The sequence below is a fragment of the Halomonas sp. ABH4_019 genome (genome assembly GCF_056159885.1).
The window spans coordinates 224,421-335,536 of the sequence record NZ_JBSWWC010000004.1 but is presented as its reverse complement, the minus strand read 5'-3'; the positions used below and the strand labels follow the sequence as shown (position 1 = coordinate 335,536).

The window sequence follows — 111,116 nt, the reverse complement described above, 5'->3', positions numbered from 1 at the left end:
TGGAGATCAGCGTGGGCGAGGGCGAGCCAGTGCAGCGCCTGCAGACGATCTACCCGGATGAGGCGGCCGCGCGGGCCGCGGCTCGCGCCGAGCTTCGCCGCGGAGCGCGCGGCGAGCAGACCCTGGACCTGACCCTGCCGGGAGACACGGCCTTGATGGCCGAGGGGCGGCTGGCGCTTTCCGGCTTCCGCGAGGGTGCCGACGGCGAATGGCTGATCACCGAGGTGCAGCACCGGCTGGATACTGGCGGCTTCTCCAGCCAGGTCAAGGGGGAATTGCCGGAGTAGGCCTGCCTACTCCAGGTGCAGCTCCTGCATCACGCCGTCCCAGGTGGCAAGCAGGTCCCCGCCGCGGGTAACGATGCGGGCTTCGCGAAGCACGCTATCTGGCCCGGCGACCACGCACTCGAAGGTGGTGGCTAGTCCACGGCGGACGTCGTAGCTGGCGTTATCCCAGGTCACGGTGTCGACGGCAATGGTCGGGGTGTCCTGAATCATGCCCATGCCGAGCACGATACCCGCGTCCTGAGCCTGCATGATGCGGTCCTCTGCATCCGGTTTATCGCAGTCTTCGGCCAGGGCGGCCATGGGCAGAGTCGCCACGATCAATGTCAACGCCAGCTTCTTCATCGAAAGGCCTATGTGGTAGATGGGCTCTAAGGTTGCTGAATTAGCATGGCCGTATCGAACTGCTTCTTCAATTCCTCCGGTGCTCACGCCCGCTTCCATCTTAGGGTGTCGCCGGCAACCAGCTGACCAGCCAGCCCTCATCGGTGCGGGTGATGTCCACGTTCTCGTTCTCGTCGATCTCGCCGATGATCCGCTCCCATGCCTCGACGTCATCGTCCTCTCGGGGACGCAGATACACTTGGCGGATCTCGCGGCGGTTCGCTCCGGCGATCTCTATCTGGATGCGCTGGGCAAGCTGTTCATAGGCGGTCGTGTCCGACATGGCCGGGCCCTCGTTAAAACTGTATGGATGAACAGTATTAGAGGTGTTGGCACAGAGACGCAAGGCCGTCATGGCTTGCTGGAATATTCAACGGGAGGCAGATTGACGCGTGAGACAATCGCCGAAAAGTGAGACAGAGGGTAGGGCAGGGCCCTGATACAGAAGGGAAATCGGCTTAGGTGTGGCTCTACCATTGAGCTCAAGCTTACTTAGGTGCCCCAAGCCGGCCAGAGCCGGCCGGGGCGAAGGCCTTAGAACCGCAGCAAGGCGTACACAACCACACCAGCAATGGCAACCGCACCCCATGCAGGGATTGATGCAGACAAAGCGGTGTATACGGCAGCATATGCCGTTGCTTTGGAGATCAGACCTGCTGAGCGCGTTGAGTTGGGCTTATCCATAGCATCCCTCATCAACTTCCCCCTGATCTCTTGTAGAGCCGGGATAGGGGGGCCCAGACCTGCTGCCTATTGCAGTTTAAAGCAGTCATGTTGGCGGCAGCACCCGACTGCACAAACCGGATCCCGGAACCGCATGGCAAACTTTATCTAAGGTGCAGGACAATTGGAAGACCGTTAGAGCCCGCCTACGTAATCCACTGCAGTAGGCGGGCTCCCAAGCTCAGTTCTTGTCCTTGGGCGGGTTCGGGTCGCCTCCATGGCTGTCAGGGTTCTGGATGGTCCCGTCTTTCCGGTGAGGGATGAACTCGCTCCCCTGGTTTCGGCTCACTTGACGGCCATAGTCCATGGCGTCTTCCTTGCGCTCGAAATGCTTGCTGGCACGCTCTGCTCCGCCTTTCTTGACGTCCCATCCGCCATTGGGGTTGGGCACGACGTGATGCGTTTTCCTGGTCATGAATCGCTCCTTGAAACTAACGGTCTGGCTTCGCTCAAGGCTGACGCCCTGAAGCAAAATCAGCTTAGACCATTGATTTTGTGTCAGGGAGAAGGAATGCGGAGGGTTTTGACGAGGTTTTGACAATATTTTGAGCGCAACGAAAAACGGCCACCGCTCTGATGAGCTAAGTGACCGTTTTCCTTGATGTTTGATGGTCGGAGCGACTGGATTCGAACCAGCGACCTTTGCAACCCCATTGCAACGCGCTACCAAGCTGCGCCACGCTCCGACGTTCTCGTTATTGGGTCCTGCGCCGTGGGGCGTGTCCCCCGAGAACGAGGCGTATACTAGCGCGTTCCCCGGAAAATGAAAACCCCTTTTTGCGCTTTCGTTTCAGAAACTTGGCCGCGCGCACCGGATGCTCCCCTCCGGCCCCTCGCTTTGCCAGAATGAGGGAACGCTTTCGGGGAGGATGATGATGCCGCTGATCTTGGGAATGAGCATGCTGCTGGCCTGCCAGATGCTGGGCGAGCTATTGGCGAGGGGGCTGACGCTACCGATCCCCGGGCCGGTGATCGGCATGGTGATTCTGCTCGTGGCGCTGATGGTGCGCGGCAAGGTGCCGGGAAGTCTGAGGGTCACCGGCGAGGGCCTGCTGCGTTATCTGACGCTGCTGTTCGTGCCCGCCGGCGTCGGCCTGATGGTCCATGGCGCGCTGATCGGTCGCGACATCCTGCCGATCCTGGCCACGTTGATCCTGTCCACCGTGCTGACCCTGGCGGTGACGGCGGGGGTGTTGTCGCGTCTTCAGGGGCGCCAGGGCAGGGGAGGTCGTCAATGAACGTCGCGCGCCTGGACCAGCTTTGGGTCTATCTGTCGGGCAACCCGCTGCTGTCGCTGTTGATGACGCTGCTGGCCTTCGCCCTGGCGGTGCGCCTGAATCGTGCCCTGGGCGGCACGCCGCTGCTGCACCCGGTGATGCTGGCGATCGCGCTGCTGATCGGGGCCCTGCTGTGGCTGGACGTGGACTATGCCACCTACTTCGAGGGCGCCCAGTTCATCCATTTCCTGCTGGGGCCGGCCACGGTGGCGCTGGCCATTCCGCTCTACGATCATCGCGAGCGCGTGCGTCGCCTGCTGGGCCCGCTGCTGCTGGCCTGCCTCACCGGCATCCTCACCGCCGTGACCAGCACCCTGGGGCTGGCACTGCTGCTGGGCGCGCGTCTCGAGACCGTGATGTCGCTGGCGCCGCGGTCGGTGACGTCGCCCATCGCCATGGGCATTGCCGAGCAGATCGGCGGTATCCCCTCGCTGGCGGCGGGACTGGTGCTGTTGACGGGGGCCATCGGCTGCGCGCTGGGCCCGGCGATCTTCCGCCTGCTGCGAATCGACGACCCGGCGGTGCAGGGTTTCACCCTGGGGCTGGCCGCCCACGGGTTCGGCACCGCCCAGGCCTTCGCCCGGATAGGCGCGGTGGCCGGGGCCTTCTCGGGTCTGGCCATGGGCGTGACGGGGCTGCTCACGGCCTTCCTGCTGCCGCTGGTCACTCATCTGCTGGGGTTGGGGTAGGGCGCCGGACCGTGCCCGATGCCCCTCGGCCGAGCGGGGCTCAGAGTTCTTCCCAGATGCGCTTGCGGAAATCCTCGGACAGCTCGGCGACCTTGCCGAGCCGCTGCAGATGGGTCTGGGTGACATCCTCGAGCAGCCGTTGATAGCAGTGATGGAGTTCGAGCGGGTGCTTGACGGTGTGCCCGGTATGGCAGCCGGCCAGGCGTTCGCCGCTCTCGGCCAGGGCGTGCAGGCATTGGGCCTCGAACCGCATGGCCTCCACCAGGCTCTCCATCCAGGCCAGTTGCATTCGGGCGAAGGGAGTGGCGCCTTCCAGCCACTGCCGGTTCCACCATTGCAGCATGGCGTCTTGGGGAGGCACGGGGGTGTGGCCGGCCTCCCCGGTGTCTTGGCTCATCATGGGTCTCCCGTATCGTGCGCTGACAGGACCAGCGACGTCCGCCGTCGGGGGCGTCGTCCTCGCAGTATAGATGTCGTCGTGGCGAGGCGTGTCGCGAATCCGGCCTCGGCCCGCGTCGGGCATGCGAGTCGTGCCGCGGGAGCCTTGCGTCGTCGTAGGCTAGCCTCATGGGGAAGCCTGGGGAGGAAGCGTCATGTGGCGTGTCATCAAATCGGTACTGGCGGCCTTCTTCGGCGTCCAGAAGGAGGCGCGCCGGCGCGAGGACTTCACCGGCGGCAAGGCGAGCCACTATATCGTCGCGGGCCTGTCGCTGGCGCTGGTCCTGGTCGTGCTGATCGCCATGGTGGCATCGCTGGCGGCGCGCTGAGTCGTCCACTAGCGTTGACTGACGCGTTAGGGCGAGGCGCTGGTGCAAGCCGGTCGCCCCGCGAGGGGCTTCTATACTCGATCCAGACGTGGCTAATACAACAACGACGTCAGGAAGAGGAGGGGGCGATGCGCAACCGGCTCGTAGGGACGGCGGGAGGGACGATCCTCGCGGGATCACCCTCGTTCGTGCTGGCCAACGGCTGGAACATGCCGGTCGGCGTCACCGACCTGAGTCGCGATATCCAGTCCCTGCACATGATCATCTTCTGGATCTGCGTGGTCATCGGGGTCGTGGTGTTCGGCGCGATCTTCTATTCGCTGTTTCGCTATCGTCGCTCCCGCGGCGCCAAGGCCGTGCATTTCCACGAGCACACCACCGTCGAGGTCATCTGGACGGTCATCCCGCTGCTGATCCTGGTGGCGATGGCCGTGCCCGCCACGGCGACCCTCAAGCGCATGTACGACGCCTCCGAGGCCGACATGGACGTGCTGATCACCGGTCAGCAGTGGCGCTGGCGCTACGAGTACCGGGACGAGGGCGTGGCCTTTACCTCCAACCTGGCCACGCCGCGCGAGCAGGTCCAGGGCCAGGCCGTCAAGGACGAGAACTACCTGCTGGAGGTCGACCAGCCGTTGGTGCTGCCGACCGACCGCAAGGTGCGCCTGCTGTTGACGTCCGACGACGTGATCCACTCCTGGTGGGTGCCGGAGCTGGCGGTCAAGCAGGATGCCATGCCCGGGTTCGTCAACGAGAACTGGGTGAGGATCAACGAGCCCGGGACCTATCGCGGCCAGTGCGCCGAGCTGTGCGGTCGCGATCATGCCTTCATGCCGGTCGTCGTCGAGGCGATGGAGCCGGAGCGTTTCGACGCCTGGCTGGCCGAGCGCAAGGCGGCCGCCGCCGAGGCCGCCCAGGGGGTCGACCGCGAGTGGGGTCTCGACGAGCTGATGGAAAGGGGCGAGCAGGTCTACGGCACCATCTGCGCCTCCTGCCACCAGCCCGATGGCAGCGGCAGCCCGCCCGCTTTCCCCGCCCTGGCAGGCAACCAGGCGCTGCTCGATGACCTGGAGCGGCATATCGGGACCGTGATCGACGGTGTTCCCGGCACCGCCATGCCGGGCTTCAGCAATACGCTGGATCCGGTGGAGATCGCCGCCGTGATCACCTACGAGCGCAACGCCTGGGGCAACGAGGCCGGCGACAGCGTCCAGCCCTCGGCGATCGCCGAGCGGCTCGCCGACTAATTGACGCCACCAGGCGCCGGCGAAGGCGCACGAGATGCTAACCAGGGAGTACGACGATGGCTTCGCACTTGCCTCCCAAGTCCACCGTACAACATAGCCAGCCGGCCTCCGCCGGAGCGGTGGCCGATCCGCACCCTGCGCCGCGGGGCATAAAGCGCTGGTTGCTGACCACCAATCACAAGGAGATCGGCACGCTCTACCTGCTGTTCTCGCTGGCCATGTTCTTCATCGGCGGGCTGTTCGCGATGGTCGTGCGCGCCGAGCTCTTCCAGCCGGGGCTGCAACTGGTCCAGCCCGAGTTCTTCAACCAGATGACCACCATGCACGGCCTGATCATGGTCTTCGGGGCGGTGATGCCGGCCTTCGTGGGCCTGGCCAACTGGATGGTGCCGCTGCAGGTCGGTGCCCCGGACATGGCCCTGCCGCGGCTCAACAATTTCAGCTTCTGGCTGCTGCCGGTGGCCTTTGCGCTGCTGCTGTCGACCCTGGTGATGCCGGGTGGCGCCCCCAATTTCGGCTGGACCTTCTATGCACCGCTGTCGACGACCTACGGGCCGCCGTCGACCACCTTCTTCATCTTCTCGCTGCACCTGGCGGGCATCAGCTCGATCCTGGGTGCCATCAACATCATCGCCACCATCCTCAACCTGCGGGCGCCGGGCATGCGGCTGATGGACATGCCGCTGTTCGTGTGGACCTGGCTGATCACCGCCTTCCTGCTGATCGCGGTGATGCCGGTGCTCGCCGGGGTGATCACCATGATGCTGCTGGACATCAACTTCGGCACCAGCTTCTTCAATGCCGCGGGCGGCGGCGACCCGGTGCTGTTCCAGCACCTGTTCTGGTTCTTCGGCCATCCGGAGGTCTACATCATGATCCTCCCGGCCTTCGGCATCGTCTCGGTGATCATCCCCACCTTCGCGCGCAAGCCGCTGTTCGGCTACGCCTCCATGGTCTACGCCACGGCCTCCATCGCCATCCTGTCCTTTCTGGTGTGGGCGCACCACATGTTCACGGTGGGGCTGCCGCTGGTGGCCGAGCTGTTCTTCATGTACAGCACCATGCTGATCGCGGTGCCTACCGGGGTGAAGGTCTTCAACTGGGTGACCACGCTGTTCCGCGGCTCCATCACCTTCGAACCGCCGATGCTGTTCGCCCTGGCCTTCGTGGTGCTGTTCACCATCGGCGGTTTCTCGGGGCTGATGCTGGCCATCTCCCCGGCGGACTTCCAGTACCACGACACCTATTTCGTGGTCGCGCACTTCCACTACGTGCTGGTGCCCGGCGCGGTCTTCGCGATCATGGCCGGCGTCTATTACTGGCTGCCCAAGTGGACCGGCCACTACCCGCACCTGCGGCTGTCCCAGTGGCACTTCTGGCTGTCGGTGATCGGCGTCAATCTGACCTTCTTCCCCATGCACTTCGCCGGCCTGGCCGGCATGCCGCGGCGCATTCCGGACTACGCGCTGCAGTTCGCCGACTTCAACATGGTGACCAGTCTCGGGGCCTTCCTGTTCGGGGCCTCCCAGCTGCTGTTCGTGGCGGTGGTGGTGCTGTGCGTGCGGGGTGGGGAGAAGGCGCCGGCCAAGGCCTGGGACGGCGCCGTGGACCTGGAGTGGACGGTGCCGAGTCCGGCGCCGTTGCACACCTTCGAGACGCCTCCCGACTTCCGGCCCCGCGAGCACTGAGTTCGCGGCGCCTCGAGGCAGCGCCGCTCCGGGCGGTGGCCAGCTAGAGGAGATCGAGCATGAGCGGTGGCAGCTACTACGTTCCCGCCTCCAGCAAGTGGCCGGTTCTGGCCTCGCTGGCGATGGGCGCGATGATGATCGGCGCCGGCACCCTGCTGGTTCACGGACTGGCCGGCTGGCCGGTGATGACGATCGGCCTGCTGGGGGTGCTGGCGGTGATGACGCTGTGGTTCCGCGACGTGATCGAGGAATCCCGCCGCGGCCTCTACGACGCGCAGATGGACCGCTCCTTCCGCTGGGGCATGGGCTGGTTCATCTTCTCGGAGGTGATGTTCTTCGCCGCCTTCTTCGGCACGCTCTTCTACGTGCGTGCCTTCGCGCTGCCGTGGCTGGACGGCGAGGGCGCCAAGGGCGTGGCGGCCCTGCTGTGGCCCGACTTCACCGCCTCCTGGCCGCTGATGAATCCTCCGGACAAGGCCATCCAGGGGCCCAGCGACACCTTTTCCCCCTGGCACCTGCCGCTGGTCAACACCCTGATCCTGGTCGGCTCCAGCATCACCCTGACGGTGGCCCACGAGGGGCTCAAGGAAGGCTATCGCACCACGGCCCGGAACTGGCTGACCGGCACGGTGCTGCTCGGGCTCTGCTTCATCGTCATCCAGGGGTTTGAGTACTACGAGGCCTACGCCCACTACGGCATCACGCTGCAGGCGGGCATCTACGGCGCCACCTTCTTCCTGATGACGGGCTTCCACGGCCTTCACGTGATCATCGGCACCATCATCCTGATCGCCATTCTGGGGCGGGTGGTGCGCGGGCACTTTTCCCAAGACGACCACTTCGCGTTCGAGGCGGCGGCCTGGTACTGGCACTTCGTCGACGTGGTGTGGATCGGCCTGTTCACCTGCGTCTACGTGTTCTGAGCGGATCAGCCGCCGAGGTCGCCGACATAGAAGCCATACAGGAGCAGCGCCAGCAGCAGGGCCGCCAGGGCGACGCGCAGCTTGAGCGACACGAGGACCCGCCGTGAGCGCCCCCCGTCCTTGATCAGGAAGCCGGCGCCGGCGGCGAGGCTCGCCACCATGGCCAGGAAAACGAGGGCAATCAAGGTCTTGAGTAACATATCTCACTCCGTGAAGGGGGCCGCCGGCCCAAGCTTGAGCGGCCGTCGCCTGGGGCTCTGGATCCTGTGCTGGAGCCTGGTGGTGGCGCTGGGGCTCGGACTGGGACTATGGCAGTGGCAGCGGGCCGCCGACAAGCGCGAGCTGCTGGCCCGCCACGCCGAGGCGCCCCGGCTGGAAGACCCCGTGGCGATGCCCCCCGACGGCGCCCGCGTGACCCTGCGCGGCGCTTACGTGGCGGAGGCCACGCTGTTTCTCGACAACCGCACCCACGACGGGCGGCTGGGGGTCGCCGCCCTGACCCCGCTGCGCGACGACGCCGGGCGCCTGTGGCTGGTAGAGCGAGGCTTCCTGGCCACCGGGCCCAGTCGGGCGACCCCGACCGTGACCACGCCCGAGGGGGCGGTCACCCTGTCCGGGCGCTGGCAGGTCGCCGGCGAGGCGGCGCCGCTGTTCGGTCCCAATCGCGAGGGGCGTCGCCTGCAGCGCATCGCCCTGGACGCCTGGCCGGGGCTCGGCGGCTTCGCCCACGACGGCTGGCTGCATCTCGAGGCCGGTCCCGGGCATCTCGAAACCTGGTGGCGTCCCAACGTGCTGCCGCCGTCGCGGCACCTGGGTTACGCCCTGCAATGGTGGGGCCTGGCCCTCGCCGCCCTGGTGGTGATGATCCTGGGCGGTCGCCGCCTGGCCCGTGATCGTCGCGAGTCCTCGTTCGGCCGAGAGGAGTGATCGATGCCTGCCCAATCTCCCGTTTCGTCGCGCGCCAAGCTGCTGGCGCTGTTCGCGGTCTTCCTGCTGCCCATGGCGGTGGCCTGGGGCATGGTCGAGTGGCGCTGGGGCGTGCCCGAGGGACGCACCGCCCATGGGCGCTTGACCCCGGAACTGCCGGAGCTCGCCGCCTGGCCGCTCGTCGGCGGTGCCAAGCAGGGCGCCGACGACTGGGTGCTGGCCTTCGACTGCCCGGCATCGTGCGCCGAGCAGGCCGACCGCTGGTGGCGACTGCATCGCGCTCTGGGCCGCGAGGCGTACCGCGTGAGCCGGCTGCGCCTCGGCGGGGATGCGTTGCCGCTGCCCGGGGCGGCGGCGGCCGAATGGACGACATCGCCGGCCTGGCGGGCCCCGGGGCGGCTGTGGATCTTCGACCCCGAGGGACGTGCGGTGCTGCAGTACGCGCCCGAGGTCGAGACGTCGCTGGTGCTCGAGGACCTCGAGCATCTTCTCGAACGCAATCCTGCGCCGCCCACGGCGCGCCTGCACCGCGAGTGAGGAGGGACCCGGATGCGCGATATCGACGATCGTCCACGCCTGCGCCCCGTGCTGTGGCTGAGCCTGGCCGGGACGCTGTTCTGTGCCCTGGTGGTGCTGGCCGGGGCCGCGACGAGGCTGATGGATGCCGGGCTGGGCTGCCCCGACTGGCCCGGCTGCTACGGCGCGCCGCTGGTGCCGGACGCCGACCGGGCGCTGTCGCATAGCCCCGAGGCTCCCCTGGAGGCCACCAAGGCGTGGATAGAAATGGTGCATCGCTACCTGGCGGCGGCGCTGATCGCCATGGTGCTGGTGCTGATGGCCTGGGGGGCGCGCCTGCGACGTCGGGGCGTCGACTATCCCTGGCGCCTGACCGTCGGCCTGCTGGCGGCGCTGATGCTGCAGGGCGCCTTCGGCGCCTTCACGGTGACCTTCAAGCTGTGGCCGCAGGTGGTCACCCTGCACCTGCTGGGCGGGCTGTCGGTGATGGGGCTGTTCCTGTGGCTGCATCTTCGCCTGCGGCGCCTGGCGTCGGGGGCAGGCGGGATCCGGCGGCCGCGTCGTCTGACCCCACTGTGGCGGCTGACCATCCTGGCGCTGGCGCTGCAACTGGCGCTGGGCGGCTGGACCTCCAGCAACTACGCCGGGATCGCCTGCCAGGGATTTCCCTCCTGCAACGGTCAGTGGGTCGCGTCCCTCGATTGGGGCGAAGGGTTTCACCTGACCCAGGCGGTAGGCCCCAACTATCTGCATGGCCAGTTGCATGCCGAGGCGCGCAGCGCCATCCAGGTGGGACACCGCCTGGGCGGCGCGCTGCTGTTGACCTGCCTGCTGGCCCTGGGCTGGCGCCACGGCCGTGAGCGGGCGATGCGGCCCTGGCTGGCGCTGGCGATCGGCACCGGCCTGGCCCAGGCGGCCCTCGGCGTGGCCAACGTGCTGCTGTGGCTGCCGCTGTGGCTGGCGTTGCTGCACACCGCCGGGGCCGCCCTGCTGGTGGCCAGTCTCGCGCTGGCGGTATGGCACTGGCGCTGGGCTCCGGTGGCCCGGCCACGGGTCGCCGGCGTCACTCGACAGGGGTGGCTGCATGTCTGACGGCGCGATGTGGCACGCCACTGCCGGCGCGTCGTCGCGCTGGCGGGACCTGTTGACCCTGTGCAAGCCCCGAGTGGTGGCGGTGATGCTGGTGTGCAGCCTGGTGGGGATGCTGCTCGCGCGCCCCGTGCCGCCGCCGGGGGCGGTGGTGTTCGGCCTGCTCGGCATCGCGCTCGCGGCGGGCGGCGCGGCGGCCTTCAACCAGGTGGTGGACCGGCGGCTGGATGCGCTGATGAGGCGGACCGCCGGTCGTCCGCTGGCCAGCCGACGACTGCCGACGTCGCTGGCGCTCGGCTGGGCGACGCTGCTGTCGGCCATGGGGATCATGCTGCTGCTGTGGCGGGTCAATGCCCTGACCGCCTGGCTGACCCTGGGCTCGTTGATCGGCTATGCGCTGGTCTACACCGCCTTGCTCAAGCGGGCAACGCCCCAGAACATCGTCATCGGCGGGGTGGCCGGGGCGGCGCCGCCGCTGCTCGGCTGGACGGCCGTCACCGGCGAGCTCGGTCCGGAGCCGCTGTTGCTGATGCTGATCGTCTTCGCCTGGACGCCGCCGCACTTCTGGGCCCTGGCCCTTCACAAGCGCGAGGAATACGCCCGAGCCGGAGTGCCGATGCTGCCGGTCACCCACGGGGCCTCCTTCACGCGCCTGCAGGTGTGGCTCTACGGTTGGCTGACGGTCGCGGTGACCCTGCTGCCGTTTGCCATCGGCATGAGCGGCGCGGTGTACCTGGTCGGGGTGATGGTCCTCAATGCGCGGTTCATGGTCTGGAACTGGCGAGTGTGGCGGGGCCGGGACCCCGAGGCCCCGCTGGCGGCCTTCTGGTTCTCGATTCGCTATCTGCTGGGGGTGTTCGGGGTGCTGCTGCTGGATCACTACGCCATGGTCGGGGCGGGCTGAGCCGCGGCCCGGTGGCCGCCCGATTCCCGCTCCGATCCGGCCGGGTCGGCCTGGGATGGGGATTGGGGTCGCAGGAGGCAGGGTATAGAATGGCGCTCCTTGTCCCACGATGCTTCGGGAGCCTTCATGTCCCTGACTACCGCCTTGATCCTGCTCGCCGTCGCCCTGGCCTGCGTCGCGGGCCTCGGCGCCTATGCCCTGACCCTGTGGCGCGAGGTGCGCCGGCGCCAGACGTTCCGCGAGGAGGAGCTGCGGCGTGCCCACGACAACTGTCTCGAGAACCTGGAGCTGGTGGCGTCGGCGCTGAGGCAGGAGCAGGTCGATATCACGGAAGGCTCCTGGCGCTGCAAGACGCTGCTCGAGATCCTCGATCCGGCCCTGGTCGAGCGCCCGGAGTTCCTGGCTTTCGGCGAGGTTCACCGACGTACGCGGCACCTGCACACCCATGCGGCCCGGCAGGCACTGAGCCCGAAGGAGCGTTTCCGGGAGGATCGCGAGCGGCTGACGGTGGAGGACGAAATGCGCGAGGCGGTGCTCGCGGCCGCCGGTGAAGTCCTGCGCTTCCGGCGCGACTGGCCGCAGTCGCTGCACTGAGCCGGCGCTTTTGTAGGCAAATGCTGACAACGCAGCGTTTGCATCCTGCGCCTGGCTTGGGCAAGCTTGTCATCGCACCGCAGATGGCTCATATGCGAAGGGAGACGGCGCCATCTTGCGGTAGTGGCTGGCTTAATTCGCATTTTCGTGCTTTCTTGATCGGTGTAGGCGAACGCTGTTCGCTACCGTTGGCATACCATCGGGCCCCTGGATGGCTTCTCCAAGTTGCCCATGCCAGAGTTTGTGTGAAGAAGGAGTCTTACATGAAAAAATCTACGACTGGCTTGTTGCTCGGTTCCGCTCTGGTCGTCGGCCTCTCAGGCTGCGCCAGCTCGGCCTCTCAATCTTCGGGCATGGGGGATAGCGCTTCCTCCGATCGTGCCTGGTATCAGCATCCGGCGGTCTGCGGCCTTGCAGGCGGCCTGATCGGCGGCGGCATCGGCTACGCCACCAGCAGCGAGTCCGACGAGGACCAGGGGGCTGCCATCGGGGCGACCGGTGGTGCCACCATCGGCGCCCTGCTGTGCGCCGAGCCGAACAAGACGCCCGCCAAGCCCGCGCCTCAGGATACTGATGGCGACGGCGTCATCGACGCCAACGACCAGTGCCCGGGTACCCCGGCCGGCGTCGCCGTCGATGCCGTGGGCTGCCCGCTCGATTCCGACGGCGACGGCGTGCCGGACTACCAGGACCAGTGCCCGGGCACCCCGGCCGGTGCCGAGGTCAACGCCCTGGGCTGCGTCGAGGACCTGGTGCTGCGTGACGTGAACTTCGAGTTCGACTCCGCGACCCTGACCATGGGTGCCGAGCAGATCCTCGCCGGCGTCGCCGAGAAGCTGCGCGCCAACGAGAACGTCCGCGTGCGCATCGAGGGCCACACCGACGCCGTGGGCAGCGATGCCTACAACGAGGACCTGTCCCAGCGTCGTGCGGACTCCGTGGCCGATTACCTGGCGACCCAGGGCGTCGATCGCAACCGCATGCGCACCATCGGCTACGGCGAGGCTCAGCCGGTGGCCACCAACGAGACTGACGCCGGCCGCGCTGAAAACCGCCGCGTCGAGCTGGGCGAGTGGGAGTAATCTCCGACTGAGCCCCCGCCCCGACCCGTCGGGGCGGCTCGAGAGTGAAAGAGGCGCCTTCGGGCGCCTCTTTTCGTTGTGGCGGCATGGCCTCGCGGTGGCGCCGTCTGCTAGGCTAGACGGCGCTTTTTGCAAGCGCCTCCGACGACCATTCTTTTCTGGCGGCATGTGATCCCTGGTATGGATCACCACTGCGCACAAGGAAACTCTTCATCATGCCCATCGTGACCCTGCCGGACGGCAGCCAGAGAACCTTCGACGAACCGCTCACCGTGATGCAGGTGGCCGAGAGCATCGGCGCCGGCCTGGCCAAGGCCTGCGTGGCCGGCCGCATCGACGGCGAGCTGGTGGACGCCGCGGACGTCATCGAGCGCGACGCCGAGGTGGCCATCATCACCGCTCGCGACGAGGCCGGCCTGGAGATCATTCGCCACTCCTGCGCCCACCTGATCGGCCATGCGGTGAAGCAGCTGTACCCCGACGCCAAGATGGCCATCGGCCCGGTGATCGACGACGGCTTCTACTACGACATCGATTTCGGCCGGGCGGCGACCCCCGAGGACCTCGAGGCCATCGAGCAGCGCATGAAGGCGCTGATCGACACCGGCTACGACGTGGTGCGCGAGTACGTCGACCGCGACAAGGCGATGCTGACCTTCCTGCATCGCGACGAGCCCTATAAGCAGGAGATCGTTCGCGAGATTCCCGAAGGCGAGACCATTCGTCTCTATCATCACGAGGAATACACCGACATGTGCCGGGGCCCTCACGTGCCCAATACCCGGCACCTCAAGGCCTTCAAGCTTACCAAGCTCGCCGGCGCCTACTGGCGGGGCGACGCCGAGCGCCCGATGCTGACCCGCATCTACGGCACCGCCTGGGGCGACAAGAAGCAGCTCAAGGCCTATCTCAAGCGCCTCGAGGAGGCCGAGAAGCGCGACCACCGCAAGCTGGCCAAGAAAATGGACCTCTTCCACCTGCAGGAAGAGGCCCCGGGCATGGTGTTCTGGCACCCCAACGGCTGGACCATGTACCAGGCGCTGGAGCAGTACATGCGCCGGGTGCAGATCGAACATGGCTATCAGGAGATCAAGACGCCCCAGGTAGTGGATCTCTCGCTGTGGAAGGCCTCCGGCCACTGGGGGCACTACAGCGACCTGATGTTCACCACCGAGTCGGAGAAGCGCGAATACGCGGTCAAGCCGATGAACTGCCCCTGCCACGTGCAGGTGTTCAACCAGGGGCTGAAGAGCTACCGCGACCTGCCGCTGCGCCTGGCCGAGTTCGGCAGCTGCCACCGCAACGAGCCCTCCGGTTCGCTGCATGGCCTGATGCGGGTGCGCGGCTTCACCCAGGACGACGCCCATATCTTCTGCACCGAGGGCCAGATCCAGGCCGAGGCCGAGGCCTTCATCGCCCTGACCCTGCAGGTCTACCAGGACCTCGGCTTCGAGGACGTCGAGCTCAAGCTGTCCACCCGCCCCGACGACTTCATGGGCGAGGCGGCGCTGTGGGATCGCGCCGAGGCCGGCCTCGAGGCGGCGTTGAACAGCACCGGGCTGGAGTGGGAGCTGCAGCCGGGAGAGGGCGCCTTCTATGGCCCCAAGATCGAGTTCTCGCTGCGCGACTGCCTCAACCGCGTCTGGCAGTGCGGCACCCTGCAGCTCGACTTCAACCTGCCGGGTCGGCTGGGCGCCCAGTTCGTCGACGAGGACGGCGAGCGCAAGACCCCGGTGATGCTGCACCGTGCCATCCTCGGCTCCTTCGAGCGCTTCCTGGGCATCCTCATCGAGCACCATGCCGGGGCGATGCCGCTATGGTTGGCCCCGCAGCAGGCGGTGATCCTCAACATCACCGATTCGCAGCGCGATTATGTGCTGGAACTCGAGCGTCGCCTGCAGAAAATCGGCCTTCGCGTCAAGGCGGACTTGAGGAACGAGAAGATCGGCTTTAAAATCCGCGAGCATACGTTGCAGAAGGTCCCCTATCTCCTGGTGGTGGGAGATAAGGAAGTCGAGGCCGACTCGGTGGCCGTGCGAACACGCACCGGCGAGGATCTCGGCACGCTGCCGGTGGATGCCTTCATCGACAGGGTGCGGGCCGAGCGGCTGTAACGACATCTTCCCTAAGCGAAAGTGGAGACGGAACCATCAAGCGAAGCAACCCTAGAGGGCGTCCGCAGGACAAGCGGCCCCCGATGAACGAGCGCATTACCGAGGATCAGGTCCGCCTGATCGACAACGACGGCGAGCAGCTGGGTATCGTGCCCACCAGCGATGCGCTGGAGCGCGCCGAAGCCGCCGGTATGGATCTCGTCCAGATTTCCAATGCCGATCCGATCGTCTGCAAGATCATGGATTACGGCAAGTTCGTCTTCGAGCAGAAAAAACAGAAGGCGGCTCAGAAGAAGAAGCAGAAGCAGATCCAGGTCAAGGAAGTCAAATTCCGGCCTGGCACCGACGAGGGCGACTATCAGGTCAAGATGAAGAACCTGACGCGTTTCCTCGAAGGTGGCGACAAGGGCAAGGTCACGCTGCGCTTCCGCGGTCGCGAGATGGCTCATCAGGACATCGGTCGTAAGCTGATGGAGCGTATCGCCGCCGATCTCGAGGAGATCGGTTCCGTGGAGTCCTTCCCCAAGATGGAAGGGCGGCAGATGATCATGATCATTGCCCCGAAGAAGAAGTAAGACCAGAAGAAGTGATCCGACGGCCCGTTAAACGGGTGGCCGGCGACTCGCCGGCCATCGGCCCCGGATTTTCTCAACAACCTCGAGCGGAGTTCATCTCATGCCGAAGATCAAGAGCAACAGCGGCGCTGCCAAGCGCTTCAAGAAGACGGCCAACGGCTTCAAGCACAAGCAGTCGTTCCGGAGCCACATCCTGACCAAGAAGTCCACCAAGCGGAAGCGTCAGCTGCGCGGTATGAAGCAGATCCACGACGCCGACAAGCAGCTCGTGCAGCGCATGCTGCCGAACCTGTAACCCTTGGTAGCCAACCTTTAACCGTCAGGAGTAAGCCATGACTCGCGTCAAGCGTGGTGTCGTCGCCCGTCGTCGTCACAAGAAGATCCTCAAGCAGGCCAAGGGTTACTACGGTGCCCGTTCACGCGTCTTCCGCGTGGCCAAGCAGGCCGTCATCAAGGCCGGTCAGTACGCCTATCGTGACCGTCGCCAGCGCAAGCGCCAGTTCCGCGCCCTGTGGATCCAGCGTATCAACGCCGGTGCCCGTCAGCACGGCCTGTCCTACAGCCGCTTCGTCGGCGGCCTGAAGAAGGCCGGCATCGAGATCGACCGCAAGGTGCTGGCCGATCTGGCCGTCCACGAGAAGGCCGCCTTTGCCGCCATCGTCGAGAAGGCCAAGGCTGCCCAGTAAGTGATCTCGTCAACGGCACGGCGCGCCGCCCCAAGGGCGCGCCGTGCCGCGGATCCTGACAGGGGAAGAGCAGCCGCTCTTCCCCTGTTTTTTTCGCATGCGACCCCCTGATCAAGACATCGGAGCACAACGGATGGACCACCTTCCCACTCTGGTCGCCGAGGCCCGCGACGCCGTCCAGGCCGCCGAGAGCATGGCCGCCCTGGACGAGCTGAGGGTGCGCTACCTCGGCAAGAAGGGCGAGATCACCGCGCTGCTCAAGGGCCTCGGCAAGCTGCCCGCCGAGGAGCGCCCGGCGGCCGGCGAGCGCATCAACCAGGCCAAGCAGGCGCTGGCCCAGGACATCGACGCGCGGCGCCAGGCGCTGGAGAAGGCCGCCCTGGAAGCGCGACTGGCCGCCGAGCGCCTCGACGTGACCCTGCCCGGCCGCGGCCAGCCCAGCGGCGGCCTGCACCCGGTGACCCGGACCCTGGAGCGCATCGAGGGCCTGTTCACCCGCATCGGCTATGACGTGGCGGTGGGCCCGGAGATCGAGGACGACTACCACAACTTCGAGGCCCTCAACATTCCCGCCCACCATCCGGCGCGGGGCATGGCCGATACTTTCTACTTCGATGCCACCCGGCTGCTGCGCACCCATACCTCGCCGGTCCAGGTGCGCACCATGAAGGCCGAGGAGCCGCCGATCCGCATCGTCTGCCCGGGCCGCGTCTATCGCAGCGACTCGGACCTGACCCACACGCCCATGTTCCACCAGGTGGAAGGGCTGCTGGTCGACGAGGACGTGCGCTTCTCCGACCTCAAGGGCACCATCCAGGACTTCCTGCACGCCTTCTTCGAGCGCGACGACCTCTCGGTGCGGTTCCGGCCGTCCTATTTTCCGTTCACCGAGCCGTCGGCCGAGGTCGATATCGAGTGCGTGATGTGCAGCGGCTCGGGCTGCCGGGTCTGCTCGCACAGCGGCTGGCTCGAGGTGATGGGCTGCGGCATGGTGCACCCGGAAGTGTTCCGCCATGCCGGCATCGACAGCGAGCGCTACACCGGATTCGCCTTCGGCATGGGCGCCGAGCGACTGGCCATGCTGCGCTACGGGGTCAACGACCTGCGGCTGTTCTTCGACAACGACCTGCGCTTTCTCAAGCAGTTCGCCTGAACGTCTCAAGAACACAGCGATAGGATTCGACATGAAATTTTCCGAACAGTGGCTGCGTGAATGGGTCTCCCCGGCGTTGGCGACCCAGGCCCTGGCCGACCAGATCACCATGGCCGGCCTCGAGGTCGATGCCATCGAGCCGGTGGCGGCCGAGTTCACCGACGTGGTGGTGGCCGAGGTCGTCGCCAAGGCGCCGCATCCTGATGCCGACAAGCTCAACGTCTGTCAGGTCGAGGACGGCAGCGGCGAGCGCGTCCAGGTGGTGTGCGGCGCGCCCAACGTGGCCGAGGGCCAGAAGGTACCCTTCGCCCGGGTCGGCGCGGTGCTGCCCGGCGACTTCAAGATCAAGCGGGCCAAGCTGCGCGGCGTCGAGTCCCGCGGCATGATCTGTGCCTCCTCCGAGCTCGGTCTCGAGGAAGAGGCCTCGCCCGGTATCCTGGTGCTGCCGGCCGATGCGCCGGTGGGCGAGGGCGTCCGCGAGTACCTGGGTCTCGACGATCGCACCATCGAGGTCGATCTGACGCCCAACCGCGGCGACTGCCTGAGCGTCAAGGGCATGGCTCGCGAGGTGGGCGTGCTCAACCGCCTGCCGGTCGAGGGGCCGGCCATCGCCCCGGTGGCGGCGACCCACGACGAGACCTTCCCGGTGCGCGTAGAGGACGCCGAGGGCTGTCCGCGCTACCTGGGGCGGGTGATCAAGGGCGTCGACGTGCGCGCCGAGACCCCGCTGTGGATGGTCGAGCGACTGCGTCGCGGCGGCGTCCGTGCCATCGACCCGGTGGTCGACGTCACCAACTACGTGATGCTCGAGCTCGGCCAGCCGCTGCATGCCTTCGATCGCGCCAACCTCCACCAGGCGGTGGTGGTGCGCCAGGCCCGTGAAGGCGAGCGCCTGGTACTGCTCGACGGCCAGGAGATCACCCTGTCCGACGGCACCCTGGTGATCGCCGATGAGCGCGGTCCCCTGGCCATTGCCGGGGTGATGGGCGGCGAGCAGTCCGGCGTCGGCGCCGAGACCCGCGACATCTTCCTCGAGGCCGCGTACTTCTCGCCGCTGGCGGTGGCCGGTCAGGCTCGCTCCTACGGCCTGCATACCGACGCCTCGCACCGCTTCGAGCGTGGCGTGGACCCGGCGCTGGCCCGCGAGGCCGCCGAACGCGCCACGGCACTGCTGCTGGAGATCGTCGGCGGCGAGCCCGGCCCGCTGGTGGAGGTCGCCGACGCCGATCGCCTGCCCGGCGAGCGCCGGGTGGTGCTGCGCCGCGAGCGCCTCGGCCGGGCGCTGGACAAGGCGCTGCCGGACGACGAGGTGGGCGAGATCCTCGAGCGCCTCGGCCTGGCCGTGGACGCCGTGGCGGAGGGCTGGCAGGCCCGGATACCCAGCTGGCGCTTTGACCTGGCCATCGAGGAGGACCTGGTCGAGGAGGTGGCGCGCATCCACGGCTACAATCGCCTGCCGGTGCGCCGTCCCCAGGCGCGCATGGCGCTCGAGCCCGACCAGGAGGCGCACACGCCGCTGGCGCGACTGCGCCACCAGATGGTCTCGCGGGGCTACTTCGAGGCCGTGACCTACAGCTTCGTGGCCCCGGAACTGCAGTCGACGCTGCTGCCCGAGGCGGTGTCGCCGGCGCTGGCCAACCCCATCTCCAGCGACCTGTCGGTGATGCGGGCGAGCCTGTTCCCGGGATTGGTGCGCGCGCTCCAGCACAACCTCAACCGCCAGCAGAGCCGGGTGCGGCTGTTCGAGACCGGGCTGGTGTTCCGAGGCGAGCTGGACGGCCTGCATCAAGTGCCGATGCTCGGCGCCCTGGCGTGCGGCAGCCGCGACCCGGAGGGCTGGCACGGCGGCAAGCAGGGCGTCGACTTCTTCGACCTCAAGGGCGACCTGGAGAGCCTGCTGGCGATGGGCGGCGAGCCCGACGCCTGGCGCTTCGAGCCCGCCGAGCATCCGGCCCTGCATCCCGGCCAGTGCGCACGGATCCTGCACCGCGGCGAGGAAGCCGGCTGGATCGGCACCCTGCATCCGGCGGTGCGTGCCGAACTGGGCCTCAAGGTCGACGCCGTGCTGTTCGAGGTGCGCCTCGAGGCCCTGACCCAGGGCCGGGTGCCGGCCTTCGCGCCGCTCTCTCGCTATCCCGAGGTGCGCCGCGACCTGGCCTTCCTGGTCGATGCCGAGAGCCCGGTTCAGGCGCTGCTCGATACCGTCCATGACCAGGCCGGCGAGTGGCTGGTGGAGGCGCGGCTGTTCGACGTCTATCAGGGCAAGGGCGTGGCCGAGGGGCGCAAGAGTGTCGCCCTGGGCTTGACCTGGCAGCATCCTTCGCGCACGCTAAATGACGAGGAAATCAACCACTTGGTCGATGCCATCGTCGAGGAGTCGCGGCTGCATCTGGGCGCCGAACTCCGCGCATGAAGGAACCGGGGCTCGACCAGCAGCGAGAGGGATGCGACATGGGGGCGTTGACCAAGGCCGAGCTGGCCGAACACCTGCACGCCGAACTCGGCCTCTCCAAGCGCGAGGCCAAGTCCATGGTGGAAGCCTTCTTCGAGGAGATCCGCGCCTGCCTGCGCGAGAACGAGCAGGTCAAGCTGTCGGGCTTCGGTAACTTCGACCTGCGCGACAAGCGCGAACGGCCGGGCCGCAACCCCAAGACGGGGGAGGAGATCCCGATCTCCGCCCGGCGGGTGGTGACCTTCCGGCCCGGGCAGAAGCTCAAGACCCAGGTCGAAGACTACTACCCCGACGGCGGCTGACGCCGCCGCGCCACGAGACGACGACGCCACCCTCCGGGGTGGCGTCGTCGTTGGTGGTGGCTAGATCGCCCCGCGCTCAAGCCACCAGGTGATCACCACCTTGAACACATAGCCGAGCATGCCGGCGCCGAGCACCACGAACAGCATCAGGGTGCCGAAGCGCCCGGCTCGGGACTGCTTGGCCAGGTCCCAGATGATGAAGCACATGAACAGCATCAGGCCACCGATCATCAGCGGCGTGACCCAGGCTTCGAGGGTCTGTGTCATGGGGGCTCCCGGCGTCAGTGGAAAATAATCCCACATTGTACACGCGTCGGCCCGGTGGCGGGGGCGAGGGTGCGGCGATGCCGGCGCCCGTGTTAATATCCGAGTGAATTTCTCAAGCAAATCCTAGACATGCCCATGCTCAAGATCTTCGTTGGTACCATGTACGGCGGCGCGCTGGACGTCGCCGAACAGGTCCAGCCGCTCTTCGAGGCGGCCGGCTACCGGGTCGAGATCCTCGACCAGCCGACCCTGGCCGATCTGGTCGACACGCCCACCGACCTGGCGCTGTTCTGCGTTTCCACCACCGGTAGCGGCGACATCCCCGGCAACCTGGTGCCCTTCGTGCGCGACCTGGAGGCGCAGAGCCCCGGGCTCACCGAGCTGCGCTATGGGCTGATCGCCATGGGCGACAGCTCCTACGTCGATTCCTTCTGCGGCGCCGGCCGTGCCCTCGACGAGCAGTTGCAGGGCCAGGGCGCCACCCGCCTGGGCGAGCGCCTCGAGATCGACGCCATGGAGACCTTCATGGCCGACGATGCGGCGGTGCCCTGGGTCGAGGAGTGGATCGCCACCCAGCAGCTGAAGGTGGCCTGATGGGCGCGACCCCGAGCCCGGAGCGGCTCAGCCTGCTGGTCGGGTTGGCGGTGATGATGGCAGCGACGCTGCCGCGCTATCTGGCCGGCGGCCATCAGACACGGCTGACCCTGCTGGCGTGCGCGATCGTCGCGGTGCTGGCCGTGGCGCTGGCCCAGTGGCGGCTGCTGGCCGCCGAGGCCAGGGCGCGTCTACCGGCGCTGCTGCGCCGGCTGGTGACGTGCCTGGTGGTGGGGCTGGCGGCCATGGCGGCCTGGCAGCTGGCCGTCAGCGGTTGGGGAGGCTGGGCGCTGCTCGCCTCCCACGGCACCACCCTCGGCCTGCTGCTGCATGCGGTGGGGCTATGGTGGAAGCCGGTGGCAGGCGGAGAGGGAAAGGGATAAGAAGGAAGAGGTGAGAAGCGAGATCGTAGCGTTGATGAGCATGGCGTGCAGGGTCGCTTCACACTCTATGCTTCTCCCTTCTCCTCTCTTTCCTTCCCTCTACTTTCTTCCTTCTTGCCTCTTCTTTTATCAGCCCAGCGTATAGCAGGGCTCGTACTCGCCGGCGAGCTTCATGCGGCCCTGGGCGACGAAGGAGTTCAGCAGCGCGTCGAGGCGTGCCATCAGCTCGGGTTCGGCGTTGAGCCGGAAGGGGCCATGGGCCTCGATCAGGCGGATGCCGCGCTCCTTGACGTTGCCGGCGACGATGCCCGAGAAGGCCCGGCGCAGGTTGGCGGCAAGCTCATGCACCGGCTGGTGGCGGTGCAGGGCCAGGCCGGCCATGGAGTCGTGGGTGGGCTCGAAGGGCGCCTGGAAGTCGCGTGCCACGGTGAGCCGCCAGTTGTAGTAGAAGGCGTCCTGGCGGGCGCGGCGATACTCGGTGACGCCGTCGATGCCCTTGCGCATGGTACGGGCCACTTCCACCGGGTCGTCGATGATGATCTCGTACAGCCGGCGCACCGACTCGCCCAGGGTGTAGACCAGGAACTCGTCGATGCGGCGGAAGTAGTCGGCGGAATCGGCCGGGCCGGTGAAAATCACCGGAAGCTCCATGTCGGCGTTGTCCGGGTGCAGCAGGATGCCGAGCAGGTAGAGGATCTCCTCGGCGGTGCCCACGCCGCCGGGGAACACGATGATGCCGTGGCCGAGACGCACGAAGGCCTCGAGGCGCTTCTCGATGTCGGGCATCACCACCAGCTCGTTGACGATCGGGTTGGGGGCCTCGGCGGCGATGATGCCCGGTTCGGAGACGCCCAGGTAGCGGCCCTCGAAGCGCCGCTGCTTGGCGTGGGCCACGTTGGCGCCCTTCATCGGCCCCTTCATCGCCCCCGGCCCGCAGCCGGTGCAGATGTCCAGCTCGCGCAGGCCCAGGTGATAGCCCACGTGCTTGGTGTAGTCGTACTCCTCGCGAGAGATCGAGTGGCCGCCCCAGCACACCACCATGCTGGGGTCGCGGCTCGGCTTCAGGGTGCCGGCCTTGCGCAGGATATGGAACACGGCGTTGGTGGTGCCCTCGCCGGTGCTCAGGTCGAAACGGTCGTGGGTCTGGATCTCGTTATAGACATAGACGATGTCGCGCAGCACCGAGGACAGGTGCTCGCGAATGCCTCGGATCATCTTGCCGTCGACGAAGGCCTCGGCCGGGGCATTGCTGAGCTTGAGGCGGACCCCGCGATCCTGCTGGATGACCTCGATGTCGAAATCGGGATAGGTCTCCATCAGCGCCAGGCCGTCGTCGGTCGGGTTGCCGGAGTTGAGCACCGCCAGGGCGCAGCTGCGCAGCAGGTCGTGGAGCCCGCTGCGTGAGGTGTCGTGCAGCCGGTTCACCTCGTGCTGGGAGAGGATCTCGAGGCTGCCTTCCGGGGAGATGATGCTGGAAATGGTATCGGCCATGCAGCGCGTCCGTGTCACTGAAGAAGGGTGGGGCGGCGACGTGCCGCCACACCCGATGCTACCACGCGTCCGGCGCCCGCGCAGCGCTGCGGCGCCCGTGGCGAGCTGGTAGAATGGTGGCGCCCGGTCCCCTGGCCAAGATGCGAACCGCCATGTTCAACGCCCAGTATTTCCGTACCTTCATCACCCTCGTCGAGACCGGCAGCTTCACCCGGACGGCACAGCGCCTGGAGATGACCCAGCCTGGCGTCAGCCAGCACGTCCGCAAGCTGGAGCGTTACCTGGGCAAGTCGCTGCTCGACCGCCAGGGCCGACGCTTCGTGCTCACCGAGGCGGGGCGGCGGGCCTACGACTATGCCCTCAAGCTGTTCGCCGAGCACGAGCAGTTCCGCCACTCCCTGGACGACGAGAGCCTGGACAGCGGCGAGTGCCGCATCGCCTCGCCGGGCAGCGTGGGGCTGATGTTCTATCCCTTCATCCTCGGCCAGCAGCAGATGCACACCGGGCTGACGGTCAGCTACAGCTTCGCCTTCAACCACGAGATCGTCACCGACGTGGTGGCCGGGCGTCACGACCTGGGCATCGTCACCGAGGCGGTGCGTCATCCCGAGGTCGACTGCGAAGCCTGGCACCAGGAACCGCTGTGTCTGGTGGTGCCGGCGGACTTCACCGGCACCGGGCTTGCCGACCTGATGGCGCTGGGGTTCATCAGCTACTCCGACGGCGTCAACCGCGCCGGGGTGATGCTGCGCCAGAACTTTCCCGGCGAATTCCGTTCGATGAGCCACTTCCCCCGCCAGGGTTTCACCAACGAGGTAAGCATGGTGCTCGATGCCGTGGCCCGCGGCCTCGGCTTCACCGTGGTCTCCCGGCTGGTGCTCGAGACCTCGCCCTGGCAGCGCCAGGTCAAGGAGCTGCCGCTGCCGAACCCGGTGCAGGAGACGCTCTATCTGGTCAGTCGCCGGGGAATGCGCATGCCCCGGCGCTATACGCGGCTGCTCGAGGCCTTTCGCGAGCACCGTCGCCACGAGCGCTACGGCCACGGCGAACCCGGCCTGGCCGACCTGGACGCGCTACCGGGCGAGGGGGCCGGCGAGTCGCTGGGCTGACGCCGAGCCGCCCGCACGGGCGCGAGGTAGGTCGGCCCGATGCTCCCTCCAACATGCCGTCGCCTGGCATGACGGCTCTCGACACGACAGCGCCCCGCCGAATGGCGGGGCGCTTCGCGTGGCGCGATCCGTTCGGGATCACTCGCGATAGGCGTCGATGCTCGGGCAGGAGCAGATCAGCTGACGGTCGCCCAGCACGTTGTCGACCCGGTTCACCGCCGGCCAGTACTTGGCCGCCTTGACCGCCTCGGAGGGGAAGGCCCCGAGCTCGCGCGAGTAGGGGCGTTCCCAGTCGGCGTCCATCAGGTCGGCCATGGTGTGCGGCGCGTTGACCAGCGGATTGTCGTCGGCGGGCCACTCGCCGGCCTCGACCCTGGCCACCTCGTCGCGGATCGCGATCATGGCGTCGCAGAAACGGTCCAGTTCATAGAGAGACTCGGACTCGGTGGGTTCGATCATCAGGGTGCCGGGCACCGGGAAGGACATGGTCGGCGCATGGAAGCCGTAGTCCATCAGGCGCTTGGCGATGTCTTCCTCGCTGATGCCGGAGTCGGCCTTGAGCGGGCGGATGTCGATGATGCACTCGTGGGCCACGGTGCCGTTCTGGCCCTTGTAGAGCACCGGGTAGTGTGCCTCCAGGCGCTTGGCGATGTAGTTGGCGCCGAGGATGGCGAGCTCGGTGGCCTCGCGCAGGCCGCGGGCGCCCATCATCTTGATGTAGGCCCAGGAGATCGGCAGGATCGAGGCGCTGCCGAAGGGCGCCGCCGAGACCGCGCCGGCGTCCGGCTCGACGCCGTCCAGCGGGCATACCACATGGTTGGAGACGTAGGGCGCCAGGTGTGCCTTGACGCCGATCGGTCCCATGCCCGGGCCGCCCCCGCCATGCGGAATGCAGAACGTCTTGTGCAGGTTGAGGTGGCTGACGTCACCGCCGAAGTCGCCGGGCCGTGCCAGACCGACCTGGGCGTTCATGTTGGCGCCATCGATGTACACCTGGCCGCCGTGGCGGTGGACGATGTCGCAGGCCTCGCGCACGCCTTCCTCGAAGACCCCGTGGGTCGACGGGTAGGTGAGCATGATCGCCGAGAGGTCATCGGCGTGTTGCTCGGCCTTGGCGGTGAGGTCGTCGAGATCGATGTTGCCGTCCGCGTCGCACTCGACCACCACGACCTTCATGTGGGCCATGGCCGCCGAGGCCGGGTTGGTACCGTGGGCGGAGCTCGGGATCAGGCAGACGTCACGGTGTCCCTGGCCCTCGGCCTGCTGGTAGCGGCGGATGGCGACCAGGCCGGCGTACTCGCCCTGGGCGCCGGAGTTGGGCTGCATGGAGATATGGTCGTAGCCGGTGATCTCGACCAGGAAGTCGGCCAGCTCGTCGATGATCTGGCGGTAGCCGGCCACCTGGTCCTTGGGCGCGAACGGGTGGATGCGCGCCAGCTCCGGCCAGGTGATGGGGATCATCTCGCTGGTGGCGTTGAGCTTCATGGTGCACGAGCCCAGCGGGATCATGGCATGGGCCAGCGACAGGTCCTTGTTCTCCAGCCGCTTGAGATAGCGCAGCATCTCCGTCTCGCTGTGGTAGCGGCGGAAGGTCGGATGGGTCAGGAATGCCGACTCGCGCTGGCTGGCCGCGGGGATGCCGCTCTTGCCCGCCTCGACGAGCTCGGCGTCCAGCGCCGCCACCGACTGGCCGTGCTCCTCGTCGAGCAGAACGTCGAACAGCAGGTCCAGGTCATGGGCGGTGGTGGTCTCGTCGAGGCTGACGCCGATGTCGCCGCCCTCGAAGTAGCGCAGGTTGACGTCGTGGGCCATGGCCCGGCCGTGGATCTTGCGCGCGTCGACGCCGGTCAGGCGCAGGGTGTCGAACCAGCTGTCGTGGACCAGGCTGACGCCGCGGCGGGTCAGGCCCTCGGCGAGGATGGTGGTCAGCCGGTGGATGCGTCCGGCGATGGTACGCAGGCCCTCGGCGCCGTGGTAGACGGCGTAGAAGCCGGCGATGTTGGCCAGCAGCGCCTGGGCGGTACAGATGTTGGAGGTGGCCTTCTCGCGGCGGATGTGCTGCTCGCGGGTCTGCATGGCCATGCGCAGCGCGGTCTCGCCGCGCTTGTCCTGGGACACGCCGATGATGCGACCCGGGATCGAGCGCTTGAGCTTGTCGGTGGTGGCGAAGAAGGCGGCGTGGGGGCCGCCGAAGCCCATCGGCACGCCGAAGCGCTGGGCGGAGCCGACCACCATGTCGGCGCCCAGGGCACCGGGCTCCTTGAGCAGCACCAGCGACATGATGTCGGCGGCCACGCAGGTCATGATGCCCTTGTCCCTGGCGCCCGACAGCAGCGGTGCCAGGTCGTGGACGCGGCCGCCGTCGCCCGGGTACTGCAGCAGGGCGCCGAAGACGTCATGGTCGGCGACCTCGGCGGCCGGGGCAATGACCAGCTCGAAGTCGAAGTAGTGGGCGCGGGTGCGCACCACGTCCAGGGTCTGCGGGAAGACGTCGTCGGCGACGAAGAAGGCGTTGGTCTTGGCCTTCTTGTTGGCGCGCCGGCACAGCGCCATGGCCTCGGCGGCGGCGGTGGCCTCGTCGAGCAGGGAGGCGTTGGCCAGGCTCATGCCGGTGAGGTCCATGATCATCTGCTGGAAGTTCAGCAGGCCCTCGAGGCGACCCTGGGAGATCTCCGGCTGGTAGGGCGTGTAGGCGGTGTACCAGCCCGGATTCTCCAGCACGTTGCGCTGGATGACCGCCGGCAGGTGGGTGTCGTGGTAGCCCTGGCCGATGTAGCTCTTGGCGACGCGATTCTGGCGGGCCAGGCGATAGAGGTAGTCCAGGGCCTCGGCCTCGCTGCGCGGCGGGTCCAGGTCCAGTTCGCGACCCAGGCGGATGCCGGCGGGCACCGTGCGTTCCAGCAGGCTGTCCAGGCTGTCCATGCCCAGGGTGTCCAGCATGCTGGCCACATCGGAGGCCTGGGGGCCGTTGTGGCGGCGGAGGAAGGCGTCATGGTTGGCCAGTTCGGCCAAGCGGCGAGTGTCGAAAGCCATGGAATACCCTATTGCGTAGTCGTCACCGGTGGGACGGGAAGGATGGGCCCGGCATCGGCGGGCCCGGGGCTATGCTCAATCGTCGGCGTCGGCCACGGCCTGGTAGGCGTCGGCGTCCAGCAGCTGGTCCAGGGCGGCGGCGTCCTCGAGGCGCAGCTTGAGGATCCAGCCCTGCTCGTAGGGCGACTCGTTGAGGGTCTCGGGGGCATCTTCCAGCTCCTCGTTGACCGCCACTACCTCGCCGGCGAGCGGGGCGTAGAGGTCGGAGGCTGCCTTGACCGATTCGACCACGCCAAACTCGTCGCCCTTCGCCAGAGCGGCGCCCACCTCGGGCAGCTCGACGAAGACCACGTCGCCCAGGGACTGCTGGGCATGGTCGGTGATGCCGATGGTCACCGTGCCGTCGCCGTTGTCCAGGATCCATTCATGGCTTTCGGCGTAGCGCAGGTTGGCGGGGATAGCACTCATGACGTTTTTCCTATACGAAAAAGGTTTTCTGATTGCGGGGGCATCGTAACGCTCCCGGCACCGTTTGGCGAGCCCTGACGGATCGAGATCGCCGTGGGACGCCGCGGCGTCCCCTCCCAGCGTAGGCGGCCTCCGGCGGTCCTGCCCGTTTACCGCGGCGAGCCGGCGTCGGCCCGGCCGAAGCGTGCCGGCCGTGTCGCGCCGGCGTATCGGCGCCGGCCGGGCTTGCCCCTCGGCGAGCGCATCGCTAGAGTAGCCTGTGTTTCCTATAGGAAACAAGTTTCACGCTTGTCGGCCTCGAGCGCGATCGCGCCGCCGGCGAGCCCGGCTCCGAGTGGCCGATCGTCTATGCTTCGTACTGCAACAAGGCGCAATGGCCAGAATTTCCTATAGGAGACTGGAGCGCCAACGGAAGGATCCGCTATGGTACGCGGGTTCGTATCATCGGTGGTATCGCCCGCCCATGAGGCATGCACGTTGGTGCATAACAATAAGCTTTAGGGAGACAAGACGTGGAAACCTTGACCAATATCCTGTCGGCCATCGAGGGGGTCGTGTGGGGCCCGCTGATGCTGCTGCTGTTGCTGGGGGTCGGCCTCTATCTGCAGGTCGGGCTGAAGGTGATGCCCATTCGCAAGCTGGGCATGGGCTTCAAGCTGCTGTGGCAGGGGCGCACCACTGCCAAGGGCGAGGAAGGCGAGGGCGAGGTGTCGCCCTTCAATGCCCTGATGACCTCGCTGTCCGCTACCATCGGCACCGGTAACATCGCCGGCGTGGCCACCGCCATCTTCCTCGGCGGCCCGGGGGCGGTGTTCTGGATGTGGATCACCGCCCTGGTCGGCATGGCCACCAAGTTCGCGGAGGCCGTGCTCGCCGTGCGCTATCGCCAGGTCGACGAGGCCGGTGAACACGTGGGTGGTCCGATGTATTACATCCGTAACGGCCTCGGCAAGAAGTGGGGCTGGATGGGGGGCACCTTCGCCCTGTTCGGCGCCGTGGCCGCCTTCGGCATCGGCAACACCGTGCAGTCCAACTCCGTGGCCGACGGCCTGGGCGAGTCCCTCGGCCTGCCGCACTGGATCACCGGCCTGGTGATCATGCTGCTGGCCGGCGCGGTCATCCTCGGTGGCATCAAGCGGATCGCCAAGGTGGCGGGCAAGCTGGTGCCGATCATGGCGGTGGCCTACATCGTCTGCGGCCTGCTGGTGTTGATCATCAACATCGACCAGGTCGGCCATGCCCTGGGGCTGATCTTCGGCCACGCCTTCACGCCGATCTCGGCGGCGGGCGGCTTCGCCGGCGCGGCGGTGGCCAAGGCCATCCAGTTCGGCGTGGCGCGCGGCGTGTTCTCCAACGAGGCCGGCCTCGGCAGCGCGCCGATCGCCCACGCCGCGGCGCAGACCAAGAACCCCGTGCGTCAGGGCCTGATCGCCATGCTCGGCACCTTCATCGACACCATCGTGGTGTGCTCGATCACGGCGCTGGCGATCCTCACCACCGCCTGGACCTCCGGCGAGACCGGCGCGGCCCTGACGACCCTGTCGTTCAACGAGGCGTTGCCGGGCATCGGCCAGTACGTGGTGTCCTTCGCCCTGGCAGTGTTCGCCTTCACCACCATCCTCGGCTGGGCCTTCTACGGCGAGAAATGCTTCGAGTACCTGTTCGGCGTGGGGGCCATCAAGTTCTACCGGGTGGTCTACATCCTGGCGATCTTCGTCGGCTCGGTGCTGCCGCTCGGCTTCGTGTGGCTGCTGGCCAGCGTGTTCAACGCCATGATGGCGATCCCCAACCTGATCGCCCTGGCGCTGCTGTCGCCGGTGGTGTTCAAGCTGACGCGTGACTACTTCGAGGGCAAGGAAGTGCTGCCCGGCGAAGACCTCAACAAGTAAGACCCCGCGGCCGGCCTCGGGCCGGCCGCCCACACCCGATTTCATGGCAAGAGCGATACGACACCGATGAACGAACCGCGTCATACTCCGCTCCATGACCTGCACCTCGAGCTGGGGGCCAAGATGGTGCCCTTCGCCGGCTACAGCATGCCGGTCCAGTACGCGCTGGGGGTCAAGAAGGAGCACGAACATACCCGCCAGGCCTGTGGCCTGTTCGATGTCTCGCACATGGGGCAGGTGCTGCTGCGCGGCCCGCGCCCGGCCGAGGCGCTGGAGACCCTGGTCCCCTCCGACCTGGTGGATCTGGGCGAGGGCATGCAGCGCTACGGCCTGTTCACCTCGGAAGAGGGCGGCATCCTCGACGACCTGATGATCGTCAACGCCGGCGACCACCTCTACCTGGTCGTGAACGCGGCCTGCAAGGATCAGGACATCGCCCACCTGCGCCGCGGCCTGCCGGACCACGAGGTCGAGGTGCTCGACCGTGGGCTGCTGGCCCTGCAGGGGCCGCAGGCCGCCGAGGTCATGGCCCGGCTGTGTCCGGCGGCCTGCGAGATGGTCTTCATGCAGCACGGTCGCTTCGAGATCGATGGTATTCCCGTGTGGATCAGCCGCAGCGGCTACACCGGCGAGGACGGCTTCGAGATCTCGGTGCCGGCCGACCAGAGCGAGGCCCTGGCGCGTCGCCTGCTGGCCGAGCAGGAGGTCGAGGCGATCGGCCTGGGGGCGAGGGACTCGCTGCGTCTGGAGGCCGGTCTGTGCCTCTATGGCCATGACATCGACACCGGCACCACGCCGGTCGAGGGCGGCCTGATCTGGGCGATCGGCAAGCCGCGTCGCCGTGGCGGCGAGCGCCAGGGTGGCTTCCCCGGCGCCGACCTGATCCTGCACCAGGTGGCCGAGAAGGACCATCGCCGCAAGCGTGTGGGCCTGCTGGGCGAGGGGCGCGCCCCGGTACGTGAGGGCGCCGAACTGGTCGATGGCGAAGGCCATGTCATCGGCGTGGTGACCTCCGGAGGCTTCGGCCCCAGCGTCGGCAAGCCGGTGGCCATGGGCTACGTGACCATCGAGCACGCCGCGGTCGATACCACGGTCTACGCCGAGGTGCGTGGCAAACGGCTGCCGATGGTGGTCAGCAAGACCCCCTTCGTCGCCCCCGGGTATTACCGCGGCTGACGTTATACCGTTATCTTACGCTCGTCTGAGCGCCTGCTAACGTCGCGGCCGCCCCATCATGGGGCGGCCGTTTTTCGTGGCTGAGGGTTGAGCGCCGCTTCGTGCTTGCGGTGAGGGGTGAGCGCGCTTCGCGCTTGTGAGTGGTGAATCGTTACCCCTCACCAGCGCCAAGCTGCACCCAGCGAAACGTCAGGCTGATCCGCAGCCCGTGTCCCCGGCGCGGCAGCAGGGCATGCTCGAGCTCGTCCTGCACGCCCGGCCCCATCAGCAGCAGGCTGACGGCGGCGATCCGCGGCGCCTCGCCGAGCTCCGGCTCGTCGTCGCAGTGCCAGCCCATGCGCTCCTCGCCGTCGGCGTAACGGTTGAGCAGCACGCTGTTGAAGCGGGCCTCATGGCCGGCGGCGGCCAGCCGCGCGACCACGGCGTCGCGCAGGGCGAGGGCCACCGGGTGCCAGGGCGCCGGGGCGAAGTCCCGGCCCGAGTAGCGATAGGCGGCGTCGCCCATCCACACCTGGCGGCGGGGAATCGGGTGATCGCGGCCGTAGAGGCGCAGCACGGGGCGCTGCCAGTCGAGTTCGGCGTCGAGGCGCGCCAGGGCCTCATCGGCGGCTGGGCCCAACAGACCGGGGAAGCGCAGCAGCGGTGGGTGATCCAGCAGGCGCTCGCCGCCCGCGGCAGCGTCCGGGGGAGAGAACAGGTCCATCCTCCCAGGGTGCCAGTGAGCGCCTCACTGCGCCAGGGCGAGGCTCGCCAGCGCCATGCCATAGCCGATCGCGGCGCCGGCGGCCACGTCGCTGATGTAGTGCAGCCCGAGCCCGACACGGGAGACCGCGATCAGGGCGGCCACCGGGATCAGCGTCGCCAGCAGCCAGGGGGCGTGGGCCGCCACCAGGGTGCAGAACATCACCGCGTGCATGGTGTGGCCGCTGGGAAAGCTGTAGCGGTCCCGGGCCGGCTCCTGGCAGGCGATGGTCGAGAAGGTGATGAAGGGCCGCTCGCGGCACAGCCGGGTCTTGACCAGCCGGTACAGGGCGATGGCCACCAGGGCGGTGAGTGCGTACTGGAGCAGCAGTCGCCAGCCGTCGCGGCCGTGCAGCCAGGGCTGGGCGGCGATCAGCGCCACCCAGATCGGCCAGTCGCCGGCCTTGCTGGCCAGACGCAGCAGCCACAGCCAGGGCCGATGGATACTGAACCCGGCCAGGCGCTGGCAGAGCTGCCACTCGAGCAGGTCGAGGCGTTCAAACACGGCAGGGGCGCGTGGTTTCATCGGACATCTCCCGGGCGTGGGTGAGGGCGGCGAGGAAGTCGTCGGCGATGGCCGGCCAGCGATATTCGAGGGCGCGCTGGCGGGCGGCGCGGCCCAGGCGCCCGTAGCGGGCCGGCTGCTGGCACAGTGCCACCGCGGCCTCGCGGAAGCCGGCCTCGTCGCCGACCGCCAGCCGCACGCCGTTGGCGTCGTCGTCGATCAGCTCGGCGCCGGCGGCGTGGCGGAAGGCGACCGCGGCCAGCCCGCTGGCCATGGCCTCGAGCAGCACGTTGCCCCAGGTCTCCGAGATCGACGGGAACACGAACAGGTCGGCGCTGGCGTAGTGATGGATCAATGCCTCGGGGGACACGAAGCCGGTGAAATGCGCCTGGGGCAGGGCACGCTGCAGGGCGGCGCGGCCGGGGCCGTCGCCGACCACCACCAGCTTCATGTCCGGTCGCGCATCGAGCATGGCGGCGAAGGTGTCGCGCAGCAGGTCGAGGTTCTTCTCGGGGGCCAGCCGCCCGACGTAGAGGGCCACCGGATGATGGGGATCGGCGCCCCAGGCCTCGCGGAGGCGGGGATCGCGGTGCGCCGGAGAGAAGCGCTCGCCGTCGATCCCGCGGGCCATCACCTTGACGCGCTCGAAGCCCTGCGACGTGAGCTCCCGGGCCTGGGCGCGGGTCGGCACCAGGGTGGCGGCGCAGCGGTTGTGGAAGCGGCGCAGGCGCCGGGTGACCAGCGGCCGCAGCCAGCTTACCCCATAGTCGCGGCAGTAGTGGTCGAAGTTGGTGTGCCAGCCGCTGACCACCGGGATTCCCAGCTTCTCGGCGACCGCCAGGGCGGACCAGCCCAGCGGCCCCTCGGTGGCCACATAGACCGCGTCGGGGCGGTCGGCCTGCCACAGTCGACGGATGCGGCGCGCGGCCGGCAGCCCCAGCCGCACCTCGCGATAGCCGGGCACGGAAAATCCCTGGACCTGGAGCTCGCCGGCCATCCCCTCGGCACGGTGCGAGCCGTCGGCGGGGCGAGGGCGGATCAGTTGCAGCGCGATGCCGCGCTGTCGCAGCTGGTCGCTGAGCCGCGCCAGGGTATGGGCCACGCCGTTGATGTCCGGTGTCCAGGTTTCGCTGACCAGGCAGATGCGCATGTTCGTCCTCGTGCCGTCGGAAGCCGGGATGGCCCCGTCAGCCTCGAGGTTGCCGAGCCACGGTGACAGGCGTACGACACCGTCGTGACGCGGCGATGACAGCGCTTCAGCGCAGTACCGTACGCGGGTCGACGGGCTTGCCGCCGTGGCGCAGGTCGAACAGCAGGTCGTAGCGCCCGGTGGCGGCGTGGTGGCCCACGGTGCACAGCGGGGTGCCCCGGTCGACCCGGGTCCCGCCGTCCACCAGCAGGGTGTCGCACAGCGCATAGACGCTCTGCAGGTTGCCGGGATGATGGACGATCACCACCCGGCCGAGCTGGCGCATGCTGTCGGCGAAGCGCACCTCGCCGTCGGCGACCGCCTTGGCTTGGGCCCCCTGGTCGGTGGCCAGGAGCATGGGCTGCAGGGTGCCGCGCCCGTCCTTGCCGAAGTGCCGGGCGACCCGGTAATCGTCCAGCGGCCAGGGCCAGTCGTCGGCGCCGCTCGGCATCGGGCCGGGATCGGGGGCCGGTCGTGGCGCCGGCGCAGCCGATGACGGGGCGGGCGTGCGGCCATTGCCCGAGGACCTCGTGGTGCCGCCCAGCGGCACGGACACCAGTTGGCCGATCTTCAGGTCGGTGGGGCTGACGCCGGTATTGGCGGCGGCGATGCGCATCGGCGAGGTGCCGAAGCGCCGGGCGATGGCGCTGTAGGTATCGCCGGGGCGAATCTGGTAGCGATAGGGTCCGCCGGAAGGCGCCCGCTCGTCCTGGCTGGGCACCAGGATGCGCTGGCCCACGGCCAGGCCCCGTGGTGCCACCCCGGGGTTGAATCGCCGCAGGCGCACCAGCGGCACCTCGGCGCGCCGGGCGATGTCGCCCAGGGTGTCGCCGCGCTGAATGGTCACCCACTGGCCCGCCGGCGACTGGCGCTGGCTGCCCGAGGGGGCCGTCGCACAGCCGGCCAGCAGGGCCAGCGTCGTCAGCAGCGCGATCAGTGAGAGTCGAGGCCGGCGTCCTTGGCCTGCCACAGGGCGTTGAGCCATGAGTGGAAGCGTTCCTTGTGATCCGAATCCTGGTGATAGTCGCCCCGGGTCATCCAGTCGGGCACCGTCAGGCGCCGGGCACCGAGATGGATGGGACCCTCGCGGCCGCAGAGGAAGTCCCAGAAGTTGGGCTCGGGGCGCGAGTAGCGCAGCGTCACGTCGAGGATGCCGCCCAGGCGGTCGCCGAGCAGGCCCAGCACCTGGGCGATGCCGCCGGCACGCGGCGGCAGCAGGTGGCGGTAGGGGCTTTCCCGGGCGGCGTGTTTGGCGGGCGTGAAGCGGGTGCCCTCGACGAAGTTGTAGATGGCGATCGGCCGTTCGCGGGCATGCTGGCACATGCGCTCGGTGGCCTCCTGGTCGCGCCGGGCCAGATGGGGGTGGCGCTCGCGCTGTTCGCGGGTCATGCGTCGCAGCATGGGGAATTCCAGTGCCCAGAAGGCCAGCCCCACCACCGGAATCCAGATCAGCTGTCGCTTGACGAAGAAGTGCGGCATCGGCAGGCGGCGGTGTAGGGCCAGGAAGAGCACGAAGATATCGGTCCAGCTGCGATGGTTGGCCAGCACCAGCCACCATTCGTCGCGGCTCAGGCCGTCCGGCAGGTCGAGGCGCAGGTCGGGGCGGATCCAGTGGCGGATCCACCACAGGTTGACGCCGACCCAGCCCAGGGCCACGGCGTTGAGGCCGCGCAGCACCCGGCGACGCAGCGGACGGCCCGGGGTCACCAGCTTGAGCAGGGTGAGCGCGATCAGGGGCACCGCCCAGATCAGGGTGTTGAGGGTCAGCAGCAGCAGGCTGACGATCCCCCTGAGGGTCGACATGCCGTGGGCCTCCTTGGTGTACGCATGTGAGCGACAATGCTAATGGATCGTGGCGGGGGTGCCCAGCGGTGAGGACAACATCACGGTCGGCGCGTGGACCGTCGATGACTCGGGCTGCTCCGGGGCGCTTTTCGTGGGGCGATCATCGGATCCGGTCCGACGCCTCGGCGAAATGGCGCCGACAGGCGCCTGGGGCTTGCCAGCCATTCGTGCAGCAGAGCCGGAATGCCGGACCGTGCGCTCCCAGGAAGACCTGCTCGGCCTCCTGGCATGTTCACTCCCTCAACTCAGGCAGATCCTCGAACAGCGAGAGGGCCTCGGGATTGGCCAGCGCCTCGCGGTTCTTGACCGGCCGGCCGTGGACCACGTGGCGCACCGCGAGCTCCACCAGCTTGCCCGACAGGGTCCGCGGCAGGTCCGCGACCTGGAGGATCTTCGCCGGCACGTGGCGGGGCGTGGCATTGGCGCGGATGGTGTCGCGGATGCGCTGGCGCAGGGCGTCGTCCAGGGCGAGCCCTTCGCGCAGGCGCACGAACAGCACCACGCGGATGTCGTCCTGCCATTCCTGGCCGATGCACAGCGACTCCAGCACCTCTTCGACCTTCTCCACCTGGCGGTAGACCTCGGCGGTACCGATCCGCACCCCGCCGGGGTTGAGCACGGCGTCGGAGCGGCCGTGGATGATCAGGCCGTCCTCGGCGGTGATCTCGGCGTAGTCGCCGTGGGCCCAGACGCCGGGAAACGTCGCGAAATAGGCGTCGAGGTAGCGCTCGTCCCGCGGATCGTTCCAGAAGCCCAGCGGCATCGCCGGAAAGGGCCGGGTGCAGACCAGCTCGCCTTTCTCGCTGCGCACCGGCCGGCCGTCGTCATCGAAGACGTCCACCGCCATGCCGAGCCCGCGGCATTGCAGCTGGCCGCGATACACGGCACGGATGGGACAGCCCAGGGCGAAGCAGGAGACGATGTCGGTGCCGCCGGAGATCGAGGCCAGCAGCAGGTCGGCCTTGATGTCGCGATAGACGTAGTCGAAGGACTCGTGGGACAGCGCCGAGCCGGTGGACAGCAGCGCGCGCAGCGGCGCGAGGTCGTGGTCGTGGCCGGGGCGCAGCCCCTCCTTCTCGCAGGCGGCGAGGTAGCGGGCGCTGGTACCGAACACCGTGACCCCCTCGCGCTCGGCCATGGCCCACAGCGCATCCGGCGAGGGGGCGAAGGGCGCGCCGTCGAACAGCACCAGGCTGGCGCCGGAGGCCAGGCCCGAGACCAGCCAGTTCCACATCATCCAGCCGCAGGTGGTGTAGTAGAACACCACGTCCTCGGCGTCGATATCGGTGTGCAGGCGATGTTCCTTGAGGTGCTGCAGCAGGGTGCCGCCGGCCGAATGCACGATGCACTTGGGCGTGCCGGTGGTACCGGAGGAATAGAGGATGTAGAGGGGATGGTCGAAGGGCAGCGCCGCGAAGTCGATCTCGCCGGCGTCGTCGACCAGGAAGTCGTCCCAGGCCACGGCCCTGGGGATGGCGGCGATATCGGGGGCGTCCGCCAGGAAGGGAAACACCACCAGGCGCTCCAGGCCGTCGATGGCCTCGGCGATTTCGGCCAGGCGGTCGCGAGTGTCGATGGCCTTGCCGTTCCAGGTATAGCCGTCGGCGGCGATCAGCACCCTGGGTTCGATCTGGCCGAAGCGATCGAGCACGCCCTGCAAGCCGAAGTCCGGCGAACAGGAGGACCACACCGCCCCCAGGCTGGCCGCGGCGAGCATGGCGATCACCGCGTGCTCGCTGTTGGGCACGAAGCCGGCGACCCGGTCGCCCGGCATGATGCCGAGTGCACGCAACGCCCCGGCCAGGGCCGCCACCTGGCGGTACAGCCCCTCGTAGCTCAGCTCGCGACGGCGCCCGCGCTCGTCGTGGGCGATCAGGGCCGGGTGGTCGTCGCGTCGGCGCAGCAGATTGGCGGCGAAGTTGAGGCGCGCGTCCGGGAACCAGCGGGCGCCGGGCATGGCCTCGGGGCGTTCCAGCACGCGCTCCCCGCGGGTCTCGGCGACGATCCCTGCGTCGTCCCACAGCTGGGTCCAGAACGCCTCGGGGTGTTCGACGCTCCAGGCATGCAGGCTGGCGTAGTCGGGCAGGGAAATGCCGTGGCGCCGCTCGAGGTGGCGCATCAGCGCGGTCATGTGACACGCCTGGACGGCGTCGGGCGACGGTTGCCAGAGCGGTTGGGCCATGGGGCACGCCTCCTTTATCGAGGACCAGTGACTAGCAGCTTAGGCCATCTCGTGATCCTGCCGACGCCGGCTAATCGACGTTCAGGGACGGCGTAGAGACGCTCTCCTGCATCACCTCGCGCAGCGCCTGGGCGGCCACCGAGAGGGCATCGGCGTTGGCCGACAGCACGCCGACGGCGCGGCGGATCACCGGCGCCTCGAGGGCCAGACAGCGCCCGCCCAGCTCGTGCATCTGCGCGATGCACAGCGACGGCACGGCGCTGACCCCGAGCCCGGCGGCGACCATGCGCCCGACCGTGGTCAGTTGATGGCTCTCGAAGGCCACCGGCAGCTCGATGCCCTGGACGCGCAGTTGCTGCTCGAGCAGCAGGCGTACCATGGAGGGCCGCTGCAGGGTGATGAAGTCCTCGGTGAGCAGTGTCCCCCAGTCGAGGCTGTCGCGTTCGGCCAGCGGGGAGTCCGCCGGCACCACGGCGACGAAGCGATCCTCGAACAGCGGCGCGAAGTGCAGCGAATCGGTGGCCTCGGGGGCGAAGGCGATGCCCAGTTCCACGCGTCCCTGGCGTACCATGTCGATGACCTGCTCGTTGATCACGTCGTGGACGGTGACGTTGATCTGCGGGTAGCGGGCGCGGAAGGCCTTGAGCACCGTGGGGAGCTGGTTGCCGGCGAAGGAGGGCATGGCGGCCAGGGCGACGCGGCCCAGGCGCAGGGTGAAGCGCTGGCGCAGCAACTCCTCGGTGTTGTCCCAGTCGGCCAGCAGGCGCTTGGCCAGCGGGAGCAGCGATTCGCCCTCCGGGGTCAACCGCACGCTGCGGGTGCTGCGGATCAGCAGGCGGCCGCCCAGCGACTCCTCGAGATGCTTGATGGTCAGGCTGAGGGCGGGCTGGGACAGGTGCAGCCGCTCGCAGGCCTGGGTGAAGCTGAGCGTCTGGGCCACGGCGAGGAAGGCGCGGAGCTGCTTGACGGTCATCGGCGTCGTCCCATGGATATATATTGTAAAAATAAAAGAATCTATAAAAAAAACAAACTTAACAAATATATGTTCCGTCGCGACACTGCGAGTATCCGCGACAACAATCACCTTCCAACCAGGCGAGGCAGCGATATGGCCGGATTCGACAAGCGAGTGAGTTCCTACGAAGAGGCGATGGCCGGCATCGAGAGCGGCATGACCGTCATCGCCGGCGGCTTCGGGCTGTGCGGCATTCCCGAGAACCTGATCGGCGAGATCAAGCGCCGCGGCGTCAAGGACCTGACCATCTACTCCAACAACTGCGGCGTGGACGGCTTCGGCCTGGGCCTGCTGCTGGAGGATCGCCAGATCTCGAGCATCCACGCCTCCTACGTGGGCGAGAATGCGCTGTTCGAGCAGCAGATGCTCGAGGGCGACATCGAGGTGGTGCTGACGCCCCAGGGCACCCTGGCCGAGAAGATGCGCGCCGGCGGCGCCGGGATTCCTGCCTTCTACACCGCCACCGGCTACGGCACGCCGATCGGCGAGGGCAAGGAAGTGCGCGAGTTCAATGGCCGCCACTATATCCTCGAGGAGTCGGTGGTCGGCGACTTTGCCATCGTCAAGGGCTGGAAGGCCGACCGCTACGGCAACGTCGTCTATCGCGATACCGCCCAGAACTTCAATCCCCTGGCCGCCACCGCGGGCAAGATCACCGTGGTCGAGGTGGAGGAGATCGTCGAGCCCGGCGAGCTGGCCCCGGATCAGATCCACACCCCGGGCATCTACGTCGACCGCATCATCCAGGGCAGCTTCGAGAAGCGCATCGAGAAGCGCACCGTGCACCAGGGCTGAGCGTTTCACTCACGATCCACAATGAGGCGAGCCTGCTCGTCACTCATTAAAGACAAGAGGCAACAACGATGGCACTGACTCGCGAACAGATGGCAATGCGCGTGGCGCGCGAACTCGAGGACGGCTTCTACGTCAACCTGGGCATCGGCATTCCCACCCTGGTGGCCAACTACGTGCCGGACGACATCGACGTCATGCTGCAGTCAGAGAACGGCCTGCTCGGCATGGGGCGCTTCCCCACCGAGGAGGAGGTCGACCCGGACATGATCAACGCCGGCAAGCAGACCGTCACCGCTCGCCCGGGGGCGGCGATCTTCTCCTCCGCGGAATCCTTCGCCATGATCCGCGGCGGCCACGTGGACCTGACCGTGCTCGGCGCCTTCGAGGTCGACCAGAACGGCAACATCGCCTCCTGGATGATTCCGGGCAAGCTGATCAAGGGCATGGGCGGTGCCATGGACCTGGTGGCCGGGGCCGAGAACATCATCTGCACCATGACCCACGCCTCCAAGCACGGGGAGTCCAAGCTGCTGGAGTCCTGCAACCTGCCGCTGACCGGCGCCGGCTGCATCAACCGAGTGCTCACCGACCTGGCCTACCTGGAGATCAAGGACGGCGCCTTCGTGCTCAAGGAACGTGCCCCCGGGGTCTCCGTCGAGGAAATCCAGGAGAAGACCGCGGGCAAGCTGATCGTCCCGGACCACGTGCCGGAGATGGTGTTCGCCGACTGAGGCGCTGGCGGCTGGCGCCGCCCGTTGCCACTTCCCACCTCGGCCCGGGCGCTTGCCCGGGCCGAGCTCGTTGGTGGCCAGAAAACGGCTGGCCAGACAATCGAGGGCGAGAGCAGAAGGGGTAAGAAAACCGGGCGTCAGGGAAGCGGGCGCGGTGTTAGCGGGCCGCCGGGGAAGCGGCGCGAGGAATGCCGAAAATCTGACCATTCCGAAGGGCTCGGCCATGTCATGGGGCCCGCGAGCGCTTGTACCGGGGCGCTGCACAGCGTTATCCACAGATTCTGTGGATGACCGCCGCCGGGCAGGAGGGGCTCAGGGCAGCTCGCAGCGGGTATGATGGGGCAGCAGCAGCTCGACCGCGCGCTCCTGGTGGGCGCTGACCTGCTTCTGGACCAGGGCCAGCCCGCCGAAGGCCACCCGGTGCTCGTCGCCCTCGGCGAAGACCTGGCGCCGGGGCAGGCCGGGATAGAAGCGGTAATCGAGCAGCGGGGAGATGGGCAGGATGCCGTGATGACGATCGGCGTTGCCGCTCATCCCCGCCTGGCCGAGGGCGCCGTCGAGCCGAGTGATGTCCTGGCCGAGGCGGGTGCAGTCGAAGCCCGGATGGTGCAGCCGGGGCCCCATCGCCGCGAGCCAGCCGGCCAACGGATGGGCGGCGGACAGCATCTGGTAGGTGGTCCAGTCGGGCATCGGCCAGGGGCGTCCGCGACACAGCAGGTTCTGGCCCCGGGAATCCGCCACCGAGGCCTGGGCGACCAGTCGCTGCAGCGTTTCCCGGGGGCCGCGGGACAGGGTGCCGAGCTGCAATTCCGCCAGTATCAGCCATGCCCCGTCGTCGGGGGCGGCCAGCAGGGTCGCCAGCAGGCCACGGTCGGCCATGGCATAGCGCTGCACGGGGCGATAGCCGAAGCGCACCAGGGGCGGCAGCAGGGCCTCCATGGCCCAGGGCCCGTGATTGAGCGTCAGCAGCGCCAGGTACTCCGCCGACGTCTCCACCGGCCACAGCCGTAGCCCGCCGACCTCCGGATGTTGATGGACATAGTCCAGCCATAGCTGCTGGACGAACTCTTCCCGTTGCATCCTGCCTCGCCCTCTGTACGGATCCTGTGCCCTGACGGTCAGTGTAAGCGGCCAGGGTGTGGGCGGATTCAACGAGGATGGGGCCGATGACGCAGAAAGGCCGCCCGGGGGCGGCCTTGGCGGAATGCGTCGCGGTGGCGGACGGCTTACTGGGCGGTTTCGGCCGGCAGCAGCGCCTGCTCGCGCACGTACTGGTCGAATTCGGTAAAGCCGCCGATGTGGGTCTGGTCGGCGAAGATCTGCGGCACGGTCTCGACCGGCTTGCCGATGGTCTTCTCCATGTCGGCCTTGGTGATGCCTTCCTCATGGATGTCCACGTAGCGGAATCCCTGGATGGCCCCGGCGTTCTCGAGCTTCTCGGCGAGCTCTTTGGCGCGGACGCAGAAGGGGCAGGCGGGACGGCCGAAGATGACGACGAACATGCAATGGCTCCTTGCATCGACGATGCATGACAAAGGGTGGGGAAAAATCGGCCGCCATTGTGACCCAGCCAACAACGTTTGGCCAATAGCCGGCGGCTGACGCGGCGATTGGTGCCCGCTATTGGCCGGGCGGCCGTCACGCTCGAACGAGCGTAAGGCTAGACGCTGCCGATATCGCTGCTGTCGGCACGCCGCAGCAGCTGGGCGAGGGGATCGTGGATCGCCGGGCTGGTGACCAGCAGGTTCTCGCCATAGAGGTCCTCGGGAATGCCCCCGGGAGCGGGGTAGAGATGTCCGGTGCGGGCGCCGGCCTCCCGGGCGATCAACAGTCCAGCGGCCAGGTCCCAGGGGGAGACGCTCTCGTAGTAGGCGTCGAGGCGGCCACAGGCCACGGCGCAGAGGTCGAGAGCCGCGGAACCGTCCCGGCGCACGTCCTGGCAATGGGTGAGCACGGCGGTCAGGCGGCGCATCAGCGGCGGGCGGCTGTCATGACGGTAGGGAAAGCCGGTGCCGATCAGGCTGTTCGACAGGCCCCGTGCGCCGCTGACGCGAATCGGTTCGCCGTTGCGCCAGGCGCCGCGACCGGCCAGGGCGGTGAAGGTCTCGCCGAGGAAGGGCGCGTGGACCACGCCGAGGCGCAGCTGTCCGCCGCTGTACCAGCCGATGGAGACCGCCACGTGGTGCAGGCCATGGGCGAAATTGACGGTGCCGTCGATGGGATCCACTACCCACAGGTCGCGGGGGCGCTCCATGACCTCGCGGTCGGGGGCGAGCTCCTCGCTGAGCCGCGGCTCGTCGGGAAAGCTCGCCTGGAGGCGCTCGCCGATATAGGTATCGACCTCCACGTCGACGTCGGTGACCAGCTCCTGGCCGTTCTTGTAGCGATGGTCGAAACCGCCTTCCTCTCGGGCCTCGACGATCAGCCGCCCGGCGTGGGTGGCGATGTCGACGGCGATTTCCAGGCGCTGCTCGGGGGACATGACGACTCCTCGTGGGGGACGAACGCCCTCATGCTAGCAGCCCGTCCGCCCATGCCGAACCCCGGCGGGCCAGTTATAATGGCGGCACATCGCTCACGGAGGCGGCATGCAGGCACTGAGGGCCGATCAATACGAGCGCCTGGCGCGACTGGCGCAGGCCTGGCGGCGGGACTGCCTGGACGGGGCCCGGGCCGAGTCTCGCTTCAACCCCTGCCTGGGCGTGGATGCGCTGTGCTTTCGGCCCTGGGCCCTGGCCGAGGGACACCGCGGCCTGCTGGGGGCGCTGATCACGCCGCTGTCGCTGTCGCTCGTCCTGCTACCGGACGATGCGAGCGACTGGCCCGCGGCCTCCCCTGGCGAGCGCCTGGTGCTGACGCTGCCTTCCGGCCGCTATCCCTTCCACGCTGAGTCGCTCGGCGACGGGGATCGGCTATGGCGGTGCGCGATACTCGACGATCTCACCGACCTGACGACCCCGGAGGAGGGCAGCCGGCTGGCCCAGCGGCTGATGGAGCGGGTGATGAGGGGGGAGGAGTGAGTGGTGAGTGGTGAGGCATGAGGCATGAGGTGTGAGGAGTGAGGAGTGAGTGGTGAGGTGTGAGTGGTGAGGTGTGAGCCAAGGGCAACATACTGCCCGCAGCCCGCAGTCCGCAGTCCGCAGCCCGCAGTCCGCAGTCCGCAGCCCGCAGCCCGCAGCCCGCAGCCCGCAGGCCGCAGCCGAACGCCTTCTGGTGCACTGCGGCAAAGGTTCGTATGCTGGGGGCGCAGACTTCCGCTTGACCCCAAGGAACCGGAGCGAGGAGATACCATGACCGCCCACACCACCACCCCCCGCGTCGCGCTGGTCACCGGCACCAGCAGCGGGATCGGCGAGGCCGTGGTCCGCCACTTCTGCGAACTGGGCCACCAGGTCCTGGCCGTGGACTTCAACCCCGCGGGGCGGGACGTCGCCGAACGGGCCGGCGCCGCCTTCTTCCAGGCCGACCTGACCGATGGCGAGGCCTGCAAGGCCGCGGTGGCCGATGCCCTGCACCGCTTCGGGCGGCTCGATATCCTGGTCAACAACGCCGGCATCCAGCATGTCTCGCCGATCGAGGACTTCCCCGAGGCGCAATGGCGCCGCATCATCGACCTGATGCTGACCGCCCCCTTCCTGCTCACCCAGGCCGCCTGGCCGTCGATGCGCGAGGCCGGCTGGGGGCGCATCGTCAACATCGCCTCGGTGCACGCCCAGGTGGCCTCGCCGGGCAAGGCCGCCTACATCAGCGCCAAGCATGGCCTGATCGGGCTGACCAGGACCGCGGCGCTGGAGGGCGGCTCTCAGGGCATCACCGCCAACGCCCTGTGTCCGGCCTACGTGAAGACCCCGCTGGTCGACAACCAGATCGCCGACCAGGCCCGGCTGCACGGCATGGAGGAGCAGGAGGTGATCGAGCAGATCATGCTCAAGAACGCCGCGGTCAAGCGCCTCATCGATCCCGGCGAGGTGGCCTCGCTGGTCGGCTACCTGGCCTCCGACGCCGCCGGCGCCGTCACCGGCGCCAGCTGGAACATCGACCTGGGGTGGACGGCGCAGTAACCCCGCGTCCGGGCTGCGGGCGGCGAGCAACGAGCTAACCTCTTGCTGTAGCCCGTAGCCCGTAGCCCGTAGCCCGTAGCCCGTAGCCCGTAGCCCGTAGCCCGTAGCCCGTAGCCCGTCTTTCAGCGCCGCACCGGCCGCTTCTGCAGCTTGCGCTGCAGGGTGCGGCGATGCATGCCGAGTGCCCGGGCGGTGGCGGAGATGTTGCCGTCGTGCTCCTGCAGCACCTTCTGGATGTGCTCCCAGGTCAGGCGATTGATCGAGGGCGGGTGCTCGGCGACCTCGGCCTCGGGGTCGCCTTCCTCCCGCGACAGCGCGGTCAGGACCTCGTCGGCATCCGCCGGCTTGCACAGGTAGTTCACCGCGCCGAGCTTGATGGCCTCCACCGCCGTGGCGATGCTGGAATAGCCGGTCAGCACCACCACACGGCAATCCGGTACCAGCTCCAGCAGCTCGGGCAGCAGCTTGAGCCCCGATTCCTGCTCCAGCTTGAGGTCCAGGGTGGCCATGGTCGGGCGGTGCTGGCGGGCCAGGGTCAGCGCCTGGGTGGCGTCATGGGCCACTAGCGCATCGAAGCCGCGCCGGCTCATGGCCCGGTGCAGCACATGGCAGAACATCTCGTCGTCGTCGATGATCAGCAGGCGTTCGGCGGTCTCTTGCATGGCGTCCTCGCAGAATCGGCGCCTCCGGGTCAGGCCCCGGGGTCGCTTCGGGGCAGGGCCACCTCGGTCAGGGTGCCGCCCTCGGGATGATTGTAGAGCCGGACCCCGCCGCCGAAGCGATTGATGGTGGCGTGGGTCAGGAACAGGCCGATCCCCAGTCCCTTGCTCTTGGTGGAGACGAAGGTCTCGCCCAGCTGGTCGGCGATGGTCAGCGAGACCCCGGGGCCGTGGTCGCGGATGTCGATCACCACCTCCTCAGGGCTCCAGTCGAGCTGGATCATGATGTCGTTGGGGTTGGCGTCGGCGGCGTTGTTGAGCAGGTTGGTCAGCGCCTGGGCGAGGGTGGTGTCCACGGCCAGGCGCGGGGTGCCTCGGCGGCCGATCACCTCGAGCCGATAGCCGACGTCGGGGCGCAGTACCAGCCACCGCTGCACCACCTCGGCCAGCCACTCCTGGGCATCGCGGACCTCGGGGCGGGCCATGCGCCGCCGGTCGGCGTTGTCCACCAGGTGGCGCAGCCGCGACTTGCAGGTGTCGACCTGCTCGCGCAGCAGGTCGATGTCCTTCTCCAGCGGCTCGTTGCCCCGGGCATCCTCGCGCATCTCCTTGAGCAGCACCGCCATGGTCGACAACGGGGTACCGAGCTCATGGGCGGTACCGGCGGCCTGGGTGGCCACCGCCAGCACCTGCTCGTTGCGCAGCACCGCCTCGCGGGTGCGCGACAGCGCCTGCTCGCGGCCGCGCAGGGCGCGAGCCATCTTGAAGAGGAAGAAGGTCACCAGCCCGGCCGAGAGGGCGAAGTTCAGCCACACGCCCAGGATGTGCAGGCTGATGCCCTCCTGAAGATGCGGCAGGCCGAGCTGCGGCACTGGATGGTAGAAGAACATCAGGAAGCTGGTGCCGGCCAGGCCCGCGGCGGCCACGCCCCAGGCATATCGCCAGGGCAGGGTGGCGGCGGCGATGGTCACCGGCACCAGGTAGTAGTTGATGAAGGGGTTGGTGGCGCCGCCGGTGAAGTAGAACAGCAGGGTCAGGCCGGCCATGTCGGCCAGCAGGTGAACCAGGTACTCGCGGTGGGTCACGTCGCGGGGACGGCCGAGCCGCCACCAGGTGCCGATGTTGATCAGCGCCATCACCACGATCACCGCCCCCACCGCGGGCAGGTCGAGCTCGAAGCCGAGCCCCTGCACGCCGATGACGATGCCGGCCAGAAAGCCGGTCCAGGTGATGCCGCGGACGATGGTCAGGCGCACCATGTTGCGGTTGGGGGTGGACAGCGGCAGGGGCAGGGCGGCTTGCATGGGCACTCCACGAGACAGGGGCAATGCGATGATAACCGATCCTCGGGGGTGGCCGTCGCCCCGCGGCGATCTGTCGCCCGGGGCATCGCCCACTGGACAATCGCGCAGCATCGCCGGAACGCCGGACCTCGCGTGCCCACTAAAACCTGCCGGTGGCTCTGATGCGCTGAGGGGCGCTTTCGGTGTGTGCTGGTCGTCGGAGCCGGTCGGTATTGTATATTGGGAATCGCGAATCCTGGCCCATGGGTGCCCTCGATGCGACGACTGCTGATTCCCCTGCTGTTCCTGGCGCTCGGCGCGGGGGCCTTCATGGGGCTCAAGGCGACTCGCCCCGAGCCCGCCGAGGTGGCGCCACAGGAGCGCAGCTGGCGGGTCGAGACGCGGGTGGTCGCGCTGTCGACCCAGGCACCTCAGTTGCCGCTGTATGGCGAGATCGTGGCGCCGGACGCGGTTACCTTCACCGCGCCGCTCGGGGCGCGTATCGCGAGCCGTCCGGTGCGCGACGGCCAGCGCGTCGCCGCGGGAGACCTGCTGGTGGCCCTGGACGAGGCGGACGTGACGCCGACGGTCGCCCGGGCCGAGGCGCGGGTCGCCGACCTCGAGGCGCAGGTCGAGGCCGAGCGGGTGCGCCAGCAAAGCGATCAGACGGCGCTCTCGCGCGAGCGCGAGCTGCTCGACAACGCCCGGCGTCGGCTGTCTCGTATCCGCTCGCTGGCCGACCGCAACCTGGCCTCGCCGTCGGCGTTGGATGATGCCCGCGACGCCCTGGCCCAGGCCCGCGTCACCGTGGATACCCGGGAGGGCGACATCGCCGGCCATCCGGCGCGGCTGGCCCAGCGCCAGGCGGGCCTCGCCGAGGCCCGGGCCAGTCTCGCCGAAGCGCTCCGCGACGCCGAGCGCTCGCGGGTCGCGGCGCCCTTCGATGGCATCGTCAGCGGCGTGATGGTGGCGTCAGGGGAGCGCGTCGCGGAAGGCGCCGAGCTGCTCTCGATCTACCCTCGTGATGGCCTCGAGCTGCGCGCCCTGGTGCCCAGCGCCTACCTCGCCGAACTGCAGGCCGCCCTGGCCGCCGGGCGGCATCCGGTCGCCACCAGCGAGGGCGCGCGATTCCGCCTCGATGGCTTCGTCGGCGAGAGCGCCCCCGGCGGCACCGAGGCGCGGCTGCGCCTGGTCGGGGAAGCGCACGGCCTGCGGCCGGGCAGCCTGGTGGACGTACGGCTGCGCCGCCCCGGCGTCGCCGAAAGCCTGGCGGTGCCGGCCAGCGCCCTCTACGGCGATGACACCCTGTACCTGCGCGATGACGACGACCGCCTGCGACGCCTCGAGGTGGTGCGCCATGGCCCGGTGGCGGGCCCCAACGGCGACAGCTGGGTGCTGGTCAGCGGCCAGGGGCTAGCCGATGGGCAGCAGGTGGTCGTCACCCACCTGCCGAACGCCGTCGAGGGGCTCAAGATCGAGGTCGCCGGGGCCGGCGGCAAGGAGGGGCCATGAGCCGGCGCGGCGGGCCGCTGGGCTTCTTCGTCCATCATCGTGTCGCCGCCAATCTGGTGATGCTGGTCATGCTGCTGGGCGGGGTGCTGGGCCTGGCGCGCATGAACGTCCAGTTCTTCCCGGACTTCGCCCTCGATGTGGTCAGCGTGAGCACGGTGTGGAGCGGGGCCGCCGCCGAGGACGTGGAGCAGGGCATCACCCTGCCGCTGGAGCAGCGGCTGCGCAGCGTCGACGGCTTGAAGCGCATGACCTCGACCTCGGCCCAGGGCGTCTCCAGCATCACCCTGGAGTTCCGCGAGGACAGCGACCCGGTGCTGGCGCTGGACGCCGTGCGCCAGCGGGTCGACGAGTTCACCCACCTGCCGGTCGATGCCGAGGAGCCGCGGGTCAGTCGGGCGGCCCACTACGAGCCGGTGGCGCGGCTGCTGCTGCATGGCCCGGTATCGGCCGACGAGCTGCGTCACCTGGCCAACCGCCTGGAGGACTCGCTGCTCCAGGCGGGCATCGACCGGGTGGAGACCGAGGGGCTGCCCGAGCAGCAGATCAGCATCGAGGTGCCGGCGGAGAGGCTGCAGGGCCTGCAGCTCAGCCTCGACGAGATCGCCGAGCGCATCGACGCCATGTCCCGGGACCTGCCCGCCGGGTTGCTCGGCCAGCAGGATGGCGCCCGCGAGCTTCGCGCCGTCGAGCAGCGCCGCAGCGAGGCCGGCTTCGCCGAGCTGCCGATCCTCGGCAGCGATCGCGTCCAGGTGCGCCTGGGCGACATCGCCATCCTCCGCCAGGAACCGCGCGCCGGGGAGGTGACCCTGAGCCGGGACGGCCAGGCCGCGGTGGAGCTGCTGCTGCAGCGTTCGGCCGACGGCAATTCCCTGGCCGCGGCCGAGACGCTGCGGGCCTGGCTCGACGAGACCCGGCCGGGGCTGCCGCCCACGGTGAGCCTCGAGGTGCACGACGAGACCTGGCAGCTGATCGCCGAGCGCATCCGGCTGTTGATTGGCAACGGCCTGGGCGGGCTGCTGCTGGTGCTGGGCCTGCTCTACTTCTTCCTGCCGGCGCGGGTGGCCTTCTGGGTGGCGGTGGGAATCCCCACCGCCTTCCTCGGCGCCATGGCCACGTTCTGGCTCATCGGCGGTTCGGTCAACATGATCTCGCTGTTTGCGCTGATCATGGCGCTGGGGGTGATCGTCGACGACGCCATCGTGGTCGGCGAGGATGCCGATGCCCATTTCCGCCAGGGCGAGGCCCCCCGCCACGCCTCGGAGGGGGCCGCCCGGCGCATGCTGTGGCCGGTGATGGCCTCCTCGCTGACCACGGTGGCGGCCTTCATGCCGCTGCTGATGGTGGGCGGCGTGATCGGCAGCATCCTCGGCGACATCCCGGTGGTGATGGTCTGCGTGCTGATCGCCTCGCTGCTGGAATGCTTCGTGGTGCTGCCCGCCCACCTGCGCAATGCCTTCGTGCCCGGTCGCGCGTCCGGGGAGCATCGGCTGGCGCGGCTGCGGGGGCGTTTCGAGGCCGCCTTCGAGACGTTCCGCGAGGGCCCCTTCCGCCGCTTCTCGGCGCTGACCCTGCGCCATCGCGCGGCCACCCTGGCCGCCGCGCTGGCGGTGGTGCTGGCCACGGTGGGGCTGCTGGTCGGCGGGCGCCTGGCCTTCAACTTCTTCCCCACGCCGGAGCCCAACGTGCTCTACGCCAACGCCAGCTTCGTCGCCGGCACCGACCGTGCGCGGGTCGATGCCTTCCTGTCGCGGCTCGAGGCCGGCCTCGAGGCCACCGACGAGGCCCTTGGCGGCGGGCTGGTCAGCCATGCGGTCACGCGACACGGGGCGGTGATCGCCGAGGGGGCGGCCGCGCGCACCGGCGACAACCTGGGCTCGCTCATGGTCGAACTGGTGGCCTCCGACGACCGCACGGTGCGCAACGCCGAGTTCATCCGCGCCTGGCGCGAGCGCCTGTCCCTGCCGGCGGGGCTCGAGAACCTGATCATCAGCGAGCGCAGCGCCGGCCCGCCCGGCAAGGACGTCAACGTGCGCCTGACCGGAGCGTCCGCCGAGGCCCTCAAGCGGGCCGCGGAGTCGCTGTCGCGCACCCTCGCGCAGTCGCCGGGAGTGCTGGCTACCGAGGACGACATGCCCTGGGGGCGCGAGCAGCTGATCTATCGCGTCAGCCCGCGGGGCGAGGCGCTGGGCCTGACCACCCGCGAGCTGGGCCGTCAGCTGCGCGCCGCCTTCGACGGCCGGCTGGTGCAGGTCTACCAGGACGGGCCCGACGAGGTCGAGGTGCGGGTGCTGCTGCCCCGGGCCCAGCGCGAGCGCCTGGCCTCGCTGGGGCGGCTGCCGATCCGCACGCCGGACGGGCGCTTCGTGCCCCTCGACCAGGTCATGGCGCTCGACCATCGCCAGGGCTTCGAGGCCCTGCGCCATGCCGACGGTCGACTGGCGGTGGAGGTCACCGCCGAGGTGGACACCGCGGTCAACACGCCCGATCGCATTCTCGCCGGGCTGGAGGCCGCGACCCTGCCGGCGCTGATGCGCGAGCATGGCGTGCGCTACAGCTTCGAGGGACGCGCCGCCGACCAGCGCGAGACCTTCGCCGACATGCGCGTCGGGCTGATCGTCGGCCTGGCGCTGATGTACGTGGTGCTGGCCTGGGTGTTCGCCTCCTGGAGCCTGCCGCTGATCGTCATGGCGATCATTCCGCTGGCCCTGGTGGGGGCGCTGCTGGGGCACTGGCTGCTGGGGCTGGACCTGACCATGCTGTCGCTGTTCGGTCTGTTCGGGCTGTCCGGCATCGTGGTCAACAACGCCATCATCCTGGTGGCCTTCTACCGTCAGCAGCGCCATCGCGGCCTGGCCATCGACGCCGCGCTCAACGAGGCGGTAGTGCAGCGGATGAGGGCGGTGCTGCTGACCTCGCTGACCACCATCGGCGGACTGATGCCGCTGTTGTTCGAGACCTCGCTGCAGGCGCAGTTCCTGATTCCCATGGCGGTGTCCATCGCCTTCGGCCTGGGGCTCTCGACGCTGCTGGTGCTGGCGGTGATCCCTGCGCTGCTCAGCTACCTGGAGCACCTGCGGGTGCGCTGGGGACGCGAGGCGCTGCCGACATCGGGATAGCCGGTGTCTTGGCTGCGATGTGTCGCGTGAACATGCGAACATGAGCCCGAACATCGTCACCCCATTTGAGGAGGAAGCACCATGACGTCGACTGTCCTGATCACCGGCGCCAATCGCGGCGTCGGGCTGGCGCTGGCGCGCCACTACCATGCGGCGGGCTGGCAGGTCATCGGCGCCTGTCGGGAGGCCTCCTTCGAGCTGGCCGATACGGCGGACCGGGTCATCGAGGGCATCGACGTTACCCGAGACGACGACGTCGCGCGCCTGGCGGAAGCGCTCGAGGGGCAGTCCCTCGAGCTGTTGATCAACAACGCCGGCATGCTCCACGACGAATCGCTGGGGTCGCTCGACTTCGATGCGATCCGCGCCCAGATGGAGGTCAACGCCTATGCGCCGCTACGAGTGGTGGAGGCGCTGCTGCCGTGCCTGGGCGAAGGGGCCAAGGTCGCCAACATCACCAGCCGCATGGGCTCGATCGCCGACAACGACTCCGGCGGTCGCTACGGCTATCGGGCCTCCAAGGCGGCACTGAACGCCTTCGGCAAGTCCCTGGCGGTGGACCTGGCGCCCCGGGGGATCGCCGTGGCCCAGCTGCATCCGGGCTATGTGCAGACGCGAATGGTCAACTTCGGCGGGCTGATCGCCCCCGAGGAGGCCGCCGCGGGCCTGGCCGAGCGCATCGAGGCGCTGACGCTCGAGACCAGCGGCGGCTTCTGGCACAGCAATGGCGAACCTCTGCCCTGGTGAGGCCCCCGCGGCGCCGCAGGCCGGATATCGACCGCTGTTCGACATGTCGGGGGACGCAAAATTTTCATCCACTCGCCACCTACCGGGTTCCCTCCTTTGGACTATGGTATAGGTCCCAGCGGAATCTCAGCCGGAGGCGATCACATGTGTCACGTACAGGTCGAGCGGCTCCCCCTGCAGCAGCTGAACCGGCGCGGCGCCGCCGCTCCCGACGTGGTCTTCGTCGTGCCCCGGGGCGAGTCGCCGCGGGGCGTCGGACTGGATCCCAGGCGCGGCCTCTTCCTGATGCTGCAGTCCGGTGCCCGGCGCTATCCCCTGCATGACGTCAGCCGGGGCGATGACATCCTGCGGATGCACATCCTGGCGGTGGAGGTCGACGATGACCAGGATCCCCGGGTGCTGGACTTCGTCACCGATACCCTGGGGCTCGCCCTGGGGGCCGCGGTCTAGTCGCCTGTCGGGCTCGGGGAAACACCGCTTCGACGCCTGACCTGCCCAATTCTCGTAATGCTCGGTCAGCCTCGACGGGCGCCTGGGGAGGCGTCTCGGTCGAGGCTGACCCGTCGATCCGGAGAGGGTTGAACGCATGGCGGCGTGAGGAGTCCATGAAAGGACTGCCATCATCTCAAGGAGTTATCTCATGGACGTGATTCGTATCATCTTTGCTATCTTGCTTCCCCCGGTCGGGGTCTTCCTCCAGGTCGGCCTTGGGCTGCATTTCTGGGTCAATATCCTGCTGACCCTGCTGGGCTACATTCCCGGCATCGTGCACGCGGTGTGGATCATCGCCCGGCGCTAGGCGGCTGCCCGAATCCCGCCCCATGCGGCCGCCGGTTCCCCTCGGCGGCCGCGTCGCCTATGACCCTCCGCCACGTCAGACGGAATGGCCCAGGGGCCGAGACATGACGCTGGCGCTGGCGGTACAATCCGGCCCACATTCACACCCACCATCACCCGGGGGACCGCGCCGAGCGAGTCCATGGGTGAGGAAAAACTGGCGAACACGCTTCATGTCGACTGCTAGCCAAGCCCATGAGACAGGGCTTCGACGCACCTTCGCGATCATTTCGCACCCCGACGCGGGCAAGACCACCATCACCGAGAAGATGCTGTTGTTCGGCAACGCCATCCAGATGGCGGGCTCGGTGAAGAGCAAGCGCGACGATCGCCACGCCACCTCCGACTGGATGAAGATGGAGCAGGAACGTGGCATCTCGGTGACCACCTCGGTGATGCAGTTCCCCTACGGCGGGCGCGTCGTCAACCTGCTCGACACCCCGGGCCACGAGGACTTCTCCGAGGATACCTACCGCACCCTGACCGCGGTGGACTCGGCGCTGATGGTCATCGACGGCGCCAAGGGCGTCGAGGATCGCACCATCAAGCTGATGGAGGTCTGTCGACTGCGCACCACGCCGATCCTGACCTTCGTCAACAAGATGGACCGCGACATCCGAGATCCCATCGAGGTGATGGACGAGGTCGAGAAGGTGCTCAACATCCAGTGTGCGCCCATGACCTGGCCGATCGGCATGGGGCGCCACTTCAAGGGCGTCTACCACCTCTACAACGACGTCATTCACCTCTACACCCAGGGCCAGGGCAACCGGATTCCCGAGGACAAGCGCATCGAGGGCCTCGACAGCCCCGAGGTCGACGAGGTGCTGGGCGAGGACGCCGCCGAGGAGCTGCGCATGGAGGTCGAGCTGGTGCGCGGCGCTTCCCACGCGTTCGATCTCGATGCCTATCGTCGCGGCGAGCTGACCCCGGTCTACTTCGGTACCGCCATGGGCAACTTCGGCGTGCGCGAGATGCTCGACGGCTTCGTCGAGTACGCGCCGGCGCCCCAGCCGCGGGAGACCAACCTGCGCACGGTGGAATCCGAGGATGGCCGCTTCACCGGCTTCGTATTCAAGATCCAGGCCAATATGGACCCCAACCACCGCGACCGCATCGCCTTCCTGCGGGTCTGTTCGGGCAAGTACGAGAAGAACATGAAGATGCGCCACGTGCGCATCGGCAAGGACGTCAAGATCGCCGACGCCCTGACCTTCATGGCCTCGGATCGCTCCCACGTCGAGGAGGCCTGGCCAGGCGACATCATTGGCCTGCACAACCACGGTACCATCCAGATCGGCGACACCTTCACCCAGGGTGAGGACATGCGCTTCACCGGCATTCCGCACTTCGCCCCGGAGCTGTTCAAGCGCGTGCGCCTCAAGGATCCGCTGAAGATGAAGGCGCTGCAGAAGGGCCTGCAGCAGCTGTCCGAGGAGGGCGCCACCCAGGTGTTCATGCCGATGGACAACAACGACCTGATCCTCGGTGCCGTGGGCACCCTGCAGTTCGACGTGGTCGCCCATCGCCTCAAGGAGGAGTACAAGGTCGACTGCCTCTACGAGGGCATCAACGTCCAGACCGCCCGCTGGGTCTACTGCGACGACGCCAAGATGCTCGAGGAGTTCAAGCGCAAGGCCAGCCAGAACCTCGCCATCGACGGCGGCGGCTACCTGACCTATATCGCGCCGACCCGGGTCAACCTGCAGATGACCCAGGAGCGCTGGCCGGACATGCGTTTCAGCCCGACGCGCGAGCACTGACCCGGGCTTCGCCCGGGAGTCACGGGCTGCGAGCGTCGGGCTCCGAGCAGTTCACTGCAGACCCGCAGCCCGCAGCCCGCAGCCCGCAGCCCGCAGCCCGCAGCCCGCAGCCCGAAGCCCGAAGCCCGAAGCCCGAAGCCCGAAGCCCGAAGCCCGAAGCCCGAAGCCCGAAGCCCGAAGCCCGAAGCCCGAAGCCCGAAGCCCGAAGCCCGAAGCCCGAAGCCCGAAGCCCATGCTCATCGACGCCCACTGCCATCTGGATTTCCCCGACTTCGACGCTGACCGCGAGGCGGTGCTGGCGCGTGCCCGGGCGGCGGGGGTCGGCCATTTCGTGGTGCCGGGCACCACGCGGCGGCGCTGGGGGGAGGTGCTGGCGCTGGGCGAACGGGACGGAATCGGCGTCTGCCTTGGGCTGCATCCCTATTTCATGGACGAGCACGGCGAGGGCGACGTCGAGGCCCTGACGGCGGCGCTGGAAACGCATCCCGAGGTGGTGGCGGTGGGCGAGTGCGGCATCGATGCGCGCTTCACCGATAGCCTGGACGCCCAGTGGGCGCTGTTCGACGCCCAGGTCCGGCTCGCCAGGGCCAGGAGCCTGCCGCTGGTGATCCACTGCGTGAGGGCCAACGATCGGCTGGCCAAGCGGCTGCGCCAGCTGGCGCCGGGCGCCGGCGGGCTGATCCACGCCTTCGCCGGCTCGCCGCAACAGGCGAAGGCGTTTCTCGATCTCGGCTTCGTGGTGGGGCTCGGCGGTGCCTGTACCCATGACCGGGCCAGACGTCTGCAGCGCGCCGTGGCGGCGCTGCCCGACGATGGCTACGTGCTGGAGACCGATAGCCCCGACATGCCGCTCGCCGGCCATCGGGGGGAGCGCAACGAGCCGGCCAGGGTGCGCGAGGTCTGCCTCAGGGTCGCCGAGCTGCGCGGCCAGCCTCCCGAGCGGGTGGCGGCGGACAGCACCGCCAATGCGCGACGGCTGTTCGGATTGCCCGTGAGGGCTTGATGCACCGGGCTCAGGCCCTGGCGGCCAGGCTTTCGGGATCCAGCCTCTCGAGCGGGTAGGGCAGCTGCAGGCGCTTGAACTGCTGGCCGTCGACGCTGAGCGGTTCCGGGGCTTCCCTGGTGCTCATCACCGCCAGCACTTCCGGCTGACCGTAGGCGTCGAGCTCGGCGCCGAGCACCTCGCCGAGTCCCTTGCCGTTGGCGTCGCTGACGGCGCTGCCGGGTGCCGGCAGGCGCTCTCCCTCGAGCTGGCCGCGCACCAGGCGCTTCTTGACCTGACCGCGAAAGTGGGCCCGGGCCACCACCTCCTGGCCGGTATAGCAGCCCTTCTTGAAGCTGATTCCCCCGAGGGCCTCCCAGTTGAGCATCTGCGGCAGGTAGGCGTCGGCCTGGTCGGCGGTCAGCCATGCCAGCCCGGCCTGGACGTCGTGCAGGCGCCATACCGCGTTGTCGACCGGGGTGGCCTGGTCGCTGAGGCGCTCCCAGACGCTCTCGGCGCGTTCGGCGGACAGGCAGACCAACAGGCGGGGCCGAGGACCGGGATGGGCCAGCACCTGGACATCGTCGCCGTCGGCCTGGTGCCAGGCGGCGGGAGGCAGTACGTCGAGCCGGGCCTCGGCCACCGCCGGTGCCTCTCGGCCGATCAGCCCGATCAGCGCCAGGTCGTCGCGGGCGGTCAGTTCGACCTTGTAGAAAGGGGCGAACTTCTTGAGGTGATCGTGCAGGCCGGCCACCAGGCTGTGATGCATCAGCAGCCGGTAGTGACCCTCGGCGACCCGCCACAGCTGGGCATTGGCCAGTACTCGGCCCTTGGGCGTGCAGAAGCAGGTGAGCGGCGCGAAGCGGCCGTCGGCCAGCGACACCTGGGCGCTGGTCTGTCCCTGCAGGAAGCGTTCGGGGGCGTCGCCGCGCACGTCGAGGATGCCCAGGTGCGCCAGCGGCGTCATCACGGTGGCGTCCAGGGCGAGACGGGCCGGCGTGGGGGTGTCGAAGACGATGCGTCCGTCGTCTTGCTGGCGGCCGCCGAGGCGGGCGAGCCAATCGGTCATGTGTACTCTTCCTCGTCTGTCCGTGATCCTGATGGTACTCCAGATGCGGGCGGTGGGGCGGCAATGCAACCGCCGGCGGGGTCGGCGGCACGAGGGACGCCCGTCGAGCGGGCGATGTCCCGACCCGACAGACGGCCAGGGCGGCATGATAGACTCCGGGCATACACTTTCCACCGATCGGGAGCCGCCGCATGGCCCAGCAGAGCCTAACCTTCAAGGGCGTCGAGAACGCCGACCAGGTCAATCGCATCACCACCGCCCTGATGATGCTCGACGGTGTCGAGAGTGTCGAGGTCGGCCGCCACGGCGCCGAGGTCGACGGCCGCGCCCGGCGCGAGGCGCTGATCCAGGCCGTCCGGAAGCTGGGGCTCGGCATCGAGGTGTCGTGATGGCGGCGCCGATCCGCGTCATTAGTCAGCGCGACCGCGTGTTTCGCCAGCGGGTCGAGCTCGAGGGTGCGGAAGATCTGTTCGTCGACGTGCCCGAGGCCTTCGGCGGCGAGGACAGCGCCCCGGATCCCCACGACTACTTCGACCTGTCGCTGGGCGCCTGCAAGGCGATCACCGCCCAGATGTATGCCCGTCGCAAGTCGTGGTCCCTCGAGGCCGTGGAGGTGGTGGTCAATCGCGATGAACGCGAGGAGCGCCGCGGCGTCTATCGTCTGGAAGTGGCCATGCGCTTTATCGGCGAGCTCGACGACGCCCAGCGGGCGCGGCTCGAGGAAATCAGCGACATGTGCCCCATCCATCGGCTGATGACCACCTCGAGGGTGGAGATCACCACCCGACAGCAAGACTAGTCACGACCAGGAGCCCCGATGAGCAAGGCATTCCGACTCGAGTCCAAGTACCGGCCCGCCGGCGACCAGCCCGCGGCCATCCAGGGCCTGGTGAGCGGGATCGAGTCCGGGCTGGCCCACCAGACGCTGCTCGGCGTGACCGGCTCGGGCAAGACCTACACCATGGCCAACGTGGTCGAGCGCCTGCAGCGCCCGACCATCGTCATGGCGCCCAACAAGACGCTGGCGGCCCAGCTCTACGGCGAGTTCAAGTCGTTCTTCCCCGACAATGCCGTGGAGTACTTCGTCTCCTACTACGACTACTACCAGCCCGAGGCCTATGTGCCGTCCTCGGACACCTTCATCGAGAAGGACGCCTCGATCAACGACCACATCGAGCAGATGCGCCTGTCGGCGACCAAGGCGCTGCTCGAGCGCCGCGACGCCCTGATCGTGGTCTCGGTGTCGGCGATCTACGGCCTCGGCGATCCCGACCAGTACCTGAAGATGCGCCTGCACTTCAATCGCGGCGAGCTGATCGACCAGCGGGCCTTCCTGCGGCGCCTGGCGGAGCTGCAGTACACCCGCAACGACCTGGACTTCAAGCGCGGCACCTATCGGGTGCGCGGCGATGTCATCGACATCTTCCCGGCCGACGCCGAGGACGAGGCGGTGCGGGTGGAGCTGTTCGACGACGAGATCGACGGCATCAGCCTGTTCGACCCGCTGACCGGCGAGGTGCGCGGCAAGGTGCCGCGGATGACCATCTACCCGAAGTCGCACTACGTCACGCCCCGCGAGACCATCATGGGCGCCATCGACGGCATCAAGGAGGAGCTGGCCGAGCGGCTGGCCTGGATGCGCCAGCACGACAAGCTGGTGGAGGCCCAGCGCCTGGAACAGCGCTCGCTCTACGACATCGAGATGATGCTCGAGCTCGGCTACTGCAACGGCATCGAGAACTACTCGCGCTATCTCTCGGGCCGCAAGCCGGGCGAGCCGCCGCCCACCTTCTTCGACTACCTGCCCGCCGACTCGCTGCTGTTCATCGACGAGTCCCACGTCAGCGTTCCCCAGGTGGGCGGCATGTACAAGGGCGACCGCTCGCGCAAGGAGACGCTGGTGGAATACGGCTTCCGGCTGCCCTCGGCGCTGGACAACCGGCCGATGAAGTTCGAGGAGTGGGAGCGCATCTCGCCGCAGACCATCTTCGTCTCGGCCACGCCGGGCCCCTACGAAGCCGAGCATGCCGGCCAGGTGGTGGAGCAGGTGGTGCGGCCCACCGGGCTGCTCGATCCCGAGCTCGAGGTGCGCCCGGCCTCCACCCAGGTCGACGACCTGTTGTCCGAGATCCGCCAGCGCACGGCGGCGGAGGAACGGGTGCTGGTCACCACCCTGACCAAGCGCATGGCCGAGGATCTCACCGAGTATCTCGACGAGCACGGTGTGCGGGTGCGCTACCTGCACTCCGACATCGACACCGTGGAGCGGGTCGAGATCATCCGCGACCTGCGCCTCGGCAAGTTCGACGTGCTGGTGGGCATCAACCTGCTGCGCGAGGGCCTCGACATCCCCGAGGTCTCGCTGGTGGCGGTGCTCGACGCCGACAAGGAAGGCTTCCTGCGCAACGAGCGCTCGCTGATCCAGACCATCGGCCGGGCGGCGCGCAACGCCCATGGCAAGGCGGTGCTCTATGCCGACCGCGTCACCGACTCCATGCGTCGCGCCATCGACGAGACCGAACGGCGCCGCGCCAAGCAGATGGCGCATAACGAGGCGCACGGCATCGTGCCCGAGACGGTGCATCGCTCGGTGGCCGATATCCTCGAGGCCGCCGAGGCGCCGGGGCGCAAGGGCAAGGGCCGCAAGAGCGAGCGCAAGGTGGCCGAGGGCGCGGCGCTCTACGATCCAAGCGATCTGGGCCCGGCGGAACTGGCCAAGGAGATCACCCGTCTCGAGGACGCCATGTCCGAAGCCGCCCAGAACCTGGAGTTCGAGGAGGCCGCGCGGCTGCGCGACCGGCTGCTGGAGCTGAAGGAGCGTCAGCTCGCCGTCGGCTAGGTGCGCCTGACACCGGCTACGCCCGTCGCCTGTCAGGCAGCACCGGGTTTTTATGGAAGGTGTCGTGAGGAGAGAGCATGCCGGAAGGCCCCGAGATTCGTCGTGCCGCCGACGCGCTGCATGACCACATCGCCGGGCGTCGCCTCGACGACGCCTGGTTCGCGTTTCCCGAGCTGGCGGACCAGGCCGGCTCGCTGATCGGCCGCGAGGTGAGGGCGGTCGACAGTTGGGGCAAGGCGCTGCTGACCCGCTTCGATGACGGGCGAGTGCTCTATGCCCACAATCAGCTCTACGGCGTGTGGAAGCTGCACGACGCCGAGCGCGAGCCGGATACCCGGCGCTCGCTGCGCGTGCGCCTGACCGCCGGGGATCGCATGGCGAGCCTCTACAGCGCCTCCGACGTGTCGCTGTGGGACGCAGGCCGCCTGCACGAGCATCCGTTCCTGTCGCGGCTGGGGCCCGACCTGCTGACCCATGGGGTGACGGGCGACACCATCGTCCAGCGCCTGATGGACCCGCGCTGGCGCGGGCGTCGGCTGGGCGGCCTGCTGCTGGACCAGTCGCTGGTCGCCGGGCTCGGCAACTACCTGCGCTCGGAGATCCTGTTCTTCGCCGCGCTCTCGCATCGGGCCAGGCCGGTCGACCTGGCGGACGATCAGCGTCGGCAACTGGCCGAACAGATGCTGGCCCTGACGCACCGCTCCTATGAGACCGGCGGGGTGACCAACCGTGACGACTGGGCCGCCAATGACCGGCGCGAGGGCCGGAGTCGCAAACGCTGGCGCTTCGCCGCCTTCGAGCGCGAAGGGCTGCCGTGCCATCGCTGCGAGGCGCCGATCGAGAAGCTCAGTGTGGCCTCGCGGCGGCTCTATCGCTGCCCGTCCTGCCAGCCGGACTGAGTCGCCGGCGGTGCCTCCTTGCTATTTTTATACCGTTATCTCCGCGCCTTTCATTACTCCGCTAAGCTCGCCGACACTGCCGCGGGAGGGCAAGTGCGGTATAATTCCGCTCCGTTCGAGCCCGCCACCGGCCGACGGCCGACCAGAAGCGGGCGTGTCGACCCACCAATGGAGCGTCTTGCCCATGACCGTGATCCGCCAGGATGACCTCATCCAGAGCGTCGCCGATGCCCTGCAGTACATCTCCTACTACCATCCCAAGGATTTCATCGACGCCATGGCGGCGGCCTACGAGCGCGAGGAGAACCCCGCGGCCAAGGACGCCATCGCCCAGATCCTGATCAACTCGCGGATGTGCGCCACCGGTCATCGGCCGATCTGCCAGGACACCGGCATCGTCACCGTCTTCGTCCACGTCGGCATGAACGTGCGCTTCGAGACCGACATGAGCCTCGACGACATGATCAACGAGGGCGTGCGCCGGGCCTACCAGCTGCCCGACAACGTCCTGCGCGCCTCGGTGCTGGCCGATCCGGACGGCAAGCGCGCCAACACCAAGGACAACACCCCGGCGGTGATCCACCACAAGCTGGTGCCCGGCGACACCGTCGAGGTGCACGTGGCGGCGAAGGGCGGCGGCAGCGAGGCCAAGTCGAAGTTCGCCATGCTCAACCCGTCCGACAACGTGGTCGACTGGGTGCTCGAGCAACTGCCCAAGATGGGCGCCGGCTGGTGTCCCCCCGGCATGCTCGGCATCGGCATCGGCGGCACCGCCGAGAAGGCCATGGAGATCGCCAAGGAGGCGCTGCTCGAGCCCATCGACATCCAGGAGCTGCAGGCCCGTGGGGCGTCCAATCGTGCCGAGGAGCTGCGCCTGGAGCTCTACGACAAGGTCAACCAGACCGGCATCGGCGCCCAGGGCCTGGGCGGGCTGACCACGGTGCTCGACATCAAGGTCAAGGACTACCCGACCCACGCCGCCAACAAGCCGGTGGCGATCATCCCCAACTGCGCGGCGACCCGCCATGCCCACTTCACGCTGGACGGCAGCGGGGCCGCGGCCCTGCCGGCGCCCAAGCTCGAGGACTGGCCGGAGATCACCCGCGAGGCCGGCGACAACGTCAAGCGCGTCAACCTGGATGCGATCACCCCGGAAGAGGTGCAGAGCTGGCAGCCCGGCGACACCCTGCTGCTCAACGGCAAGCTGCTGACCGGCCGCGACGCCGCCCACAAGCGCATGGTCGACATGATCGCCAAGGGCGAGAGCCTGCCGGTGGACCTCAAGGGGCGCTTCATCTACTACGTCGGCCCGGTGGATCCGGTCGGCGACGAGGTGGTCGGCCCGGCCGGCCCGACCACGGCGACGCGTATGGACAAGTTCACCCGCACCATGCTCGAACAGACCGGCCTGCAGGGCATGGTCGGCAAGGCCGAGCGCGGCCCGGCGGCCATCGAGGCGATCCGCGACAACCAGGCGGTCTACCTGATGGCGGTGGGTGGCTCGGCCTACCTGGTGTCCCAGGCGATCAAGGCGGCTCGTGTCGTCGGCTTCGAGGACCTGGGCATGGAGGCCATCTACGAGTTCGAGGTGGAGGACATGCCGGTGACCGTGGCCGTGGACAGCGCGGGGACCTCGGTGCACCAGACTGGCCCGGCGAAATGGAAGGAGATCATCGCCGAGCGCGCCTGACCCCGAGCGTCGTGCACCGATTCGACGGCCCCGCCCTCTGGCGGGGCCGTCGTCGTTGTGAGTATGCTGGATATCGCATTCCATCCGCCTCCATCCCACGGAAAGGGAGTCACCATGGCATCCTGGCTGTTCGGCCTGCTGATCCTGATGGTCCACGTGCTCGGCATGCTGTCGGCGGTGCAGGCGCTGATGTCGGCGCGCACCTCCCAGGGGGCCATCGCCTGGATCCTGTCGCTGCTCACCGTGCCCTATCTGGCGGTGCCGGCCTACTGGGTGTTCGGCCGCCCGCGCTTCTATGGCTATGTCTCGGCCCGGGGGGAGCGCGACACCGTGCTGCGCCGCGTGCTGGCCGGCTATCGCGATCGGCTGGCGCCCTTCCTGGCCGGGGCGAAGGAGTCCGACGTGCGCGCCGTGGAGCAGCTGGCGATGATGCCGCTGACCAGCGGCAATCGCGCCGAGCTGCTGGTGGACGGCCGGGCCACCTTCGACAGCCTGTTCGCCGGCATCGACGCCGCCCGCGAGTACATCCTGATCCAGTTCTTCATCGTGCGCGACGACGCCCTGGGTGCCGAGCTCAGCCAGCGCCTGCAGGCCGCTACCCGGCGCGGTGTCCGGGTGCGCTTCCTGTACGACGAGATCGGCTGCCATGCCTTGCCGGACCGCTATTTGCGCGAATTGCGCGAGGCGGGCATCGAGGTCAGCGCCTTCCATTCGTCCCGCGGGCTTCGCCATCGCTTCCAGCTCAACTTCCGCAACCACCGCAAGATCCTGGTGGTCGACGGGCGCGAGGGCTGGGTCGGGGGCCACAACGTCGGCGTCGAGTACCTGGGCGAGCATCCGCGCCACGGGCACTGGCGGGACACCCACCTCAAGCTCGCCGGCCCCAGCGTGCTGGGCCTCCAGGAGGCCTTCTGGGAGGACTGGCACTGGGCCACCGGCGAGGTGATCCGCCTCGACTGGACGCCGGTGGTGACCTGCGAGGAATGCCAGAACGTGGTGATCGTGCCCTCCGGGCCGGCGGATCCCCAGGAGACCGCCAGCCTGCTGGTGCAGCACGCCATCCACAGCGCCCGGGAGCGGCTGTGGATCACCAGCCCCTACTTCGTGCCGGATCACAGCGTCCAGGACGCGCTGCGCCTGGCGGCCATGCGCGGGGTCGACGTGCGCATCATGATGCCCGAGCGCCCCGACCACCTGCTGGTGTTCCTGTCCGCGTTCTCCTTCCTGCCCGACATGCTGCGCGCCGGGGTCAAGGTCTACCGCTATCAGCCCGGCTTCCTGCACCAGAAGGTGATCCTGATCGACGAGGCGGCGGCCTGCGTGGGGACGGTCAACCTGGACAACCGTTCCTTCCGCCTCAACTTCGAGGTCACGGCCTTCGTGGCGGATCGCCGCTTCGCCGCCGAGGTCGAGGAGATGCTCGAGCGAGACCTCGCCGTCTGCCGCCGTGTTTCGCTGGAAGAGATCCGTCGTCGTGCCCTGTGGCGCAAGCTGGTGTCCCGGGCCGCCTATCTGTTCTCGCCGGTGCAGTGAACGGCGATCGAGGCGACGCGCCTTGGGTCCCCGCCTCGGCTGGGGTAAATTAGCCGCTTGGCACCCCGGACGGGAGGCCGGCCGGACAGTGGCTGACGTCGGGTCGCGGCGTCGTCGTTGCCCGGGGCCTTTACGCATTCGTGATCGGGAGTCGTGGTGAACCTCGAGACCAAGTGGCTGGAAGACTTCGTCGCCCTGGCCAATACCCGCAGCTTTTCCGCCTCGGCGCGCCAGCGCCACGTGACCCAGCCCGCCTTCAGCCGGCGGATCCGTTCCCTCGAGCAGGCCGTCGGCGTGACGCTGGTCGATCGTTCCACCACGCCGGTGGACCTCACCCCGGAGGGCCAGCTGTTCCTGGTCACCGCCCGCAACATGGTCGAGCAGCTCAACGAGAGCCTGGGGCACCTGCGTGGGCTGTCCATGGCCAACGAGGCGCTCGATATCGTCGCCGCGCACTCCCTGGCGCTGAGCTTCTACCCGCCCTGGATCTCGCGCCTTCAGAAAGGGCTGGGCGAGCTGCCCACCCGGTTGGTGGCGATGAACGTGGGGGACGCCATCCATGTGCTGCGCGAGGGCAACTGCGACTTGATGCTGGCCTACTATGACCCCTACGCCAGCATGCAGCTCGATGCCGAGGTGTTTCCCTCCTTCTCGATCGGCCAGGTCAAGATGCTGCCGGTCTGCCTGCCCGACGAGCAGGGGCGGCCGGTGTTTCCGCTGGAGGGCAGCGAGTCGGTGCCCTACCTGGCCTACACCCAGGGCGCCTTCCTGGGCCGCAGCGTGCGCATGCTGCTCAAGAACGATCCGCTGCGCATGCGGTTGCGCACCGTCTACGAGACCGCCATGGCCGAGGGCCTCAAGGGCATGGTGCTGCAGGGGCTGGGCATGGCCTGGATTCCCGACTTCTGCATTCGCGAGGAACTCAAGAGCGGTCGGCTGGTGAGGGCCGGGGAGGAGAAGCACGACGTGCCGCTCGAGATTCGACTCTACCGCTGCTCGCTGGTGCACAAGCCCGGCGTCGAGAAGCTCTGGCGGCAGATGATGAAGCTGCCGCGGGATTTCCTTCAGGCCTGAAAAAGGCGGGATTTCCTGCTGCGCTCGATGGCTCGGCCACCGGCGCTGCCGAAACGTCGGGCCGTCGCTATCCTCATGTAGCAGGCTACACTCCGGTCGCCGTGTTCCGGCGGTGACCGGACTCGGCGTCCCCACCTGGTCATCGCTGTGACGGCAATCCCGACCTTTTAGGAGTTTGGGGCTGCAGGGGCTGCCCCATGGTTCTGCTGCATTGCCTTGATCACGGGCCGCTGAAGTCGGCGGGCAGGCCCAGGAAGTTCTGGATGATGAAGAAGTGGTCCTCGAACAGGGCGTCGGGCTCCAGGTCAGCCAGCGGCACCCAGCGGGCGTGGTCGCCGCCCTTGACGGGCTTGAGCCGGGGCAACTGCTGCTCCGGACGCAGCGCGAAGTAGAAGGCCTCCGCCAGGGTGCGTCCCCGCCAGCTGCGATGCGGCTCGTCGAACAGCCGCTGGCCGCGCAGCGAGCCCTTGAGTACCGGTTCCGGCACCTTGAGCCTGACCCGTTCACGCAGCTCGCGCAGGCAGGCGTCGAGCAGCCGCTCCTGGGGGCTGATGAAGCCGCCGGGCAGGGCATAGAGCCCCTTGCCGGGGGCCGCGGTGCGCTTGACCAGCAGCACGTGGCCCGACTGCACCACCACCGCGCAGGCGGTGACGAACACCGGCGGGTAGGGGGCCTGGGCCCAGGCCTGGCGATACTGCTCGAGCAGGCCCTGCTCTTCCACCAGCTGCTCGAAGGCCTCGGTCTCCAGGAAGCCCCTGAGGCTCTGCACCACCCCCGGCGGCAGGTCGTGGGAGGCCCCGGCGCTGGCGTAGTCCGCCGCGGCCATGGGCGAGCGGAACAGCCGCTCGCGGATCTGGCTGGCCGAGATGCCCTCGACCATCGGCACGCTGACCGACTCCCACTGGGGGAACAGCGACAGGTAGTAGCTGGACTGGCCGCGACTGGCGCCGATCAGGCCGATGCGCGGCAGCCTCGCCTGGCTCGGCGAGGCGATGTCCCGCACCTTGCGCTGCACGTCGCGCACCCAGACGTCGTTGTTGTAGAGCGCGTCCAGCAGCGGCACGATCTCGAGGCGGGCGTTGTCGTCCGCGTCGAAGGCGCTCCTCAGCATCCGGCGCCGCTCGTCGAAGCGCCAGGGATTGCGCAGCGAGCGCGCCTGCCAGGCGGAGCCGACCAGCACGATGACCTGCCGAGCCCGCTTGAGTGCCTCGTGAATGACCGCCAGGTGCCCCAGGTGCGGAGGCTGGAAGCGGCCGATGAAGACCAGGCAGTCGAAGTCGGGGGAGGACGAATCGGCGTCCGGGGGCGGACACATGGCAGGGCTCCGGCGGGAAAAACGCCCATTATGGTGAGCCCTCCCGGGCCGTGCAATGCTGTGCCGGCCTTGCTCGCCGACGCCAGCGCGATGGAGCCGCCACGTGGGCGAGGCGTTGGCCAGGCCCCGGTGTCCCGCCTGCAGGGCCTGTCCGGGTCCGGTATGCTGGGGGCGACAAGGAAGTGTTGACGCGAGGACATCAGCGATGTGGAACCGGACCAAGCAGACCCTGGGCTTCTGGTGGGGCGTGCTGCGCGACGCCGTCAAGCTGTGGGTGGAGTGCAACGCCTTCAGCTATGCCGGCTCACTGGCCTTCTATACGCTGTTTTCCCTGGCGCCGACGATCATCATCGCGGTCACCGTGATCGGCCTGGTGCTCGGCGAGGAGGCGGCCCAGGGCCAGATCGTCGCCCAGCTCCAGGGCACCATGGGCACCGCGGCGGCCGAGGCGGTCCAGGATGCCGTGGCCCAGTCGCGCATCGAGACATCCGGCCTGCTGCCGACGCTGCTCGGCATCGGCGCGTTGCTGGTCGGCGCCACCACGGTGTTTGGCCAGATGCAGTATTCCCTGAACAGCCTGTGGGGCGTGACCGCCCATCCCCGGGTCAACAGCCTGCTGCTGTTGCTCAAGCAGCGGACCCTGTCGATGGCGGTGGTGCTGGCCATCGGCTTCATCCTGCTGGTATCACTGATGCTCGGCGTGGTGGTGCAGTCGCTGCTGCGCGCCGCGGACAACCTGCTGCCGTTCGTCGGCACCCTCACGTCCAGCGTCGAGTTCCTGGTCTCCCTGGCGCTGGTGAGCGCGCTGTTCGCCACCATCTTCCGGCTGTTGCCGGACGTGGTGCTGAGCTGGCGCGACGTGCTGGTGGGGGCCGTGGTCACGGCCCTGTTGTTCACCCTGGGACGCAGCGCCATCGCCACCTACCTGGCCTACACGGCCACCGCCTCCACCTACGGGGCGGCGGGCTCGGTGGTGTTGATCCTGCTGTGGGTCTACTACTCCTCGTTGATCCTGCTGTTCGGCGCGGCCTTCACCAAGAGCCTGCTGCTGGCCCGCGGGCGGGAGGTAATCCCGCGCAATACCGCGGTACGCGTGCGCCACGAGCTGGTCGAGGAAGACGCGCCAGCCGCGCGCGGCTGGCACCGTCCGACGTGGCGTCGCAAGGCCGACGGCCAGGCGTCGACGGATACGCCCGAACACGAGGAGGCCGGCGCTCGGGAGAGCGAGGCTCCGCAAGACGACGCGCAGGCCAGCGGCGGAAAGCGCCGCGACACGCCCTGACGCGCATCGCGGCAGGGGATCATGGCGTGGCCCGGAAGCGCTCCCGGGCCAGGTCGTCGGCCACCAGCGCGGGGCTACGGCGCTCCCGCGAGGCGCGTGCGAAGATCGCGTCCAGGGTCGAGCCGATGCCCTCGATGTGCGCCATGACGGCTTCGCGACGGTAGTCGTCGCGGCGCTGCCAGGCGATCTCGATCACGCCGCCGGCATTGGCCACGTAGTCGGGCGTATAGAGGATGCCGCGGGCCATCAACTGCTCGGCCACCTCGGGGCTCGCCAGCTGGTTGTTGGCCGCCCCGCACACCACCCCTGCCTTGAGCCGCTCCACCGCCCGGGGCGTCAGGGCCGCGCCCATGGCGCAGGGCGCGAAGACGTCCACCTCGGCATCGACGATGGCGTCCGGCGCGACGGTCTCGGCGCCGAACTCCTCCGCCAGCCTTTCCAGGGCGTCGCGATCGACGTCGGTCAGCACCAGCCGGGCACCGCTCGCGTGGAGCCTCCGGGCGAGGTGGGCGCCGACGTGGCCGATGCCCTGGATGGCCACCCGCAGGCCGGCGAGCTCCGAGCGATCCAGGCCGTGGCGCACGGCGCTCTGCAACGCACAGAAGACGCCATGGGCGGTGAAGGGCGAGGGATCGCCGGAGGCGCCGCCATGGCCGAGGCCGCCCACGTGGGCGGTGGTCTCGGCGATGATCCGCATGTCGGCCTCGCTGGAGCCGGAGTCCTCGGCGGTCACGTAGCGCCCGCCAAGGGATTCCACCAGCCGTCCCATGGCGCGTAGCATGTCCGGCGTCTTGTCGCGGCGCGGGTCGGCGATGATCACCGCCTTGCCGCCGCCCAGCGGCAGGTCGGCTAGCGCCGACTTGTAGGTCATGCCCCGCGACAGCCGCAGCACGTCGGTCAGGGCGTCGGCCTCGCTGGCGTAGGGGAAGATGCGCAGCCCGCCGAGCGCCGGGCCGCGCCGGGTGTCGTGGATGGCGATGATGGCGCGCAGGCCACTCGCCTCGTCGCTGCCATGGACGACCTGTTGATGATGATCGAATTCGGGGTGGTCGAAGACCGGCATGGAGGTATCTCCCTCGTGAGGATACTGTCGGGAATCGCCATGGGTGGGCGATATCGCGGCGCCGAACCGGCTTGTGGCCAGGCGAACGCCTGTGTGACACCTTGAAGACTAGAGCATCGCCCACTACCCGGGAAGCCCTGGCCATGGGGCTGCCGGGAAGAGGGCGAGTCGGCTATTCGGGCCATGACAGGGAAGGAGGACGCATGAGTGAGTACTGCATCAAGGCCCTGGTGGGCGGCAAGGTTCAGGGCGTCTGGTATCGCCGCGCCACCCAGCAGCGGGCGCGGCAGGCAGGCGTCACCGGCCACGCCCGCAACCTCGCCGACGGGCGCGTCGAGGTGCTGCTGTGCGGTCCCCGCGAGGCGGTGGAAGAGGTCTGCGACTGGCTGTGGCAGGGCCCGCCGGAGGCGCGGGTCCGTGACGTCGAGCGCGAAGAGGTGCGGGGAGAGGCGCCGGACGACTTCACCACGGGCTGACCGTGATCCGCCCTGCGTCGTCCGGCGGCGCGTCGCTACTCGAGGGTCTGGGTGATCCACTCGACCACGGCCTCGCCGTCGACGCCCAGGCAGACGTCGACCAGCGGCGTGTGCGACCAGCGCGGCGCGAGGTAGCCGCGATGCTCGGGGGCGAAGATGGTCTGGCCCTCGGCCTCGCCCTCGGTGGCCACGGTCAGGTGGCCGCGGGCGGTGGTGAATAGTGCCGGGCACACCAGCCAGGCCAGGGCCAGGCTGTCGTGGGGGCAGCAGCCGTCGATGCCGAGCATCTGGCGATAGAAGTCGCGGTAGAAGGCATAGCTGCCGGCGAGCACCTCGCCCAGCGCGCCCTGGCCGGCGGCGATGCGGGTCATGTGGTCGGGGCCGAGCACGCAGCGGTGAGTGACATCCAGCCCGACCAGGGTCAGCGGCCAGCCGGCGGTGAGGACCCGCTGGGCGGCATGGGGATCGTTGAAGATGTTGGCCTCGCTCACCGGGGTGACGTTGCCTCCCTCGCGGATCGAGCCGCCCATTACCACCACGCCCTTGACCTTGTCCGGCAGGGTCGGGTCCAGCTGCAGGGCGGCGGCGAGGTTGCCGAGGGGGCCGACCGCCACCAGCGTCACCTCGCCGGGCCGGGCGTCGACGGTGTCGATGATGAACTGGGCGGCGCTGCGGGGATCCGCCCGGCCCGTGACCGATGGCAGCATGATATCGCCCAGGCCGTTGGCGCCGTGGATGTGCGCCGGGGCCGGATGTCGCGGCTTGACCATCGGCGCCGCGGCCCCCCGGGCCACCGGGACCCGCTCGCCGGCGAGCTCGGCCAGCAGCAGGGCATTGTTCGTCGCGGTACCGACGTCGACGTTGCCGAAGGTGGTGGTCATCCCCAGCAGTTCGATGTCCGGGTGGCGCAGGGCGATGGCGATGGCCTGGGCGTCGTCGACCCCCGGATCGGTATCGAAGATGATCGGCTCTGGCATGAAGGCTCCTCGCGGGCGTCAGTGGTCGTTGGCGCCGCCGCGGAGCCATTGCTCCACCTCGGCGACGGCGGGAATGCTGTCGGCGGCGCCGTGACGCTGCACGCCCAGCGCCGCGGCGGCGGCCGCGCGGGTCAGGCAGGTCGCCGGGGAGTGGCCGGCCTGGACGGCGGCCAGGTAGTAGCCGATGAAGGTATCGCCGGCGGCGGTGGTGTCCACGGCGGCGACCGGAAAGGGCGGCTGGAAGTGGCGCGTGGCGGCGTGCTGGTACCAGGCGCCGTCGGCGCCCAGGGTCAGTACCGTCTCGGTGTCTGGCAGTCGCTCGGCCAGGGCGTCGAGCAGCGCCGCGGCGTCGCTGCCGCCGGGCAAGCCCACCAGCGCTTCCGCCTCGCCGCGATTGACGAACAGCAGTCGACACGCCTCCAGGGGCAGGTCGGCGACCTCGGCGGTCATCGGCGCGGGGTTGAAGGCGACCTTGAGCCCCCGCTCCCGGGCGCCGGCCAGCACCCGGGGCAGGGCGTTGCACTCGTTCTGGGCCAGCAGCCAGTCACCGGGGGCCGTGTCGGCGAGGCGGGCGTCGAGCTCCGCCTCGGTGAAACCGTGGTTGGCCCCGGGGGAGAGCAGGATGGCGTTCTCGCCACGTTCATCCACCTGGATGATGGCATGGCCGCCGGGCTCGTCCACCAGGGCGATGGCGTCGACGTCTACCCCGGCGGCCTCGAGCAGGCTGCGTGCCCAGGCGTCCTGGCGGCCGAGGCGACCCCAATGGCGCACGCGGCCACCGGCTTTTGCCATGGCCAGCGACTGATTGGCGCCCTTGCCGCCGAGGCCGACGCGATAGCCGAGGCTGGTCAGCGTCTCGCCGGGCATGACCAAGTGGGGGACGCGATAAAAATGATCGAGATTGATCGAGCCGAAGTTGTGCAGCATGCCGTCATCCGGATGAGAGGCTTGGAGGTATAGCGATAACGGCGAAAGTATCGAGGGCCAGGACGGCCTTCGCAAGCCGGAAGCTGACGAAAATATGATACTTATACCGTTATCTATTGTTTTCAAACCACCAAGCCAACCTTGGTGGAGAGGTGTTATTAGGAAGGAAGGGGGGCCGTCAGGTTATCGGCCGTGAGCTCGACGATGCGCTGCCGAGCTTCAGGGCTGATCCAGGCACTGTGCGGGGTCACGATCAGGTTGAGCGGTTCGCTCAAGGCATCGATCAGCGGATGTCCGTCGCGGGGCGGCTCGTCGGGCAGCACGTCGACGGCCAGGCCGCCCAGTCGCCCGTCGCGCAGGGCGGCCAGCGCCGCGAGTTCATCGATGATGCCGCCACGGGCGCAATTGACCAGCAGCGCCTGCGGCTTGAGCCGGGCCAGCAGGTCGGCATCCACCAGGTGCCGGCTGGCCTCGGTCAGCGGGCAGTGCAGGCTGATGGCGTCGGCGCTCGGGGCCAGCTCGGCGAGGGCGGGGCGGGCATCCTGCTCGGCACCGGGACGCGCCGCGAAGACCACGTCCATGCCGAAGGCCTCGGCAAGCTGGCCGACCCGGGTGCCGAGCTCGCCCTGGCCGACGATCACCAGTCGCTTGCCCTCGAGCTGCAGGGTGGTGTGGTCCATCAGGCAGAAGAAGGCGCTCTCGCCCCAGCGGCCAGCGGCCACATCGCGCTGATAGCGGGGCAGGCGGCCGGCCAGGGCGAGCAACTGCATCAGGGTGTGCTGGGCCACGCTCGCCGTGCCGTAGGCGGCGACGTTGCGCACCGCGATGCCGCGTCGCTTGGCCTCGGCCATGGCGATGTTGTTGGTGCCGGTGGCCAGCACGCAGATCAGCCGGAGGTCGGGCAGGGCGGCCAGGGCCTCGGCGTCGAGGACGACCTTGTTGACGATGGCTACCTCGGCGCCGGCGAGCCGGGCGACGGCCGAGTCGCGCTCGGTGAAGTCGTGCACGTCGAGGCGGGAGACCCGCTCGCGGATCGGCGTCAGGTCGATATCGTCACCCAGGCTGGCGGCATCGAGAATCACGGCATGCATGGCGGACTTCCTGTCGGTGAAGGGGGTTTGGCACCGCCCGGGGCTGGGCCTGAGGCCCGTCGGCAGGCTATAATACCGGGCTTTCGAGGCGGGCTTGGAATATCGGCCGCCCGACCCTATATCGCACAACGCACCGCGACCGAGCGAGGTTGCGGCGTCGCATTGCCCAAGGGACGTCGTTACCGGGAGACCAAACCATGCCCATCTACGAATACGAGTGCAAGGCCTGCGGCCATCGCCTGGAGAAGCTGCAGAAGGTGAGTGCCGAGCCGCTCAGCGACTGCCCCGCCTGCGACCAGGCCGAGCTCGGTCGGCTGATTTCCGCGGCCGGCTTCCGCCTGGCCGGCGGCGGCTGGTACGAGACCGACTTCAAGACCGGCAGCAAGAAGAACCTGGCCGGTGGCAACGAGGCGGCATCCGGGTCGTCGAGCAAGGACGGGGCGGCGGCCTGACCGCGTCCGCCGCCCTGCAGCCTGTCGGACGCGATCGATCGCGAGTCCGCCAGGCTGTCAGCTACTTCATTTCACGCAACAAGACAGGATACGACATGCGCAGCCATTATTGCGGCCAGCTGAACGAGACCATGGTGGATCAGACGGTCACCCTGTGCGGCTGGGTGCATCGCCGCCGTGACCATGGCGGGGTCATCTTCCTCGACATGCGCGATCGGGACGGCATCGCCCAGGTCGTGGTCGACCCCGACACCGCCGAGGCCTTCGCCAATGCCGACCGCGCCCGCAGCGAATACGTGCTGCGCATCAGCGGCCGCGTGCGCCTGCGCCCCGAGGGTACCCAGAACCCGAACATGCCGACCGGGCTGATCGAGGTGCTGGCCAAGGATGTGGAAGTCCTCAACACCGCCGCCACGCCGCCGTTCCAGCTCGACGAGCACGGCAAGGTCGGCGAGGAAGTGCGCCTCAAGCACCGCTACATCGACCTGCGCCGCCCGGAGATGATCGAGAAGCTGCGCCTGCGCTCGCGGATTTCCCACAGCGTGCGCGCCTACCTCGAGAACCAGGGCTTCCTGGACATCGAGACCCCGGTGCTGACCCGCGCCACGCCGGAAGGTGCTCGCGACTACCTGGTGCCGAGCCGCACCCACCCGGGCAGCTTCTTCGCGCTGCCGCAGTCGCCTCAGCTGTTCAAGCAGCTGCTGATGGTGTCCGGCTTCGACCGCTACTACCAGATCGCCAAGTGCTTCCGCGACGAGGACCTGCGCGCCGATCGCCAGCCCGAGTTCACCCAGATCGACCTGGAGGCCTCCTTCGTCGAGGAGGAGGACATCATGGCGATCACCGAGAACATGGTGCGCAACCTGTTCCAGGAGGTGCTGGACGTCGAGCTGCCGGAGTTCCCGCGCATGCCCTACGCCGAGGCCATGCAGCGCTTCGGCTCCGACAAGCCGGACCTGCGCATCCCGCTGGAGCTCACCGACGTCGACGACCTGATGAAGGACGTGGACTTCAAGGTGTTCTCCGGCCCGGCCAACGCCGATGACGGCCGCGTGGCCGCGCTCAAGGTCAGGGGCGGCGCCACCCTGACCCGCAAGGAAATCGACGAATACACCAAGTTCGTCGGCATCTACGGCGCCCGCGGCCTGGCCTGGATCAAGGTCAACGAGCGTGCCAAGGGCCTCGAGGGCCTGCAGTCGCCGATCGTCAAGTTCATGGAAGGCGTGGTCGAGCAGCTGCTGGATCGCGTCGGCGCCGAGGACGGCGACATCATCTTCTTCGGCGCCGACAAGGCCAACATCGTCAACGAGGCGCTGGGCGCGCTGCGCGTCCGGCTGGGCGAGGACCTCGAGCTCTACACCGCCGAGTGGGCGCCGCTGTGGGTGGTCGACTTCCCGATGTTCGAGGACGATGGCAGCGCTCGCCTGCAGGCCCTGCACCACCCGTTCACCGCGCCGTCCTGCGACGTGGAGACGCTCAAGGCCAATCCGGCCGAGGCCCTGTCCCGGGCCTATGACATGGTGCTCAACGGCACCGAGCTGGGCGGCGGCTCGATCCGTATCCACGACCAGGCCATGCAGCAGAGTGTGCTCGAGCTGCTCGGCATCGGCGAGGAAGAGGCCCGCGAGAAGTTCGGCTTCCTGCTCGACGCCCTGCAGTACGGCGCGCCGCCCCACGGTGGCCTGGCCTTCGGCCTCGATCGCCTGGTGATGCTGATGAGCGGTGCCCGCACCATCCGCGAGGTGATCGCCTTCCCGAAGACCCAGAGCGCGGCCTGCCTGATGACCGACGCCCCGGGCGAGGTCAGCGGCGACCAGCTCAAGGAGCTCAACATTCGCCTGCGCCAGAAGGCCAAGGCCGAGACCGCCGGCGAGTAAGCCGCCGGCTCGACCGTCATCGCACCGGCGCCCCTGAGGCGCCGGTGTCGTTTCTGCCGTCCTCTCATTCACGACCCGCGAAGGAGGGAATATGGCCGGCCATAGCAAATGGTCCAATATCAAGCACCGCAAGGCGGCCCAGGACGCCAAGCGCGGCAAGATCTTCAACAAGTTGATCCGCGAGCTGACCGTGGCCGCGCGGCAGGGCGGCGGCGACCCGGAGGACAATCCGCGCCTGCGCGCCGCCATGGACAAGGCGCTTGGCAACAACATGCCCAAGGACACCGTGCAGCGGGCGGTGGACCGCGGCGCCGGCAACACCGACGGCGACGACATGGAAGAGGTCGTCTACGAGGGCTATGGCCCCGAAGGCGTGGCGGTGATGGTCGAGGCGATGACCGACAATCGCAACCGGACTGTCTCCGAGGTGCGACATGCCTTCAACAAGCATGGCGGCAACCTCGGCACCTCCGGTTCGGTGGCCTTCATGTTCCATAAGCAGGGCCGGCTGACCCTACCGGAAGAGATCGACGAGGAGGCGGCCATGGAGGCCACCCTGGCCGCCGAGCCCGAGGACATCGAGAGCCTCGAGGATGGCCGGCTGGAAGTGGTGACCACGCCGGAGGCCTTCGGCACGGTCAAGGACGCCCTGGCCGACGCGGGCATCGTGCCCGAGGCCAGCGACGTCGGGCTGTTTCCCGACAACTACTCCCGCATCGATGACGTCGACCTGGGCCGTCGCATCGTCAAGCTGGTCGACATGCTCGAGGACCTGGACGATGTGCAGAATGTTTACACCAATGCGGACTTCAATGATGCCATCCTCGACGAGCTGCACGATTGAAAACGGGCACCAATGCGCTCTCGACTCGGCACCGATGCCATCATGCATGAGCTGCACGATTGAAAACCGACACCAATGCGCTGTCGAACCGGCAATGATGCCATCCTCGACGAGTTGCACGATGACTAGAGCCCGAGGGGGACGATGAGCTGTTCCGGCAACAAGCCTCCGCGAGGACGCGGTAAACCCATCCATGGGCGCTTCTTTTGCCATCCATGGCCAAAAGAACCTCGCTTCGTCTTGTCCCCGGCGCTCATCCCGGTTGACATCGCGAACGCCTATCGCGCAACAGGCTCGCCATGCTGATCCTGGGTATCGATCCGGGCTCGCGGATCACCGGCTACGGGGTGCTGGACGTCACGCAGCCCAGGCCGCAGTACGTGGCCAGTGGCTGTATCCGCACCCGGGGCGACGACCTGGCCCAGCGCCTGGCCCAGGTCTATGCCGGCATCGCCGAGCTGATCGGCGTGCACGGGCCCGGCGAGTTCGCCATCGAGCAGGTGTTCATGTCGAAGAACGCCGACTCGGCGCTCAAGCTCGGTCAGGCGCGCGGCACCGCCATCGTCTGCGCCGCCAACCACGGCCTGCCGGTCAGCGAGTACGGGCCGCGCCAGATCAAGCAGGCGGTCACCGGCGGCGGTGCCGCCGACAAGGCCCAGGTGCAACACATGGTGACCGCCATCCTGGGGCTGTCCGGCACGCCCCAGGCGGATGCCGCCGACGCCCTGGCCATCGCCCTGACCCACGCTCACGCGCGGCTCGGGCTGATCCGCGAGGGCAGCTATGGCGGCGGGCGACGCCGCGGCAAGGGCGCGTCATGGCGCGACTTTCGCCCGGAGTGACGTCGCGATTCGGCGACACCGGAAAGGTTGTCGAACGCCGTTTCGCGGGCTGGCATGGCGTCGGGGGGACCAGTATAGTGAGCGCAACGTGCCGCGGATTCATCTTCAAGGACAGTGACATACCATGATCGGACGCTTGCGAGGCACCCTGGTGGACAAGCAGCCCCCCTGGCTGCTGGTGGACGTGGCCGGCGTCGGCTACGAGCTGGAGGCCTCCATGACCACCCTGGTGGCGCTGCCCGGGCTCGGCGAGGAGGTGGCGCTGCACACCCATCTCACCGTCCGCGACGATGCCCATCTGCTCTACGGCTTCGCCCGCGAGCAGGAGAGGGCGCTGTTCCGCGCCCTGATCAAGGTCAACGGCGTGGGCCCCAAGCTGGCCCTGGCCATCCTCTCGGGGATGGACGAGGATGCCTTCATTCGCTGCGTGATGGACGATGACGTCAAGGCGCTGACGCGCCTGCCCGGCGTGGGCAAGAAGACCGCCGAACGGCTAATCGTCGAGATGCGCGACCGCTTTCCCCACTGGGAGGGCGGCGAAACGGTCGCCGTGCCCGGCGTCGATGGCGACGCCACGCCGGCGCCGCGGGAGGATCCGCTGGCCGAGGCCGAGGCGGCGCTGGTCAGCCTCGGCTACAAGCCCGCCGAGGCCGCGCGCATGCTCGGCGGCCTCGAGGAAGAGGGCAGCACCGAGGCGATCATCAAGGCGGCGCTCGCCCGCCGCATGGCGGGATGATGGCCATGCGCGAGGTGTCGCTTTTCTTCATCCCGATGCCGGCGGAGGGGGCTCATGCTGGAGACTGATCGCCTGATCGGGGCCGACAGCCGCGAGGGCGAAGGCCACCTGGATCATGCCATCCGGCCCAAGCACCTGGCCGACTACATCGGCCAGCCGCGGGTCCGCGAGCAGCTCGAGATCTTCATCCATGCCGCCCGGGGCCGCGACGAGAGCCTCGACCATACCCTGGTGTTCGGCCCGCCGGGGCTCGGCAAGACGACGCTCGCCAACATCGTCGCCACCGAGATGGGCGTGGGGCTGAAGTCGACCTCCGGGCCGGTGCTCGAGCGCGCCGGCGACCTGGCGGCCATGCTCACCAACCTGCAGCCCGGCGACGTGCTGTTCATCGACGAGATCCATCGCCTGTCGCCGGTGGTCGAGGAGATCCTCTATCCCGCCATGGAGGACTTCCAGCTCGACATCGTGATCGGCGAGGGGCCGGCGGCGCGTTCGATCAAGCTCGACCTGCCGCCCTTCACCCTGGTCGGTGCCACCACCCGGGCCGGGCTTCTGACCTCGCCGCTGCGCGACCGCTTCGGCATCGTCCAGCGCCTGGAGTTCTACTCCATCGACGAGCTCAGCGAGATCGTCGCCCGTTCGGCGCGGCTGCTGGGCGTGGCCGCCGACGAGGCGGGCGCCCGGGAAGTGGCGCGGCGCTCCCGCGGCACTCCGCGCATCGCCAACCGCCTGCTGCGCCGGGTGCGGGACTACGCCGAGGTGCGCGGCGGCGGCCACATCGACGCCGAGATCGCCGACCTGGCGCTCAACATGCTCCACGTCGACCATCATGGCCTGGACCACATGGACCGCCGGCTGCTGCTGGCGATGATTGAGAAGTTCGACGGCGGCCCGGTGGGCGTCGACTCGCTGGCCGCGGCCATCGGCGAGGAGCGCGACACCATCGAGGACGTCATCGAGCCCTACCTGATCCAGCAGGGGCTGATGATGCGCACCGCCCGCGGTCGGGTGGTGACCCGCCAGGCCTGGCAGCACTTCGGCCTGGCCCCGGACGATCGCGCCCCGGCGCCTTCCCAAGACTGACTCCGACGAGACGACGAGGATTCCCGTGAACGACGCCATGTCCATCCCCCACCTGATCATGAACGCCAGCGGCGTGGTCCAGGCGGTGATGCTGTTGCTGCTGCTGGGCTCACTGCTGTCCTGGGTGGTGATCTTCCAGCGCAGCTTCGTGATGCGCCGCGCCCGCAAGGCCCACCGCGACTTCGAGGGTCGCTTCTGGTCCGGGGTCGACCTCAACGAACTGTATCGCGAGACGCCCGCCGAGCAGGACACCCTGGGCGCCGAGCACATCTTCCGGGCCGGCTTTCGCGAGTTCAATCGCCTGATGCCCAAGACCAAGAGCCCCCAGGCGATCCTCGACGGCGTGCAACGCAGCATGCGCGTGGCCTGGTCCCGCGAGGAAGACCGCCTCAACCTGCATCTGGTGTTCCTGGCCACGGTGGCGTCCTCGAGCCCCTATATCGGGCTGTTCGGCACCGTCTGGGGGATCATGGGCTCCTTCCAGTCGCTGTCCATGGCCCAGCAGGCCACCCTGGCCACGGTGGCGCCCTGGATCGCCGAGGCGCTGATCGCCACCGCCATGGGCCTGTTCGCCGCCATCCCCGCGGTGATCTTCTACAACCGGCTGTCGGCCGAATCGTCACGGCTGCTCGGCAAGTACGAGGACTTCGCCGAGGAGTTCCATTCCATCCTGCACCGCAACCTGCAGGGGCGCGGCGACGCCGCCGCCGGCTGAGGAGGGCACGCCATGCACGGACCCTTCAACCGCATGGGCCGGCGCAAGCCGATGAACGAGATCAACGTCGTGCCCTTCATCGACGTCATGCTGGTGCTGCTGGTGATCTTCATGATCACCGCGCCGATGCTGACCCAGGGCGTCAAGGTGGACCTGCCCCAGGTGAGTTCCGAGCCCATCGAGGACAGCGAGAGCCGCGACCCGATCATCGTCTCGGTGGATCGCGACGGCCAGGTCTTCGTCAGCCTGAGCGGCGACGAGACCGCCGTCGACCTCGACCAGCTCGGCGAGCGGGTGCAAATCCTGCTCGAGCGAGAGCCGGGTACCCGCGTGCTGGTGCGCGGCGATCGCAACGTGGCCTATGGCCAGATCGTCACCCTGATGAGCACCCTGCAGACCTCCGGCGTCGCCAATGTGGGGCTGATCTCCGAACCACCCCCGGGGGAGGCCTGAGGAGCGCGCATGGCCAGATACCAGCGTCGCGTCGGCTACGGGCTGCCGCTGATCCTCGCCATCGCCCTGCACCTGGGGCTGCTGGTGATCAGCGTCATCCGTTTCCCGACCGCCGAGCGTGAGCCGCCCAACCAGGCCATCGTCCAGGCCACCCTGGTGCGTGCCGAGACCGCCACCGACCAGGCCCAGCAGGCGCAGCAACAGCGGGCCCGGGCCGCCGCGGAGGCCGAGCGCCAGGCCCAGCAGGCCGCCCAGGAGGAAGCCGAGCGCCAGGCCGAAGCCGAGGCCGAACGGCAGCGCCAGGCCGAGGAAGCGGCCCGGGCGGAGGAGCGCGAACAGGCCCGCGAGGCCGCCGAGCAGGCCGCCGCCGACGCCGAGCGTCGGGCCGAGGAGGCCGCTCGCCAGGAGGCCGAGCGGCAGGAGGCGGAACGCCAGCGCCAGGAAGAGCAGGCCCGCCAGCAGCGCGAAGCCGAACAACGCGCGGAAGCCGAACGCCAGCGTGAGGCGGAAGAAGAGGCTCGACGTCAACGGGAAGCGGAAGCCGAACGCCAGCGCCAGGCGGAAGAGGAGGCACGCCGCCAGCGCGAGGCGGAGGCCGAACGCCAGGCCGAGGAAGAGGCCCGTCGCCAGCGCGAGGCCGAGGAGCAGCGCCGTCGCGAAGCGGAAGCGGAAGCGGAAGCCGAAAGGCAGCGTCAGGCCGAGGAGGAGGCCCGCCGTGAACGCGAGGCCGAAGCGCAGCGCCAGCGCGAGGAAGCCGCCCGTCGCGCCGCCGAGGCCGCCCAGAACAGCCTCGACGAGGCCATCGCCGGCGAGTCCGAGTCCGTGGCCAACGCTCGCCAGGCCGAACAGGCGGCCAACGGTTTCATCAATCTGGTACGCCAGGCCGTCGAGCAGGCCTGGGTGATTCCGCCCAACGTGCCGAACGGGGCCGCGGCCGAGATCGCCGTGCGCCTGGGGCCCTCCGGGGAGCTATTCGCCGCCCGCGTGGGTCGCAGTAGTGGGAACAGCGCCTTCGACCGTTCGGCCCTGGAGGCCGTGGAAGCCGCCTCGCCCTTCGCCGAGCTGCGCGAGCTGCCCGCTTCGGTGCAGCGCCAGTACCGTGAGTTCAACCTCAGATTCCGACCGGGGGACATACGCTGATGAGAGCCTTGATGACCACCTGGCTGGCGGCCGTGCTGCTGCTGTGCATGCCGCTTGCCCAGGCCGACCTGACCATCGACATCACCCGCGGCAACGAGCGGGCCACGCCCATCGCCGTGGTGCCCTTCGCCGAAGGGGACAACCTGCCCCAGGACGTGGCGCAGATCATCGCCGACGATCTGGAGCGCAGCGGCTACTTCGCGCCGCTGGAGCGCGAGGCGATGTTCGCCAGGCCCAGCAGCGGCGACGACGTCAGCTTCGGCGACTGGCAGGCCCTGGACACCCGCTACCTGGTGGTGGGGCGCGTCAGCCAGCAGGGCGGCCGCGTCGAGATCCAGTACGAGCTGATGAACGTCAGCGGCGAATCCCGCATGCTCGGCGAGGTCATCACCGCCGGCCAGGATCAGCTGCGCGCCGCCGCCCATCGCATCAGCGACCAGATCTTCGAGGAAATCACCGGCATTCGCGGTGCCTTCTCCACCCGCATCGCCTACGTGACCTCCCAGGGGGTCGGCGAGGATACCGCCTACCAGCTGTTCGTCGCCGATGCCGACGGCCGCAACAGCCGCCAGGTGCTGAGCTCCGACCAGCCGATCATGTCGCCGTCCTGGTCGCCGGACGGCGGCAAGCTGGCCTACGTCTCCTTCGAGTCTGGGCGACCGGGCATCTATGTCCAGGAGGTGGCCAGCGGCCGCCGGGCTCGCCTCACTTCCTTCGAAGGGCTCAACAGTGCGCCCACCTGGTCTCCCGACGGCCGCCGCCTGGCCATGGCGCTGTCCCGCGACGGCCAGCCGGAGATCTACGTCATGGACGTCGGCTCCCAGCAGCTGCAGCGCGTCACCAACAGCCCCAGCATCGAGACCGAGCCGGCCTGGGCGCCGGACGGCAACAGCCTGATCTATACCTCGGACCGCAGCGGCGGGCCGCAGATCTATCGCCAGTCGCTGGGCGGATCGCCCGAGCGCATCACCTTCACGGGCAACTACAACGCCCGCGGCCGCTTCGCGCCTGACGGCGAGGCCATCTTCCTGATCCATCGCGGGGCCAACGGCTACCGAGTCGCCAAGCAGGATCTGGAGAGCGGTCGCCTGGTCGAGCTCGGCGATGCCGGCCAGGCCGAATCGCCCAGTGTCGCGCCCAACGGCACCATGGTAATCTTCGCCACCCAGCAGGGCGGCAATGGGGTGCTGGGAGCCGTCTCCGCCGACGGGCGAGCGTCCTTCCGCCTGCCCGCCGCCCAGGGCGACGTGCGCGAGCCCGCCTGGTCCCCGTTTCTGAACTGAATGTGTTCCACAAGGAAAGGAGTCGAACGATGCAATTCAAGCCTTATGCCCGCACCCTGGCCGTCGCCGTGTCCCTAGCCGTGATGGCCGGTTGTTCCAGCACCGGCGGCACCCAGGAAGGCAACATGGACGGCACCGCCGGCGGCAATGGCGGCGTGGGTACCGGCACCGCCGGCAGTGGCCAGGTCAGCGGCAGCGGCCTGGGCGAGGGCGCCGGCCAGATGGCCGGCTCGCGCATCCCCGAGGTCCGCACCATCTACTTCGCCTACGACAGCGATGCCATCCGTCCCGAGTTCCAGTCGGTGCTCGAGTCCCACGCCACCTTCCTGCGCGGCAACCCCAGCGCCAGCGTGGTGCTGCAGGGCCACACCGACGAGCGCGGTACCCGCGAGTACAACCTGGCCCTCGGCGAGCGCCGTGCCGGCGCCGTGGAGCGGTTCCTGAACGTCCAGGGCGTTTCCCCCTCCCAGGTGGAAGTGGTCAGCTACGGCGAGGAGCGCCCGGCGGCCCGCGGCGGCAACGAAGACGCCTATGCCCAGAACCGTCGGGTGGTCTTCGCCTACTGAGCGCGCGCCACGCACGGCACCACGATAGCCAAGGGAGGACGCGATGAGGCCCCGTCTCAAAGCCTGGTACACCGTCGGCGCGCTGAGCCTGCTGGCGGCCCCGGCGCTGGCCCAGCAGCCGGTGGTGGAGGATCTGTCCGCCGGCTCGGGCTCCGGCAGCTTCTATGACCAGACCGCCACCCGCGAGGAGGCGGGCGGCAGCCTGGTACTGTTCAACCAGGTTCAGCGCAACCAGGAAGAGCTTCGCCAGCTGCGCGGCCAGGTCGAGGAGCTACGCTACCAGCTGGAACAGCTGCGCCGTCAGACCCGCCAGCAGTACATGGATCTCGAGGATCGCCTGGCGGCGGGGGGCGCGCCGTCCGGCGGCGGTGAGCCCCCGGCGGACGATGGCGCAACGTCACCTCCCGATGCCGATGGCGGCTCGCCGAGCCAGGGAAGCGGCGCGGCCGGCGGGGCGGATGAAGGGGCCCGTGCCGACTACCAGGCGGCCTTCGCCAAGGTGCAGGCCCGCGAGTTCGACGCGGCGACTCAGGCCTTCGAGGCCTTCGTCACCGAGCATCCGAACAGCGGGCTGACCGCCAACGCCCATTACTGGCTCGGCGAGCTGCACTCGGCGGGGTCCGACCTGGCGGCGGCCGAGTCGGCCTTCCGCCGCGTCCTCGACGACTTCCCCGATAGCAACAAGGTGCCCGACGCCCTCTACAAGCTGGGCCTGCTCAAGGCACGGCAGGGCGAGCCGGAGGCCAGCCGCGAGCTGCTCGAGCGGGTGCGCGAGGAATATCCCGACAGCAGCGCCGCCAGCCTGGCCGCCGACTTCCAGCGCCAGTCGGGCAATTGAGGGCAGGAGGTTCGTCATGAGCTGCAAGATCGATTACCGGGCGCCCGACGATCTGCTGGCCGGCCGGGTGATCCTGGTCACCGGTGCCGGCGACGGCATCGGACGTGCCGCCGCCTTGAGCTTCGCCCGGCACGGGGCCACCGTGATCCTGCTGGGTCGCACCATCGCCAAGCTGGAGGCCGTCTACGACGCCATCGAGGCCGAGGGCGGCCCCCAGCCGGCGATCTTCCCGCTCAACTTCGAGGGGGCGACACTCAAGGACTTCCACGACATGGCCGAGACCCTGGACAAGGAGTTCGGTCGCCTGGACGGCATCCTGCACAACGCCGGCCTGCTGGGGCGCATCACGCCGTTCGCCCAGTACGATCCCGAACTCTGGGAGCAGGTCATGCAGGTCAACATCAACGGCCCGATCTGGATGACCCAGGCGTTGCTGCCGTTGCTGGAGGCCTCGCCGGATGCCTCGGTGGTCTTCACCTCCTCCTCGGTAGGGCGCCGCGGGCGCGCCTACTGGGGCGCCTATGCGGTGTCGAAGTTCGCCACCGAGGGCTTCGTCGAGGTGCTGGCCGACGAGGTGGAGCACCTCGGCACGCTGCGCGTCAACAGCCTCAACCCGGGTGGTACCCGCACCGCCATGCGCAAGTCCGCCTATCCGGCGGAGGATCCGCAGGCGCTGCGCACGCCCGAGGACATCATGCCGACCTACCTGTGGCTGATGGGCCCCGACAGCCGCGGCCACAGCGGCGAGAAGTTCGACGCCCAGCCGCCCAAGGGGTGAGTGGTGAGTGGTGAGTGGTGAGTGGTGAGTGGTGAGTGGTGAGTGGTGAACAGGATGTTGCGGGCTTCGAGCGACGAGCGATACTCACTGCCGCAGCCCGCAGCCCGCAGCCCGCAGCCCGCAGCCCGCAGCCCGCAGCCCGCAGCCCGCAGCCCGCAGCCGTTCAACCCACGCCCAAGGCCAGGCCAAGGGCCTCGGCGGTCGCGAACCGGTGGTCCGCCGGCCAGCGGCGATAGTCGTCATCCTCGGCGATGTACCCATAGCCCACCGCCACCGCCGGCATGCCCGCGGCGCGGGCCGCCTGCATGTCGCGGAGGTGATCGCCGATATACCAGCAGCCGCCGGCGGCCACGTTCAGGCGTCGAGCCGCCTCGAGCAGCGGCGCCGGGTCCGGTTTCTTGACTGGCAGGTCGTCGGCGCACAGCAATACCCCCGGTGCCAGGCCCAGCGCCTCCACCAGCGGGGCGGCATAAGCCCGCGGCTTGTTGGTGACGATGCCCCAGGGGCGTGACATCCGTTGCCAGTCGTCGAGCAGGCGATCCAGCGGCGGGAAGACCCGGCTGTCCACCGCCACGGCCTCGCCGTAGGCGGCCAGCAGGAAGGCCCGCGCCGCGTCGTGGTCGGCGTGTTCGCGGGCCAGGCCCAGCGCCAGGGTCACCAGGGCGCTGCCGCCGTTGGAGACCTGGGCGCGGATCGTCGGATAGGGCAGCGGATCGAGCCCATGATGGGCGCGCAGGGCATTGGTGGCCCGGGCCAGGTCCGGGGCGGTATCCACCAGGGTGCCGTCGAGATCGAACAGCAGCGCCTCGGGTGTCGGCATATGGCGACTCACAGTGCCTCCCGCCGGCAGTGCATCAGGTAGTTGACCGAGACGTCGGTGGCCGAGAGCCGGTAGCGGCGGGTCAGCGGCTGGTAGGTCAGGCCGCTCTGCTCGCGGACCTGGAGGCCGGCCTCGCGACACCAGGTGGCGAGCTCCGAGGGGCGAATGAACTTGGCGTAGTCGTGGGTGCCGCGGGGCAGCATGCGCAACAGGTATTCGGCGCCGAGCACCGCCAGGGTATAGGCCTTGGGATTGCGGTTGAGCGTCGAGAAGAACACCTGGCCGCCGGGCTTGACCAGCGTCGCACAGGCGCGGATCACCGAGGCGGGGTCGGGGACGTGCTCGAGCATCTCCAGGCAGGTGACGATGTCGAACTCGCCGGGGTGTGCGGCGGCCATGTCCTCGACGCTGACCTGCCGGTAGTCGACGCTCGCGCCGCTCTCCTCGGCGTGCAGGCGGGCCACGGCCAACGGCGCCTCGCCCAGGTCGATGCCGGTGACCTCGGCCCCGCGATGGGCCATGGCCTCGGCGAGGATGCCCCCGCCACAGCCGACATCGATCACCCGATGGCCGGCCAGGCCCGAACGGGCGTCGATGAAGTCGAGGCGCAGCGGGTTGATCTGGTGCAACGGCTTGAACTCGCCGTCGGGATCCCACCAGCGATGGGCCAGGGCCTCGAACTTGGCGATCTCCGCCGGGTCGACGTTGCCCGCCTGGGACTCGCTTGCCGTCATCTGTCCTCTCCCTAGGTCCTGGGTGTCGCCACCCTGCCACTGTGGCGGGGCGGCCTGGTTCGGTATCATGCCATTCTACTCGTTCCCGGGGCGCCGGCCCATGCCCGCGTCCGGGGCGTCAATCCGACACGACAGGAACCGCACCATGATTCGCAAGGCCGTTCTGCCCGTCGCCGGTTTCGGCACCCGTTGCCTGCCCGCCTCGAAGGCGATTCCCAAGGAAATGATCACCATCGTCGACCGACCGGTGATCCAGTACGTGGTGCAGGAGGCCGTCGATGCCGGCATCCGCGACATCGTGCTGGTGACCCACGGCAGCAAGAGCGCCATCGAGAACCACTTCGACAAGCACTTCGAGCTCGAGGCCAGCCTCGAGGCCAAGGGCAAGCACGAGCTGCTCGAGGAGCTGCGCTCGATCGTGCCCGAGGACGTCAACATCATCAGCGTTCGCCAGTCCGAGCCGCTGGGCCTGGGCCACGCGGTGCTCTGCGCCCGCCCGGTGATCGGCGACGACGAGCCCTTCGCCGTGCTGCTGCCCGACGTGCTGGTCGACGACACCGGCCTGGCCCGCAACGACCTGGCCGGGATGATCGAGGCCTTCGAGGCCAGCGGCCACAGCCAGCTGATGGTGGAGGAAGTGCCCCACGAACTGGTTCACAAGTACGGCATCGTCGCCCCCGATGGCGAGCCGCCGGCGGCCGGCCAGGCCGGCCCGCTGGCCGGGCTGGTCGAGAAGCCGGCGGTGGACGAGGCGCCGTCCGACCTGGCGGTGATCGGTCGCTATGCGCTGCCCGGGCGCATCTTCCCGCTGCTCGCCGAGACGCCGCCCGGGGCCGGCAACGAGATCCAGCTCACCGACGCCATCGAGACCCTGCGCCGCGAGGCCGGCGTCGACGCCTGGCGGATGCGCGGCCGCACCTATGACTGCGGCCATCAGCTCGGCTACCTGGAGGCCATCCTCGCCTACGGGCGCCGCCATGCCCGCTACGGCGACGGCTTCCGCGAACTGCTGGCCCGCTACGCCGGCGAGGAGTGAGCCATGCGCGTACTGGTCCATGGCAGTGAGCTGGCCGCGGCCACCGCGACGGCGGCCCTGGCCTGGGTGGGCCACCGCGTGGTGTGGTGGCCCCATGCCAGCGCCGACTGGCCGACGCTTTCCGCGAGCGGCTGGCTGACCAGCGAGCCGCAACTGATGGCCCGCCTGGAAGAGGGCAGGGCACAGGGCCACTTGCACATCCTGGCGCCCGGCGAACGTCCGGACGACGAGGCGTTCGAGGTGCTGTGGCTGGCCCTGTCGCCGGAGCAGCGGGACACGGGGCGCGATACCGTGGGCGAGCTGTCGTCCCTGCTGGCGGCGGACGCCGTGCTGGTCAACAACTCGACCTTTCCGGTCGGCGAGACCGACCGACTGGCCGCTTGCCTGGGCAATGGCCGTCGCGCCGTGGCACTGGCCGACCTCCTCGAGGAGGGGCGCGCCTGGGAGGCCTTCACCCGGCCGTCCCGCTGGCTGCTCGGCTGCGACGAGCCCGCCGCCGAACGACGTGTCCGCGAGCTGCTGCGCGCCTTCAACCGGCGCCGCGAAGTGTTCCAGCGCATGCCGAGGCGTGCCGCCGAACTGTCCAAGCTGGCCATCAACGGCATGCTGGCGACCCGCATCAGCTACATGAATGAGATCGCCGGTCTCGCCGACACCCTGGGCGTGGACGTGGAGCATGTCCGCGAGGGCATGGGCGCCGATACCCGCATCGGCTATGAGTATCTCTACCCCGGCTGTGGCTTCGGCGGCCCCAGCTTCTCCCGCGACCTGATGCGCCTGGCCGACGTGCAGTCGGCCAGCGGCCGTCACTCGGCGCTGCTCGACCAGGTGCTCGATATCAACGAGCACAAGAAGGAGACGCTGTTCCGCAAGCTATGGGCCCACTACCACGGCCGCCTGGAGGGCCTGACGGTGGCGATCTGGGGCGCGGCCTTCAAGCCGGGCACCGCGCGTATCGACCACGCGCCGGTCCTGACCCTGTTGCGCGCGCTCTGGGCCCAGGGCGTGCGGGTCCGCCTGCATGATCCGGCCGCGGTGGCGGCGCTGCGCGAGCGGCTCGGCGAGCATCCGCTGCTCGAGCTGTTCGAGGGGGATCCCGACGAGGCCCTGGAAGGCGCCGATGCGCTGATGCTGGTCACCGAATGGAAGGCCTACTGGAACCCCGACTGGCCGCGCCTGGCCAAGCGCCTCGGGGGCAGACTGTTGCTCGACGGGCGCAACATCTACGACCCGGCCCATGTGGCCAGCATGGGGTTGCATTATCGGGGCATAGGCCGCCGCGCCGATCCTTGAGGGGAAGGAAAGTGGCTGCGCTTGGCTATACGGCGTTAAAAATCAGCTCGGGATGCTCATTTACAGCTTGTAAACTCCGCTCCCTCGCTGATTTTTGCCTTGTCTAGCCTTCGCTCGCCGACTTTCTGCGACCACGGTGGCACGAAAATACCTTGGCAAACGTTAGATGGCATCAAATGCCTCATCCAACACGAAACGGCCCCGCCATAAGGCGGGGCCGTTTGTCGTTCGCGCGTCCGCTGGGGATCAGGCGAAGTTCTGGGCGACGAAGTCCCAGTTCAGCACCTTCCAGACGTTCTCGAGGTACTTCGGACGGGCGTTACGGTAGTCGATGTAGTAGGCGTGCTCCCACACATCGATGGTCAGCAGCGGAGTCTGGCCGTGGGCGACCGGGGTGTCGGCGTTGCTGGTGTTGACGATGTCGACGCCGCCGTCGTCGGTCTTGATCAGCCAGGTCCAGCCGGAGCCGAAGTTGCCCGCCGCCTGGGCGTTGAAGGTTTCCTTGAACTTGTCGAAGGAACCGAACTTGGCGTTGATGGCGTCGGCCAGGGCACCGGTCGGCTCACCGCCGCCGTTCGGCGACAGGCAGTGCCAGTAGAAGGTGTGGTTCCAGACCTGCGCCGCCTGGTTGAACAGGCCGCCGGAAGAGGACTTGATGATCTCTTCCAGGGACTTGTTGGCGTCGTCGGTGCCGTCGGTCAGCTCGTTGAGCTTGTTGACGTAGGTCTGGTGGTGCTTGCCGTAGTGGTATTCCAGGGTCTCGGCGGAGATGTGCGGTTCCAGGGCGTTCTTCTCGTACGGCAGTGCAGGCAGTTCGAATGCCATTGTCGTTTCTCCTCATTGCTAGTCACGGGTCGGCGACCCATGGTGTGCCAGTGCGCTGGGGGAGTGCAAGGTCGTCGTCGGCTCGAATCGGCCGTGCCCCGTTCGCTCCCTCGATAAAAAACCGTACACTATCAGTATGCTGTGCCAGTCAGGTCACGGCATCATATCACCCGGCTCGGGGTCCGCCAATTCCGATCCCGGGACTCGGGCATCGGTGACGGATCGCCGGCTGAACCCTTGGCCGGCCGTCACGCACAGAGCAAGGAGACCTCCATGGCAGAGCGCCCGGAAGACAGCCGGCCACCCCGACCGATCGTTCCGGACCCGGATGCCAGCCTGGCCGGCCATCACCGGCCGCTTCCCCCGCCGCGCCCGCGGACCTGGCCGCTGTGGCTGTTGATCCTGCTGCTCACGACGGCCCTGGTCGGCCTGGCCGGCGCCGGCTGGATGGAGCGCCAGCGCCTGGAACAGCGGCTGACCAGCCTCGATGGCGATATCTCCAACGTGCATGCCCGCTTCGATGCCTCGGAAGGGCGCGGCGACCTGCTGGCGGGGATCCAGGCGCGCCTGGACGAGCTCGCGGGGCTGGAAGACGACATCGAGACCCGGATCGCACAGCGCCTCGACGACTGGCGGGAGGAGCGACTGGCGCCGCTGGCCGAGACCCAGTCCGCTCTCGAGGCCCGACTGGCGACCCTGTCCGAGGACGGCGAGGTGCGCGGCGATACCCTGTCGGCGGTGCGTGACTCCATGGATGCCCTCGAGACGGCGGGGCGCGAGGGACGAGCCGCCCTCGGCGAACGGCTGACGGGCCTGGAAACCGCGCTGAATACCGAGGCCGAGCGGCTCGCCTCGCTGGACGAAGATGTCGAGCGGCGCCACGAGGCGCTGGCATCGCGGGTCGACGCGGCCCGCGAAAGCCTGCAACGCCTGGACGGTGACGTTGAAGCGTTCGGGGCTTCGCGCGATGATGTCGCAGAACGGGCGGCCTCGCTGGAGGAGCGCCTCAAGGACGTGCAGTCCGAGCTGCGGGAACTGCGCCAGGCACAGCTGGCGACGAGTGCCCGACTCGAAGCGCTGCGGCAATGACAGGACGTCGGCCAGGGAAGCCTCGCCATCATGGATAAGTGTCTCATCAAGCGCCTCGCGATCGCCTCGCTGTCGATCGGCCTCGCCGCCCCCGGGGCGGCCCTGGCCCTCGACGCGCGCATCCTGGGGGTCGAGGGCGATCCGGCCGAGAACCTCGAGATCTATCTCGATGGCCTGGAGGCCGAACAGTACTCGGCGCAGCGGCTCGAGGCGGAGGTCCGACGCCTCACCCGCGATGCGCTGAAGGTCTATGGCTATTACGAGCCGACCCTGGCGGTGACCTTCGACGACCCCGAGGCGCCGACCGAGGTGACCCTCGAGGTCGAGCTCGGCGAGCCGGTGCGCATCGATCGGCTGGCCTTCCGACTGGCCGGCGAGGCCGCCGAGGACCCGCCGTTTCGCGCGGCCATCGCCGGCTACCCCCAGGAGGAGGGCGAGATCCTGCGTCACGCCCCCTTCGACGCCCTGCGCAGCCAGCTCGCCGGGCTGGCCCTGGAGCGCGGCTACTTCGACTGGCGCTTCCTCGAGCGCCGCATGGAGGTTCGTCCCTGGGACCACAGCGCCCGCCTGTCACTGGCGCTGGACAGCGGCCCGCGCCATCGTTTCGGCCCGGTACGCTTTCGCGGCCAGCACATCGAGACCGAGCGTCTCGCGGCGCTGGCCCCCTTCAGCCAGGGCAAGCCCTACCTGGCCAGCGACATCGCCACCTTCAACCAGCGGCTCGGCCAGACCGAGTGGTTCGCGTCGGTCGGCGTGCGCCCCCGCCTGGATGCCGGGGTCCGCGAGCTGGCCCTGCCGCCGGCGGAGCTGGGGTTCTTCAACGCCCTGGACGTCGAGGGCCTGGCACCGGCCGCCCCCCCCGCGCCGCGGCTCAGCGCGGAGGCCCTGGCCTCGGCGGACGACGTTCAGGCGCCTGCGGTGCCCGAGGTGCCCATCGAGGTGACCCTGACGCCGGCGGACCGCCACCAGTTCGAGGTCGGCGTCGGCTTCGCCACCGACGTCGGCCCCCGCGCCCGATTGACCTGGGACCAGCCCTGGGTCAACCGTTACGGACACAGCTGGAACCACGATCTCTACGTCTCAGGCCCCGAGCAGCAATTCAGCGGCGTCTACGAGATGCCCCTCGAGGACCCGTTGCGGGACAGCTATCAGCTGCAGTACGGCCTGCGCAACAAAGACAGCGACGATACCCAGACCCTGGAGGCCAGCGTGGAGTTCGGCCGTCGCTGGCAGTTCGACAACGCCTGGGAGCAGCTCATCTACTTGCGCGCCACCTACGAGGACTTCACCCAGGCCGACGAGGAGAACCAGGTGGTGCTGCTGTATCCCGGGGTACGCTGGACGCGGACCCGGTCGCGCAACCCGACCTTCCCCACCTGGGGCGATCGCCAGCAGATCACCCTGCAGTATTCCAGCGAGGCCTGGGGCTCGTCGGCGGAGTTCCTGCGCATGAACGCCGACTCCCAGTGGATCCGCAGCCTCGGCGACGACTATCGCTTCGTGGGCCGCGTCGGCGCCGGCAGCGTGGTCACCGACGACTTCGGCGACGTGCCGCCCTCGCTGCGCTTCTTCACCGGGGGCGACAACAGCGTGCGTGGCTATTCCTACGAGTCGTTGTCCCCGGAGGACGACGAAGGCCAGCTGGTCGGCGGCGAGCAGCGCCTGGTCGCCAGCGTCGAGGCCCAGCGGCGACTGACCGGCAAGTGGTGGCTGGCGAGCTTCGTCGACGTCGGCGACGCCTTCACCGACTGGTGGCCGAAGGAGCTCAACACCGGGGCCGGCCTGGGGGTCCGCTGGATCTCGCCGGTGGGCCCGATCCGCCTCGACGTCGCCCACCCCTTCGACCACGAGGATGCCTTCCGCCTCCATTTCGCCATCGGCCCGGAGTTCTGAGTATCGTCCCGCCGAATGTCCATCCTGCGGGCCGGGCCGCGGCCCGGCCGTCGATCCAGCGAGAGTCGTTATCGTGAGAGTGCGTCACCTGAGTTGGGCCCTGGCCCGCCTGTTGATCCTGCTGCCGCTGTGGCTACTGGGGCTGATCCTGCTGCTGCTGGGCCTGGTCCTGTCGCCCTGGGGCACGGGACTGCTCATCGACCAGGGCCAGCGGCTGGGCCTGATCGAGGTGGAGACCGTCGAGGGCGCCCCCCTGGACACCCTGACGATCGACGGGCTGCGCCTGGACGCCGGCCCGGCGAGCGTGGCGATCGAGCACCTCGAGCTGGCCTGGGCCGACGACTGCCTGCTCGACGGGCGACTGTGCCTGGATCGCCTGGCGGTGGAGGGCGCGCGAATCCGCCTCGGCGCCGGCGAGCCCACCGCCGAGGAGCCGACCGACGAGGCCGCCGGCGGGGCACCGGGGCCGATCCAACTGCCGTTCCCGATAACGCTGCGCGAGCTCGCCCTGAACGACGTCGAGGTGCGCCTCGCCGACGGCACCCGCCTGCGCTGGGCCGAGTTCTCGAGCGGCGCCGAGGCCGCGGGCGACACCCTGACCCTGTCGCCGACACGCCTGGCCGGGCTGCGCCTGACCCTGCCGATCTCGCCCGGCAATCAACTGGCGCTGAGCGAAGCCGAGCGCCCCGAGCCGGTGCTGACCGCGGCGGCGATCGACGCCGCCGTGGCCGCCCGCTCGCCGCTGCCGTCCAGCGTCGCGCCGTCCGCGGCCGGGGTGCGCGACACCCCGCTGGAGGAGCGCGAACGCTTGACGCTGCCGGAGATCACCCTGCCGCTGGCGGTGGAAGTGCCCAGCCTGACCCTCGAGGATGCCGCCCTCGAAGGCCCCCAGGCCTATGTCATCGATCGACTCGACCTCAGCGTCACCGCCCGCGGCCAGCGGGTGGCCATCCACCCCCTGGCGGTGGCCTCCCGGGAGGCCGATGCCGAGCTCCAGGCCGAGGTCACCCTGAGCGGTGACTATCCCCTCGACGTGCGCCTGGGGACCGACTTCTACCTGCCGGAGCGTCTCCCGGCCCTGGCCGGACAGCGCCTCGAGCTGGACCTGTCCGGCGATCTGAGCCGCCTGGACGTGGCGCTGTCCGCGAGCGGCCCGGTGCAGGCCGAGCTGACCGCCCGGCTGGACGCCCTGGATCCCACGCTGCCCTTCACGGCCCGGCTCGACAGCACGGCCCTGCAGTGGCCGCTGCCCGGCGCCACGCCGTCCGGCGACGACCAGGCCGGCGGTGACGGCGAAGGCGAGGCGGCGCCTGCCGAGCCGTGGCGGATCGAGAACCTCGACCTCGACGCCGAGGGCTCGCTGACCGGCTACCAGCTGAGCCTGTCGCTGGCCGCCCAGGGACCGTCCCTGCCACGCACCGGCCTCGAGTTGAGTGGCCAAGGCAACCTGCGGCGTTTCGACTGGGCGCCACTGCGCCTGACGCCCCCCGAGGGCACCCTCAGCAGCGAGGGCCGCGTCGACTGGTCAGAGGCGCTGTCGGTCTCGGCCCGGCTCGCCGTCGACGGCCTCGACCCGGAACCCTTCGTCGAGGGCCTCGCCGGCCGCCTCGACGGCGAGGCCCAGCTGGCCTTCACCCAGAGCGCCGATGGCTGGCGTCTCGGGGTGCCGACGCTGGCCGTGGAGGGCGAGCTCGCCGAGCAGCCGTTCGCGCTGGAAGGGCAGCTGTCCGGCGATCATGACATGCACTGGGAGATCGACACCCTGAGCCTGCGCCAGGGCGACAACCGCCTGCAGGCATCCGGCGCGGTGGCGCCCGAGGACCTGGACCTGGAAGCCAGGCTCGACATGCCGCGGCTGGACACCCTCTATCCCGGCTTGGCGGGCGCGCTCAGCGGCGACATCGAGGCCAGCGGCAGCTTCTCGAGCCCCCAGCTCTCGCTGTCGCTCGACGGCGACCGCCTGGCCTTCGCCGACAACCGGCTCGCCCGGCTGCGCCTGGCGGGCGAAGTCGCCGGCCTCGAGGATCCCTCCCTCGACCTGAGCCTGGACGCCGCCGATGTCACCGCCGGCGGCCAGGCCTTCGAGGCGATCGACCTGGTCCTCGACGGCCGGCTCTCCGAACATCGCCTGACGCTGGCCGTGGACGGCGATCCGGACGGCCCCCTTGGCTCGCTCGACCTGGCCCTGGCGGGCGGTCTCGGCGAGGATCGCCAGCGCTATCGGGGGCGCCTGACGCCGCTCGAGGCGGACACCGCCTACGGCCGCCTCGCCCTCGACCAGGCACTGGCCTTCGAGGCCGACCTGGCGGACAGCGCGGTGGACGTGCAGCCGTTCTGCCTGCGGCGCGAGCAGGGCGGCGGCCTGTGCCTGACCGAGCCGCTGACGGCCTCGCCGGACAGCGGCCGCGCCGTGCTGGCGATCCGCGAGCTGCCCATGGACCTCATCAACGCCGCCATGCCTCCGGGATGGCGCATCGATGGCGACAGCGAGGGGGACCTGGCGGCGGAATGGTCGCGGGGCGGCAGCGCCTGGCAGGCCACCGCGAGCCTCGACAGCCAGGTCGAGATCGCCGGCGAGGATGCCTACGGTCAGCCCTGGTCGGTGCCCGGCACCGGGCTCGCCCTCGAGCTCGACGCCGACCAGGGCCGCGCCGATCTGGACCTGGCGCTGACCCTCGGCGAGCGCGGCGCACTGCGCCTCGACCTGGGGATCACCGACCCGATGGGGGCCGGCCAGCTGAGCGGGCAGTTCGCTGTCGACGCGGTTGAACTGAGCCCCTATCGGCCGCTGATCGCCGACATGGACACCCTGGCGGGGCGCCTGGACGGCGACATCGAGATCGGCGGCAGCCGCGCGCAGCCGCTGCTGGACGGTCGCCTCGAGCTGGGTGGCCTGCGCGCCGAGGGGCTCGGCCTGCCGCTGGCGGTCGCCGACGGCGGCCTGACGGTGGCGCTGAGCGGCCAGCGCGCCGACATCGACGGCTACCTGGCGAGCGAAGAGGGCCGCCTGGACATCACCGGCGATGCGAGCTGGCCGTCGGCGGAGGCCTGGCGGGCGTCCATCGATCTCGAGGGGCTCGACAGCCCCCTGGAGGCCGGACTGCCCGGCTTCGGCCGCTTGCGCCTGGCGCCGGACCTGTCGATCCGTGCCACCCCGGAGCGGCTGCGGGTGCGCGGTCAGGTGAACGTGCCCTGGGCGCGGCTCGAGGTGGGGCAGGTACCGGCCTCGGCGGTCTCGCCGAGTCCCGACGAGGTGATCGTCACCCGCGAGGAGGCCGAGGCGGAGGACCGCCGCGTCGCCGACGGCCAGGCGGGCGAATCCACCGCCGAGGCGATGCAGCAGGCCGGAATGGCGCTGGACGTGCGCGTGACGCTGGCCCTGGGGCCGGACATGCGCCTGGAGGCGTATGGTCTGGAGACGCGGCTGGCGGGGGGGCTGGAGGTTCGACAGTCCAGCGGCCCCGTGCAGCTGTTCGGCAACGTCAACCTCGAGGACGGGCGCTTCCGGGCCTTCGGCCAGGACCTGATCATTCGCGAGGGGATCCTCTACTTCAGCGGTCCGCCCGGCCAGCCGCTGCTCGACTTCGAAGCGGTCCGCAATCCGGACAACACCGAGGACGGGGTCGTCGCCGGGTTGAGGGTCACCGGCCCGGCGGCCAACCCCAGCCTGGAGATCTTCTCCGAGCCGGCCATGGACGAGTCCCGGGCACTCTCCTATGTGCTGCGCGGCCGCGCCCCGGATGATGGCGGCGGCGCCGACGCGGCGCTGACCTCGGCGCTGCTCGGCGTCACCCTGGGCAAGGCGGGCGGCACCGTGGGCGCCATCGGCGAGGCCTTCGGCGTCCAGGATCTGAGCCTCGACACCGCCGGCAGCGGCGAGGACAGCCAGGTGGTGGTGACCGGGAACCTCACCGACCGTCTCAGCGTCGGTTATGGTGTCGGGGTATTCTCGCCGATCGCCGAGCTGAGCCTGCGCTATAAACTGTGGCGGAACCTCTACCTGGAGGCGGTCTCCGGCGCCTCCCAGGCCGTGGACCTGATCTACACCTTCAGCCTGCCGGGCGATCCCCCGGCGCTGACCCGATAACAGGAGCAACGCGATGGCAGCCTCTTCCCAGCTTGCCCCCGAGGGCCGCGACACGCCCATGCCGATCGACGGCCATCACACGGTCAAGGGCCACGCCATGACGCCTCCCTGGCCGTCGGGCATGGCCGAGATCGTGCTCGGCCTGGGCTGCTTCTGGGGCGCCGAGCGGCTGTTCTGGCAGCTGCCCGGGGTGCATGTCACGGCGGTGGGCTACGCCGGCGGCGTGACGCCGAATCCGACCTACCGGGAGACCTGTACTGGTCGCACCGGTCACGCCGAGGTGGTGAGGGTGGTCTACGACCCCGGGGTGATCGACCTGGAGACCCTGCTGCGCCACTTCTGGGAGGCCCACGATCCCACCCAGGGCGATCGCCAGGGCAACGACATCGGGCCCCAGTACCGCTCGATCATCCTGGCCACCGATGCCGACCAGCGAGCGGCCGCCGAGCGCAGCCGCGAGGCCTACGGCGAGGCGCTGGCCCGGGCCGGCCGCGGGCCGATCACCACCGAGATCGCCGAGCTCGAGACCTTCTACTACGCCGAGGACTACCACCAGCAGTACCTCGACAAGAACCCCGGCGGCTACTGCGGCCTCAGGGGCACCGGCGTCAGTTGCCCGATCGGCTGAACCGCCAGCGGGTCACGTTCGGCGCCCGATGCCAGGCCGTCAGCTGGTCGGCCACGCGACGCGCCAGCCAGCTGCCGAGCCGTCCGTCGCGCCACTCGACGAACCCCACATGGCCGCCGTGGCGGGCGGTCTCCAGGCGGATACCGGGGCCGAGCGCGACGCCTGCATAGAGGTCACCCGGCATAAAGGGGTCGTCGGCGGCATGCAGGATCAGGGTCGACAGCCGGATGCCGCCGAGCAGGGGACCGGCCGCGGCGCGTCGGTAGTAGTCGGCGGCGCCGGCGAAACCGTGCAGCGGCGCGGTCACCGCCTCGTCGTACTCGCGCAGCGTCGCGAGATCGGCCAGCCGCGCGGGCGTCAGCGACAGGGGCAGCTCGCCGGCATCGAGCCGTGGCGCCACCTTGGCCTTCAGGGCCGCCAGCAGATGACGCTGGTAGACGCGGGCGAAGCCCCGCTCCAGGGCATCGGCGCTGGCGGCCAGGTCCACCGGCGGGGCGATGGCGATCGCCCCGGTGAGCCCCAGGTCGTTGGCACCATCCTCCGCCACCAGCTTGAGCAGCATGTTGGCGCCCAGCGATACGCCACAGGCCACGATCGGCGCCCGGGGATAGCGCTGCCTCAAACGCGTCAGCAGCCAATGGGCATCGGCGGTATCGCCGCTGTGATAGGCGCGCGGCCGGCGGTTGGGACGACGCCCGCAGCCGCGGAAATGCATCAGCAGGGCACGGTGCCCAAGCCCACCGGCTGCCGCCAGTAGATGACGCGCGTAGGGCGAGTCCACCGATCCCTCCAGGCCGTGGAACAGCACGAACACCGGCGCCGTCTCGTGCCGGGGACCCGGCGCCAGCCAGGCCAGCTCGACCAGGTCGCCGTCGGGCAGCGCCAGCTCCTCGTGATACAGCGCCGGGCAGGGCCTGGGGAGCCCGCGGGGCAGCAGGGTCTGGAGGTGGCGGTTGGCCAGGCCCGGCGGGGGCCGGAACCCCGCGTCATGGCGGCCGGGGGTCATGTGCTGCCGGCGACTCGGGCCGTGGCCAGCCGCTGCCACAGGGCGTCCACCGCCGGGTGGGGATTGCCGCGATGCCGGTAGAGGCGGATCTCCATCGGCACCTCCCAGCGCCCCCCGCCGGCGGGCACCAGGCCGCCGGCGGCGAGCGATGCCTGCACCGAACGCCTGGGCAGCCAGCCGAGGCCGTAGCCGAGCCCCACCAGCTCGCGGATGTTGCCACTCTGGATGCTCTCGTTGAGCACGCTGAAGGTCGGGGTCTCGCCGAGCCCCTCCAAGTGTGCCCGAATGCTCTGGTCGATCATCCCGCGCGGGTGGTAGGCGATCAGCGGCAGCGGGCGCCGCCCGGGGTCCTCGAGCGTGAAGCGCGGGCGGCCGTCGGCGTCGGGCAACGAGACTGGCACCAGGCGCTCCTCGCCGAGCGGCATGACCTCCAGCTCCGTGGTATCGAGGCTCAGCGGGCAGGGCCCGGCGGGCCAGTAGCAGAGCGCCAGGTCGCACTCGTTGCGCCGCAGCGCCTGGAAGTAGTCGTCGACCAGCCAGCCGGTGGCCCTCAGATAGGGCGCCACCGGCGGCGCCGGCTCCAGGCCCGCCAGCCATTCCGGCAGGAAGTTGGCCAACAGGCTCTGGGGCGCGGCCAGACGAATGCGCCCGGCATCGGCCTGGGCCAGCTGGCCCAGGCGTTCGCGGGCGATGGACACCCGCCGGGTCACGTCCTGGCACAGCGCCAGGAACTCTTCCCCGGCCGGCGTCAACGACAGCGGCAGGGTCTGCCGGTTGATCAGGGTGGTGCCCATTTCCTCCTCGAGCAGCTTGATGCGCCGCGAGAAGGTCGGCTGGGTCACGTTCTGGGCCTCCGCCGCCCGGGAGAAATGGCGCGTTTGCGCCAGGGCGATGAAGTCTTCCAGCCAGCGTAGTTCCATAGTGTTCCTTGTGCCGGATCGCCAGGGCCGGGGAGTCTACTCAGGTTAGCCGCCATTGACCAACCGACCAGGCGGGTCGTCAACGACGGCTATCATTCGGCCGAAGAGTCGACGAGCGAAGGTCAGGGCTAGGGCCCGTCCCTACGGGCCAACGCACGTCCCACGTCCCTGTGGGTCGCAAGGCGACAGATCGGCCAGGATTTGCCGATTCGGGCAGCCTTGCTGCTCGAAGAGCGAGTGACATGGATGTCACGGGCACAAGCCGTCGATGGGGAGCCCTGAATGAAGACGTTGACGGGGACGCCTAGCCAGGGCTCGCGCACGAGCCGCTTTTTAACGCCGTATCGCCAAGCGCAGGCACGTTTCGATACGTCAGATCCGGCCTTCCTGCACGCCGTGACAGGCCACCTGCCCGCCCTCGTCGGTGGCGATCAGCGCCGGCACCTCGTCGCGGCAGCGCGCATTGGCGTGGGGACAGCGGCCATGAAAGACGCAACCCGACGGCAGGCGGACCGGGGTCGGGACCTCGCCCTCCAGGCGGATATGCTGGGGGCGGTCGTCCTCCAGCCGCGGGATCGCCGACATCAGCGCCTGGGTATAGGGGTGGCGAGGCGTGGCGAACAGCGTCGCCGTCGGCGCCACCTCGCAGACCCTGCCCAGGTACATCACCGCCACCCGAGTGCCGAAGTGCTCGACCACCGCCAGGTCGTGGGTGATGAACAGGTAGGTGAGGTTGCGCTGCCGCTGGGCCTCCATCAGCAGGTTGAGCACCTGGGCCTGGATGGACACGTCCAGCGCCGAGATCGGCTCGTCGGCGACGATGAACTCCGGGTCCACCGCCAGGGCGCGGGCGATGGCGATGCGTTGACGCTGGCCACCGGAGAACTCGTGGCCGTAGCGCGCGCCCCAGTCCGGGGCGATGCCCACCGAGGCCATCACCTCGGCGACCTGGTCCTTGACGCGCTGGGGCGACCAGTCCGGATGGTGAAGCCGGATCGGCTCCTCCAGGGTCTGCTGGATGGTCATGCGCGGGTTAAGCGACGCATAGGGATTCTGGAAGATCATCTGCATGCGCCGACGGAAGGGCAGCAACTCCTTGGTGGAGCGGTCGTCGATGCGCTCGCCGTCGTAGTGGATCTCGCCGCGGGTGGGCGAGATCAGGCCCATCACGGTGCGGGCCACCGTGGACTTGCCGCAGCCGGACTCGCCGACCACGCACAGCGCCTCGCCGCGCTGGATGTCGAGATCGACGCCGTTGATGGCGTGCACGTACTCCTGTTCGCGGACCAGCTTGCCGCCCTTGAACTTGAGCTGCTCCAGGAAGTCGCCGGAGAGCGAGAAGCGCTTCTCCAGGCCGCGCATCGACAGCAGCGGGGCGGCCGTCTCCGGCGCCTGGGCTGCATCCATCGAGACGCCAGGCGCGGCGGAGGAGCCCGTGGGTGCGCCAGGGGTGGAAGGAGAGGCGGTGGTCATCGGTCTTGCTCCTCGGCCGGAATGCGTTCGCGTTCGATCATCTCGGCGACCATGTGGCAGGCCGCCTGGCAGTTGCCAGAGGTGACGAAGCCCGGCACCTCGTCGACGCAGGCCTGGCGGCGTGAGCCGTCGCGCCGGGTCACGAAGCCGCAGCGCGGATGGAAGGCGCAGCCGCTCGGCAGGCGGGAGAGCGACGGCATGCTGCCCGGGATCTGGTTGAGGCGCTCGCCGGGGGTGGCCATCTGGGGCAGGGCATTGATCAGCCCCTGGGTATAGGGATGCTGGGGATCGTTGATGATCTCCCGGGTCGGCCCCTGCTCGATGACCCTGCCGGCGTACATCACCAACATGCGCTGGGTGACCTGGCTGACCACGCCCAGGTCGTGGGTGATCAGCACCAGGCCGACGTTGTGCTCCTCGCACAGCTCCAGCAACAGCGCCATGATCTCGGCCTGGATGGTCACGTCGAGCGCGGTGGTCGGCTCGTCGGCGATGATGATGTCGGGGTCGAGCAGCAGAGCGATGGCGATGATCACCCGCTGTCGCATGCCGCCGGACAGCTCGTGGGGGTACTGGTCGAGGCGCGCCTCGGGCGAGGGAATCTGCACCTGCTGGAGCTTGCGCAGCGAGATCGCCCGGGCGTCCTTGGTCGAGATCCGCCGGTGGGCCTTGAGGCATTCCACCATCTGCTCGCCGATGGTCAGCACCGGATTGAGCGTCATCATCGGATCCTGGAAGATCATCGAGATGCGATGCCCGCGGATGCGGCGCAGGGCCCGGTCGGACAGCCCGATCAGCTCCTGGCCGTCGAAGCGGATGCTGCCCCCGGCGATGTAGCCGGGCTTGGCGATCAGGTTGAGCAGGGTGAAGGCGGCCACCGACTTGCCGGCGCCGGACTCGCCGACGATGCCGAGGCGCTCGCCCCGATCCAGGCTGAAACAGACGTCGCGCAGCGCCTTGACGTCGCCGCCGCGCAGGGCGAAGCGCACGTCGAGATGGTTGACTTCGAGAAGTGACATGAGAATCAGCCCTTGTAGAGACGGGGGTTGAGCACGTCGCGCAGCCAGTCGCCGAGCAGGTTGATCACCAGCACCAGGACCACCAGTACCAGGCCCGGGATCAGGGTGATCCACCAGGAGCCGGACTGGATGTAATCGAAGCCGGACTTGATCAGCGAGCCCAGCGAGGGTTGCGTTTCGGGCATCCCCAGGCCGAGGAACGACAGCGCCGCCTCGGAGATGATGGCGTTGGCCACCTGCACGGTGGAGATCACGAAGATCGGCGACAGGGTATTGGGCAGGATGTGGCGAAACATGATGCGCCGGCTGCGCAGCCCCATCACCCGGGCCGCGTCGACGTATTCCTTGCCCTTCTCGGCGAGCACCGAGGCGCGCACCGTGCGCGCATACTGGGGCCACTCCGCCAGGCCGATGATCAGCACCAGCAGCGGCACCGCATAGGCGCTGAAGGTGGCGCCGCCGAAGATCGCCTTGAACAGCGCCCCGACCACGATCGCCACCATCAGGGTGGAGAACGACAGCTGGATGTCGGCCAATCGCATCAAAAAGGCGTCGACGCGACCGCCCAGGTAGCCGGCCAGCAGGCCGAAGCAGACCCCGAGGGTGGCCTGCATCGCCACCGCGCCGAAGCCGATGATCAGCGAGACCCGCAGGCCGTAGAGGATGGTCGACAGCAGGTCGCGGCCCTGGGCGTCGGTGCCCATGACGTAGGCCGGGTCGCTGCCGTCGACCCAGAAGGGCGGCAGCTCCGAGGCCAGGATATCGATCTGCGCCAGGTCGTAGGGGTTCATCGGCGCCAGCCAGGGGGCCAGGGCGGCGCAGGCGACCATGACGATGAACACCGCCAGGCTGACCTGGGCGATCAGGTCGCGCTTGAAGCTGTAGAGCAAGTAGGAGTCGCGAAAGCGCTCCCAGCGGCTCGCCGTGGCGGAGCTCGCGACGGAGGAGGTATCGGTGGTCATGCGGGCTTTCCTGTCAGCTTGACGGTGGGGTTGACCAGGCCGTAGATCAGGTCGACCAGGGTGTTGGTGATCACGAAGATCAGCCCCACGATCATCAGATAGGTGACGATCAGCGGAATGTCGGAGCGTTCGATGGCGTCGAGGAACATCAGGCCCATGCCGGGCCACTGGAACACCGTCTCGGTGAGGATGGTGTAGGCCACCAGGGTGCCGATTTGCACCCCGCCGACGGTGATCACCGGCAGCATGGTGTTCTTCAGCGCGTGCAGGAAGTAGATGCGACGCAGCGAGATGCCCTTGGCGCGGGCGAACTTGACGTACTCGGACTGCAGCACCTCGAGCATCTCGGCGCGGATCAGGCGAATGAACAGCGGCAGCATGATCGAGGCCAGCGAGATCGCCGGCAGCACCAGGTAGGTCAGTCCCTCCAGCGAGGCGAAGTTGGTCTCCCAGGTGCCAAACACCGGCACCGGGTTGCCGCGGCCGTACGCCGGCATGCCGCCCTCGGTGCTGATGAGATCATTGAGCCAGGCGCCCCAGCCGGTATCGGCGGGGAAGGGCGACCATGACACCCCGATGGCGAACAGCTGGATCAGCACGATGGCGGTGAGGAACACCGGAATCGAGATGCCGATGATCGACACCCCCATGAAGAACCGCGACAGCCAGGCCCGCGGCTTGATGGCGCTGTAGACCCCGATGGGGATCGACAGGGCGATGATCAGGAAGGTGGACGCGGCCACCAGCTCCAGGGTCGCCGGCAGGTGGCGCAGGATCACGTCGGTGGTCGGCTCGTTGAAGACGTAGGAATAGCCGAAGTCGAACTGCACCGCATTGGCGGCGAAGCGCAGGTACTGCACCGCGAAGGGGTCGTTGAGACCGAGCTCCTCGCGCAGGGCGGCGCGCTCGCTCTCCGGCACCGACTGGCCGACCATCTGCTGGATGGGGTCGCCCAGGTTGTCCTGGATGGCGAAGGCGATCACGCTGATGACGAACATCACCAGCAGCGCATGGAAGAGGCGCTTGATCAGAAAGGCGATCATGAGTGGCGTCCCGTAGCTAATACGGGGTGGCACGCTCGTCCCGAGCGCGCCACCGGGTCAGGATGGGGAAAGGCCTCGCCGGCGCACCGGCGAGGTGTCGGTCACTCTTCCTCGATGACCAGGTCCCCGAGGTAGGGGAAGTTCATCACGTTGAGGACCGGTTCGATGTCGACGTTGGCGGCGGACGCCCAGGCCAGGTCCTGCCAGTGCAGCGGAACGAAGGCGGCCTCGTCGTAGAGGGTCTGCTCGACCTGCTGGAGCATCTCGGCGCGGGCCTCGCGGTCGACCTCCAGGTTGGCCTCGGCCACCAGGGCGTCGAGCTCGGGGTTGCAGTAGTTGCCGGCGTTGTACTGGCCGGCCCCGGTGTCGGCGTCCGGGCAGGCGGTGAGGTACTCGTGGAAGTTGGCCGAGTCCTCGGTGTCGGCGTGCCAGCCGATCATCATCATGTCGGCGACGCGATCGTCGTATTCGCCCCAGTACTGGGCCTTGGGCAGGGTCTTGAGGTCCACGGTGACATTGATGCGCGCCAGCATGGCGGCCACCGCCTGGGCGATCTTGGCGTCGTTCACGTAGCGGTTGTTGGGCGCCATCATGGTGATCTCGAAGCCGTCCTCAAAGCCGGCCTCGGCCATCAACTCCTTGGCGCGTTCGATGTCGTAACGTGGCTCGAGGCTATCCACGTGGCCCGCATAGCCCTCCGGCGACATCTGGGCGGCCGGAGTGGCGAAGCCCTTCATCAACCGGTCGGCGATGCCTTCCTGATTGATGGCGTAGGCGAAGGCCTGGCGGACCCGCGGATCCTGGAAGGCCTCGACGCGCTCCTGGTTCATGTGGAAGAGGATGATCCGGGTACCGGACATGGTGACCAGCTGGGTGTCGTCGTCGTTGCGAATGCGTTCCAGGTCGTTGGGCGGCACCGGGGCGATGAAGTCGACGTCGCCGGAGAGCAGCGCCGCCACGCGGGTGGCGTTCTCGCTGATCGGGGTCATGACGATCTCGTCGACGTTACCCGGGGAGTCCTCGTCCCAGTAGGCATCGTTGCGCTCGAAGGCGATTCGCACGCCCTGCTGGCGTTCGGTGACCTCATAGGGGCCGGTACCGGACAGGTGACGCGAAGCGTAGGAGTTGCCGTTCTTGACGATCTCGTCCTTGGGATCGCCGTCGGCGTCCTCACCGCTGTAGAACTGGCTGTCCATGGGGAAGACATAGGTGGCCAGGTTGAGCAGCAGCGGGTAGGGCTTCTTGGTGGTGATCTCCACGGTATGCTCGTCGACCGCGGTGACCGAGGCGATGGGCTCGAAGATCGCCTTGAAGTCCGGGCTGCGCTTGAGTCGCTCCACGGTCCACACCACGTCCTCGGCGGTGAAAGCATTGCCGCTGTGGAATTCGACGCCTTCGCGCAGGGTCATGCGCATGGTGGTGTCGTCGACCTGTTCCCAGTCGGTGGCCAGGCGCGGCTCGAACTCGAGGTCCCGGGTCCAGCGCACCAGCGGGTCGAAGGTCATGTGGGAAAGCTGCAGGATGCCGCCGGAGAGCTGCTCGTGGATATCGAGCGACACCGGGTCGGCGTCGTAGGCCATGCGCAGGGAGGTCTCGGCCTGGGCCGCCGGGACGAAGGCAGCCGCGGTCATGGCGGCGCCGACGGCGCTGGCCAGTAGGGTCTTCTTGATTGTCATGTGTCGTTCCATGCCGGATGGATTGTTATGTGTTTCGCCTCACGGTAGGCGAACGACCGTTTGTTCCGGTCCGACCCTCAACATAGAGAGTTCCACGGCAGGAAGACAATCGAAAAAATGACAGGCCTCATGCACCCGGCGAATGAGAAGGCGGCTCGCACTCGCCGGGCGGTGGAGCAATCAGTCCTCTTGCGGCACGTTCAGCCGGTCGATGCGGTACAGGGTCGCGACCTGGTCGAGGCCGTAGACGCTGCACTCGAGGTCGTTGACCCGGCCGTCGCTCAGGCCGTAGACCCAACCGTGCACCGCCAGCTCCTGGCCGCGCTGCCAGGCGCGCTGGATGATCTTGGTGCGGCACAGGTTGTTGACCTGGGCCTGGACGTTGAGTTCGCACATGCGATCGACCTGCTCGTCCAGGGGCAGGTGCTCGAGGGCCGGGCGATGATGGCTGTAGAGCTCGCGGACCGAGTGCAGCCAGTAGTCGACGATGCCGCATTCGCCGCCGGTGACCGCGGCCTTCACGCCACCGCAGCCATAGTGGCCGACGATCATGATGTGCTTGACCTTGAGCACGTCCACGGCGAACTGCACCACCGACAGGGCATTCATGTCGTTGTGGTGGAGCAGGTTGGCCACGTTGCGGTGCACGAAGACCTCGCCGGGGGGGAGGTCGATGATCTGGTTGGCCGGCACCCGGGAGTCGGAGCAGCCGATCCACAGGTAATCGGGATTCTGCTGCTCGGACAGGCGGGCGAAGAAGTCGGGATCCTGGCGACGGACGTTCTCGGCCCAGTCGCGGTTGCGTTCGAGGAGTCGCTGCATTTCGGTGTTCATGGGGGGGAGTCTCTTATGATCAGGCCGTATGACAGCGAGTATTTTTTATTACCCGCATAGCCATGGTCAATGGGCCGGGCCTCCCGGGGGGCCACGGCGACTGGTATGATCCATCGCAAATTCATGACGATCCGACCATCAGGAGATCACTGTGTCCGAGTTCGACTACGACCTCTTCGTCATCGGCGCGGGCTCCGGCGGCGTGCGCGCCGCGCGGACCGCCGCGGCCACCGGGGCGCGTGTCGCCGTGGCCGAGGACCGCTATCTGGGCGGGACCTGCGTCAACGTCGGCTGCGTGCCCAAGAAGCTGTACTCCTACGCCGCCCACTTCCATGACAGCTTCGAGGACGCCGGCGGCTTCGGCTGGAGCCTCTCCGAGGCGCCGGCCTTCGACTGGGCGACCCTGCGCGACAACAAGATCGGCGAGATCAAGCGCCTGAACGGCATCTACGGCCGGCTGCTGGACAACGCCGGGGTGCGCCTGATCAACGGCCGCGCCAAGGTGCTCGACGCCCATCACGTCAGCGTCGCCGGCGAGACCGTCAGCGCCGAGAAGATCCTGGTCGCCGTGGGCGGCTGGCCCTGGGTGCCGGACTTCCCGGGCAAGGAACTGACGCTGGACTCCAACCGGGTGTTCGATCTCGACCACTTCCCCGAGCGTTTCCTGGTGCTCGGCGGCGGCTATATCGCCGTGGAGTTCGCCAGCATCTTCAACGGCCTGGGCAGCGACACCCACCTGATCTATCGCGGCGACCTGTTCCTGCGCGGCTTCGACCATGAGGTTCGCGAGTTCACCCGCGACGAGATGACCAAGAAGGGCGTCAACCTGCATTTCGGCACCAACATCGAGGCCATCGAGCAGGTCGAGGGCGGTCTCAAGGTCACCCTGACCAGCGGCGAGAGCCTCGAGGTCGACGCCGTGCTGGCCGCCACCGGCCGCCGACCGCACCTGGAGGGCCTGGGGCTAGACCAATTCGACATCGCCACCCATGACGACGGCACGCTGTCGGTCAACGAGCGCTTCGAGACCTCGGTGCCCTCGATCCTGGCGCTGGGCGACGTGACCGGCGGCCCGGAACTCACCCCGGTGGCGCTGGAGGAGGCCATGAAACTGGTCGAGCACCACTTCGGCGAGACCACCCCAGAGCCGCTGGACTACGAGCGCATCGCCACCGCGGTGTTCTGCCACCCCAACATCGGCACCGTGGGCCTCTCCGAGGAGGCCGCTCGCGAGCGCTTCGAGGCCATTCGCGTCTACAGCGCCGACTTCCGGCCCATGAAGCACACCCTGTCCGGCAGCGAGGAACGCTGCCTGATGAAGCTAATCGTCGACGACGAGAGCGACGTGGTGGTGGGCGCTCATATGGTCGGCGAGGAGGCCGGCGAGGTCATTCAGGGCATCGCCATCGCCGTGCGCGCCGGGCTGACCAAGGCCCAGTTCGACCAGACGGTGGGCATCCACCCCACCGGCGCCGAGGAATTCGTGACCATGCGCACGCCGACCCGGCGCTGAGGCGACGACGACATCGCGTCGTCACATTTTCGCCACATGAGCGGGCCACCCTGAACGGGGTGGCCCGCTTGCGTTGGGGGCCCAGGAGGGCACCGACGGCCGAGCCGACTATGCTGATAAAACCGCGTCGTATCGGCGCCGCCGGCTATACTATAATTTCGTATTATGGTTTTCAGGCAGCTGGATAATCTGCTTTTTGAAAAGCCGCTAAGCGGCTGTTATGATGCCTTCCAAATTCGCTACAGCGAACACGACAATGAACGCAACCACAGAGCCCTTCATTCCCTCCGCCGACCTCGCTCGACCCAGTGTGGCCGATGCCGTGGTCGGCCATCAGGCCACCCCGCTGTTCATCCGCAAGCCCAATCCCGACGACGGCTGGGGCATCTACGAACTGGTCAAGTCCTGCCCCCCGCTGGACGTCAACTCCGCCTATGCCTACCTGCTGCTGGCGACCCAGTTCCGGGACAGCTGCGCCGTGGCCACCAACGAGGAGGGCGAGATCGTCGGTTTCGTCTCCGGCTACGTGAAGAGCAATGCCCCCGATACCTATTTCCTGTGGCAGGTCGCCGTGGGCGAGAAGGCCCGGGGCACCGGCCTGGCCCGACGCCTGGTCGAGGCCGTGATGACGCGCGCCGAGCTCGCCGAGGTGCACCACCTCGAGACCACCATCACCCCCGACAACCAGGCCTCCTGGGGGCTGTTCCGCCGGCTCGCCGACCGCTGGCAGGCGCCGCTGAACAGCCGCGAGTACTTCTCCACCGACCAGCTCGGCGGCGAGCACGATCCCGAGAACCTCGTGCGCATCGGCCCGTTCCAGACCGCCGACATCTGAACCCATCCAGAATACGCCGCCGGCACCCCACGGGCCGGCGCCGTCTCCCTACGCTACCGCTTCATCCGACAGGAGGTCGCAATGCAGACCCAGACCCTCGAACGCATGGAATCCGACGTCCGGACCTATTCCCGCTCCTTTCCGGTCGTCTTTACCAAGGCACAGAATGCCCGCCTGACCGACGAGAACGGTCGTGAGTACATCGACTTCCTGGCCGGCGCCGGCACCCTGAACTATGGCCACAACAACCCGCACATGAAGCAGGCGCTGGTCGATTATCTGGCCGACGACGGCATCGTCCATGGCCTGGACTTCTGGACCGCCGCCAAGCGCGACTATCTGGAGACCCTGGAAGAGGTGATCTTCAAGCCGCGCGGCCTGGACTACAAGGTTCACTTTCCGGGGCCGACCGGCACCAACGCCGTCGAGGCGGCCATCCGCCTGGCCCGCGTGGCCAAGGGTCGCCACAACATCGTCAGCTTCACCAACGGCTTCCACGGCGTGACCATGGGGGCGCTGGCCACCACCGGCAACCGCAAGTTCCGCGAGGCCACCGGTGGCGTGCCGACCCAAGGGGCCGCCTTCATGCCGTTCGACGGCTACCTGGGTGAGGCCACCGATACCCTGGACTACTTCGAGAAGCTGCTCGGCGACAAGTCCGGCGGCCTGGACGTGCCCGCCGCGGTGATCGTCGAGACGGTGCAGGGGGAGGGCGGCATCAACGTCGCCGGCCTCGAATGGCTCAAGCGCCTGGAGGGCATCTGCCGCGCGAACGACATCCTGCTGATCGTCGACGACATCCAGGCCGGCTGCGGCCGCACCGGCAAGTTCTTCAGCTTCGAGCACGCCGGCGTGGTGCCCGACATCGTCACCAACTCCAAGTCCCTTTCCGGCTTCGGCCTGCCGTTCGCGCACGTGCTGATGCGCCCGGAACTGGACAAGTGGAAGCCGGGGCAATACAACGGGACCTTCCGCGGCTTCAACCTGGCCTTCGCCACCGCCGCCGCCGCGCTGCGCAAGTACTGGAGCGACGACACCTTCGAGCGTGACGTGCAGCGCAAGGCGCGTATCGTGGAGGAGCGGTTCCAGAAGATCGCCGCCTGGCTCGGCGAAGAGAAGGGCATCGCTGCCTCCGAGCGCGGCCGCGGGCTGATGCGCGGCATCGACGTGGGCAGCGGCGACATCGCCGACAAGATCACCGCCCAGGCCTTCGAGAACGGCCTGATCATCGAGACCAGCGGTCAGGACGGCGAAGTGGTCAAGTGCCTGTGCCCGCTGACCATTCCCGACGAGGACCTGGTCGAGGGCCTGGACATTCTCGAGGCCAGCGCCAAGCAGGCCCTGTAAACCGGGCCCGCCGTATCGGACCGCAGGAGCCGCTTCGTGGGCCGCCTGCGGTCATCATGCCGACCGGCCCCGGGCCGGCGGCCCTCCAACAGTCAGCACACGGAGAGCGCCATGATCGTTCGCAATCTCGAGGAAGCACGCCAGACAGACCGCCTGGTCAAGGCCGAAAACGGCAACTGGGACAGCACCCGCCTGTCGCTCGCCGAGGATGGCGGCAAGTGCTCCTTCCACATTACCCGGATCTTCGAGGGCACCGAGACTCATATCCACTACAAGCACCACTTCGAGGCGGTGTACTGCATCGAGGGGGAAGGTGAGGTCGAGACCCTGGCCGACGGCAAGATCTGGCCGATCAAGCCGGGCGACATCTACATCCTCGACCAGCATGACGAGCACCTGCTGCGGGCGAGCAAGACCATGCATCTGGCCTGCGTGTTCACCCCGGGCCTGACCGGCAAGGAAGTGCACCGCGCCGACGGCTCCTACGCGCCCGCCGACGAGGAAGCCGACGACAGCAAGCCGCTGTAAGACGCTGCGTTCGACGCGACACGGCCCCGGCAGCTCCCCGAGAGCGGCCGGGGCCGTGTCGTTGCGGCCTCGCGTCGCCTCATCGAGACGCTGGCCGACCGTCGTCCTCGAACACCAGGGTGACCTCGGCCAGGGTCAGGCCGAACTTGCGCATGGCCGTACGATTGATCAGCTTTCCATCGGGCTGCAGGTACATCCAGTCGTCCATACTGAAGGTCATGTCGCGACCGTCGACGGTCACCTCGAGCGGGTAGCGCATGTGGAAGACATGCCCGACCTGACGCGCCATGACCACGCCCTCGACGTCGCTCGCGCGGCCTTGCCAGCGGCCGTCGCCTTGCCGCGCGAAGGTCCAGACGCGGCGATCGGTCTCGCCGTCGGCATAGCGGAAGCGCTCGTCCAGGGTCAGGGTGTCGCCGTCGACGCGTCCCTCGATGTCGACGGTGAAACGGCGCTGCACTTCGCCGCTGTAGTCCTGGACCATGCCCCAGGCCTTCGTCCGGCCCTCGAAGTATTCGGCGATATCGAGGCGAGGCGTGGTGCCGGCGTAGCGCTCGATATCGACGCCGGCACAGCCGGCGACCAGCAGCAGGGCAAGCATCCAGGCGGCGAGGCGGATTTTTCTATACATCAATAAAAACCCTGTATATGGCATGTAGAGAAATCATAGGGTAGATTGCCTGGCGCCGCGACTCGCCTTCTCTGCGCCAAGAGTTCGCGTAATATATATTATGTTAAATATGAATCATGAAGAAGTCGTGCAAGCCCCGCGCCGTCAGTCACCAGGCCCGCCCCGACATGGACAGCTCGCCCCCCGCTCCTTATCATCATCGCGGCAATCCGCATCGCCTTCGCCTTTCCACCCGCCAGAGCCAAGGATGTCCTCGACATGCCGATTCGCCCCTCGCTGATTTTGCCCCTCGCCGTTCTGCTGTCGCTCGGAGGGTGTGGCCTGGTGCCTCCGCACCGCGAGGCACCGCCCGAACCGCTGACGCCCCAGGCCTTCGAGTCGCGCATCGATCGGCTGGAGACTCAGCTCGAGGCACGCTGCGACCTGCGGGATCTCGCCATGGCGCAGCACCGCGAGGAACGCCTCGGCCTGCGTGCGGATGTCCGCGAGGTCGGTTACCTGCTGCGCGAAGTGCGCCGCGATCTCGCCGGCCAGCGCGATGAGCCGCCGCAAGCTCCCCAGGCGCGAGACTGTCCGGCGGCGGAAGAACGCCTGGACAACAAGACCCTGGTGGGTCGCACCGAATGGGTCGACCTGCCCGAGGTCGGCAGCTACCTGGAGGCGCGCATCGATTCCGGTGCCGACACGTCCTCGCTTTCGGCCCGGGAGATCACCGCCTTCGAACGCGATGGCGAGGACTGGGTGCGGTTCAAGTTGAGCCTCAACGAAGCCGACGCGGTGGTCGAGGCGGTGCGTGACGACTGGATCGAGGCCCCGGTGGAACGCCGGATCAAGGTCACCCGTGGCGGCAGCGAGGTGTCGCGCCCGGTGATCCGGCTGCTGATGACGCTCGGGCCGCTGCGCGAGAGCGTGGAATTCACCCTCGACGATCGCCCCCGACTGGACAAGCCCATCCTGCTCGGGCGCCGCTTCCTGATGGATATCGCCATCATCGACGTGGCCCGCCAGCACCTCTACGACCGTCCCGAGTATCCCCCTGCGTCGGCAGCGGAAGCCGATGCCACCGCTCCCGAGACACAAGACGACGCGACGGCACCCTGAGTGGTGAGTCTGCCCCGCGTCCAAGGAAGCCGACATGTCCCGACTGCCCTTCTATCTTATCGTCGCCCTGCTGCTGGTCGCCGGCATCGCCATGAGCGTGCATCGCCACGTTCAGTTCGAGGTGCCCTGGACCCCGGGCGAACAGCGCCAGGTCTGGGAAATCGAGGCCCAGGTCAACTTTCGCGCCGACGGCGGCCCCGCCAAGGTCGAGATGGCCCTGCCTTCCACCCAGCGCGGCTTCCGAGTGCTCACCGAGCATACCGCCTCGCCGGGCTACGGACTGAACTACCTGGAAGAGAATGGCGCGCGGCGCGCGCTGTGGTCGGTGCGTGACGCCCAGGGCACCCAACAGCTGTATTACAGTGCCCAGATTCTGGTGGCGCCCCAGGCGCGTGCCGCCGCGGTGCCGCCGCCGACACCCGAGGCCAACGTGGTCTGGGAGCCGCCCTATGACACCGCGGCCCAGGAGGTCATCGACCGCGCCTGGTCACACAGCGCCGACCCCTTCACCTTCGCCCACCAGTTGATCCACAACTTCAGCGACGAGCGTCAGGGCGAGAACGCCCGGCTGCTGCTGACCCAGTTCGATCGCGTGCCGCTGCTGCTGCGACTGTTCGACCAGGCACAAGTGCCAGCCCGGGAGGTCAGCGGCCTGCTGCTCGAGAACGGCCGCCGCCGCCAGACCCTGAACTCCTGGATACAGGTCTACGACGGCGACGACAGCGCGCTGTTCGACCCGGCCACCGGCGATCAGGGCCGCCCGGACAACCTGCTGCTGTGGGAGAATGCCGGCCGCTCGGTACTCGAGGTCCAGGGGGGCAGCAACTCACGGGTCGACTTCTCGATGATCTCGCGCAACCAGCCTGCCGCCGCCGCGGTGCGCAGCCAACTGGCCGAGGACGCCGGCACCCTGCTCAACTTCTCCATCCACAGCCTGCCGCTCGAGGAGCAGGCGCTGTTCCAGACCATCCTGCTGCTGCCGATCGGGGCCCTGGTAGTGGTGCTGCTGCGGGTGCTGATCGGCATCAAGACCTCCGGCACCTTCATGCCGGTGCTGATCGCCCTGGCCTTCATCCAGACCACCCTGCTCACCGGCCTGATCGGTTTCCTGCTGGTGGTCGCCGTGGGACTGGTGATCCGCAACTACCTGTCCTATCTGAACCTGTTACTAGTGGCCAGGGTCACGGCGGTGATCATCACGGTGATCGCCATCATCTCGCTGTTCTCGGTGC

The 111,116-nt window shown here is 68.6% G+C and carries 109 protein-coding genes and 1 tRNA gene (2 of these 110 cut by a window edge); 70 read left to right on the top strand and 40 right to left on the bottom strand.

The window, feature by feature from the left end:
- A protein-coding gene (locus ACXAFN_RS17320; protein ID WP_474990758.1) for a contractile injection system protein, VgrG/Pvc8 family crosses the window boundary here: on the top strand, nt 1–287 show its 3' end. It extends 730 nt beyond the left edge of the window; only the last 287 of its 1,017 coding nucleotides appear in the window; its start codon lies off the left edge, out of view; it ends in the stop codon at nt 285–287.
- 6 nt (nt 288–293) lie between these two features.
- On the opposite strand, the gene ACXAFN_RS17315 is transcribed toward ACXAFN_RS17320, so the two are convergent.
- The 4 genes from ACXAFN_RS17315 to ACXAFN_RS17300 all read right to left on the bottom strand — a co-directional run bounded on the left by ACXAFN_RS17315 (nt 294) and on the right by ACXAFN_RS17300 (nt 2,077).
- Complete coding sequence (locus ACXAFN_RS17315) at nt 294–629, bottom strand: hypothetical protein (protein WP_474990756.1); 336 nt, start codon at nt 627–629, stop codon at nt 294–296.
- Between the two features lie 100 nt (nt 630–729).
- Entirely contained in the window at nt 730–951 is a 222-nt protein-coding gene (locus ACXAFN_RS17310) for a DUF1654 domain-containing protein (RefSeq protein WP_474990754.1), read from the bottom strand.
- 621 nt (nt 952–1,572) lie between these two features.
- A complete protein-coding gene (locus ACXAFN_RS17305; protein WP_474990752.1) occupies nt 1,573–1,806 on the bottom strand; it encodes a DUF2188 domain-containing protein in 234 nt (77 codons plus the stop codon).
- 194 nt (nt 1,807–2,000) lie between these two features.
- A tRNA-Pro gene (locus ACXAFN_RS17300) sits at nt 2,001–2,077 on the bottom strand.
- 189 nt (nt 2,078–2,266) lie between these two features.
- Here ACXAFN_RS17300 and ACXAFN_RS17295 point away from each other — a divergent pair.
- Both ACXAFN_RS17295 and ACXAFN_RS17290 read left to right on the top strand, forming a co-directional pair.
- Nucleotides 2,267–2,629: a CidA/LrgA family protein gene (locus ACXAFN_RS17295; RefSeq protein WP_474990751.1), complete on the top strand. Its 363-nt coding sequence runs from the start codon at nt 2,267–2,269 to the stop codon at nt 2,627–2,629.
- Nucleotides 2,626–3,357, top strand: a complete 732-nt coding sequence (locus ACXAFN_RS17290; RefSeq protein ID WP_474990749.1) for an LrgB family protein — start codon at nt 2,626–2,628, stop codon at nt 3,355–3,357. Before ACXAFN_RS17295 ends, ACXAFN_RS17290 begins: the two co-directional genes overlap by 4 nt.
- 40 nt (nt 3,358–3,397) lie before the next feature.
- Here ACXAFN_RS17290 and ACXAFN_RS17285 read toward each other — a convergent pair whose 3' ends face one another.
- Entirely contained in the window at nt 3,398–3,754 is a 357-nt protein-coding gene (locus ACXAFN_RS17285; RefSeq protein ID WP_474990748.1) for a hypothetical protein, read from the bottom strand.
- Nucleotides 3,755–3,950: 196 nt separating this feature from the next.
- Here ACXAFN_RS17285 and ACXAFN_RS17280 point away from each other — a divergent pair, with 196 nt between their 5' ends.
- The 4 genes from ACXAFN_RS17280 (at nt 3,951) to ACXAFN_RS17265 (ending at nt 7,982) form a co-directional block, all read left to right on the top strand.
- Entirely contained in the window at nt 3,951–4,124 is a 174-nt protein-coding gene (locus tag ACXAFN_RS17280; protein ID WP_474990746.1) for a DUF2970 domain-containing protein, read from the top strand.
- 128 nt (nt 4,125–4,252) lie between these two features.
- Complete coding sequence (gene coxB / locus ACXAFN_RS17275) at nt 4,253–5,371, top strand: cytochrome c oxidase subunit II (protein ID WP_474990744.1); 1,119 nt, start codon at nt 4,253–4,255, stop codon at nt 5,369–5,371.
- A gap of 56 nt (nt 5,372–5,427) precedes the next feature.
- Entirely contained in the window at nt 5,428–7,059 is a 1,632-nt protein-coding gene (ctaD, locus tag ACXAFN_RS17270) for a cytochrome c oxidase subunit I (RefSeq protein WP_474990742.1), read from the top strand.
- 59 nt (nt 7,060–7,118) lie between these two features.
- Nucleotides 7,119–7,982 (top strand): cytochrome c oxidase subunit 3, encoded by an 864-nt coding sequence (locus tag ACXAFN_RS17265; protein ID WP_474990740.1) that lies wholly within the window; start codon nt 7,119–7,121, stop codon nt 7,980–7,982.
- A 5-nt stretch (nt 7,983–7,987) separates the two neighbouring features.
- On the opposite strand, the gene ACXAFN_RS17260 is transcribed toward ACXAFN_RS17265, so the two are convergent.
- Nucleotides 7,988–8,182, bottom strand: a complete 195-nt coding sequence (locus ACXAFN_RS17260) for a DUF2909 family protein (RefSeq protein ID WP_474990739.1) — start codon at nt 8,180–8,182, stop codon at nt 7,988–7,990.
- Between the two features lie 34 nt (nt 8,183–8,216).
- On the opposite strand from ACXAFN_RS17260, the gene ACXAFN_RS17255 reads away from it, so the two are divergent.
- The 13 genes from ACXAFN_RS17255 to ihfA all read left to right on the top strand — a co-directional run bounded on the left by ACXAFN_RS17255 (nt 8,217) and on the right by ihfA (nt 20,376).
- Complete coding sequence (locus ACXAFN_RS17255) at nt 8,217–8,909, top strand: SURF1 family protein (RefSeq protein ID WP_474990737.1); 693 nt, start codon at nt 8,217–8,219, stop codon at nt 8,907–8,909.
- A gap of 3 nt (nt 8,910–8,912) precedes the next feature.
- Nucleotides 8,913–9,446, top strand: a complete 534-nt coding sequence (locus ACXAFN_RS17250) for a hypothetical protein (RefSeq protein WP_474990735.1) — start codon at nt 8,913–8,915, stop codon at nt 9,444–9,446.
- 12 nt (nt 9,447–9,458) lie between these two features.
- A complete protein-coding gene (locus ACXAFN_RS17245) occupies nt 9,459–10,517 on the top strand; it encodes a COX15/CtaA family protein (RefSeq protein WP_474990733.1) in 1,059 nt (352 codons plus the stop codon).
- Nucleotides 10,510–11,418, top strand: coding sequence for a heme o synthase (locus ACXAFN_RS17240; protein ID WP_474990731.1), 909 nt, complete (start codon nt 10,510–10,512; stop codon nt 11,416–11,418). Before ACXAFN_RS17245 ends, ACXAFN_RS17240 begins: the two co-directional genes overlap by 8 nt.
- A 126-nt stretch (nt 11,419–11,544) precedes the next feature.
- Nucleotides 11,545–12,012, top strand: a complete 468-nt coding sequence (locus tag ACXAFN_RS17235; protein WP_474990729.1) for a DUF2489 domain-containing protein — start codon at nt 11,545–11,547, stop codon at nt 12,010–12,012.
- Nucleotides 12,013–12,275: 263 nt separating this feature from the next.
- Nucleotides 12,276–13,094 (top strand): OmpA family protein, encoded by an 819-nt coding sequence (locus ACXAFN_RS17230; RefSeq protein ID WP_474990728.1) that lies wholly within the window; start codon nt 12,276–12,278, stop codon nt 13,092–13,094.
- A gap of 215 nt (nt 13,095–13,309) precedes the next feature.
- On the top strand, nt 13,310–15,208 hold the full coding sequence (thrS, locus tag ACXAFN_RS17225; protein ID WP_474990726.1) for a threonine--tRNA ligase: 1,899 nt from the start codon (nt 13,310–13,312) through the stop codon (nt 15,206–15,208).
- Between the two features lie 35 nt (nt 15,209–15,243).
- Nucleotides 15,244–15,783 carry a translation initiation factor IF-3 gene (gene infC, locus ACXAFN_RS17220; protein ID WP_474991061.1) on the top strand — a complete coding sequence of 180 codons (540 nt, stop codon included), beginning with the start codon at nt 15,244–15,246 and terminating at the stop codon, nt 15,781–15,783.
- 100 nt (nt 15,784–15,883) lie between these two features.
- Nucleotides 15,884–16,078, top strand: a complete 195-nt coding sequence (gene rpmI / locus ACXAFN_RS17215; RefSeq protein WP_016854829.1) for a 50S ribosomal protein L35 — start codon at nt 15,884–15,886, stop codon at nt 16,076–16,078.
- A 37-nt stretch (nt 16,079–16,115) separates the two neighbouring features.
- Nucleotides 16,116–16,469, top strand: a complete 354-nt coding sequence (gene rplT, locus ACXAFN_RS17210; protein ID WP_021817421.1) for a 50S ribosomal protein L20 — start codon at nt 16,116–16,118, stop codon at nt 16,467–16,469.
- Between the two features lie 133 nt (nt 16,470–16,602).
- Entirely contained in the window at nt 16,603–17,622 is a 1,020-nt protein-coding gene (gene pheS / locus ACXAFN_RS17205) for a phenylalanine--tRNA ligase subunit alpha (protein WP_474990724.1), read from the top strand.
- A gap of 31 nt (nt 17,623–17,653) precedes the next feature.
- A complete protein-coding gene (pheT, locus tag ACXAFN_RS17200; RefSeq protein ID WP_474990722.1) occupies nt 17,654–20,035 on the top strand; it encodes a phenylalanine--tRNA ligase subunit beta in 2,382 nt (793 codons plus the stop codon).
- Nucleotides 20,036–20,073: 38 nt separating this feature from the next.
- Nucleotides 20,074–20,376, top strand: a complete 303-nt coding sequence (ihfA, locus tag ACXAFN_RS17195; RefSeq protein WP_474991059.1) for an integration host factor subunit alpha — start codon at nt 20,074–20,076, stop codon at nt 20,374–20,376.
- A gap of 60 nt (nt 20,377–20,436) precedes the next feature.
- Here ihfA and ACXAFN_RS17190 read toward each other — a convergent pair whose 3' ends face one another.
- Nucleotides 20,437–20,643, bottom strand: a complete 207-nt coding sequence (locus ACXAFN_RS17190; protein ID WP_474990720.1) for a DUF2788 domain-containing protein — start codon at nt 20,641–20,643, stop codon at nt 20,437–20,439.
- 129 nt (nt 20,644–20,772) lie between these two features.
- On the opposite strand from ACXAFN_RS17190, the gene ACXAFN_RS17185 reads away from it, so the two are divergent.
- Both ACXAFN_RS17185 and ACXAFN_RS17180 read left to right on the top strand, forming a co-directional pair.
- The gene (locus ACXAFN_RS17185) at nt 20,773–21,237 is read left to right on the top strand and encodes a flavodoxin domain-containing protein (RefSeq protein WP_474990718.1); all 465 of its coding nucleotides are present in this window, start codon (nt 20,773–20,775) and stop codon (nt 21,235–21,237) included.
- The gene (locus tag ACXAFN_RS17180; RefSeq protein ID WP_474990716.1) at nt 21,237–21,620 is read left to right on the top strand and encodes a hypothetical protein; all 384 of its coding nucleotides are present in this window, start codon (nt 21,237–21,239) and stop codon (nt 21,618–21,620) included. The genes ACXAFN_RS17185 and ACXAFN_RS17180 overlap by 1 nt, the downstream gene beginning before the upstream one ends.
- 129 nt (nt 21,621–21,749) lie before the next feature.
- On the opposite strand, the gene ppnN is transcribed toward ACXAFN_RS17180, so the two are convergent.
- Nucleotides 21,750–23,111 (bottom strand): nucleotide 5'-monophosphate nucleosidase PpnN, encoded by a 1,362-nt coding sequence (ppnN, locus tag ACXAFN_RS17175; protein WP_474990714.1) that lies wholly within the window; start codon nt 23,109–23,111, stop codon nt 21,750–21,752.
- Between the two features lie 152 nt (nt 23,112–23,263).
- On the opposite strand from ppnN, the gene ACXAFN_RS17170 reads away from it, so the two are divergent.
- Entirely contained in the window at nt 23,264–24,220 is a 957-nt protein-coding gene (locus tag ACXAFN_RS17170; protein ID WP_474990712.1) for a LysR family transcriptional regulator, read from the top strand.
- A gap of 138 nt (nt 24,221–24,358) precedes the next feature.
- Here ACXAFN_RS17170 and gcvP read toward each other — a convergent pair whose 3' ends face one another.
- Nucleotides 24,359–27,253 carry an aminomethyl-transferring glycine dehydrogenase gene (gcvP, locus tag ACXAFN_RS17165; protein WP_474990710.1) on the bottom strand — a complete coding sequence of 965 codons (2,895 nt, stop codon included), beginning with the start codon at nt 27,251–27,253 and terminating at the stop codon, nt 24,359–24,361.
- A 75-nt stretch (nt 27,254–27,328) separates the two neighbouring features.
- Entirely contained in the window at nt 27,329–27,721 is a 393-nt protein-coding gene (gene gcvH / locus ACXAFN_RS17160) for a glycine cleavage system protein GcvH (RefSeq protein WP_474990708.1), read from the bottom strand.
- A gap of 512 nt (nt 27,722–28,233) precedes the next feature.
- Here gcvH and ACXAFN_RS17155 point away from each other — a divergent pair.
- Both ACXAFN_RS17155 and gcvT read left to right on the top strand, forming a co-directional pair.
- Nucleotides 28,234–29,610 carry an alanine/glycine:cation symporter family protein gene (locus tag ACXAFN_RS17155; protein ID WP_474990706.1) on the top strand — a complete coding sequence of 459 codons (1,377 nt, stop codon included), beginning with the start codon at nt 28,234–28,236 and terminating at the stop codon, nt 29,608–29,610.
- A 66-nt stretch (nt 29,611–29,676) separates the two neighbouring features.
- Complete coding sequence (gcvT, locus tag ACXAFN_RS17150; protein ID WP_474990704.1) at nt 29,677–30,786, top strand: glycine cleavage system aminomethyltransferase GcvT; 1,110 nt, start codon at nt 29,677–29,679, stop codon at nt 30,784–30,786.
- Nucleotides 30,787–30,937: 151 nt separating this feature from the next.
- On the opposite strand, the gene ACXAFN_RS17145 is transcribed toward gcvT, so the two are convergent.
- From ACXAFN_RS17145 to ACXAFN_RS17115, 7 genes are all read right to left on the bottom strand, one after another.
- Nucleotides 30,938–31,489, bottom strand: coding sequence for an alpha-ketoglutarate-dependent dioxygenase AlkB family protein (locus tag ACXAFN_RS17145; protein WP_474990702.1), 552 nt, complete (start codon nt 31,487–31,489; stop codon nt 30,938–30,940).
- A gap of 24 nt (nt 31,490–31,513) precedes the next feature.
- Complete coding sequence (locus ACXAFN_RS17140; protein ID WP_474990700.1) at nt 31,514–32,053, bottom strand: phosphatase PAP2 family protein; 540 nt, start codon at nt 32,051–32,053, stop codon at nt 31,514–31,516.
- Entirely contained in the window at nt 32,025–33,182 is a 1,158-nt protein-coding gene (locus tag ACXAFN_RS17135) for a glycosyltransferase family 4 protein (RefSeq protein WP_474990698.1), read from the bottom strand. The genes ACXAFN_RS17140 and ACXAFN_RS17135 overlap by 29 nt, the downstream gene beginning before the upstream one ends.
- A 106-nt stretch (nt 33,183–33,288) precedes the next feature.
- Nucleotides 33,289–34,206 carry a LysM peptidoglycan-binding domain-containing protein gene (locus tag ACXAFN_RS17130; RefSeq protein ID WP_474990696.1) on the bottom strand — a complete coding sequence of 306 codons (918 nt, stop codon included), beginning with the start codon at nt 34,204–34,206 and terminating at the stop codon, nt 33,289–33,291.
- Nucleotides 34,155–35,024, bottom strand: coding sequence for an acetyltransferase (locus ACXAFN_RS17125; protein ID WP_474990694.1), 870 nt, complete (start codon nt 35,022–35,024; stop codon nt 34,155–34,157). Before ACXAFN_RS17125 ends, ACXAFN_RS17130 begins: the two co-directional genes overlap by 52 nt.
- Before the next feature lie 274 nt (nt 35,025–35,298).
- Nucleotides 35,299–37,248, bottom strand: a complete 1,950-nt coding sequence (locus ACXAFN_RS17120; protein ID WP_474990692.1) for an acetoacetate--CoA ligase — start codon at nt 37,246–37,248, stop codon at nt 35,299–35,301.
- A 70-nt stretch (nt 37,249–37,318) separates the two neighbouring features.
- Nucleotides 37,319–38,221 (bottom strand): LysR substrate-binding domain-containing protein, encoded by a 903-nt coding sequence (locus ACXAFN_RS17115; RefSeq protein WP_474990690.1) that lies wholly within the window; start codon nt 38,219–38,221, stop codon nt 37,319–37,321.
- A gap of 135 nt (nt 38,222–38,356) precedes the next feature.
- Here ACXAFN_RS17115 and ACXAFN_RS17110 point away from each other — a divergent pair, with 135 nt between their 5' ends.
- On the top strand, nt 38,357–39,058 hold the full coding sequence (locus ACXAFN_RS17110) for a CoA transferase subunit A (protein ID WP_474990688.1): 702 nt from the start codon (nt 38,357–38,359) through the stop codon (nt 39,056–39,058).
- A 68-nt stretch (nt 39,059–39,126) separates the two neighbouring features.
- The gene (locus ACXAFN_RS17105) at nt 39,127–39,789 is read left to right on the top strand and encodes a CoA transferase subunit B (RefSeq protein WP_474990686.1); all 663 of its coding nucleotides are present in this window, start codon (nt 39,127–39,129) and stop codon (nt 39,787–39,789) included.
- Between the two features lie 312 nt (nt 39,790–40,101).
- Here the strand turns inward: ACXAFN_RS17105 and ACXAFN_RS17100 are convergent, their stop codons facing one another.
- The 3 genes from ACXAFN_RS17100 to ACXAFN_RS17090 form a co-directional block, all read right to left on the bottom strand.
- Nucleotides 40,102–40,869 carry a VOC family protein gene (locus ACXAFN_RS17100; RefSeq protein ID WP_474990684.1) on the bottom strand — a complete coding sequence of 256 codons (768 nt, stop codon included), beginning with the start codon at nt 40,867–40,869 and terminating at the stop codon, nt 40,102–40,104.
- A 146-nt stretch (nt 40,870–41,015) separates the two neighbouring features.
- Nucleotides 41,016–41,291, bottom strand: a complete 276-nt coding sequence (locus tag ACXAFN_RS17095) for a GrxA family glutaredoxin (RefSeq protein WP_474990682.1) — start codon at nt 41,289–41,291, stop codon at nt 41,016–41,018.
- Between the two features lie 158 nt (nt 41,292–41,449).
- The gene (locus ACXAFN_RS17090; protein ID WP_474990680.1) at nt 41,450–42,271 is read right to left on the bottom strand and encodes an inositol monophosphatase family protein; all 822 of its coding nucleotides are present in this window, start codon (nt 42,269–42,271) and stop codon (nt 41,450–41,452) included.
- A gap of 106 nt (nt 42,272–42,377) precedes the next feature.
- Between ACXAFN_RS17090 and hybE the strand changes: the two genes are divergently transcribed.
- Nucleotides 42,378–42,809, top strand: a complete 432-nt coding sequence (hybE, locus tag ACXAFN_RS17085; RefSeq protein ID WP_474990678.1) for a [NiFe]-hydrogenase assembly chaperone HybE — start codon at nt 42,378–42,380, stop codon at nt 42,807–42,809.
- A gap of 270 nt (nt 42,810–43,079) precedes the next feature.
- Complete coding sequence (locus ACXAFN_RS17080; RefSeq protein ID WP_474990676.1) at nt 43,080–43,850, top strand: 3-hydroxybutyrate dehydrogenase; 771 nt, start codon at nt 43,080–43,082, stop codon at nt 43,848–43,850.
- A 122-nt stretch (nt 43,851–43,972) separates the two neighbouring features.
- Here ACXAFN_RS17080 and ACXAFN_RS17075 read toward each other — a convergent pair whose 3' ends face one another.
- Complete coding sequence (locus ACXAFN_RS17075) at nt 43,973–44,512, bottom strand: response regulator transcription factor (RefSeq protein ID WP_474990674.1); 540 nt, start codon at nt 44,510–44,512, stop codon at nt 43,973–43,975.
- 29 nt (nt 44,513–44,541) lie between these two features.
- Nucleotides 44,542–45,813, bottom strand: a complete 1,272-nt coding sequence (locus ACXAFN_RS17070; protein ID WP_474990672.1) for an ATP-binding protein — start codon at nt 45,811–45,813, stop codon at nt 44,542–44,544.
- A gap of 255 nt (nt 45,814–46,068) precedes the next feature.
- On the opposite strand from ACXAFN_RS17070, the gene ACXAFN_RS17065 reads away from it, so the two are divergent.
- The 7 genes from ACXAFN_RS17065 (at nt 46,069) to ACXAFN_RS17035 (ending at nt 54,770) form a co-directional block, all read left to right on the top strand.
- The gene (locus ACXAFN_RS17065) at nt 46,069–47,304 is read left to right on the top strand and encodes an efflux RND transporter periplasmic adaptor subunit (protein ID WP_474990670.1); all 1,236 of its coding nucleotides are present in this window, start codon (nt 46,069–46,071) and stop codon (nt 47,302–47,304) included.
- Complete coding sequence (locus ACXAFN_RS17060; RefSeq protein WP_474990668.1) at nt 47,301–50,420, top strand: efflux RND transporter permease subunit; 3,120 nt, start codon at nt 47,301–47,303, stop codon at nt 50,418–50,420. Before ACXAFN_RS17065 ends, ACXAFN_RS17060 begins: the two co-directional genes overlap by 4 nt.
- A gap of 81 nt (nt 50,421–50,501) precedes the next feature.
- Nucleotides 50,502–51,167, top strand: a complete 666-nt coding sequence (locus ACXAFN_RS17055) for an SDR family oxidoreductase (protein ID WP_474990666.1) — start codon at nt 50,502–50,504, stop codon at nt 51,165–51,167.
- A 144-nt stretch (nt 51,168–51,311) separates the two neighbouring features.
- A complete protein-coding gene (locus tag ACXAFN_RS17050) occupies nt 51,312–51,617 on the top strand; it encodes a hypothetical protein (protein WP_474990664.1) in 306 nt (101 codons plus the stop codon).
- A 190-nt stretch (nt 51,618–51,807) separates the two neighbouring features.
- Entirely contained in the window at nt 51,808–51,966 is a 159-nt protein-coding gene (locus ACXAFN_RS17045) for a YqaE/Pmp3 family membrane protein (RefSeq protein WP_474990662.1), read from the top strand.
- Between the two features lie 211 nt (nt 51,967–52,177).
- Nucleotides 52,178–53,767 carry a peptide chain release factor 3 gene (locus ACXAFN_RS17040; RefSeq protein ID WP_474990661.1) on the top strand — a complete coding sequence of 530 codons (1,590 nt, stop codon included), beginning with the start codon at nt 52,178–52,180 and terminating at the stop codon, nt 53,765–53,767.
- Between the two features lie 232 nt (nt 53,768–53,999).
- On the top strand, nt 54,000–54,770 hold the full coding sequence (locus ACXAFN_RS17035) for a TatD family hydrolase (protein ID WP_474990659.1): 771 nt from the start codon (nt 54,000–54,002) through the stop codon (nt 54,768–54,770).
- Between the two features lie 10 nt (nt 54,771–54,780).
- On the opposite strand, the gene ygfZ is transcribed toward ACXAFN_RS17035, so the two are convergent.
- Complete coding sequence (gene ygfZ / locus ACXAFN_RS17030) at nt 54,781–55,818, bottom strand: CAF17-like 4Fe-4S cluster assembly/insertion protein YgfZ (RefSeq protein ID WP_474990657.1); 1,038 nt, start codon at nt 55,816–55,818, stop codon at nt 54,781–54,783.
- A gap of 191 nt (nt 55,819–56,009) precedes the next feature.
- On the opposite strand from ygfZ, the gene ACXAFN_RS17025 reads away from it, so the two are divergent.
- The 7 genes from ACXAFN_RS17025 (at nt 56,010) to ACXAFN_RS16995 (ending at nt 63,853) form a co-directional block, all read left to right on the top strand.
- The gene (locus tag ACXAFN_RS17025) at nt 56,010–56,207 is read left to right on the top strand and encodes a hypothetical protein (RefSeq protein WP_474990655.1); all 198 of its coding nucleotides are present in this window, start codon (nt 56,010–56,012) and stop codon (nt 56,205–56,207) included.
- A complete protein-coding gene (locus ACXAFN_RS17020) occupies nt 56,207–56,617 on the top strand; it encodes an OsmC family protein (protein ID WP_474990653.1) in 411 nt (136 codons plus the stop codon). Before ACXAFN_RS17025 ends, ACXAFN_RS17020 begins: the two co-directional genes overlap by 1 nt.
- A gap of 18 nt (nt 56,618–56,635) precedes the next feature.
- Complete coding sequence (gene uvrB, locus ACXAFN_RS17015) at nt 56,636–58,657, top strand: excinuclease ABC subunit UvrB (RefSeq protein WP_474990651.1); 2,022 nt, start codon at nt 56,636–56,638, stop codon at nt 58,655–58,657.
- Between the two features lie 77 nt (nt 58,658–58,734).
- Nucleotides 58,735–59,556: an endonuclease VIII gene (nei, locus tag ACXAFN_RS17010; RefSeq protein ID WP_474990649.1), complete on the top strand. Its 822-nt coding sequence runs from the start codon at nt 58,735–58,737 to the stop codon at nt 59,554–59,556.
- A gap of 184 nt (nt 59,557–59,740) precedes the next feature.
- A complete protein-coding gene (locus ACXAFN_RS17005; protein WP_474990647.1) occupies nt 59,741–61,246 on the top strand; it encodes a fumarate hydratase in 1,506 nt (501 codons plus the stop codon).
- A 114-nt stretch (nt 61,247–61,360) separates the two neighbouring features.
- Entirely contained in the window at nt 61,361–62,779 is a 1,419-nt protein-coding gene (gene cls, locus ACXAFN_RS17000) for a cardiolipin synthase (RefSeq protein ID WP_474990645.1), read from the top strand.
- A gap of 156 nt (nt 62,780–62,935) precedes the next feature.
- Complete coding sequence (locus tag ACXAFN_RS16995; protein WP_474990643.1) at nt 62,936–63,853, top strand: LysR substrate-binding domain-containing protein; 918 nt, start codon at nt 62,936–62,938, stop codon at nt 63,851–63,853.
- 220 nt (nt 63,854–64,073) lie between these two features.
- Here the strand turns inward: ACXAFN_RS16995 and ACXAFN_RS16990 are convergent, their stop codons facing one another.
- On the bottom strand, nt 64,074–65,168 hold the full coding sequence (locus tag ACXAFN_RS16990) for a bifunctional nicotinamide-nucleotide adenylyltransferase/Nudix hydroxylase (RefSeq protein ID WP_474990641.1): 1,095 nt from the start codon (nt 65,166–65,168) through the stop codon (nt 64,074–64,076).
- 205 nt (nt 65,169–65,373) lie between these two features.
- On the opposite strand from ACXAFN_RS16990, the gene ACXAFN_RS16985 reads away from it, so the two are divergent.
- Complete coding sequence (locus ACXAFN_RS16985) at nt 65,374–66,450, top strand: YihY/virulence factor BrkB family protein (RefSeq protein ID WP_474990639.1); 1,077 nt, start codon at nt 65,374–65,376, stop codon at nt 66,448–66,450.
- A gap of 19 nt (nt 66,451–66,469) precedes the next feature.
- Here ACXAFN_RS16985 and ACXAFN_RS16980 read toward each other — a convergent pair whose 3' ends face one another.
- Nucleotides 66,470–67,513, bottom strand: a complete 1,044-nt coding sequence (locus ACXAFN_RS16980) for a Glu/Leu/Phe/Val family dehydrogenase (RefSeq protein WP_474990637.1) — start codon at nt 67,511–67,513, stop codon at nt 66,470–66,472.
- Between the two features lie 203 nt (nt 67,514–67,716).
- Between ACXAFN_RS16980 and ACXAFN_RS16975 the strand changes: the two genes are divergently transcribed.
- A complete protein-coding gene (locus tag ACXAFN_RS16975; RefSeq protein WP_474990635.1) occupies nt 67,717–67,989 on the top strand; it encodes an acylphosphatase in 273 nt (90 codons plus the stop codon).
- 35 nt (nt 67,990–68,024) lie between these two features.
- On the opposite strand, the gene ACXAFN_RS16970 is transcribed toward ACXAFN_RS16975, so the two are convergent.
- The 3 genes from ACXAFN_RS16970 to ACXAFN_RS16960 all read right to left on the bottom strand — a co-directional run bounded on the left by ACXAFN_RS16970 (nt 68,025) and on the right by ACXAFN_RS16960 (nt 70,984).
- Entirely contained in the window at nt 68,025–68,966 is a 942-nt protein-coding gene (locus ACXAFN_RS16970; protein WP_474990633.1) for a nucleoside hydrolase, read from the bottom strand.
- Between the two features lie 18 nt (nt 68,967–68,984).
- The gene (locus ACXAFN_RS16965; protein WP_474990631.1) at nt 68,985–69,893 is read right to left on the bottom strand and encodes a ribokinase; all 909 of its coding nucleotides are present in this window, start codon (nt 69,891–69,893) and stop codon (nt 68,985–68,987) included.
- A 158-nt stretch (nt 69,894–70,051) separates the two neighbouring features.
- On the bottom strand, nt 70,052–70,984 hold the full coding sequence (locus ACXAFN_RS16960; RefSeq protein ID WP_474990629.1) for a D-2-hydroxyacid dehydrogenase: 933 nt from the start codon (nt 70,982–70,984) through the stop codon (nt 70,052–70,054).
- Nucleotides 70,985–71,181: 197 nt separating this feature from the next.
- Between ACXAFN_RS16960 and ACXAFN_RS16955 the strand changes: the two genes are divergently transcribed.
- The 13 genes from ACXAFN_RS16955 (at nt 71,182) to ACXAFN_RS16895 (ending at nt 82,591) form a co-directional block, all read left to right on the top strand.
- Nucleotides 71,182–71,436 (top strand): FmdB family zinc ribbon protein, encoded by a 255-nt coding sequence (locus tag ACXAFN_RS16955; RefSeq protein ID WP_474990627.1) that lies wholly within the window; start codon nt 71,182–71,184, stop codon nt 71,434–71,436.
- 95 nt (nt 71,437–71,531) lie between these two features.
- A complete protein-coding gene (aspS, locus tag ACXAFN_RS16950; RefSeq protein ID WP_474990625.1) occupies nt 71,532–73,313 on the top strand; it encodes an aspartate--tRNA ligase in 1,782 nt (593 codons plus the stop codon).
- A gap of 91 nt (nt 73,314–73,404) precedes the next feature.
- Complete coding sequence (locus ACXAFN_RS16945; RefSeq protein WP_474990623.1) at nt 73,405–74,157, top strand: YebC/PmpR family DNA-binding transcriptional regulator; 753 nt, start codon at nt 73,405–73,407, stop codon at nt 74,155–74,157.
- Between the two features lie 299 nt (nt 74,158–74,456).
- Entirely contained in the window at nt 74,457–74,999 is a 543-nt protein-coding gene (gene ruvC / locus ACXAFN_RS16940; protein WP_474990622.1) for a crossover junction endodeoxyribonuclease RuvC, read from the top strand.
- Between the two features lie 124 nt (nt 75,000–75,123).
- Complete coding sequence (ruvA, locus tag ACXAFN_RS16935) at nt 75,124–75,735, top strand: Holliday junction branch migration protein RuvA (RefSeq protein WP_474990620.1); 612 nt, start codon at nt 75,124–75,126, stop codon at nt 75,733–75,735.
- A 54-nt stretch (nt 75,736–75,789) separates the two neighbouring features.
- Nucleotides 75,790–76,818, top strand: a complete 1,029-nt coding sequence (gene ruvB, locus ACXAFN_RS16930; protein ID WP_474990618.1) for a Holliday junction branch migration DNA helicase RuvB — start codon at nt 75,790–75,792, stop codon at nt 76,816–76,818.
- 37 nt (nt 76,819–76,855) lie between these two features.
- Nucleotides 76,856–77,533: a protein TolQ gene (gene tolQ, locus ACXAFN_RS16925; RefSeq protein ID WP_474991057.1), complete on the top strand. Its 678-nt coding sequence runs from the start codon at nt 76,856–76,858 to the stop codon at nt 77,531–77,533.
- Between the two features lie 12 nt (nt 77,534–77,545).
- A complete protein-coding gene (tolR, locus tag ACXAFN_RS16920; RefSeq protein WP_474990617.1) occupies nt 77,546–77,986 on the top strand; it encodes a protein TolR in 441 nt (146 codons plus the stop codon).
- A 9-nt stretch (nt 77,987–77,995) separates the two neighbouring features.
- Nucleotides 77,996–79,126 (top strand): cell envelope integrity protein TolA, encoded by a 1,131-nt coding sequence (gene tolA / locus ACXAFN_RS16915; RefSeq protein ID WP_474990615.1) that lies wholly within the window; start codon nt 77,996–77,998, stop codon nt 79,124–79,126.
- The gene (gene tolB / locus ACXAFN_RS16910; RefSeq protein ID WP_474990613.1) at nt 79,126–80,409 is read left to right on the top strand and encodes a Tol-Pal system beta propeller repeat protein TolB; all 1,284 of its coding nucleotides are present in this window, start codon (nt 79,126–79,128) and stop codon (nt 80,407–80,409) included. The genes tolA and tolB overlap by 1 nt, the downstream gene beginning before the upstream one ends.
- Before the next feature lie 29 nt (nt 80,410–80,438).
- Nucleotides 80,439–80,975: a peptidoglycan-associated lipoprotein Pal gene (pal, locus tag ACXAFN_RS16905; protein WP_474990612.1), complete on the top strand. Its 537-nt coding sequence runs from the start codon at nt 80,439–80,441 to the stop codon at nt 80,973–80,975.
- A gap of 43 nt (nt 80,976–81,018) precedes the next feature.
- Nucleotides 81,019–81,813: a tol-pal system protein YbgF gene (ybgF, locus tag ACXAFN_RS16900; RefSeq protein ID WP_474990610.1), complete on the top strand. Its 795-nt coding sequence runs from the start codon at nt 81,019–81,021 to the stop codon at nt 81,811–81,813.
- Between the two features lie 16 nt (nt 81,814–81,829).
- Nucleotides 81,830–82,591 (top strand): YciK family oxidoreductase, encoded by a 762-nt coding sequence (locus ACXAFN_RS16895; RefSeq protein ID WP_474990608.1) that lies wholly within the window; start codon nt 81,830–81,832, stop codon nt 82,589–82,591.
- A 163-nt stretch (nt 82,592–82,754) separates the two neighbouring features.
- Here ACXAFN_RS16895 and ACXAFN_RS16890 read toward each other — a convergent pair whose 3' ends face one another.
- Entirely contained in the window at nt 82,755–83,411 is a 657-nt protein-coding gene (locus tag ACXAFN_RS16890) for an HAD-IA family hydrolase (protein ID WP_474990606.1), read from the bottom strand.
- Nucleotides 83,412–83,419: 8 nt separating this feature from the next.
- A complete protein-coding gene (gene ubiG, locus ACXAFN_RS16885; RefSeq protein ID WP_474990604.1) occupies nt 83,420–84,145 on the bottom strand; it encodes a bifunctional 2-polyprenyl-6-hydroxyphenol methylase/3-demethylubiquinol 3-O-methyltransferase UbiG in 726 nt (241 codons plus the stop codon).
- A gap of 145 nt (nt 84,146–84,290) precedes the next feature.
- Here ubiG and galU point away from each other — a divergent pair, with 145 nt between their 5' ends.
- Both galU and ACXAFN_RS16875 read left to right on the top strand, forming a co-directional pair.
- The gene (gene galU, locus ACXAFN_RS16880; RefSeq protein ID WP_474990602.1) at nt 84,291–85,181 is read left to right on the top strand and encodes a UTP--glucose-1-phosphate uridylyltransferase GalU; all 891 of its coding nucleotides are present in this window, start codon (nt 84,291–84,293) and stop codon (nt 85,179–85,181) included.
- A 3-nt stretch (nt 85,182–85,184) separates the two neighbouring features.
- Entirely contained in the window at nt 85,185–86,474 is a 1,290-nt protein-coding gene (locus ACXAFN_RS16875) for a UDP binding domain-containing protein (RefSeq protein ID WP_474990600.1), read from the top strand.
- 246 nt (nt 86,475–86,720) lie between these two features.
- Here the strand turns inward: ACXAFN_RS16875 and ACXAFN_RS16870 are convergent, their stop codons facing one another.
- A complete protein-coding gene (locus ACXAFN_RS16870) occupies nt 86,721–87,299 on the bottom strand; it encodes a superoxide dismutase (protein WP_183387322.1) in 579 nt (192 codons plus the stop codon).
- Nucleotides 87,300–87,572: 273 nt separating this feature from the next.
- Here ACXAFN_RS16870 and ACXAFN_RS16865 point away from each other — a divergent pair, with 273 nt between their 5' ends.
- From ACXAFN_RS16865 to msrA, 4 genes are all read left to right on the top strand, one after another.
- Nucleotides 87,573–88,388, top strand: coding sequence for a hypothetical protein (locus tag ACXAFN_RS16865; RefSeq protein WP_474990598.1), 816 nt, complete (start codon nt 87,573–87,575; stop codon nt 88,386–88,388).
- A 30-nt stretch (nt 88,389–88,418) separates the two neighbouring features.
- Nucleotides 88,419–90,281 (top strand): autotransporter assembly complex protein TamA, encoded by a 1,863-nt coding sequence (gene tamA / locus ACXAFN_RS16860; protein ID WP_474990596.1) that lies wholly within the window; start codon nt 88,419–88,421, stop codon nt 90,279–90,281.
- 73 nt (nt 90,282–90,354) lie between these two features.
- A complete protein-coding gene (gene tamB, locus ACXAFN_RS16855) occupies nt 90,355–94,368 on the top strand; it encodes an autotransporter assembly complex protein TamB (RefSeq protein WP_474990594.1) in 4,014 nt (1,337 codons plus the stop codon).
- A gap of 13 nt (nt 94,369–94,381) precedes the next feature.
- The gene (gene msrA / locus ACXAFN_RS16850; protein ID WP_474990592.1) at nt 94,382–94,996 is read left to right on the top strand and encodes a peptide-methionine (S)-S-oxide reductase MsrA; all 615 of its coding nucleotides are present in this window, start codon (nt 94,382–94,384) and stop codon (nt 94,994–94,996) included.
- Here msrA and ACXAFN_RS16845 read toward each other — a convergent pair.
- The 8 genes from ACXAFN_RS16845 to can form a co-directional block, all read right to left on the bottom strand.
- Nucleotides 94,977–96,002 (bottom strand): hydrolase, encoded by a 1,026-nt coding sequence (locus ACXAFN_RS16845; RefSeq protein ID WP_474990590.1) that lies wholly within the window; start codon nt 96,000–96,002, stop codon nt 94,977–94,979. The two genes, msrA and ACXAFN_RS16845, sit on opposite strands and share 20 nt — an antisense overlap.
- Nucleotides 95,999–96,922, bottom strand: a complete 924-nt coding sequence (locus ACXAFN_RS16840) for a LysR family transcriptional regulator (protein WP_474990588.1) — start codon at nt 96,920–96,922, stop codon at nt 95,999–96,001. Before ACXAFN_RS16840 ends, ACXAFN_RS16845 begins: the two co-directional genes overlap by 4 nt.
- Nucleotides 96,923–97,294: 372 nt before the next feature.
- Nucleotides 97,295–98,329 carry an ABC transporter ATP-binding protein gene (locus tag ACXAFN_RS16835; protein ID WP_474990586.1) on the bottom strand — a complete coding sequence of 345 codons (1,035 nt, stop codon included), beginning with the start codon at nt 98,327–98,329 and terminating at the stop codon, nt 97,295–97,297.
- Nucleotides 98,330–98,391: 62 nt separating this feature from the next.
- On the bottom strand, nt 98,392–99,414 hold the full coding sequence (locus ACXAFN_RS16830) for an ABC transporter ATP-binding protein (RefSeq protein ID WP_474990584.1): 1,023 nt from the start codon (nt 99,412–99,414) through the stop codon (nt 98,392–98,394).
- A gap of 5 nt (nt 99,415–99,419) precedes the next feature.
- Nucleotides 99,420–100,376, bottom strand: coding sequence for an ABC transporter permease (locus ACXAFN_RS16825; RefSeq protein ID WP_474990582.1), 957 nt, complete (start codon nt 100,374–100,376; stop codon nt 99,420–99,422).
- A complete protein-coding gene (locus tag ACXAFN_RS16820; RefSeq protein WP_474990580.1) occupies nt 100,373–101,419 on the bottom strand; it encodes an ABC transporter permease in 1,047 nt (348 codons plus the stop codon). Before ACXAFN_RS16820 ends, ACXAFN_RS16825 begins: the two co-directional genes overlap by 4 nt.
- 101 nt (nt 101,420–101,520) lie before the next feature.
- Nucleotides 101,521–103,095 carry an ABC transporter substrate-binding protein gene (locus tag ACXAFN_RS16815; protein ID WP_474990578.1) on the bottom strand — a complete coding sequence of 525 codons (1,575 nt, stop codon included), beginning with the start codon at nt 103,093–103,095 and terminating at the stop codon, nt 101,521–101,523.
- Between the two features lie 180 nt (nt 103,096–103,275).
- Nucleotides 103,276–103,929: a carbonate dehydratase gene (gene can, locus ACXAFN_RS16810; RefSeq protein ID WP_474990576.1), complete on the bottom strand. Its 654-nt coding sequence runs from the start codon at nt 103,927–103,929 to the stop codon at nt 103,276–103,278.
- A 151-nt stretch (nt 103,930–104,080) separates the two neighbouring features.
- On the opposite strand from can, the gene gorA reads away from it, so the two are divergent.
- From gorA to ACXAFN_RS16790, 4 genes are all read left to right on the top strand, one after another.
- Nucleotides 104,081–105,442, top strand: coding sequence for a glutathione-disulfide reductase (gorA, locus tag ACXAFN_RS16805; protein WP_474990574.1), 1,362 nt, complete (start codon nt 104,081–104,083; stop codon nt 105,440–105,442).
- 256 nt (nt 105,443–105,698) lie between these two features.
- A complete protein-coding gene (gene ectA, locus ACXAFN_RS16800; RefSeq protein ID WP_474990572.1) occupies nt 105,699–106,277 on the top strand; it encodes a diaminobutyrate acetyltransferase in 579 nt (192 codons plus the stop codon).
- Between the two features lie 81 nt (nt 106,278–106,358).
- Nucleotides 106,359–107,624, top strand: coding sequence for a diaminobutyrate--2-oxoglutarate transaminase (gene ectB, locus ACXAFN_RS16795; protein WP_474990570.1), 1,266 nt, complete (start codon nt 106,359–106,361; stop codon nt 107,622–107,624).
- A 111-nt stretch (nt 107,625–107,735) separates the two neighbouring features.
- The gene (locus ACXAFN_RS16790) at nt 107,736–108,152 is read left to right on the top strand and encodes an ectoine synthase (RefSeq protein WP_474990568.1); all 417 of its coding nucleotides are present in this window, start codon (nt 107,736–107,738) and stop codon (nt 108,150–108,152) included.
- Nucleotides 108,153–108,231: 79 nt separating this feature from the next.
- On the opposite strand, the gene ACXAFN_RS16785 is transcribed toward ACXAFN_RS16790, so the two are convergent.
- On the bottom strand, nt 108,232–108,783 hold the full coding sequence (locus ACXAFN_RS16785; protein WP_474990566.1) for a DUF3833 domain-containing protein: 552 nt from the start codon (nt 108,781–108,783) through the stop codon (nt 108,232–108,234).
- Between the two features lie 258 nt (nt 108,784–109,041).
- Here ACXAFN_RS16785 and ACXAFN_RS16780 point away from each other — a divergent pair, with 258 nt between their 5' ends.
- Together ACXAFN_RS16780 and ACXAFN_RS16775 are read left to right on the top strand one after the other, a co-directional pair.
- The gene (locus ACXAFN_RS16780) at nt 109,042–109,884 is read left to right on the top strand and encodes an ATP-dependent zinc protease family protein (RefSeq protein WP_474990564.1); all 843 of its coding nucleotides are present in this window, start codon (nt 109,042–109,044) and stop codon (nt 109,882–109,884) included.
- A 34-nt stretch (nt 109,885–109,918) separates the two neighbouring features.
- On the top strand, nt 109,919–111,116 hold the 5' portion of the coding sequence (locus tag ACXAFN_RS16775; RefSeq protein ID WP_474990562.1) for an inactive transglutaminase family protein. The gene runs 314 nt beyond the window's last position; only the first 1,198 of its 1,512 coding nucleotides appear in the window; the start codon lies at nt 109,919–109,921; the stop codon falls past the right edge of the window.

Bases quoted from the DNA above. Each gene is read 5' to 3' on its own strand.
- can (WP_474990576.1), bottom strand. From the start codon at position 103,929: ATGAACACCGAAATGCAGCGACTCCTCGAACGCAACCGCGACTGGGCC.
- ACXAFN_RS17040 (WP_474990661.1), top strand. From the start codon at position 52,178: ATGTCGACTGCTAGCCAAGCCCATGAGACAGGGCTTCGACGCACCTTC.
- ACXAFN_RS17180 (WP_474990716.1), top strand. From the start codon at position 21,237: ATGGGCGCGACCCCGAGCCCGGAGCGGCTCAGCCTGCTGGTCGGGTTG.
- ygfZ (WP_474990657.1), bottom strand. From the start codon at position 55,818: ATGACCGATTGGCTCGCCCGCCTCGGCGGCCGCCAGCAAGACGACGGA.
- ACXAFN_RS16960 (WP_474990629.1), bottom strand. From the start codon at position 70,984: ATGCATGCCGTGATTCTCGATGCCGCCAGCCTGGGTGACGATATCGAC.
- ACXAFN_RS16870 (WP_183387322.1), bottom strand. From the start codon at position 87,299: ATGGCATTCGAACTGCCTGCACTGCCGTACGAGAAGAACGCCCTGGAA.
- ACXAFN_RS17115 (WP_474990690.1), bottom strand. From the start codon at position 38,221: ATGACCGTCAAGCAGCTCCGCGCCTTCCTCGCCGTGGCCCAGACGCTC.
- ACXAFN_RS16840 (WP_474990588.1), bottom strand. From the start codon at position 96,922: ATGGAACTACGCTGGCTGGAAGACTTCATCGCCCTGGCGCAAACGCGC.
- ACXAFN_RS17315 (WP_474990756.1), bottom strand. From the start codon at position 629: ATGAAGAAGCTGGCGTTGACATTGATCGTGGCGACTCTGCCCATGGCC.
- aspS (WP_474990625.1), top strand. From the start codon at position 71,532: ATGCGCAGCCATTATTGCGGCCAGCTGAACGAGACCATGGTGGATCAG.
- rplT (WP_021817421.1), top strand. From the start codon at position 16,116: ATGACTCGCGTCAAGCGTGGTGTCGTCGCCCGTCGTCGTCACAAGAAG.
- ACXAFN_RS17295 (WP_474990751.1), top strand. From the start codon at position 2,267: ATGCCGCTGATCTTGGGAATGAGCATGCTGCTGGCCTGCCAGATGCTG.
- rpmI (WP_016854829.1), top strand. From the start codon at position 15,884: ATGCCGAAGATCAAGAGCAACAGCGGCGCTGCCAAGCGCTTCAAGAAG.
- ACXAFN_RS16955 (WP_474990627.1), top strand. From the start codon at position 71,182: ATGCCCATCTACGAATACGAGTGCAAGGCCTGCGGCCATCGCCTGGAG.
- ACXAFN_RS16785 (WP_474990566.1), bottom strand. From the start codon at position 108,783: ATGTATAGAAAAATCCGCCTCGCCGCCTGGATGCTTGCCCTGCTGCTG.
- ACXAFN_RS17305 (WP_474990752.1), bottom strand. From the start codon at position 1,806: ATGACCAGGAAAACGCATCACGTCGTGCCCAACCCCAATGGCGGATGG.
- ACXAFN_RS17070 (WP_474990672.1), bottom strand. From the start codon at position 45,813: ATGCAAGCCGCCCTGCCCCTGCCGCTGTCCACCCCCAACCGCAACATG.
- ACXAFN_RS17075 (WP_474990674.1), bottom strand. From the start codon at position 44,512: ATGCAAGAGACCGCCGAACGCCTGCTGATCATCGACGACGACGAGATG.
- ruvC (WP_474990622.1), top strand. From the start codon at position 74,457: ATGCTGATCCTGGGTATCGATCCGGGCTCGCGGATCACCGGCTACGGG.
- ACXAFN_RS17285 (WP_474990748.1), bottom strand. From the start codon at position 3,754: ATGAGCCAAGACACCGGGGAGGCCGGCCACACCCCCGTGCCTCCCCAA.
- ACXAFN_RS16845 (WP_474990590.1), bottom strand. From the start codon at position 96,002: ATGACCCCCGGCCGCCATGACGCGGGGTTCCGGCCCCCGCCGGGCCTG.
- ectB (WP_474990570.1), top strand. From the start codon at position 106,359: ATGCAGACCCAGACCCTCGAACGCATGGAATCCGACGTCCGGACCTAT.
- cls (WP_474990645.1), top strand. From the start codon at position 61,361: ATGGCATCCTGGCTGTTCGGCCTGCTGATCCTGATGGTCCACGTGCTC.
- ACXAFN_RS17095 (WP_474990682.1), bottom strand. From the start codon at position 41,291: ATGTTCGTCGTCATCTTCGGCCGTCCCGCCTGCCCCTTCTGCGTCCGC.
- ACXAFN_RS16980 (WP_474990637.1), bottom strand. From the start codon at position 67,513: ATGCCGGTCTTCGACCACCCCGAATTCGATCATCATCAACAGGTCGTC.
- ACXAFN_RS17145 (WP_474990702.1), bottom strand. From the start codon at position 31,489: ATGGACCTGTTCTCTCCCCCGGACGCTGCCGCGGGCGGCGAGCGCCTG.
- ACXAFN_RS17090 (WP_474990680.1), bottom strand. From the start codon at position 42,271: ATGTCCCCCGAGCAGCGCCTGGAAATCGCCGTCGACATCGCCACCCAC.
- ACXAFN_RS16780 (WP_474990564.1), top strand. From the start codon at position 109,042: ATGCCGATTCGCCCCTCGCTGATTTTGCCCCTCGCCGTTCTGCTGTCG.
- ACXAFN_RS16895 (WP_474990608.1), top strand. From the start codon at position 81,830: ATGAGCTGCAAGATCGATTACCGGGCGCCCGACGATCTGCTGGCCGGC.
- gcvP (WP_474990710.1), bottom strand. From the start codon at position 27,253: ATGGCTTTCGACACTCGCCGCTTGGCCGAACTGGCCAACCATGACGCC.
- ruvA (WP_474990620.1), top strand. From the start codon at position 75,124: ATGATCGGACGCTTGCGAGGCACCCTGGTGGACAAGCAGCCCCCCTGG.
- ACXAFN_RS16820 (WP_474990580.1), bottom strand. From the start codon at position 101,419: ATGATCGCCTTTCTGATCAAGCGCCTCTTCCATGCGCTGCTGGTGATG.
- ACXAFN_RS16875 (WP_474990600.1), top strand. From the start codon at position 85,185: ATGCGCGTACTGGTCCATGGCAGTGAGCTGGCCGCGGCCACCGCGACG.
- ACXAFN_RS16830 (WP_474990584.1), bottom strand. From the start codon at position 99,414: ATGTCACTTCTCGAAGTCAACCATCTCGACGTGCGCTTCGCCCTGCGC.
- ACXAFN_RS17105 (WP_474990686.1), top strand. From the start codon at position 39,127: ATGGCACTGACTCGCGAACAGATGGCAATGCGCGTGGCGCGCGAACTC.
- ybgF (WP_474990610.1), top strand. From the start codon at position 81,019: ATGAGGCCCCGTCTCAAAGCCTGGTACACCGTCGGCGCGCTGAGCCTG.
- ACXAFN_RS17020 (WP_474990653.1), top strand. From the start codon at position 56,207: ATGGCGGCGCCGATCCGCGTCATTAGTCAGCGCGACCGCGTGTTTCGC.
- tolQ (WP_474991057.1), top strand. From the start codon at position 76,856: ATGTCCATCCCCCACCTGATCATGAACGCCAGCGGCGTGGTCCAGGCG.
- ruvB (WP_474990618.1), top strand. From the start codon at position 75,790: ATGCTGGAGACTGATCGCCTGATCGGGGCCGACAGCCGCGAGGGCGAA.
- ACXAFN_RS17250 (WP_474990735.1), top strand. From the start codon at position 8,913: ATGCCTGCCCAATCTCCCGTTTCGTCGCGCGCCAAGCTGCTGGCGCTG.
- ACXAFN_RS17280 (WP_474990746.1), top strand. From the start codon at position 3,951: ATGTGGCGTGTCATCAAATCGGTACTGGCGGCCTTCTTCGGCGTCCAG.
- tolA (WP_474990615.1), top strand. From the start codon at position 77,996: ATGGCCAGATACCAGCGTCGCGTCGGCTACGGGCTGCCGCTGATCCTC.
- gcvT (WP_474990704.1), top strand. From the start codon at position 29,677: ATGAACGAACCGCGTCATACTCCGCTCCATGACCTGCACCTCGAGCTG.
- ACXAFN_RS17080 (WP_474990676.1), top strand. From the start codon at position 43,080: ATGACCGCCCACACCACCACCCCCCGCGTCGCGCTGGTCACCGGCACC.
- gcvH (WP_474990708.1), bottom strand. From the start codon at position 27,721: ATGAGTGCTATCCCCGCCAACCTGCGCTACGCCGAAAGCCATGAATGG.
- ACXAFN_RS16975 (WP_474990635.1), top strand. From the start codon at position 67,717: ATGAGTGAGTACTGCATCAAGGCCCTGGTGGGCGGCAAGGTTCAGGGC.
- galU (WP_474990602.1), top strand. From the start codon at position 84,291: ATGATTCGCAAGGCCGTTCTGCCCGTCGCCGGTTTCGGCACCCGTTGC.
- uvrB (WP_474990651.1), top strand. From the start codon at position 56,636: ATGAGCAAGGCATTCCGACTCGAGTCCAAGTACCGGCCCGCCGGCGAC.
- ACXAFN_RS16985 (WP_474990639.1), top strand. From the start codon at position 65,374: ATGTGGAACCGGACCAAGCAGACCCTGGGCTTCTGGTGGGGCGTGCTG.
- hybE (WP_474990678.1), top strand. From the start codon at position 42,378: ATGCAGGCACTGAGGGCCGATCAATACGAGCGCCTGGCGCGACTGGCG.
- ACXAFN_RS17125 (WP_474990694.1), bottom strand. From the start codon at position 35,024: ATGTCGACCCTCAGGGGGATCGTCAGCCTGCTGCTGCTGACCCTCAAC.
- ACXAFN_RS17310 (WP_474990754.1), bottom strand. From the start codon at position 951: ATGTCGGACACGACCGCCTATGAACAGCTTGCCCAGCGCATCCAGATA.
- ACXAFN_RS17130 (WP_474990696.1), bottom strand. From the start codon at position 34,206: ATGGCTCAACGCCCTGTGGCAGGCCAAGGACGCCGGCCTCGACTCTCA.
- ACXAFN_RS17235 (WP_474990729.1), top strand. From the start codon at position 11,545: ATGTCCCTGACTACCGCCTTGATCCTGCTCGCCGTCGCCCTGGCCTGC.
- ACXAFN_RS16835 (WP_474990586.1), bottom strand. From the start codon at position 98,329: ATGGATGCAGCCCAGGCGCCGGAGACGGCCGCCCCGCTGCTGTCGATG.
- ACXAFN_RS16945 (WP_474990623.1), top strand. From the start codon at position 73,405: ATGGCCGGCCATAGCAAATGGTCCAATATCAAGCACCGCAAGGCGGCC.
- ACXAFN_RS17230 (WP_474990728.1), top strand. From the start codon at position 12,276: ATGAAAAAATCTACGACTGGCTTGTTGCTCGGTTCCGCTCTGGTCGTC.
- ACXAFN_RS17050 (WP_474990664.1), top strand. From the start codon at position 51,312: ATGTGTCACGTACAGGTCGAGCGGCTCCCCCTGCAGCAGCTGAACCGG.
- ACXAFN_RS17065 (WP_474990670.1), top strand. From the start codon at position 46,069: ATGCGACGACTGCTGATTCCCCTGCTGTTCCTGGCGCTCGGCGCGGGG.
- ACXAFN_RS16825 (WP_474990582.1), bottom strand. From the start codon at position 100,376: ATGACCACCGATACCTCCTCCGTCGCGAGCTCCGCCACGGCGAGCCGC.
- ACXAFN_RS17055 (WP_474990666.1), top strand. From the start codon at position 50,502: ATGACGTCGACTGTCCTGATCACCGGCGCCAATCGCGGCGTCGGGCTG.
- ACXAFN_RS16790 (WP_474990568.1), top strand. From the start codon at position 107,736: ATGATCGTTCGCAATCTCGAGGAAGCACGCCAGACAGACCGCCTGGTC.
- ACXAFN_RS17120 (WP_474990692.1), bottom strand. From the start codon at position 37,248: ATGGCCCAACCGCTCTGGCAACCGTCGCCCGACGCCGTCCAGGCGTGT.
- ppnN (WP_474990714.1), bottom strand. From the start codon at position 23,111: ATGGCCGATACCATTTCCAGCATCATCTCCCCGGAAGGCAGCCTCGAG.
- coxB (WP_474990744.1), top strand. From the start codon at position 4,253: ATGCGCAACCGGCTCGTAGGGACGGCGGGAGGGACGATCCTCGCGGGA.
- ihfA (WP_474991059.1), top strand. From the start codon at position 20,074: ATGGGGGCGTTGACCAAGGCCGAGCTGGCCGAACACCTGCACGCCGAA.
- ctaD (WP_474990742.1), top strand. From the start codon at position 5,428: ATGGCTTCGCACTTGCCTCCCAAGTCCACCGTACAACATAGCCAGCCG.
- ACXAFN_RS16890 (WP_474990606.1), bottom strand. From the start codon at position 83,411: ATGCCGACACCCGAGGCGCTGCTGTTCGATCTCGACGGCACCCTGGTG.
- nei (WP_474990649.1), top strand. From the start codon at position 58,735: ATGCCGGAAGGCCCCGAGATTCGTCGTGCCGCCGACGCGCTGCATGAC.
- ACXAFN_RS17060 (WP_474990668.1), top strand. From the start codon at position 47,301: ATGAGCCGGCGCGGCGGGCCGCTGGGCTTCTTCGTCCATCATCGTGTC.
- ACXAFN_RS17100 (WP_474990684.1), bottom strand. From the start codon at position 40,869: ATGCAACGGGAAGAGTTCGTCCAGCAGCTATGGCTGGACTATGTCCAT.
- ACXAFN_RS16990 (WP_474990641.1), bottom strand. From the start codon at position 65,168: ATGTGTCCGCCCCCGGACGCCGATTCGTCCTCCCCCGACTTCGACTGC.
- msrA (WP_474990592.1), top strand. From the start codon at position 94,382: ATGGCAGCCTCTTCCCAGCTTGCCCCCGAGGGCCGCGACACGCCCATG.
- thrS (WP_474990726.1), top strand. From the start codon at position 13,310: ATGCCCATCGTGACCCTGCCGGACGGCAGCCAGAGAACCTTCGACGAA.
- ACXAFN_RS17170 (WP_474990712.1), top strand. From the start codon at position 23,264: ATGTTCAACGCCCAGTATTTCCGTACCTTCATCACCCTCGTCGAGACC.
- ACXAFN_RS17190 (WP_474990720.1), bottom strand. From the start codon at position 20,643: ATGACACAGACCCTCGAAGCCTGGGTCACGCCGCTGATGATCGGTGGC.
- ACXAFN_RS17135 (WP_474990698.1), bottom strand. From the start codon at position 33,182: ATGCGCATCTGCCTGGTCAGCGAAACCTGGACACCGGACATCAACGGC.
- ACXAFN_RS16815 (WP_474990578.1), bottom strand. From the start codon at position 103,095: ATGACAATCAAGAAGACCCTACTGGCCAGCGCCGTCGGCGCCGCCATG.
- pheT (WP_474990722.1), top strand. From the start codon at position 17,654: ATGAAATTTTCCGAACAGTGGCTGCGTGAATGGGTCTCCCCGGCGTTG.
- ACXAFN_RS17185 (WP_474990718.1), top strand. From the start codon at position 20,773: ATGCCCATGCTCAAGATCTTCGTTGGTACCATGTACGGCGGCGCGCTG.
- tamA (WP_474990596.1), top strand. From the start codon at position 88,419: ATGGATAAGTGTCTCATCAAGCGCCTCGCGATCGCCTCGCTGTCGATC.
- ACXAFN_RS16865 (WP_474990598.1), top strand. From the start codon at position 87,573: ATGGCAGAGCGCCCGGAAGACAGCCGGCCACCCCGACCGATCGTTCCG.
- ACXAFN_RS17245 (WP_474990733.1), top strand. From the start codon at position 9,459: ATGCGCGATATCGACGATCGTCCACGCCTGCGCCCCGTGCTGTGGCTG.
- ACXAFN_RS17240 (WP_474990731.1), top strand. From the start codon at position 10,510: ATGTCTGACGGCGCGATGTGGCACGCCACTGCCGGCGCGTCGTCGCGC.
- ACXAFN_RS17045 (WP_474990662.1), top strand. From the start codon at position 51,808: ATGGACGTGATTCGTATCATCTTTGCTATCTTGCTTCCCCCGGTCGGG.
- tolR (WP_474990617.1), top strand. From the start codon at position 77,546: ATGCACGGACCCTTCAACCGCATGGGCCGGCGCAAGCCGATGAACGAG.
- ACXAFN_RS17025 (WP_474990655.1), top strand. From the start codon at position 56,010: ATGGCCCAGCAGAGCCTAACCTTCAAGGGCGTCGAGAACGCCGACCAG.
- ACXAFN_RS17110 (WP_474990688.1), top strand. From the start codon at position 38,357: ATGGCCGGATTCGACAAGCGAGTGAGTTCCTACGAAGAGGCGATGGCC.
- ACXAFN_RS17140 (WP_474990700.1), bottom strand. From the start codon at position 32,053: ATGAAACCACGCGCCCCTGCCGTGTTTGAACGCCTCGACCTGCTCGAG.
- ACXAFN_RS16970 (WP_474990633.1), bottom strand. From the start codon at position 68,966: ATGCCAGAGCCGATCATCTTCGATACCGATCCGGGGGTCGACGACGCC.
- ACXAFN_RS16965 (WP_474990631.1), bottom strand. From the start codon at position 69,893: ATGCTGCACAACTTCGGCTCGATCAATCTCGATCATTTTTATCGCGTC.
- ACXAFN_RS17290 (WP_474990749.1), top strand. From the start codon at position 2,626: ATGAACGTCGCGCGCCTGGACCAGCTTTGGGTCTATCTGTCGGGCAAC.
- ACXAFN_RS17035 (WP_474990659.1), top strand. From the start codon at position 54,000: ATGCTCATCGACGCCCACTGCCATCTGGATTTCCCCGACTTCGACGCT.
- pal (WP_474990612.1), top strand. From the start codon at position 80,439: ATGCAATTCAAGCCTTATGCCCGCACCCTGGCCGTCGCCGTGTCCCTA.
- ACXAFN_RS17265 (WP_474990740.1), top strand. From the start codon at position 7,119: ATGAGCGGTGGCAGCTACTACGTTCCCGCCTCCAGCAAGTGGCCGGTT.
- tolB (WP_474990613.1), top strand. From the start codon at position 79,126: ATGAGAGCCTTGATGACCACCTGGCTGGCGGCCGTGCTGCTGCTGTGC.
- ubiG (WP_474990604.1), bottom strand. From the start codon at position 84,145: ATGACGGCAAGCGAGTCCCAGGCGGGCAACGTCGACCCGGCGGAGATC.
- pheS (WP_474990724.1), top strand. From the start codon at position 16,603: ATGGACCACCTTCCCACTCTGGTCGCCGAGGCCCGCGACGCCGTCCAG.
- ectA (WP_474990572.1), top strand. From the start codon at position 105,699: ATGAACGCAACCACAGAGCCCTTCATTCCCTCCGCCGACCTCGCTCGA.
- ACXAFN_RS17005 (WP_474990647.1), top strand. From the start codon at position 59,741: ATGACCGTGATCCGCCAGGATGACCTCATCCAGAGCGTCGCCGATGCC.
- ACXAFN_RS17260 (WP_474990739.1), bottom strand. From the start codon at position 8,182: ATGTTACTCAAGACCTTGATTGCCCTCGTTTTCCTGGCCATGGTGGCG.